We start from the raw sequence: 115,343 nt of genomic DNA, 5'->3' as shown, positions 1-115,343 counted from the left end.
TTGAAATAAAGCTTGATAATGTTCTAATGTAAAATGTTCAAAATGTACCATATTTCCAGCTGAATTAAACGAATAAAACATTAAGAAAAAAATAGGAAGGTATAATATAACAAGTAATATTCCTATATAAAGTTTCCCGTACCATTTCATTTAATTCACCCTCTTCCATTTGTTTCTTTAGATTTAGTAATAATTAAGATAAAGGCCATAAATACAATTAAAAAGATAGCTATTGTCGAACCCATTCCGTAGTTTTGAATAACTAAAAATTGTTCCTCAATAGATGTACCAATATTAATCACTTTATTTCCAGCTATCAATCTAGTAATCATAAATAATGATAGTGCTGGTATAAATGTAACTTGAACACCTGTCATCACACCTTCTTTAGTTAAAGGAAGTATGACTTTACGAAAAGTAGTAAATGTATTTGCACCTAAATCACTTGAAGCTTGTAATAAATTATTAGGAATTGATTTCATGCTATTAAAAATAGGCAAAATCATAAATGGTATATAAATATAACTTGCAACAAGTAAAAACGCACCTGATGTAAACAACAAGTTTAGTGGACCAATATGCATTATACCTAACATTTTATTAATCATACCTTCGTGACTTAAAATTCCAATAAAAGCATACGTTTTTAACAATAAATTAATCCATGTGGGTATGATTAATATAAGTAACCAAATATTTTGGAATTTTGAAGATCTAATAAAATAGGCTGCAGGATAACTTATAATTAGTGTAATGATTGTTATAAGTGCCGCATAAAAAATAGAATCCCACATCATTTTTAAATATTTCATTGAAAAGACTTGTCGATAATTTGTAAAACTAAAGTGACCATTTATATCGATAAATGAAAAATATACAAGTAATAGCACAGGAATAATAATAAAAATAATCATCCATAATAAATATGGAATGATGAGAAATTTATTTAAATTACGCATGTTCAATATCCTCATAACTTTCAATACGTTTATCAAATTCTTCTTCAGTTTCTCCAGGAACCATAATATGAATAGCTTCAGGTTCAAAAAACAAACCTACCTGACTTCCTATTGTTGTCTTTTTAGTAGATTGAATAACCCATTCATATCCTTTTTCATCAATACAACAAATTTCGTAATGTACACCTCTAAAAAGCATTGAATCGACAGTTGCAGTGAATAAACCTTGTGTCGATTCAACTAAAGAAATATCCTCTGGACGAATCACTACTTCAATTTTTTTCCCAGATGGAATCCGAGCATCGACACATTCAAAATCCTGACCATATATATTCACTACAAAATCTTTAACCATTGTGCCATCAACAATATTAGATTCTCCAATAAAATCAGCCACGAATCGATTCACTGGTTCATCATAAATATCTGTTGGTGTACCAAATTGTTGTATTTCACCATCTTTCATCACAAAAATATAATCACTAAGTGCCAATGCTTCTTCTTGATCATGAGTAACAAAAATAAAAGTGATGCCTAATCTTTTTTGTAACTCACGAAGTTCATATTGCATTTCAGTACGTAATTTTAAATCTAGTGCCGAAAGAGATTCATCTAATAATAAAATTTCAGGTTTATTTACAATAGCTCTGGCAATAGCGACTCTTTGTTTTTGTCCCCCACTCATTTCATCAATATGACGTTGTTCATAACCTGTTAACTTAACAAGTTTTAATGCTTCTTTAACTTCTTTATCAATCTCTTGTTTAGAAAACTTTTTTAGTCTTAAACCAAAAGCAATATTCTCATATACATTTAAATGAGGAAATAAAGCATAATCTTGAAATACTGTATTTACTCTACGTTTATTTGCAGGTAATTTTTCGATAGACTGATTTTTATAAATAATTTGACCTTCATTAGGTTGTTCAAATCCTGCAATAAGTTTTAAAATCGTAGTTTTACCACATCCTGAGGGACCGAGCAACGTATAAAAATATCCCGATTCAATATCTAAGTTCATATTATTTAATATTGTTGTATCATCAAATTTCTTAGTAACTTTTTTAAAAGATAATAGTGACTCCAATCCATTTCCTCCTTTATAAGTATGATGCTGTTGCTACAATTAGAATTTTAACTTCATTTTCTGAATTATTATGTAATTGATGTAATTCATTTGCTCTAAAATAAAATACATCTCCCTCATAAGCTTGATAGCGCTCTTTACCTAACGTAAGTGTTACACATCCCTCTAAACAATAAATAAAGGTATCAGATTCAGAAGGTTCAAAAGATTTGTACGATGATCCAGGCTTAATTGTTATTATAAGAGGTTCCATTTCATTTTCATTTGAACTGGGTACAACCCAATTTAAAATATATCCTCTGTCATATTCATCATAAATAGTCCGTTCACTTTTTTTATACAATACTTTTTCTTTCGCTTTTTCCTTAAAAAAATCACTTGGTGTAGTACCTAATACTTCTAATATACTTAAAAATGTTTCCATACTTGGAGACGCATATTCACTTTCAATTTGTGATATATATCCTTTTGATAAATCAGTTCGTTCCGCTAACTCTTCTTGAGTAAGATTTTTTTGACGTCTTAAATTTTTTAATTTATATCCAATTTGCATAACTAACCACCTAAAAAAAGCTGTATCTTGTTTACTATTATCAAACATTTTGTTTAATGCTTAATAAAAATAACAAAATACAGCTTTAAATTCAATAGGTATATTAAAAAATTGAGATTAAATTAGAGATCTTAATGTTTACTAAAATTTTCTTGATCAGGATGTTTTTTAACTTCTTGGATTACTTTATAGCTATTATAGCCACTTTTTTCTTCAAATTCTTTAAAAATTTGTTTTTCTTCAGCTTTACCTGGCACAATTTGTTTAAATTTTTTATATTGTTTCATTAGTTCAGTACCTATTATAGATTTTTCATAATAGTTTTCAATTTGATTAAAAAATTTAATAACATCAACCATTTCCTCATTAGACCAATCTAAATCGAGTGGATATTGATATTCCATAATTACCCTCCAAAATATAAACTTAATTCTATAAAAAAAGGTGGAACTAGATTCCTTATAAAATCATAGTCCCACCGTAAATGGTTATTTCAATTATTTCAATTAAATACGTCGATTTAATTCTCAATTATTTCAAAAGGAAATTACATAGTATGGATTGGTAATCCAATAGCTTTTTCAGCAACTTCCATAGTCATTTCACCTAATGTTGGGTGAGCATGAACAGTTAATGCGATATCTTCAGCATTCATGCCTGCTTCGATAGCTAAACCTAATTCAGAAATAATATCAGAAGCACCATTACCTGCTACTTGAGCACCAATAACTGTGTCATCTTCTTTTAATGTAATTAATTTAACGAAACCAGTTGTATCGTCTAATGATAAAGCACGTCCGTTAGCAGCATAAGGGAATTTAGATGCTTTGAAATCTAAACCTTCTTCTTTAGCCTGAGCTTCAGTATAGCCAACTTGAGCTAATTCTGGTTCAGTGAAGCATACAGCAGGCATACCAATGTAATCAACTTCTGATGCTTGACCTGAGATTACTTCTGCAGCTACTTTACCTTCATAACTTGCTTTGTGTGCAAGTGGTAAACCAGGTACGATATCACCAATTGCGTAGATGTTTTTAATAGAAGTACGACTTTGTTTGTCTACTTCTAATAATCCACGATCAGCAAATTTAAGACCTAATTCTTCTAAGCCTAATTCGTCTGTATTTGGACGACGACCTACAGTTACTAATACATAATCAGCTTCAATTGTTTTTTCTTCACCTTTAGCTTCGTAAGTAACTTTAACACCGTTTTCAGTTTCTTCAGCGTTTTTAGCCATAGCTTCAGTGATAATTTCAACGCCTTTTTCTTTCATACCTTTTTTAACAGGTTGAACCATTTGTTTTTCGAAACCGCCAAGAATTTCTTTAGCACCTTCTAAAATTGTAACTTCAGAACCGAAGTGAGCAAAGGCAGTACCAAGTTCTGAACCAATATAACCGCCACCGACAACTACTAATTTACCAGGAACTTCTTGTAAGTTTAAAGCGCCTGTTGAATCGATAACGCGTTTACCAAATTCAAAATTAGGAATTTCAATTGGTCTTGAACCAGTTGCAATAATAGCATTTTTGAAGTTATACGTTTGAGCACTTTTCTCATCCATAACACGTAAACTATTTTCATCTACGAAATAAGCTTCACCACGAACGATGTCAACTTTATTACCTTTTAATAAACCTTCAACACCGCCAGTTAATTTATTAACAACTGATTGTTTAAATTCTTGAACTTTATCAAATTTAAGTGATACGCTTTCAGCAATAATCCCTAAATTTTCAGAGTGTTGAGCTTCTACGAAACGATGAGAAGCATGTAATAACGCTTTTGATGGAATACATCCAACGTTTAAGCACACACCACCTAAGTCACCTTTTTCAACAATAGTAACTTTTTGTCCTAATTGAGCTGCACGAATTGCAGCAACATATCCACCAGGACCTGCTCCGATTACAATAGTATCTGTTTCAATTGGGAAATCTCCAACTACCATGTTTTACCCCTCCATTAATAATAATTCTGGATTATTTAATAAGCGTTTGATATGATTCATAGCATTTTGACCAGTTGCACCATCAATTTGTCTGTGGTCAAAGCTTAATGATAATGCTAATACTGGAGCTGCTACAATTTCACCATCTTTAACAATAGGTTTTTGAGCAATACGTCCAATACCTAAAATAGCTACTTCTGGGTGATTGATAACTGGAGTGAACCATTGTCCACCAGCCGAACCGATGTTACTAATTGTACATGTAGCACCGCTCATTTCTTGAGATGTTAATTTACCATCACGAGCTTTAACAGCTAATTCATTGATTTCATCTGAGATTTGGAAAATAGATTTACGATCTGCATTTTTAACTACAGGTACTAATAAACCTCTTTCAGTATCTGCAGCGATACCGATATTCCAGTAATGTTTGTGTACAATTTCACCAGCTTCTTCATTAAATGACGTATTCAGTGCTGGGTATTTTTTAAGTGCAGAAACAAGCGCTTTAACAACATATGGTAAGAATGTTAATTTAATACCTTGTTCAGCTGCAACTTCTTTGAATTTTTTACGGTGATCCCATAAGTCTTGAACATCAATTTCATCCATTAATGTTACGTGTGGAGCAGTGTGTTTTGAGTTAACCATTGCTTTAGCAATTGCTTTACGCATAGCAGGGATTTTTTCTGTAGTTTCAGGGAAGTCTCCTTCAGGTACTGATTGAGTTTGAACTGCAGAAGTATCTTCTGATGTTGAAGCAGCTGCACTTTCATTTGAAGCTGTTGCTGCTTGAGCACCGCCACCATTTAAGTGGTTATCGATGTCTTCTTTAGTAATACGTCCATTTTTACCTGAACCAGAAACTGCTTTAATGTTCACGCCTTTTTCACGTGCATATTTACGTACAGATGGCATTGCTTTAATTCGTCTGTTTTCGTCTACTTTTTCATCTTGTGATGTTGAAGCTGCTGGAGTTTCTTCAGTTTTAGCTTCTTCTTTTGCAGGTTCTTCTTCTTTAGATGAAGCATCGTCATCATCATGACCTTTAAATTGCATTTCTTCTGCATCTGGTGCGTCAATTTTAACAATGACATCACCTACAACTGCTACAGTGCCTTCTTCAACTACTACTTCTTCAATTGTACCGCTTACAGGAGATGGGATTTCTACTACAGATTTATCATTTTGAACCTCTGCTAATACGTCATCCTCTTCAATTGTATCTCCGGCTGAAACAAACCACTTAACGATTTCACCTTCGTGGATACCTTCACCAATGTCGGGTAGTCTAAATTCAAATGCCACGTTCTTATCCTCCTAAGATTTAAATATTTATTATTTAAATAAATTTATAACATAGAGGAAGGACAGAATAATATGTCGTGTCTGTTAACACTTTATCATTTTGTCCTACGTCTCTAGTTTACAATTAATTATATATACATAAAATAAATAGACAATACTTATTTTAAATATATAGATTCATATATAGCTTACTGTTTTGTATATACTATTAGAATTCTAAAGTAGCTTTAGCTTGTTCAATAATATCATTTTTATTTGGTAACCAAACGTTTTCAGCTTGAGTAAATGGATATACAGTATCAGCAGCAGCAACACGTGCAATTGGAGCTTCTAATGAAAGAATAGCACGTTCAGCTAATTCAGCTGCTACAGTAGCACCAACACCAGCTTGACGTTGAGCTTCTTGAACAACTACTGCACGACCAGTTTTTTCAACTGATGCAACTAATGTATCAATATCGATTGGTTGAACTGTACGTAAATCGATAACTTCTACAGAGTAACCTTCTTTTTCAAGTTCTTCTGCAGCTTTTTCAGATTCTTGTACCATTGCACCGTATGCAATTAATGTAATGTCATTACCTTCTTTTTTGACATTTGCTTTACCAATTTCAATTGTATATTCTTCTTCAGGAACTTCTTCACGGAATGAACGATATAATTTCATGTGCTCTAAATATACAACTGGATCGTTTGATCTGATTGATGAAAGTAATAAACCTTTAGCATCATAAGGACCAGATGGAATAACTACTTTAATACCTGGTGATTGAGCTAAAATACCTTCTAAGTTATCTGCGTGTAATTCTGGAGTGTGTACCCCACCACCAAATGGTGTACGAATTGTTACAGGAGCAGTTTTAGAACCACCTGAACGGAAACGCGTACGAGCAATTTGACCAGCAACTTCATCAAACACTTCAAATACGAATCCTAAGAATTGAATTTCCATTACAGGACGGAAACCTTCTACAGTTAAACCAAGAGCTAAACCACCAATACCAGATTCAGCTAATGGTGTGTCGAATACACGGTCTTCACCGAATTCTTTTTGTAAACCTTCAGTAACACGGAATACACCGCCGTTAACACCAACGTCTTCACCGAAAATTAAAACGTTTTCGTCATTTTGCAATTCAGTTTTAAGCGCATTGTTAATCGCTTGAACCATTGTCATTTGTGCCATGGCTTATTTCGACTCCTTCTCTTTGTAAATTTCATATTGTTCAGCTAAATTTTGAGGCATATCTTCATACATGATATCCATTAAATCAAGAACAGTTTGTTTTGGAGTATTGTCAGCCTCTTTAATTGCTTTCTTGATGTCGTCTTTAGCACGTTCAATAACTTCGTTTTCTTTCTCTTCGCTCCATAATCCTTTATTTTCTAAGAATTTTCTGAAACGAACTAACGGGTCTTTTTTCTCCCACTCTGCATCTTCATCTGAAGTTCTGTAACGAGTTGGATCATCTCCAGCCATTGTATGTGGACCATAACGATAAGTCATAGTTTCGATTAATGTTGGACCTTCACCATTAATTGCGCGATCACGAGCTTCTTTAGTAGCTTGATATACAGCTAATGCATCCATACCATCAACTTGGATACCAGGGATACCTACTGCAATTGCTTTTTGAGCTAATGTAGTAGCAGCTGTTTGTTTACTACGTGGAGTAGAAATAGCATAGTTATTGTTTTGGATAACAAAGATTGCTGGTGCTTTATAAGCAGAAGCAAAGTTAATACCTTCGTAGAAATCACCTTGTGAAGAACCACCATCACCAGTGTAAGTGATAGCAACTGCTTTTTTACCACGTTTTTTAATACCGAATGCCACACCAGCTGTTTGGATATATTGTGCACCGATAATGATTTGTGGACTGAATGCGTTTACGCCTTCAGGGAATTGGTTACCTTTAAAGTGACCTCTTGAGAATAAGAAAGCATCAGTTAACGGTAAACCGTGCCAAATAAGTTGTGGTACATCACGGTAACCAGGTAAAATGAAGTCTTCTTTTTCTAAAGCATATTGAGAAGCTAATTGAGATGCTTCTTGTCCTGCTGTTGGAGCATAGAAACCTAAACGACCTTGTCTATTTAAAGAAATAGAACGTTGGTCAAGAATACGTGTCCACACCATTCTTTCCATTAATTCTACTAATTGTTCATCAGTTAAATCAGGTACTAAGTCTTCATTTACGACATTACCATCTACGTCCAAAATTTGAACCATTTCAAATTTCGACTGAGTATCATTTAATACTTTTACTGCATCGAATTGGGCTTGTAACTTAGGAGCCATTCAATTCACCATACCTTTCCCATATAATAGAAATTCATTTTATCCACTCATAGTGTACCACAATTATTTTAGACTGTTAAACATTTTCATAAAGTTCTGTATTACTAAAAAAAGATACAGTCTGAGAAACTGTATCAATGTAACAATTAACACTGTATTAGTGATGTTAAGAGATTAAATGATCGACGTCTTGTTTTTCTTTATTAACTGTATTCATTGCCTTAGCATAAGCCTGGAATTTTTTCTTAAAGTTTTCTTGAGCTTTATTAAGCGCATTGTTTTTTTCGTCTACTTGAGATTGCGTTACTCCATCTTGTTTGACTAATTCAAATAAATCTTTTTCTTTACTTAATACATTTCTATAAGCCTTAGCATAGTCGTCATGTGTTTTATATTTGTTTTTTATAGCATCATCAAGTTGTTTAACTTCTTTTCTTTTATTATCATTTTTAATATCGTTAATATGAGAATCGCCTTTTTTAAATTGCTTTTCGGAATTTTTTAAAATTGAAACTTCCTTATCAAAGGTTTTTTCTCGTTTATCAATATTATCAAGTACATCGTCAGCTGCTTTACTACGTGTATTACTGTCATTACTATTTGCTTTTTTATACAAACCTTGTTTCTTTTCTTCAAGTGAATTTAGTTTTTTACTAACCTCATTTATAGATTGTTCTTTATCAAATGCTTTTTGAACATTATTGTCATAAGCTTTTACCTCTTTTTTATCAGTTGTACAACCAGCTAATAAAAGTGTAGAGGCAGCTGCAACAACTATGGTTTTACGTAATTTCATTAATGTCATTCCTCCTCATAGTGTTTCGATTGTAATATTATATAAAGATAGTTTATAAATCAAATGAAACTATATAATGTACGTAAATGTATATTATCTGTTATATTTTATATTATATAAGGAAGGTGTATAACATGTTAACAATGAAAGATATTATTAGAGATGGACATCCTACGTTACGCGAAAAAGCAAAAGACGTGAATTTACCTCTTTCTGAAGAAGACAAAAATACTTTGCGTGATATGCGTGAATTTTTAATTAATAGTCAAGATGATGAAATTGCTAAAAAATATGGTCTACGCTCTGGAGTAGGTTTAGCTGCACCACAAATTAATATTTCAAAAAAAATGATAGCTGTGTATTTACCTGACGATGGGGAAGGTAAATCTTACGACTATATGTTGGTCAATCCTAAAGTAATTAGTCATAGTGTTCAACACGCTTATTTACCTACTGGTGAGGGTTGTTTAAGTGTAGATGAAAATATACCTGGTTTAGTTCATCGTCATTATAGAACAACAATTAAAGCTTATGATATTGATGGTAATGAAGTTAAATTACGTTTAAAAGGTTATCCAGCAATTGTATTTCAACATGAAATTGATCATTTAAATGGTATTATGTTCTACGATTATATCGATAAAGATCATCCTCTTACTCCATTACCAGACTCAGTTGAAGTTTAATATTCAAGCCTAATGCATTTTTACATTATTGTAATAAATGTGTTAGGTTTTTCTTTTTTTATTCAATTTCCTCCTACTTTTACTACATATAAACTGCTTTATTTATTCTGATACATAAGGTAAAATAAAAATTAACTGAAATCATAGTAAATTACTATCTTTCAAAAAATGAACGACATGTATGATTTGCCTTTAAGCACAGTAAAATAAATATTATTTTATATTAAAAATTTAAAATGCCTGTTATGTAGCATTCACGTTAGATGTGAAAATAAATAAACATGTATATTTTATTTATTTTCTACTTGTGCTCATAAGACAATAAATAAACATTTATTTAGGAGGAAATATATATCATGGCAGTATTTAAAGTATTTTTTCAACATAATAAAGACGAAGTAATTGTTCGTGAGAACACAAATACAATTTATGTTGAAGGTGAAACTGAAGAACAAGTAAGACGTTATTTAAAAGATCGCAATTATAATATCGAATTTATTACTAAATTAGAGGGCGCACATTTAGAATATGAAAAAGAACATTCTGATCACTTTAATGTGGAGAACGCTCAATAATGAAACAATTACATTCTAATGAAGTAGGTGTATATGCTCTAGGCGGCTTAGGTGAGGTTGGTAAAAACACTTATGCTGTGGAGTATAAAGATGAAATTGTTATCATCGATGCTGGAATTAAGTTCCCTGATGATAATTTATTAGGTATAGACTACGTTATTCCTGATTATACCTACTTAGAACAAAATCAAGATAAAATTGTTGGTTTATTTATTACTCATGGACATGAAGACCATATAGGTGGTGTGCCCTACCTATTAAAGCAAATTAATGTGCCTATTTATGGTGGCCCTTTAGCTTTAGGTTTAATACGCAATAAATTAGAAGAACACAATTTACTGCGTAATGCTAGTTTAAATGAAATTACAGAAGATAGTGTTATAAAATCTAAACATTTTGAAATTTCTTTTTACTTAACTACGCATAGTATCCCAGAAGCATATGGTGTTGTTGTTGACACACCTGAAGGTAAAATTGTCCATACTGGTGACTTCAAATTTGATTTTACACCTGTTGGTGCGCCTGCTAATATCGCCAAAATGGCAGAGCTTGGTAAAGAAGGCGTATTATGCTTGTTATCTGACTCTACGAATGCGCTAGTTCCTGATTTCACATTAAGTGAACGTGAAGTTGGACAAAATGTCGATAAAATTTTCCGTAACTGTAAAGGTCGTATTATTTTCGCAACCTTTGCATCAAACATCTATCGTGTCCAACAAGCGGTGGAAGCAGCAATTAAATATAATCGTAAAATTGTAACTTTTGGCCGTTCAATGGAAAATAATATTAAGATTGGTATGGAGCTGGGTTATATCAAAGCACCCCCAGAAACATTTGTTGAGCCTAACAAAATTAATAATATTCCTAAACACGAGTTACTTATTTTATGCACTGGCTCTCAAGGTGAACCAATGGCTGCACTTTCACGTATCGCTAATGGTACACACAAACAAATTAAAATTATACCTGATGATACTGTAGTATTCAGTTCTTCTCCTATTCCAGGGAATACTAAAAGTATCAATCGTACAATTAACGCATTATATAAAGCTGGTGCTGATGTTATTCACAGTAAGATTTCTAACATTCATACATCAGGACATGGTTCCCAAGGCGACCAGCAGTTAATGCTTCGTTTAATTCAACCTAAATACTTCTTACCTATTCATGGTGAATATCGTATGCTAAAAGCTCATGGTCAAACAGGTATTGATTGTGGTGTTAAAGAAGAAAATGTCTTTATTTTTGATATTGGTGATGTGTTAGCTTTAACACACGATTCTGCGCGTAAAGCTGGTCGAATTCCATCTGGTAATGTATTAGTTGATGGAAGTGGCATCGGTGATATTGGTAATGTTGTCATTCGGGATCGTAAATTATTATCTGAAGAAGGATTGGTTATTGTTGTAGTAAGTATTGATTTTAATACAAATAAACTTCTTTCAGGTCCAGATATTATTTCACGTGGTTTTGTTTACATGCGTGAATCTGGCCAATTAATTTATGATGCACAACGAAAAATTAAAACGGATGTTATTTCAAAACTAAATTCAAATGATGATATTCAATGGCATCAAATTAAATCTTCAATCATTGAAACGTTACAGCCGTATTTATATGAAAAAACAGCTCGTCGTCCAATGATTTTACCAGTAATTATGAAAGTAAATGAAGAATAAACACACACGGTATTTCTTAAGAAATACCGTGTGTTTTACTATCTTACTATTTTTTTCTCAAAACGATTTAAATCATTATCGTGGCCGATCATTATCATAATATCTCCAATTTCAATATTCATGTTTGGATCTGGTGACACAATGATTTCTCGTCCTCTTTTTATTGCAATAATATTAATACCGAATTGTGCTCGAATATCTAAATCTCTGATTGTTTGACCAGTCAATTTTTCACTTACTTTTAACTCTACTAATGAATGCTCATCTGCGAGTTCAAGGTAGTCTAGTACACTTGCACTTGCTACATTATGTGCAATACGACGACCCATATCTCTTTCTGGATGTACCACAGTATCAGCACCAATTTTATTCAAAATCTTTGCATGATAATCGTTTTGTGCTTTGGCCGTAACTTTTTTAACACCTAATTCTTTCAATATTAAAGTTGTTAATGTACTAGATTGAATATTCTCACCTATTGCCACAATGACATGGTCAAAATTTCGTATACCTAAACTTTTCATTACCGCTTCATCTGTAGTGTCAGCTACAACAGCATGTGTCGCAATTTCACTATATTCATTTACTCGAGCTTCATCTCTATCAATAGCCATAACATCCATATCTAAAGCATTTAGCTCTCTTACAATACTTCCTCCAAAACGACCTAATCCTATCACTACATACTCTTTCTCCATGACTTCTGGAACTCCTATCTAAAAAATAAGAGCTAAAATGATAAGTTCATTTATATACTAGAAACTTATTCAAAGTTCTATAAATATAAATTACTCTCATTTTAGCTCCTCTCTTAATTTAAATTACTTTTTACCTTCCACATATTGTTTATCGAAAACGAATAATCTCAATAACAATATTAACGATGGAAGTAATAAAAGTAAACCTAAAATAAAGACGATTGTTAATGCTAAGCCCATTGATGAGTTTACACCTGAATCTGAAATTTTAATATATGGATAAAGAATATAAGGTAACTTACTCATACCGTATCCGTAAAAAGCGAAAGCCATTTGTAAAATTACCATAATAAATGCTAAACCATGATACTTTTTAATCATATTTAAAATTCCTGCAATTAAGAAGAAAATAAAACTAATTGCAAACATCCACCAATAATGCGTAATTGCATTATAAAAGTGATTAGAGTTTTGTATTCTTAATGATAAGAATACAAATAATGAAATAATAATCATCGGTGGACCCCAGAACATAAACCATTGACGCATAAATTTATAAGCTACTTTATCTTTTGCTTTAGAAGCATAATATGTTAAAAATCCTGATGATATATATAATACACTTACAATTGCTAAAAATACAACTGACCATGCGAAAGGACTTAATAGTAACTGTACCCAATCCAAATCAAAATGATTGCCTTGTTCATTAATGTATCCACCTTCTGAGATAGTCAATACAGTTGCGAGTGCTGCGGGTATTAAAAGTCCAGTAATACCATATAAAAATATCCAGGGCAGTTTATTATCTTGTCCATAATGTTCAAAAGCATAAAAACTACTTCTAATAGAAATAAGAATTAAAGCGATTGAACCAGGAACTAATAACACTGTCCCTAAATAAAGAGCTGAATCTGGGAAAAATCCTACAAAACCTACAAAGAAAAATACAAAAAATACATTTGTTACTTCCCATACAGGATTTAAATATCTTTCTATAAGATGATTAATCTTTTTTTCTTCTCCCGTTAATTTTGTATGCAAAGTTAAAAATCCAGCACCAAAATCAATAGACGCTACGATAATATAAAAAAATAGGAAAGTCCATAATACTGTAATACCTATGCCAGTATAATCCATTATTCTTGACCTCCAATCACTTTATCAATATCCTCGCGAGCTGGTTTATTTCTAAACATTCTCAATAATACATAGGCAGATGTAAAGAGAAGTACAAAATAAAGTAAACCGAATAGAATTGTTACTAACGTAATTCCTCCTGCCTGTGTAGCAGCTTGGCTAACACGCATGTAACCTCTAACAATCCATGGTTGACGTCCCATTTCAGTTAAGAACCAACCAAACTCTATAGCAAGCATTGAAGCAGGTCCTGTTAAAAGTACTGCATAAAGCATTACTTTTTTAGTTATAATAGGACGTAGTTTTTTTATCATTAATGCTAATATGAAAATGCCTGATACGATAAAACAAAAGATTCCCATCGATACCATTAAATCAAAGAAATAATGAACGATTAATGGAGGTAAATCATTTTTAGGAAATTCATTTAAACCTTTTACTTTAGTATTAATATTATTATCAGCTAAAAAGCTCAGTAATCCAGGAATTTTTATGGCTCCTGAAACTTCTTGTGTTTTTTCATTTAAGACACCAAAAAATACTAAATCTGCTTTAGAATGTGTATCAAAATGCCACTCGTAGGCGGCTAATTTTTCTGGTTGTACTTTATGAAGAAACTTAGCAGACAAATCTCCAGCTAACATTGATAATAATGTTTGAATAAATCCAAGAATCATAGTCATTTTTAACGCTTTTTTATGATATGGCGCATCTTCACTATATTTATTTTTCAATAATTTAAATGCAGCGATTGCTGCCAAAATAAACGCCATCGTCATACCAGCTGTTGCAACAACATGAAATGCTCTAACTAAAAATGAAGAATTGAACATTGCTTCAAATGGTTGAACATTAACCATTTTGCCTTTTTTCATTTCAAAACCTGCTGGAGTATTCATAAATGAGTTCACTGAAGTAATAAAGAACGCTGAGAATGAACCACCAATAATAACAGGTAAACTAATTAAAAAATGTATCCATTGATTTTTAAAACGATTCCATGTATATAGATAAATACTTAAAAAGATTGCTTCAAAGAAGAAAGCAAATGTTTCCATAAAAAGAGGAAGCGCGATAACATGGCCACCCATTTTCATAAACGTAGGCCAAACAAGTGAAAGTTGTAATCCAATAATTGTTCCAGTTACAACTCCAACTGCAACTGTAATCGTATACCCTTTTGACCAACGTTTTGCTAATGCTATATATTTAGGATCTTTCTTTTTGATCCCTAAAAACTCTGCGATTGCAAACATTAATGGCATTCCTACTCCAATAGTAGCAAAAATAATATGAACGCCTAATGTCATCCCTGTCAAAAAACGACTAATTTCGACAGAATTCATACTTAACCACCTTTTCTATAATTTAAAATTAAAGCCTATAGATTTAAATTATATACCTAAACATTAGTAACTAAAATTTTTTTGTTTACTTTTTAATAGAGAATTTAAATGGAATTCACATAAAATTCACAATTTGCATTTTTTAATTACCTTATATATAGTAAGAAAAGTATAATTAAAAGGAGAATATGCTTTATGTCTAAAATAATTATCTATACACAAGATGATTGTCCACCTTGTAATTTTTTAAAAAATTATTTAACGGAACATCATATTAATTTTATTGAAAAAAATATTAAGTATCCTTCTTATCGTAAGGAAATGTTAGAATATGATGCATTCTCTACACCATTTATCTTATTAAATGAGGAGCCTATGTATCAGGTAGATTTAGAAAAAATTAACAAAATATTTGATATCCAAATGTAGTATATAAAAAAAGAACCTGAGACATCATAAGTTGTCTCAGGTATTTTTAATATTATTTAGAAATGTGATGAACAAGTTCTTTAACTTCATCTTGTGTTGCACAATTAATGGCACGATTTGCTAATTCCGTCATTTCGTTTTTACTTAAACCATTAATTTGTCTTCTAGCTTTAAGAATAGAAGTTGCACTCATAGAGAATTCATCTAATCCTAAACCTAATAATAATGGAATTGCTGTTTCATCGCCAGCCATTTCACCACACATACCAGTCCATTTACCTTCTTTATGAGAAGCTTCAATAACCTGTTTAACTAAACGTAAAATTGCTGGATTATATGGTTGATATAAATATGAAACACGTTCAGACATACGATCAGCTGCCATAGTATATTGAATTAAGTCATTAGTTCCTATACTAAAGAAATCTACTTCTTTAGCAAAGATATCAGCTAACGCAGCAGTAGAAGGAATCTCTACCATGATACCTACTTCGATATCATCAGCAACTTCTTGTCCTTCGCTAGTTAATTTATCTTTTTCTTCTAAAAGAATAGCTTTAGCATCTCTAAACTCTTTAATAGTAGCTACCATTGGGAACATAATATTTAATTTACCATAAGCAGATGCGCGTAATAACGCACGTAATTGTGTTCTGAAGATGTCTTGTTGATCTAAGCACAAACGAATTGCACGATAACCTAAGAACGGATTCATTTCATTAGGTAAATTTAAATATGGTAATTCTTTATCTCCACCAATATCTAAAGTACGTACAACAACGCGTTTATCTTTCATAGTTTCTAAAACTTTTTTATACGCTTCAAATTGTTCGTCTTCAGTTGGCATTTGATCTCTACCCATATATAAAAATTCTGTTCTATAAAGACCAATTCCTTCAGCGCCATTTTCCATAACACCATATAAATCATCAGGTGTACCAATATTAGCAGCTAATTCTGCATGTTCACCGTCAACAGTTACAGTTTCAGCATCACGAAGTTTTTGTAATTCTTTTTTATCTTCAAAGAAACGCTCACGTTTATTTTGATAAGCAATGAATTCATCTTCAGTTGGATCTATGATAACGTCACCAGTAATACCGTCAACAATAACCATATCTCCTTGTTTTACTTCATGAGTAATCGATTTAGTACCCACCACGGCTGCAATTTCTAATGAACGGCTCATAATTGCAGAATGACTTGTACGGCCACCAATATTTGTAACAAAACCTTGAACAAACTCTTTGTTTAATTGTGCAGTATCAGATGGTGTTAAATCGTTTCCTATAATAACTACACTTTCATCAATCATACTAGGATTTGGTAACTCCACACCTAAAAGATGAGCAAGTACACGCTTAGAAACGTCACGAATATCTGCTGCACGTTCTCTCATATATTCATTATCCATAGATTCAAAAATAGTAATAAATTGAGTCGTAACTTCATTTAATGCTTCTGGAGCATTTACTTTCTCATTCTCAATTTTATCTTCAATTGGCTGAATTAATTCTGGGTCATCAAGTACAAGTAAATGTGCATCAAAAATAGCAGCTTTATCTGCACCTAATGATTTTTCAGCATTATTTCTAATTTTTGTTAATTCAATTTTGGAAGCTTCTAAAGCATTTCTGAACTTTTTAATTTCAGCATCAGTATCAGTAATTTTCTCATTCGTAAATGATAAATCAGGTTCTACCAGTAAATATGCTTTGGCAATTGCAACTCCATCAGAAGCTGCAATACCTTTAATTAATTTAGACATAATTACTCTGTTAAACCTTCTTTTGATAAAACTTCACTGATCGCTTGAATTGCGTCTTGTTCATCGCTTCCATCAGCATAGATAGTGATTTCAGCATCTTTACCTACACCTAAACTCATAACGCCCATAATTGATTTTAAATTTACTTTTTTACCGTTATATTCTAATTGAATATCTGAATCAAATTTAGATGCTGTTTGCACTAACATTGTAGCCGGACGTGCATGAATTCCAGTTTCGTCAACAATTACATATGATTTTTGTTCCATAATCTATTTCTCCTCCATAAGTTAGAAAATTAATTTTATTATTATCTAACATAAAAATTTATACCCTAACACTACCAAAATATATAACTAAATTCAATTCTTATATAATTGAATTATTATAGAAAAATACACTTATGTTAATAAAGTAGCAGTCATTATATAAGTAATCAAACAAGGTTTGATTACTTATAATAGGTATAGCTTTATGTTAGTCAATTTTCTAATATTATATATAATTTCTTCGCTTTTATTATACTACACTTTTAAAAAATTAAATAATATCACGTAAAACTTTTTCACATTTTTCTATATGATCTTGACCTAATTTATTCATAAAGTAGTAACTAATTGAAGCTGAAACAGCTTGTCCCACTACTGGGAACCATTTTGTTTGTTTCGCTGCAGTACGCTTAGCAACATCTCTAATGATTAATTTCAAAGCACCACTAGTCACTTTTTCACCAATCATTGAACTACCTTGAATTGCTGCTGCTGATAAAATACGTTCTTTAACATCTTCACCAAGAGAATTGACTTGTTTTTGATCAAGGCCGTAAATTTTATTAATATCTTCAATAATATCTTTCATCAATTTGATATCTATACCAAAATCTAATCCTGGAATTGGCACAACACTCATTCCTGAAGATAATAAAGATTTTTTCTTAACGACTGCTTTAGCTTTTTCTCTGCGTTGTGCAATTTCTTCTTCATTTTTAGGTAAGATATCTTTTTCATTAATTTCTTCTATATCTAAGACTTTTTTACCTACTTTATCAGTAACTCCATTTGTAATTTTATGAATAATACCCATTTACTGACTCACCTTTCGTTTTTCATAATATTTTCAACATACATTCGATACCCTATTTCAGTACTTTAATGCTTAATATTTATGAATACAGCTTTTAAATATTTAGAAGGTTTATAATGTGGATGTGTTTTAAAGTCTTTTGGTAATCCCATGACTTCTTCTATTTCATATTCTACGTTAGCTTGTTCCAATGTTTTCTTGATTACATTTTTAAATGCTTTTAAAGAAAAAGCACTTGAATTTGTACATAGCAACAATGTACCATTTGGTGCTAAAACATCTAAAGCACCATTAATTAAATCATCATAATTTTTTTGTACTGAAAAAGTTTTCTTTTTATTACGCGCAAAACTAGGCGGATCAATAACTATTGTGTCATATTGTTTTCCATGACGTGCTGCATAATTATAAAAATCAAATGTATCCATAACATAGATATATTGACTTTTAGGATCTACACCATTTAACCCAAAATTTTCTTCGGTTAATGTACGAGAACGATTAGCTAAATCTACACTTGTTGTAACTTTAGCATTTTTAGATGCTACTACTGAAAACGCGCCCGTATAACTAAATAGATTTAAAACACTTCTATTTTCGGCAAAATAATCACGTAATTTTTTACGAACTTCTTTTTGATCTAAAAATATTCCTGTCATCAATCCATCGTTTAAATCAACATTGTAAAATGTAAAATTTTCTTCAATAACTATTGGAAATTCTGGAGTTTTTCCAAGTACATGTCCCCCTGTATACTCCGTATCTTTAAAGCGCATTTTTTCAAAAACAGATTCAAATTTAAATACTTTTTTTATTGCTTCAATAATTATATAACGAAACTTGTAAATTCCTTTTGAATACCATTGAATAAGTAAATGTCCATTATAATTATCAATAGTTAAGCCTCCAACGCCATCTCCCTCAGCATTAAATAGTCTAAAAGCATTAGTTCCTTCTATATTGTAGTAATACTCTCTTTCTTCTAGCGCTTTTTTAAATAAATTTTCAAAGAAAGTAATATTGATATCTTCTTCTTGGCTATATGTGATTACCCATCCTAAGCCTTTATGTTGACGTCCTACATAAGCTGTTGCTATGTATTGGTTATTTTCAGTAACTATATTAAACAAGTCACCTTCTTTTAAATGATCATGTTGAAAAATATCTTCTTCTTCAACTAAAGGATATTGATTTAAATATTTAGTTTCTTTGCCTTTATTTAAAGTTGCTATTTTCATTTTAATTTCTCCTATTTTAATTTTTTTAACGAATCTGTTGTGATTTACTCTACTATTTTAACAAATTTAAAATTCTTCACCTAAATATTAAATTAAAAAAAGAAGTGGAACAATGAATTCAAAAATGAATTCTATTCCACTCCCTTACTCAGATTATGGTTTTTCTTTTAATTGCAACGAAAATGCTATAATTACAGGTATTAACATAATAATTAATGTAGGTGTTATAAATATTGAAAGTAATAGACCATGAATCATTATATTAATAAATTCAGTAAGCAATTTGAAAAATAGAATACTAATCATAAACAACTGTAAATAGTAAAATTTGCCTCTTAAAAAATGAGTAAATGTCGTAGCAATGTAAATGATAATAATAAAGAGTAATATTAACAATGTAATCCATTCAATCACGTATTGAGTTTGTGATAATTCCCATTCTCCAGATACAAATAGAGCATTTCTGTTATTAAATTCTATAAATGTAAATAAGAATAAGATAAACCCACAGAAAATTTCCACATATGCTGGTTTAATCCATTTAGGACGTCTCATCCACTTAGGAATATCATCTTCTTCTATATCTACAATATTTTTAAATTTACTTTTAAATTTATCGCGTTTAGATCTAATTTTATCTAAATCTACACTTCTTCTTGTCTTATGTGCATATTCTGATGTTTTATCTTGAAGTTGTTTAAAATGAACTTTTGATTGAGTCGAAACGTTTCCTTTTTGAGTTCTTGATAATTCAGGCTCTTCTTCCCCTAATTCTTCTTTTGTTAAAGGTAACGCACGGCGTAAGAATAAGAAATTCCAAATTGCCGCTTGAGCTAATAACCACATAATGATGAAGAATGTATTTACACTTAAAATATCAATAGGCTCAATCTCATTTGCATCGATTTTGCCATACAATGACATTTGAGTAATCAAGTAACTTATTCCATATGAAATAATAATCCATAAATAATGAACTTTTCTATTTTCTTGATACAATTCATCTTTATAAACGATATATCCTGTATGAATCACAAATGGAATAACGAATATAATTGCCCAAAAACCATATACTTGAGTCATCAATGTAATTGTAATGAGGAAGTATAAAATACCAATGACTAAAAAGAAAATTGAGATGTCGTAATCGTATTTGGTTGTTCTAAATAACGTATATCCAATCAATATGACTAGAATACCAAATAGAATAATTATGACTGCACTTACAACTGGAAAGTTGCCTATGAATCTACTCATCACTCTAATTATTTCACTAAAAAATGCATTAAGAAAGTCCCATATATTATGTATTTTTAAGTCAATTTTATCTTTATTTTTTAGTTTATGAATTAAAGGCAAATTGATCAAGATAATGAGACCTGTGAAGAGTGAAACGATACCGATCAAGTAACTATAGATAATCTCGGCGTGTTTCTTAAGAAAAGACATACAGTTCACCTCAAAATTAATTATATATGAACTTTCTATTCTTGTCTTTAATAAAAAATAAAATACTTCTCTAGACTGAAATTAAGTTTATCCTTTTATTAATTGGGTATATTAATTTTGTAAAGTAATTTATGAAAAAGGAGAGTTGTCCTATGACACATGAAGATGCAAAAAAAGCAAAAGAATATGAAGAAAAATTAAAAGAACAAAAAGAAGAAAAAACTGATGATATTGAACAAACTAAACAAGACGTTCAAAATACATTAGACTAATTTTCTTATTTATGTCATCATTAATAGTAATTAATGAATAAGCCTGAGACATACAAGTTGTCTCAGGTATTTTTAATATATTGGCTATCGATGGCTGAGTTGGAAATAAATCTGTCCTACTTTTATTCAATTATTGTTAGAACTAATTACATTTCACTTATTAAATATGTAAACTGTTTAATTATAATTTATTTTTAATTAAATATAGATTAAAAGCATCTTGACATCTACTATTAAAAGTCATACATTTAAAATAAATAAAATATAAATGCACTAGGGGTGTATAGCACTGAGATGAGGCTTAACCTCAAACCCTTTGAACCTGATCTAGTTAAATACTAGCGTAGGAAAGTGTTAACTTAAATAAATCATGTTTTTAATAATCAATAGCATTTTTATTTAAATTTACGCACAACTTTTCTACGAAGGGTTGTGCGTTTTTTTAGGAGGAACTATTTTATGTCTAAAGGTTTAAAGCTTTCAGAAATTCTAGTTACTGTGCTGATTGCTGTTATTTTTGCAATCATTTATAACTTATGGTGGTTGCCATATAATTTAGCTCAAGTAGCTGGTATACATCTAGAACAACTTACATACGGTATTTGGTTTATGGCTGCTATTGTAGCTTACTTAATTATTCCTAAACCAGGTATTGCATTAATTGCTGAATTTGCTGCTGGTGCAGGTGAAACTATTGTTATGGGGAAATTTGATATTCCTACTATAGTATATGCAATTTTACAAGGTCTAGCATGTGAAGTTGTGTTTGCTATCTTTAAATACAAATCACGTTCTTTAATGGTAGCAATGTTAGCTGGTTTAGTAACAGCATTAGTATCTTTCCCTGTAGATTATTTTTATGGCTATCTAAACGAAGTTGCGGGTTGGAACTTACTACTTTTCATCATTTTCCGTGCTATTAGTGGTATTGTACTGTCTGGTATACTCTCTTATTTAATTGTAAAAGCCTTAGATCAAACTGGAGTAACTAAATTATTCCGTCCTGCCTCTCAAAAAGATTACGACAACTTATAAGGGGAAATGATTGTGTTAAAAGTCAAAAATTTACGTCTAAAATATCCAAATGGTGATCGAAAAATTTTCGATAATCTAAATATAGAAATTAAAGATAAAGAAAAAGTGCTTTTACTAGGTCCTTCAGGATCTGGTAAAAGCACATTACTTAATGTACTGAGTGGTATTGTTCCTAATCTTATAGAATTACCGATGAAATATGATGAACTAGACATTGACCCTAATTCAGGGGTTATTTTTCAAGACCCAGATACACAATTTTGTATGCCAAAAGTTTACGAAGAATTAGCTTTCGTCTTAGAAAATCAACAAGTGCCAAGAGAAGACATGGATGAACAAATTAAAAAAGCACTTGCGTCAGTAGATTTAGATGTAGATAATTCAACTTTCGTAAATAATTTAAGTGGTGGCATGAAACAAAAACTTGCTATCGTCGAAACCATTTTACAGAAAGCTGATACACTCTTTTTAGATGAACCTACAGCTATGTTAGATGTACAAGCAACTGCTGACTTATGGCAACGACTCATTCAATTATGGACTGATCAAACGGTATTAATTGTAGAACATAAAGTGGAACATATTTGGCATCATGTAGATCGAGTCATATTAATGAACTATGATGGAGAAATTATAGCTGATAATACACCTGAATACATACTCAAACATTGTGAATCGTTACTTACTGAATTTGGCGTATGGCACCCTCATGCATGGGATTATGCACCTATACGAACAGATTTAACACCACAGACTTCTAAAACACTTTTTAAATTTCAAAACGGACAAATAATTCGCAGTAAAAATACACTATTTGAAGTTTCAGAACTAAATATTCATCCTGGAGAATGGATTACAATTACTGGAAAAAATGGAGCTGGCAAAACTACTTTACTTGAATCTATGATGCAATTAGTGAAATACAACGGTACAATGTTTTATGAGAACCGATTACTGAAGAAAATTAAAGATGCTGCTCAAAATATGTATCTTGTATACCAAAATCCGGAACTTCAGTTTATTACTAATTCAGTTTATGACGAAATTAATATTCATTATAATCATCTTGATAAAGCAAAATCGAAAGAAGAAACTGAACATCTTTTGAAACTTTTACATTTAGAAAAAGTTAAACATCATCATCCTTTTGAAATATCTACAGGTCAGAAACGCCGATTGAGCGTAGCAACTGCTTTAAGTTCAAAAGCTGAAATTGTTTTATTAGATGAGCCAACATTTGGACTTGATAGTCATAATACATTTCAATTGATTAAGCTGTTTGAAGAACGTGTAAAACAAGGACAAACTATCGTAATGGTGACGCATGACCCTGAAATTATTCATCGTTATCCAACACGTCGACTTGTCGTAGAAAATCATAAGCTTTTAGAAATGGCAGGTGAATCAAATGTTTGAACGTTGGAAAAAGCGTCATACACTTGTAGATGATGTAAACATTATTACGAAATTAATTCTTGGAGTTTTATTATTTATTTTTATCATTTTTGTGCATAATTTTGATTATATGATTTATATTACTTTATTGATGTTTATATTTTTATTATCTTTTAATGGTACAGCTTTTAAAGTCATTGCTGCATTTTTATCAGCAACCATTCTCTTTGCCTTGCTATCATCATTATTCATGATTTTATATGGTGATGGTACACATATGTTATTTGAATGGGGAATTATTCATATTAGTACTGAGAGCATTGTAAGAGGTCTTCACTTATCTTTAAGAACAATTACAGTTTCAATGTTTGGTGTGTTGATTGCATTAACATCACAAATTGTAATGATTTTCTATAGTTTAATGCAACATTTAAAAGTAAAACCTAAAATCGCTTATGCATTTATGGCTGCTATTCGTATGGTACCACTTATTTTCACATCATTTATCCAATTAAGACGTTCTTTAAAAATGCGTTACCAAATGATTGATGCTTCCAATTATCGTGGATTTAAACGTATAAAACACTTACTTATTCCAGTCTTAAGCCAAAACATACGTCGTGCACATCAATTATCAGTAGCTATGGAATCAAAAGGATTTAAAGATGGCCCACGTACCTATTATTATAAAGCACCTTTCTCATACAAAGATATTCTTTTTATTGGTATGACAATTGCTTTACTTATTATTGCTTTTTATTTATCTCAATATTTTCCAATCACTGGTATTAAAGATGCTCGTGTTTCAGAAATGTTAGAGTAATATATAACATAAGACAAACTAAAGTAAAGATTGAGTTCAAAGATAAAAGCAGTTTCAAAAACACAGTAAATTCATCTTGCTAGTATATTAAGCCCTAGCATTATAAAATACCCATAGATGAATGTCATCTATGGGCTATTATTTTTAGTTTATTTGAGCGCTTTATTTCCAATATCTTTACGATAAAATAGTTGATCACTCTTAATTTTTTCTACATTTCCATAAGCATCTTTTTGTGCTTGTTGAATAGTTTTTCCTTTTCCAATGGCTAATACAACTCGTCCGCCAGATGTAAGAAATGTATCATTTTCTTTTTTCAAACCACTAACGAAATAATGGTTATTTACTTCAAAGCCTGAAACCTCTGCACCTTTCTCATATGACCCAGGATAGCCTTTCGAAGCAAGCATTACCCCTACCACATAATCGTCAATCCATTGAAAACGAATAGGTTCTTTACGGTCTAGAGCTACGATTTGTGCCATCAAGTCACTTTCTAGACGACTTAACAATACTTGCGCTTCTGGATCACCAAATCGTGCATTAAATTCAATAACTTTAGGACCTTCTTTAGTTAAAATTGCACCTATATAAAGTAAACCAAAATAGTCATAACCCTCTTCTTTTAACGCTCTAGCAATTGGTTGAGCAATATCTTTGTTTGTACGCTCTAAAACGTCATTTGAAATATGGGGAACAGGACAATAAGCGCCCATCCCACCAGTATTAGGACCTTCATCATTATCATAGGCACGTTTATGATCTTGAGCAATACAGTCAAAAGGAACTGCATAATCCCCATTAATGAATGTCATTAATGAAAATTCTTCTCCTTCAAGAAATTGTTCAAAGACAACTTTTCCATCTTCTTGTGGATATAGCACTTCTACCGCTTCAATTGCTTCATCTCGTGTATTAGCAATAATTACGCCTTTACCAGCAGCTAGCCCATCCTTTTTGACTACAATAGGTAATTCGCATTCATTTACATAATTAAGTGCCTCAGTTTTATTGTCTATTTCTTTATAATCAGCAGTTGGAATATCATATTTTTCCATTAACCTTTTAGCAAAAGATTTAGAACCTTCAATTTGGGCTGCTTCTTTGTTAGGACCAAAAACTTTAACATGATTGTCTCTCAATTTATTAGATAAACCATCTATCAATGGTTGTTCTGGACCAATAATCACCCATTCTATGTGATGTTGTTGGACAAATTGTAAAATAGCCTCATGATCAGTTTCAGCAATTTCAGTGTGTACTTCGGCTAAATGAGTCATTGCATCATTTCCAGGAATAGCATAAAGTTTTTCAATAAGTGGCGACTGATGTAATTTTGATACTAATGCATGTTCACGACCGCCTGCACCTATAACTAAAACATTCATTTCTTTTCTCCCTCTATTCTCTCAATTATTTTAAATTAGTGTTTAAAATGACGCATACCAGTAGTAACCATAGCAATACCATGTTTGTTAGCCATATCAATCGAATCTTGGTCTTTAATTGAACCGCCTGGTTGAATAATAGCTTTAATACCATGTTTTGCAGCAAGTTCAACAGTATCATCCATTGGGAAGAATCCATCAGAAATCATTACTACATTGTCATTTATTTCAATTGCGCGCTCTAAAGCAATCTTAGCTGCACCTACTCTATTCATTTGTCCTGCACCAATTCCAACTGTCTGTTTATTATTACTTAAAATGATCGCATTACTTTTCACTGATGGAATAACTTTCCATCCTAGAAGCATTGCCTCCCACTGAGCATCGGTAGGTTCAACGTCTGTAACAACTTTCATTTCCTCTTTAGACACTTCATAATTATCTTTATCTTGAACCAAATATCCACCTGAGACTGAAACAAATTCTTCTTCACGATTATCAATTGTCATATCAATTTCTAATAAGCGAATATTTTTCTTTTGAGTTAAAATATCTAAAGCTTCTTTATCAAATTTTGGTGCAATGACAACTTCTAAGAAAATAGAGTGTAACGTTTCGGCTAAATCTTTGGTAACAGTTCTATTTAGTGCAATAATCCCCCCAAAGATAGACTGATTATCTGCATCATACGCATTTTTAAATGCGATTTCAATATCAGTGCCAATACCTACACCACATGGATTCATATGTTTAACTGCAACGGCAGCTGGTTCTTTAAATTTTTTCACTAATGCTAATGCTGAATCTGCATCTTTAATATTATTAAAACTCAATGCCTTACCATGCAGTTGTTTAGCACCAGCAATAGTATGTTTACTATTAGAAGTACGAACAAAACGTGCTGATTGTTGAGGATTCTCACCATATCTTAATTCTTCACTATCTCCTTTGAAGAAACTTACAATTGCATGATCATATTCATTTGTATGTTCAAATACTTTAATCATTAATGACTTACGGTATGATTCATCGAGTCGATGTTCCTTAATTCGTTGAATGACTTCATTATAATCAGATGGATGGACAATAGTTGTTACATGTTTAAAATTTTTGGCTGCAGCACGTAACATGGTTGGACCACCAATATCGATATTTTCAATTGCATCATCTTCAGTTACATCTGGATTAGCTACAGTTTGTTGGAAAGGATATAAGTTGACCACAACCATATCAATTAAATCAATGTGTTGTTCTGATAATTGTTCTAAATGTTCAGGTTTATTACGATCTGCTAAAATACCACCGTGTACTGCTGGATGTAACGTTTTTACGCGACCATCCATAATTTCAGGGAATTGCGTCAACTCTGATACAGATTTAACAGTTACATTTGCTTCTTCTAAAGCACGTTTTGTACCGCCTGTTGAATACAATTCATAATCTAATTGCGTTAATGATTTAGCAAATTCCACAATTCCACTTTTATTTGAAACACTAATAATTGCTTTTTTCATGATTAACTATGCTCCTTATTTAATAACTTTAGCTATTACACTTGGATAAAGTTCATATTCTAATTGTTTCACACGTTCTTCTAACGTTTCTTTTGTATCGTCCGGGTTTATATCACATTTTCGTTGTTCAATTATTTCTCCCGTATCCATTCCACTATCTACATAGTGAACTGTTGAACCTGTTTCCTTATCGCCACTATTAAATGCTTGACCAATTGCATCTTTCCCCTTGTACTTTGGTAATAATGAAGGATGAATATTCAATATTTTACCTTCATAAGCATTTAATAAGTCTGGTCCCACTAATCTCATATAACCTGCTAAGATAATCCACTCCACTTCTTCACTATGAAGAAGTTGAATTAATTTTTGTTCATATTCTCCTTTGTTTTCAAAGTCTTTAGGTTCATTAATATGAACCATCACTTTCAACTGTTTTGCACGCTCAATGCAATAAGCATCGTGATGATCTGTATACAAAGAAGTAATTTCTATATTATTAAGCTGCCCCTTATCAACTTTAGATACAATATTTTCGAAGTTACTTCCTGATCCAGAGGCAAATATAGCCACCTTAGTCATATCTATACCCCCTCAAGATAAATCGGTGCATCATTACTTTTAACAATTTCCCCTATTTGATATGCAGCAATATCTTGTTCTTTTAAGACATCAAGTGTTTTATATACATCTTCTTTATTTACAATGACAGTATAGCCTATGCCCATATTAAAAACGTTATACATTTCACTCGTTTCAATGTCAGCTTGTTGTTGTAACCATTCAAATACTTTTGGTGTTGGGAAGGATTGTGTATCAATTTTAGCTGCTAAGCCTTTAGGTAAGCCTCTAGGTATATTTTCATAAAATCCACCACCAGTAATATGATTCATGCCTTTGATTTTAACTTTTTCTTTTAAAGTTAAAATAGGTTTCACATACAATTGAGTCGGAGCTAAAAATATATCAAGATAAGTACTTCCATCAAATGAATCATTCAAATTAATTCCAGATTCTTCAATTAACTTTCTCACTAAACTATATCCATTAGAATGAATACCATTAGAAGCTAAACCAATGATAATTTGTCCTTCTTCTACTTCAGATCCATCAATATATTCATCTTTTTCGACTGCTCCTACAGCAAAACCTGCTAAGTCATATTCTCCTTCGTGATACATTTCACCCATTTCGGCTGTTTCCCCACCAATAAGAGCAGTATGAGTAGCTTCACAACCATCACTCACACCTTTTACAATTTGCTCTATCACTTCCGGAACAACTTTATTTGTTGCTATATAATCTAAAAAATATAGTGGTTCTGCGCCCGTTGTAAGAATATCATTTACACACATGGCAACTGCATCAATACCAATCGTGTCATGCTTATTATGATCAATGGCAAGCTTTAATTTTGTTCCTACGCCATCTGTACCAGAGACTAATACTGGTGTTTTCATATTAAGCTGGGATAAATCAAAAGTCGCACCAAATCCACCTAATCCACCAAGTACTTCTTTACGCATTGTACGTTGAACATGACTAGACATTCTTTCTACCGCTTCATAACCTGCATGAATATCAACACCTGATTGTTCATAAGCTTTAGACATGTATATTTCCCTCTCTATCAAAATAATGTTTATGATTATCAATATATTCTTTTTGACGTGTACTTAAATTATTTAAATAGTTTTCTTCATAGTCAAATAGACCTGCTGGATAATCTCCTGTAAAACTTTCTACACATAACCCACTATAGGGTGCATCAAAATCTAATCCAATTGATTCTATAAGACCCTCAACACTTAAATATGCAAGAGAATCTGCGCCAATATACTCACAAATTTCTTCTGGAGATTTATTAGCAGAAATCAATTCAGCAGTCGTAGACACATCAATTCCATAAAAGCTAGGGAACATAAATTCTGGAGAAGCTATACGTACATGTATTTTATTTGCTCCAGCATCTTTAAGCATTCTGACAATACGTTTACTTGTTGTTCCTCTTACAATAGAATCATCAACTAAAATAATGTCTTTACCTTCTACAATATCTTTCACTGCCGATAGCTTAACTCGCACCCCTTGTTCACGTAATTCTTGTGTAGGTTGAATAAAAGTTCGTGCGACATATTGGTTTTTTACAAGCCCCATTTCATAAGGTAATTGAATCTCTTCAGCATAGCCACTAGCTGCAGATAATGATGAATTTGGAACACCGATAACCATATCTGCTTGAGCCGGACTTTCTTGAGCTAATTTTTTACCAGAAACTTTACGAACTGCATGCACATTTTTTCCAGCAATGGTTGAATCTGGACGCGCAAAGTAAATATATTCCATTGCTGAAATCGCTGTGTTAGTATGACTTGTATATGATTTTACTTCAATACCATTATGATTAATGACAACATACTCTCCAGCATGAATATCTTGAACATATTCTGCTCCTAGCACATCTATGGCACATGTTTCACTAGCCAAAATGTATGTTCCATCTTGCATCTTACCAACTACTAGAGGACGAATCGCATTTGGATCAACAGCACCATACAAAGCGTCTTTAGTCAATATTGCAAAAGTAAATCCGCCTTTAATTTGTCGTAAGCTTTCTTTTAGCGCCTCTTCAAATGTAGGAGCTTTACTACGACGAATTAAATGCATAATCACTTCAGTATCAGAAGATGAGTGAAAAATGGCGCCATGTTTTTCAAGGTATTGTCTTAAAGTTTGTGCATTAATTAAATTACCATTATGACAAATTGCGACACTCATATCGTAGAAATGATATAAAAATGGTTGAATGTTTTCGATACCTTTATTTCCTGATGTCGCATAACGAACATGTCCAATAGCATGGTTGCCATCTTTTAGTTTATTAAGTTGTGGTTCTTTAATGGCTTCAGTAAGTAAGCCTAAACCACGTTCACCCTTTAGAGTATCTTCATCAGAAACTACAATCCCTGCACCTTCTTGCCCTCTATGTTGTAAACTATGCAATCCCATATAAGTTAACTGAGCTGCTTCTGAATGATTCCAAATGCCAAAGACACCGCATTCTTCGTTTAATCCACTGTAGTTAAACATTCTGAAATAGCTCCTTCCCAAATTGCTTTAATATCTGAGACTTTTTCTGTAATTGTAGATGTAGTATTAGATACTTTAAATTCATCAACATCTGTTAATTCACCAATTTTAATAGCTCCATCGACATCAAGTGTTTGTCCTTCTTTGACTGCAACGACATAACGTCCTTGTGTTTCACTAAATAATTGTGCATCAGAGAGTTCTACTTTTGCTTCTAATCCTAAATTATAATAAGCACTTATTTTAGCAAGCGTAATAAGTAAACCGCCTTTACCTACAGTTTGTACATGAGAAGCAATTCCATTTCTAATAGATGTTTTTATTGCTTCGCCTTTTGCCACTTCATCACCTAAATCAATTTCTTCATACTCATGATTGACTTTACTATATAAAAGTTTTTCAATTTGACTTCCACCAAAGTCATTTCTTGTTTCCCCTACAAGATATAATGTATGTCCTGTTTCTGGATGAAAATCATTTAAATATTGAATATCTTCAATGAGTCCTACCATTCCTACTACTGGTGTAGGGAAAATAGAAGTTCCTCTAGTTTCGTTATATAAAGAAACGTTTCCTGATACTACTGGTGTTTTTAATACTTCACAAGCTTCTGCCATCCCTTTTGTAGAATCAATCAATTGTTGATAAATGTCTTTCTTTTCTGGAGAACCATAATTTAAACAGTCTGTCATAGCTAATGGTGTTGCGCCTACAGCAATTAAATTTCTATAAGCTTCTGCCACAACCATTTTTCCACCTTCGTAAGGTTGATTAAATACATATCGAGCTTCACCATCAATGGTTGAAGCAATAGCTTTATTTGTTCCTTCAACTCTTACTACAGATGATTGTAGTCCAGGTTTAATAATGGTATTAGCACCTACTTGTTGATCGTATTGCTCATATAAATAATGTTTTGAAGCAATTGTTGGATGCTTTAATAATTTCTTAAATACATCTTGTACATTGATCTCACTATAATCATTTTTTGAGGTATTATATTCTTTTTCTTCACCTTCTAAAATATAGACAGGTGCTTCATCAGCTAGTGCATCAACAGGAATATCTGCATATACTTCATCTTCGTATTTAAGAACGAAGCGGTCAGTATTCGTTACTTCACCAATTACTGCACTATCAAGTTCATGTTTATCAAATAAGTCCAAGAATTTTTGTTCTGTTCCCTTTTCAACAACAAGTAACATTCTTTCTTGGGTTTCAGATAACATCATTTCATATGGTGAGATTCCTGGTTCACGTGTTGGGACTTGATCTAAGTGCAGTACTAATCCACTACCGCCTTTAGCAGCCATTTCTGATGAAGAAGAGGTAAGACCTGCTGCTCCCATATCTTGGATACCTACAAGTTCATCAAAAGTGATTGCTTCAAGTGTGGCTTCCATTAATTTTTTACCTACAAAAGGGTCACCAATTTGTACTGAAGGTCGTTTACTTTCACTTTCTTCAGTTAATTCTTCAGATGCAAATGTGGCACCATGAATACCATCGCGTCCAGTTTTAAGGCCTACATAAATGACTGAATTTCCTTCACCTTTAGCAGTACCTTTTTGTACCATATCATGATCGATAACACCTACACACATTGCATTGACAAGTGGATTTCCATCGTAACGTTCATCGAATTCGATTTCTCCTGCTGTAGTTGGTATACCAATACAATTACCGTAACCACCAATACCACGGACAACGCCTTTTAATAAACGTTGATTTTGTCTTACTGATAATTCACCGAATCGCAAACTATTTAGTAGGTTAATGGGTCTTGCTCCAATCGATACAATATCTCTGATGATACCTCCTACACCAGTAGCTGCACCTTGATAAGGTTCGATTGCTGAAGGATGATTGTGAGATTCTACTTTGAAAACCACCGCTTGATTATCACCAATATCTACAACTCCAGCACCTTCGCCTGGTCCCATAAGAACATGCTCACCAGTTGTCGGGAATTGCTTTAAGAAAGGTTTAGAATGTTTATAAGAGCAATGTTCACTCCACATGACTGAGAAAATACCTACTTCTGTAAAGTTAGGCTCTCTTCCTAAAATTTCACGTACCTTATTATATTCTTCATCACTTAAACCCATGTCTTGATATAGTTTTTCAAGTTTAATTTCTTCAATACTAGGTTCGATAAACTTAGACATTTTGTTCCCTCCAACTATTTACCATTGCTTCGAATAATTTGACACCACTGTCTGTACCAAGAAGTGTTTCAAGTGCTCTTTCAGGATGAGGCATCATTCCACATACATTGCCTGCTTTATTTACAATACCTGCAATATGTTCATGAGACCCATTCGGGTTATCTTCATATGTTAAAATAATTTGATTATTTTCAACTAATTCATTGTACATATCATCTGTACAATAATAATGTCCTTCTCCATGTGCTACAGGATAAACAACAATTTCATTTTCTCCATATAAATTAGTAAAAGGAGTTTGATTATTAACAACTTTCAGTTTTTCATTTCTACTAATAAATAGATGTGAATCATTATGTAATAAGGCGCCGGGTAATAGTCCTATCTCAGTTAAAATCTGGAATCCATTACATACACCTAAAACGGGCTTACCTTCACTGGCAAAACGTTTCACTTCGCTAATAATTGGAGCGACACTTGCCATAGCCCCCGAACGTAAATAGTCACCAAATGAAAAACCACCTGGAATTAATACCCCGTCAAAACCATTTAAAGATGTTTCACGATAATCTACATATTCAGCTTCTGCACCTGTTTTAATAGCTGCATTATACATATCTCTATCACAGTTAGATCCTGGAAAAACGAGAACTGCAAATTTCATATTATGCATTCTCCTTTTCATCAACAATTTTATAACTATATTCTTCAATAACCGTATTAGCAAATAACTTTTCGCTTAATGTCGTAATAATATTATTTACTGCTTCATCTGTAGCTTCATCAACAGTCATATATAATACTTTACCTACTCTAATGTCATTAACTTGTTTATAACCTAAGTCATGCACAGCGCGATTTAATGCTTGACCTTGTGTATCTAATACCTGTGGTTGTAATGTAATGTGAAGTTCAATTGTTTTCATTATTTTAGTTCCTCCAATTTATCCAAAAATGTTTGATACGTATCTATTAAAGAACCAGTATCGTTTCTATATACATCTTTATCGAAATTCGTATCTGAGTATTTATCCCAAATACGACAAGTATCTGGTGAAATTTCATCCGCTAATAAAATATCACCATTTTCTGTTTTTCCAAATTCAACTTTAAAATCTACTAATCTTAAATCCATTTCATTCATTAATTGAATTAATACTTTATTAATATTTTTAGCCATATCTTTTAATGTTTTAATTTCCTCATCATTAGCAATATGAAGTAATTTGACATGATCATCAGTAATCAAAGGATCATTTAAATCGTCATTTTTATAAAAGAACTCTACAAGTGGTTCATCAAATACGTGGCCTTTTTCAAAACCTAAACGTTTCGTAATAGAACCTGTTGCGAGATTTCTTACAACTACTTCTAATGGTATAATCTTTACTTCTTTAACTAATTGCTCAGTTTCAGAAAGCTGTTTAATAAAATGACTTTCAATACCATGTTTATTTAAATATTCAAAAATAATTGAAGTAATTCGATTATTTAAACGTCCCTTCCCTTGCATCTTATCCTTTTTAGCGCCGTTACCTGCTGTGACTTCATCTTTGTATTCAACTCTCAACTGATGTACTGTTTCTGTTGAAAATACTCTTTTCGCTTTACCTTCATAACGTAATGACATTGATTATTCTCTCCCTTTAAATTGTTTCAACATTTCATTTTCAGTTTCATTAACATTATTTGTAAGAATGGTCATATGTCCCATTTTTCTATCTGGTTTTCGTTCTGTTTTTCCATAGATGTGGACATGCCATTCAGGATGATCTCCAAATTTATCTTCTAATAAGTCTAAATCGCGTCCTAATAAATTCATCATCACTGCTGGTTTTAAAATTTCTATCTCTTGAGGTAAATCTTGACCAGTTACTGCTAAAATGTGTGTATCAAATTGAGAATAATCACATGCTTCAATCGTATAATGTCCAGAGTTATGTGGTCTCGGTGCAATCTCATTTACATATAAGTGATTTGATTTATCAATAAAGAATTCCACGGTAAAAGTACCAACAAAGTGAACTTTTTCAATTATTTTATTTACTTCTTTTCTCGCTTCTTGTTCTTTATCGCATCTAGCTGGAATAATAGTTTTAAATAGTATTTGATTACGATGCTCATTTTCTTGGAGTGGGAAATAAGCAATTTGATTTTGATTACCAATCGTTACAGTTAAAGATACTTCTCGATCGAGATCTAAAAATTTTTCTGCCACACATTCATGTTTTGAAACAAGCGCTTTAGCTTCTTCAATATTGGAATCATTTTTCACTAAAATTTGCCCTTTACCATCATATCCACCAAAACGTGTTTTTACGATAAATGGATAACTTAATGTTTCAATTGCTTGATTCAAATCTTTTTCATCTTTTAAAGATACATAAGGAACAATTTTTGTACCTGCAGATTCTAATGTTTGTTTTTCAGTTAAACGATCTTGTAATAATTCAATTGCTTGATAACTTTGGGGAATGTTAAATTGTTGAGTTAGTTGCTTAAGCTGTTGAGCAGATATATTTTCAAATTCATAAGTAATCACATCTGATTGTTGACCCAATTTATTTAAGGCTTCTTCATCATCATACTCTGCTGTGATAAAAACATCTGCTACTGATTTACATGGACTATCTGGATTAGGATCTAAACACGCTACATTAAAACCCATTTTTTGGGCAGATTGTGCCATCATCTTACCTAATTGCCCTCCACCAATAATACCAATCGTTGCTCCGAACTTTAATCTATTGAAGTTCATCTTGCATTTCGCCTACCTTATCTACTAAAGATTGTTCATATTGTTCAAGATGTTTACGAACTGAGTCATTTCCAATACTTAAAATTCTCGCTGCTAAAATACCAGCATTTTTAGCTCCAGATTTACCGATTGCCGTTGTAGCAACAGGAATTCCACCGGGCATTTGAACAATAGATAATAGTGAATCTAGTCCTTTTAAACTTTTAGATTCAATAGGTACACCGATAACAGGTAACGTTGTCATTGAAGCAACCATTCCAGGTAAATGTGCTGCACCACCAGCGCCAGCAATAATAACGTCATAACCATTTGTACGTGCTTCACTTGCAAAATCAAACATTAATTTTGGCGTACGATGTGCTGACACTACTTTCTTTTCATATGGTATTTCAAATTGTTCTAACATTGCACAACTTTCTTGCATAATCTTCCAGTCTGAGGAACTACCCATAATGACTGCTACTTTCACTTTGTACACCCTTTCAAAGTTTAAAATATAAATCTTATTAGTTGTATATTACACGTATAGCATACCAAGTATAAAATTTAATTTCAATCAAAAATCGAACTTTATTCGTGTTTTTTAACTTAATTTACGTTTTCTAGTTAAAATTTGACGTTTTTATACCTTTAAAGTTAATCTATAGACAGATATTTAATAAACAAGGAGGAATTTTTTGTGGTTGCAAAAATTTTAGATGGGAAACATATTGCAAAAGATTATAGACAAGGGTTGCAAGACCAAGTTCAAACTTTAAAAGCAAAGGGATATACACCAAAATTATCCGTTATTTTAGTTGGGAATGATGGCGCAAGTCAAAGCTATGTTAATTCTAAAAAGAAAGCTGCTGAAAAAATAGGGATGATATCTGAAATTATCCATTTAGCTGAAGACACTTCTGAAGAAGATGTATTAAAAGAACTAGATCGTTTAAATAATGATGATTCGGTAAGTGGCATTTTAGTCCAAGTACCTCTACCTAAACAGGTTAGCGAACAAAAAATTTTAGAGGCAATTAATCCAGAAAAAGACGTTGATGGTTTCCATCCATCAAACATTGGTAAATTATACATTGATGAACAGACGTTTGTCCCTTGTACGCCATTAGGAATTATGGAAATTTTAAAACATGCAGATATTGATCTAGAAGGTAAAAATGCTGTCGTAATTGGTCGAAGTCATATTGTGGGTCAACCCGTATCTAAGTTATTATTACAAGCAAATGCGACAGTAACGATCTTACATTCACGTACTAAAGATATGCATAGTCATTTAAAAAATGCAGATGTAATCGTCAGTGCAGTAGGTAAACCTGGATTAGTTACTAAAGACGATGTAAAAGAAGGCGCAGTAATTGTAGATGTAGGTAATACTCCTGATGAAAATGGTAAACTAAAAGGTGATGTGGAATTTGAAGAAGTAAAAGAAATTGCGGGTGCTATTACTCCAGTACCAGGCGGTGTAGGTCCTTTAACCATTACTATGGTTTTAAATAATACATTATTAGCTGAAAAAATGCGTAGAGGCATTGAATAATTTAAATTCAAGCGTTTATTATAAAAAAAGTGAGCGACATAATTTTACATTAATTATGCCGCTCTTTTTTTAATAATATATTACATTTATACTGACACACTTAATTTTGGAACAAATGTTTCATAATGAATATGTTCTTGGCTTATGCCTATTTCTTTTAATACTTCAATCACTGATTGAATAAATTTAGCACTTCCACAAACATATACTTCACTATCATTATTCACATAATTTTCAAGCGTTTCTTTAGTTAAATAACCTTTAGCTTGTCTATCATATAACTCATATTTCGCTTTGTCGTAGCGTTTTGAAATATCTCTTAAATGAGAAGTGAATGGTGTATCATTAACGTCTCCAGTTACTTGAATAAACTGTGCATGACTTCCATTTTCAGCTACTTCATCAAACATTGAAACAAGTGGTGTGACACCAATACCCGCACCAATAAACAATTGTGGTTGTTCTTGATTAACCACACCAAATGGACCTACTGGAGCTGATAAGTTAATATCATTTCCTTCTTTTAATTCATCATGTAAAATAGTTGAAACTTCACCTTCATGGTCTGTAGATACATCACGTTTGACAGCAAAAGTTAAATGATTGTTATCACCACTAACAATTGAATAGTGACGTTTTGCACGATAAGGCATTTTTTCACTGCTTACATCAACTGTAATATATTCTCCTGGTGTAAATTGACTTAAATCATATTGATCTGATACTACCGTAAAGGCTTTAATATCAGATGAAAGTTGTTCAATTTTTTCAATTTTAAATGGTTGGAAACCTTCCCATAACATTTTACTATAAATATCTTTTTCAACTTGAATAAATACATCAGCAATTTCTTGATATGCTTTTTTCCAAGTTTGAATAATAGGATGACTATCTTCTAATCCTAAAACGGCTTTAATTGCTTCAATTAAGTTTTCACCTACGATATCGTATCCAGCTGGTGGTACTTGTAACGCACAATGTTTATATGCAATTTCTTTAACAACTGGCAAAATATTTTCTAAATGCTCAATATTAACTGCAGCTGCTAATACACTTTGAGCTAAAGCAGTAGATTGGAATCCTTTTTGTTGGTTAGTTTGGTTAAACATATTTTTTAACTCTGGATGTTGTTGGAACATTCTATTGTAAAAATAAGACGTAATCTCTGTTCCTCTTTCTTGTAATACTGGAACAGTTTCTTTTACAATTCCTTTTTCTTGTTCTGTTAACATGCAAATCCACTCCTACTTAAAATAATATGTGTAAAATATAGTTATTTCCCACAAATATATTTTAGTACGATACTTATTATAATGTAATATAGTTTTTTTAAATTCACAGAACTTTCATTTTACATAAATTTAATATTTATTTATCTTAAGTTCATTTAAATTTAATCTTGAATAAGCTATATTAAGACTATAGTATGATGTTAAAAATCAGAAATTAAAGTATAGTTAAATTATTCAAATGACTTATTATATTCGGAGGTTAACGTAATGAATAAACTCATACAATCTCTTTCAGCTCTCGGTGTCTCTGCTACTCTTGTGACCCCAAATTTAAGTGCAGAAGCTACTACAAATCATACTCCACAGCTTAAAGGAGTAAATGATATTGTTATTGAAAAAGGTCAAGATTATAATGTATTAAATGGAATTAGCGCCTACGATAAAGAAGATGGCGATTTAACACATAAAATTACAGTTGATGGTCACTTAGATACGTCAAAAGTAGGTACATATGAAGTAAGATATAATGTCATCGACTCAGAGGGAGCCGAAGAATCATCAACACGTTACATAAAAGTTAAATAAATGTGTCAATTTTCTGAAAAAGACGAGATAAACATCTTGTCTTTTTTATTTAATTTCTATTGTAAACGCTAGAATTGATAATGTTTCTCAAATGTAACGACTGATTTTCTATTTTTGACATTTTTCACAGAATAGACACATAATTTTAACAAACCTTCCATTCCCCGTCATTCCTATTGTTACTAGTTTTTTCCTATTTATTATTGTAATTTTTTTCTAATAAGGTCTTGTAAATATCGCGTAATAAACTAAAATTAATGGTAAGCCCTACATTTGTAGTATTAGGAGGTCAAAAAAGTGTCAAAATTTAAGTCGTTGCTTCTTATGTTTGGCACACTAATTTTACTTAGTGGTTGTTCAAACTTAGAAGTGTTTAATGCAAAAGGGCCAGTAGCAAGTAGTCAGAAGTTCTTGATTATTTACTCAATCATCTTCATGCTTGTTATTGTTGCTGTTGTACTTACTATGTTCGCTGTTTTTATTTTCAAGTATAGTTACAATAAAAATGACGAATCTGGTAAGATGCACCACAATTCTTTAATTGAAACAATTTGGTTTGTGGTACCAATCTTAATCGTAATTGCTTTAGCTATTCCAACAGTTAAAACATTATACGATTACGAGAAACCACCTGAAAGTAAAGAAGACCCACTAGTTGTCTATGCAGTTAGTGCCGGATATAAATGGTTCTTTGCTTATCCAGAACAAAAGGTTGAAACAGTGAATACATTAACTATTCCTAAAAACCGTCCAGTTGTATTTAAATTACAATCTATGGATACAATGACTAGTTTCTGGATTCCTCAATTAGGTGGTCAAAAATATGCCATGACTGGCATGACAATGAATTGGACTTTAAAAGCCGATCAAACTGGTACATTCAGAGGACGTAACTCTAACTTTAATGGTGAAGGTTTCTCTCGCCAAACATTTAAAGTTCACTCTGTAGACCAAAAAGATTTCGATGCTTGGGTTAAAGATGCTAAAAGTAAAAAAACTATTAGCCAAGATGAGTTTGATAAACAACTCTTACCAAGTACTCCAAATAAAGAATTAACATTTAATGGTACTCACATGGCATTCGTCGATCCTGCAGCTGATCCAGAGTATATCTTCTATGCATATAAACGTTACAACTATACTCAAAAAGATCCTAACTTCGTTGCTGAAAAAGATCTTTATAAAGATGTAACAGATAAACCTCAAAAACCAGCTCGTAAGGTAACAGTTACTAATGTCAACTATCCTCGTCATGGTATGAAGCCAATGATTTTAGGCAACAATGACCCTTACGATAGTGAGTTTAAAGATGAAGAAACTCACAACGCTAAGGAAATGGAAAAAATCAATAAAGGAGCTAAAGACGAGAATGCGTCTAAAGCAGATAATGATCATGGAGGTGAACATTAATGAATTTTCCATGGGATCAATTACTCGTTAAAAGTAACTGGATGATTACAATGGCACAAATCGGCGCGCCATTCCTAATTATTGGTTTAATTGCGGTAATTACTTATTTCAAGTTATGGAAATATCTATACAAAGAATGGTTCACATCCGTAGACCATAAAAAAATCGGTTTAATGTACTTAATTAGTGCAGTATTAATGTTCGTTCGTGGTGGTATTGATGCGTTATTACTTCGTACTCAATTAGCTATTCCTGATAATACTTTCTTGGAATCAAATCACTATAATGAAATTTTTAGTACGCACGGCGTTATTATGATTATCTTTATGGCTATGCCATTCATTTTTGGATTATGGAATGTTGTTGTTCCATTACAAATTGGGGCTCGTGATGTGGCATTCCCTGTAATGAACAACATCAGTTTCTGGTTATTCTTTGTTGGTATGATTTTATTTAACCTATCATTTATCGTAGGTGGATCACCAGCAGCTGGTTGGACAAACTATGCTCCACTAGCAGGAGAATTTAGTCCTGGTCCAGGAGTTAACTACTACTTAGTAGCAATTCAAATTTCAGGTATCGGTACTTTAATGACAGGTATTAACTTCTTTGTAACAATACTTAGATGTAAAACGCCTACTATGAAATTTATGCAAATGCCTATGTTTACTGTAACTACTTTTATTACGACATTAATCATAATTTTAGCATTCCCAGTATTCACAGTTGTTCTTGCTTTAATGACAGCTGATAGAGTATTCGGAACTCATTTCTTTACAGTAGCAGATGGCGGTATGCCAATGTTATGGGCAAACTTCTTCTGGGTATGGGGGCACCCTGAAGTTTATATTGTTATCTTGCCTGCATTTGGTATTTATTCAGAAATTATTCCAACATTTGCTCGTAAACGTTTATTCGGTCACCAAAGTATGGTGTGGGCAACTGCTGGTATCGCGTTCTTAAGTTTCTTAGTTTGGGTTCACCATTTCTTCACAATGGGTAATGGTGCTTTAATTAACTCATTCTTCTCAATCTCAACGATGTTAATCGGTGTACCTACCGGAGTTAAATTATTTAACTGGTTATTAACATTATATAAAGGACGTATTACTTTTGAATCACCAATGTTATTCTCATTAGCCTTTATCCCTAACTTCTTATTAGGTGGGGTTACTGGTGTAATGTTAGCAATGGCATCAGCTGACTATCAATATCACAACACTTATTTCTTAATAGCTCATTTCCACTATACATTGGTTACCGGTGTAGTATTTGCCTGCCTAGCTGGTTTAATCTTCTGGTATCCTAAGATGATGGGTTATAAATTAAATGAAAAATTAAATAAATGGGCATTCTGGTTATTCATGATTGGATTTAATGTATGTTTCTTACCACAATTCATTCTTGGATTAGACGGTATGCCACGTCGTTTATACACTTATATGCCATCTGATGGTTGGTGGTTATTAAACTTCATTTCAACTATCGGTGCATTAATGATGGCAGTCGGCTTCCTATTCTTAGTAGTAAGCATTATCTACAGCCACATTAAATCTCCACGTGAAGCAACTGGAGATAACTGGGATGGTTTAGGTCGTACTTTAGAGTGGTCAACAGCTTCAGCTATTCCACCTAAATACAACTTCGCAATCACTCCAGATTGGAATGACTATGATACATTTGTTGATATGAAAGAACATGGTCGTCATTTCTTAGACAACCATAACTACAAAGACATTCATATGCCTAATAACACGCATACTGGTGTATTTATGGGTATATTCATGTTAGTTGGTGGTTTCTTCTTAATCTTCCAATCTATCATTCCATTCCTAATTTGTGTAGCTGGTATCTTCGGAACTATGATTTATCAAAGTTTTGTACAAGATCACGGTTATCATATTCCAGCTTCTGAAGTTGCTGAAAACGAAGCACGTTTAAGAGAAGCACGTATTAAAGAAAGGGAGGCTGTAGGTCATGAGTCATGATACAAACACTATTGATTCACGTACGCATGAAGGTCAATTGAATAAGCTTGGCTTCTGGATTTTCCTTACAGCCGAATTTGCATTATTCGGTACCCTATTTGCAACGTTATTAACGTTGCAACATGGGGGCAGTTACGGTGGTAAAATGACAACTGAATTGTTTGAATTACCACTTGTCCTAATTATGACATTTGCCTTATTAATCAGTTCTTATACTTGTGGTATTGCAATTTACTACTTACGTAAAGAAGAAAAAGGCAAAATGATGTTTTGGATGATTTTAACAGTAATCCTTGGCTTAATATTTGTCGGATTCGAAATTTATGAATTTGCACATTATGCTTCTGAAGGTGTAACACCTAAAGTTGGCTCTTATTGGTCAAGTTTCTTCATCTTATTAGGTACACATGGTGCCCATGTTTCGTTAGGTATCGTTTGGATTATTTGTTTATTAATCCAAGTTGCAACACGTGGATTAAATAAATTTAATGCTCCAAAATTATTTATAGTAAGTTTATACTGGCACTTCTTAGATGTTGTATGGATCTTCATCTTTACTGCCGTATATATGATAGGGATGGTGTATAGCGGATGAATACAATCGTAAAACATACAGTTGGCTTTATTGCTTCAATCGTTTTAACGTTATTAGCAGTTTTTGTAACTCTATACACAAACATGACATTCCATGCTAAAACAACAATTATCTTTGGTTTTGCTTTCATCCAAGCTGCATTACAATTATTAATGTTCATGCACTTAACTGAAGGTAAAGATGGACGTTTACAATCTGCCAAAGTTATCTTTGCGATTATTATTACTTTAATCACAGTTATTGGTACTTATTGGGTTATGCAAGGTGGCCATTCTAGTCACTTATAATTCAATTTCTACCTTACTTAAAAAGCCTGTACGAGTTTTTTAACTTGTACAGGCTTTTTGTTTTGTTTATATTAATGACTTCTTTGTGTATGATAGATATAAGAAAAAGTAAAAATCTTTGGAGGGGTATTCATGTCATTACCTATTATTATTGATACTGATCCAGGTATAGATGATGCAGCAGCAATCGCTCTTGCATTATCTCATACAAAATTTGATGTCAAAATGATTTCTACTGTAAATGGAAATGTAGGTGTTGAGAAAACCACAGCGAATGCTTTAAAATTAAAAGCCTTTTTCAATAGTGAGGTCCCTATACATAGAGGAGCTTCTCAACCATTAATAAGTGAAATACAAGATGCTAGTCATATTCATGGAGAAAGTGGTATGGATGGCTATCAATTCCCTACAATTTCTACTTCAGATTTAGCATCTTCTCATGCTATAGAAGCTATGAATGAGATATTAAGTCATTCTAATGAACCTATTACTCTTGTAACTTTAGGCCCTTTAACAAATATAGCACTACTTTTTAATACGTATCCTGAATGCAAAAACTATGTTAAAGAAATTATTATGATGGGTGGTAGTACTGGAAGAGGTAATGTTACTCCCCTTGCTGAGTTTAATATTTATTGTGATCCTGAAGCAGCCCATATCGTTTTTAATGCTGGTTTGCCTCTAACGATGATTGGATTAGATTTAGCGCGCCAATCATTATTTACTCATTCTTATTTAGACACTCTTACGGATGAAAACAAAACGACACAAATGTTGTATCATATTTTCCAACACTACCGTGGTGAAGATTTTAAAGAAGGAATAAAATTATATGATGCATTTACGATTCTTTATTTACTTGATCCTAAGAGTTACGAAATTAAAGAAGCAGATGTACAAATTGAATTACAAGGGGCACTGACTCGTGGTGCTACTGTAGTTGATTTTGAATCTTCCTATCCTAATTGTTCCGTAGTCGTATCAAGCATAAATGAACATTATAAAACAATATTTTTAAATACTTTAAAAAATTAAAGGTCGAAACAATTAATGTTCCGACCTTTAATTTTACTCTTATTGATAATAAGAGTGTTGATTTAGTATTTTATGATAAATATATGAGATTCGCTTTTCATTTGTTACTTTAGAATTATCACCTATATTTGAAGCAAGTACGATGACATAATGTTGATTGAAGTAAACAGTAAATATTTGTCCATAAAACACACCATTAATTCTGTTATACTGCGGTGTAACATAAAATCCGTATCGATAAGATTCAGGATATGCTGTTGTTCCTAATTGCTGAGTCAGTGGTATTGACACTGATTCACTAAAAATATTATTATTTTTAAAATTATTTACTAAATGAGCCATATCATATGTTGTCATATATAAATTACCCGCTCCATAATATTGATCTAATATATTTGGTTTCATAGCAGTTAATTTACCGTCAATCATTTTATATCCAGTAGCCATATGTTTTTTATATGGTTTTTCATTAAAGAAAGCACTATGTTGTAAACTAAATGGTTGTGCTAAATCATCATAATAATTTGCAGCATAGGATTTATGTGTAACTACTTCTATTACTTGAGCAAGCACTAAGTAATTAGCATCATTATATAAGTGTTTATGATAAAATTTTTCATCAATTCCCCTTGCTTGTATTGCATGTACTGCACCATCAAGACTTTTAGTTTTAGGAGAAGCTTCAAATTTATATAGTCCACTTCTATGTAACATTAGATCTTTTAAAGTTATATTTTTTGTCGTTTTAAACCAAGGTAAATATTTAGTGACAGGATCATTTATATTCACTTTATTTTCATTTTCTAATTTTTTTAGAATTAATCCAGTTGTAAATTTCTGTGCGGAACCAATTAAATACATCGTATTTGGTGAGTTTTTAGTTTTATGCTGAAAATTTTGATAACCGTATCCTTTATTCAACTTTAATTTACCATTTTCAAGAACTGTAACTGCCCCATTAAAATGAATTGCTTTTAAATATTCATCAATATTTTTGATATGTGGTTCTTCGACTTCAATTGTCTTTAAATGTGGCACTTTCGATACACGATAATCTCTTTTTTGTAAATACGTTTTATTATCATTTACTTTGTTATATTCTGTATCTTTATGATTTGTTTTATATACTTTCATTAAGAATATGATGAATAATGTTACTAAGATGATTAAAACTATGGTTAATGTTATTATTTCTATTCTTTTTTTCATTCGCTGCCTCATTACAATTTAATAAAAACGATTAACTCTACGTTATTTTATTAAATTATTATTCTTTCAATAAATTATATTATATATTATTTTTACTAAAGTATCATCTTTAATATATCTTACTCCAACTATTTTTTTCATCATTCCTTAGGCCGATAAAGTAAGTTTTTCAAGCCTGTTTCACCGTAAATAAAAGTTTTTAAACATTATCTTTTTATATTAAAATTGAGTTGTAATTTTAGCCAATTAGTAATACAATTTATGGCTATGGGAGTAATAATTATTATTCTTTTATATTAAAATGGTATGATTAAATTATTAACTTATTTTTTTAATAAATACGTATAGGAGCACATAATTATGAATCGTTGTTTAAAATATTTTATGATGCTATTAACATTATTACTTATTGTTGTTCCTGTCATTTTTATTGTCAATTTATATCATCATTCTGAGAATGCTTTGCAATCTTCATATAATAAATCTGATGCAAAACGTCATTCTACTTTAAGAAATAGCAAAATGAATCCTTCTAAAAACGCTATCTCAATATTGTTTCTTGGGATAGACGATAATGAAGGTAGACGTAAAAATGGTCAAACAACTGAACATTCAAGAACTGATTCAATGATTTTAGCAACACTTAATCCCAATAAACAGCAAATCCGTTTATTAAGTATTCCTCGTGATACAATCAGTTATATTCCTAAAGTAGGTTATTACGATAAAATCACACACGCACATGCCTATGGAGGTCCTATTGCTGCTATGGATACTGTTGAAGCCACACTTAATATCCCTGTCGACTATTATGTTCGAATTAATATGGATGCCTTTGTTCAAGCGGTAGATAAATTAGGTGGTATTTATTACGATGTACCTTATGATTTAGATGAACCTAACACAGATGATACTGGAAGAATCAAGGTTAAAAAAGGGTATCACAAATTAAATGGTGATGAAGCTTTGGCTGTAGCACGCACGCGTCATCACGATTCAGATTTAAAACGTGGCGAGAGACAAATGGATTTAATCAAAATTTTATTTCAGAAAGCAAAAAATTTAGATTCATATGACAGACTAGATGAACTCGTTCAAATAGTAGGTAAAAATGCTAAACATAACCTAACAACAGAAGAAATTAAATCTATAGCTTCAATTTATTTATCTGATAATATAGACTTTAAAAAGTCTCAACTTAAAGGTGACAATGATTATTTAAATGGTATCTACTATTATAACCCTAGCATTAAGAGTATATTAAAATATTCAAATTTATTGCGTTCTGATTTAGGACTATCTAAAATAACAGATAAGAATGATTTATTGGATGAAAGAGTCATTAATTATTATGGCAATCTAGTACCGTTAACACCTATTGATTCGTTTCTTTTAGAAAATAATCAAAAAGATACCACAACAGATGAAAACTCTATTCAGAGTAATGGTACTAACCCTTCTACGCAATCACAATCAGAACAAAATCCATCTGATAGTACTATGGATCAACAAAATCAAATGAGTAATCAAGTCAATAGCAACAATTCAGACAACTCAAACGACTTCAACAATCAAAATGAAATAAATCAATTATATTAATTTGAGAGGAGTACGTAGAATGTCACGCAAAACATATGAAAAAATTGCTAATATTAACGGCATGTTTAACGTATTAGAACAACAAATTATTCATAGTCAAGACATGGCTTTATTCAGAAGTGAATTCTTTTATGTTAATCATGAACATCGTGAAAACTATGAGGCATTATTAGTATACTATGGTGAGAATTCAGTGAATCCAATTGTAAATGGCGCTTGTTACATTGTTGCTTTACCTGAAATTTTTAATAAAGTAGATGTATTTGAATCTGATTTACCCTTTTCTTGGGTATATGATGAAAATGGAATTACGGAAACAATGCAAAGCATTAGTATTCCTTTGCAATATTTAATTGCAGCCGCTTTAGAGGTTACAGACGTTAATCTTTTTAGACCTTCAGGTTTCACTATGGGGATGAATAACTGGAACATCGCACAATTAAGGATCTTTTGGCAATATTGCGCAATTGTTCGCCAAGAAGCATTATAATTTATTACTCCTTTTTACTTTTTAGTAAAAGGAGTTTTTCTTTTTCTATATCTAAATAATATAAAATGATTGAATTTATTTAATTTAAGAAAGTAGGTAAATGTCACATGTTTAAAGAAGTAATTAATCAATCTATGCTTTCTGATTGTTTTGAAATTAGAAAGTCAGTTTTTGTAGAAGAGCAAGGGGTTCCATTAGAAAGCGAATTAGATATATTTGAAAATACTTCTACTCATATTATTGGATATTACAACGATCATCCATTTGCTTGTGCACGATTTCGTCCATATGAAGATGGTATAAAAGTAGAACGTGTAGCAATTTTAAAACCTTATCGCAATAAAGGGTTTGGTAAAACATTAATGAACACGATTGAAAGTATTGGAAAACAAAAACATCATCATAAACTTATTTTAAACGCACAACTACAAGCTAAACCATTCTATGAAAAACTAGGTTATATTAGTATTGGTCTTCCTTTTCAAGAAGAAAATATTGCTCATATTAAAATGTATAAAATAATTTAAATGATATTTTTCGATACTTGAATTTCAATGACAACAGCTAGATATTTATAAGAACAAAATTAAATTTAGTTTACAAATGAGTTAAAAATAATTACTCTTACTTTTCTTGACGTTATAATAAAAAAGTAAATTAAAAAAGGAGCAACTATTATGTCGAAAAAATTTAGCTTTAAATTCCCATCAATGATCGCCCTTACTTTATTTGGTGCAGCATTTACTACACATCATGCTGAAGCCTCTGAAAACAAACAAAACGCTGCTAATAATGTAATCGATGATCAACAAAATATTGAAAATGCCAATGTAGCTAAACATCAAGTCAGTAATGCAGCACAAAATATTTCTGGAGTGCAAACTTACCAAGACCCTACATTAGTAAAATCAAATACTACTAATAATACATATAATACATACACATATGATGCCAAATTAGATAACTTAAATCAATCAGCGTCATCTCAAAATAACTCAACGCGTTCTAATACTAATGATACAGTTAAAAACAGTGATACAATATCAAATGATCAATCTGATAATACAAAACATAATAATAATGAAGTAGCTACTACCTCTACTACTTCAACTGATTCAACTAAATTAGTTACATCAGAAGATTCTAATCATAAATTAAATTCAAATCGTATAACTACTGAAACACCATCAACTCATAATGAAAGCGCTCAAGTTTCAAATACACATAAGTTAAATACAGATGAGCCTAAAACAACATTAAATAACGTAGAAAATCAAAACAATAGCATATCAAAAGCGCAATCAAGCACTACTGTCGTTAATAATAAACAACAAAAAGTAGATAATAATGCTACAACGACAAATAATGACAATAATAAAGTATCATTATCTTCTACTACAGAAAGTGACAGTACGTCTAAAAATTTATCAAATACATCAGATAACACTACAGTTAACAATGAAGATACTACGCTTAAAAAGAATAATACTCAAACTTCACCAATGCATAATACTTTAAAAGTACGTGCATACAGTACAGCTTTAAATAACACTCATGTTAATAATAAAGCTACAACTTCAACTCAATCAAATGATGCATCTGTTTCTGACTCTACATCATCAGTTCATAAAGGTATTGGTGGAAAAGGTGGTCCAGCTACAGTAAGTACATATTCAACTACGTCTTCACTACCAAAATATGTACCGCAAGTTAAATCTTCAATTAATAATTATATTCGCTCAAATAATTTGAAAGCTCCTTCGATTGAAGAACATTATACATCTTACTTCCCTAAATATGGATATCGAAATGGAGTAGGAAAACCTGAAGGCATCGTCGTGCATGATACTGCAAATGACAATTCAACGATTGAAGGCGAAATTAATTATATGAGAAATAATTATACAAATGCGTTTGTACATGCATTTGTAGATGGAAACCGTATTATTGAAACTGCTCCTACTGATTATTTATCTTGGGGAGCTGGACCATATGGGAATAATCGTTTTATTAATGTTGAAATAGTTCATACACATGATTATGCTTCATTTGCACGTTCAATGAATAACTATGCAGATTACGCTGCTACACAATTACAATATTATGGATTAAAACCAGATAGTGCTGAATATGATGCTAAAGGAACAGTATGGACTCATTATGCTATTAGTCGTTATCTTGGAGGTACAGATCACGCTGATCCACATGCCTACTTGAGTAATCATAATTATAGTTATGATGAATTATATGATTTAATTAACGAAAAATATTTAATTAAAATGGGCAAAGTTGCACCATGGGGTACAACATCTACAAATAATTCAACTCCTACTACTAAACCAAGTATAAATAATAAAAAATTAACAGTAACATCTAATAATGGCTTAGCTCAAATTAAATCAGATAATAGCGGTCTTTATACTACTGTATATGATTCTAAGGGGAAAACGACGAATCAGGTTCATAATACTTTAGCAGTTACAAAATCTGCACAGCTTGATAAAGACAAATATTACCTAGTATCCGATTATAATAGTGGAAAATTATATGGATGGGTTAAACAAAATGAAACGATTTATAATACTATTACTCCTAAAGCGAAAGTAAATAAATCTTATACTATTAAACCTGGAACGACACTATACACTGTTCCATGGGGTAATTATAATCAAATTGCTGGAACAGTATCTAAATCAAATCAATCTCCATTTAAAGCGAGTGCATCACAACAAGTAGGTAAATCAACATATGTATATGGTTCAGTAAATGGTTTAACTGGTTGGGTAAGTAAATATTATTTAAATGATATTCAAAACAAAGCGGATACAACTAATATACTTAATGTTTCTCAATTAAATAACACTTTAGGACAAGTAGCTAAAAAAAATAATGGTGCTTACACAACAGTATATGACTCATCTGGAAAAATAAATCCTTCTATTAACGGTAATACTTATCGTGTAACTAAAAAAGCGACATTAAATAACAAAAACTTTTATTTGATTTCTGACTTTAATGGTAATCAATCACACGGTTGGATTCCTTCATCAGAAATTAATATTCAAACTACAACACCTATAAATGATGGTATTAAAAAATACAATATCAAAGGGAATAGTAATATATATGAAACACCTTGGGGCAGTTCGTCTCAAATTAAAGCAACAGTTCCTTCAAAGGGAGATGTTCTAAAATCGATAGACGCTTTAAAAGTAGGCTCAAATACGTATCTTCACGGTGTTATTAATAATGTTTGGGGCTGGATTTTATCAGACGATGTTCAAACTGTAAAAACGAGTCAAAAAACAAGTAGTGTTCAAACTGTTTCAAAAATTGCTCAAGTAAATTCAACCAATGATGGTATACGTTCAAGTATTTACGATGCAAGTGGTAAGCATGCAAAACAATATGCTAACAAAACATATGTTGTAACTAAAGAAAAAAAATTAGATGATCATACATATGTTTTATTATCTAGTACTTCTGGAAATACTCCATTAGGTTGGTATAATGTTAAAGACTTAAATATTAAAAATTTAGATGAAGAACAAAAAGTGAAAGGTACTTATACTGTCAACCAAAATAATAATGGCTTATATACGATTGCTTGGGGCACTAATCAACAACGATTAGATAAAAACAACATTGCTAATCAAACTTTCAAGGCTTCTAAATCGACAATTGTTGATGGTAAAACGTATTTATACGGTACAGTTAATAATCAAACAGGTTGGATTGCATTAAAAGATTTAACAAACGCTTCATCTTTCGATACAGCAGAAGACTATAACGATGATTTAGTTATAACTAATGGTAATAGTTTTTACTATGACGACCCTACTTCAGCTAAAGCGTACTCACTCAAGCCATTTAATGAACAAATTTTTCAAATTACAAAACGAAAAGTAGTAAATGGTATCACTTGGTATTATGGTAAATTAAGTAATGGTAAATCAGTATGGATTAAGAAAAGCGATTTACAACAACAATTAGTTAAACTATCTAAAAACTATAGAACACTTGATGAGGTCACTAAAATTCAACAAAATGTTTACGGTGCACCACCACAAGTTCAACGTAATAATAGCGGTTGGTCAAATGCAACGTATAGTGAAATTAAAAATGCGATGAACGCGAAAACACTTGCAAAAAATCCAGCTTTAAAATATCAATTTTTACGTTTAGATCGTCCACAATTATTATCTGTAGATCGTTTAAATCGACTACTTAAAGGTAAGGGAATGTTAGAAAACCAAGGTCAAGCATTTGCTAATGCTGCAAAATTGACAGGTGTTAATGAAATTTACTTAATTGCTCATGCCTTACTTGAAACGGGTAATGGCCAATCTAAACTTGCTAAAGGTGCAAATTTGGTTAATAATCAAGTCGTTTCTAATTCCCCTATTAAATATTATAATGTATATGGTATTGGAGCTTATGATTATGCACCACTTGTAAATGGAATTAATTACGCAAAACAATCTGGCTGGAATAGTATTTCTAAAGCTATTATTGATGGAGCTAAATTTATTGCTCAAGATTATATTAAATCTGGTCAAAATACACTTTATAAAATGCGTTGGAACCCTGATCAACCTGGTACACATCAATATGCTACTGATATTAATTGGGCAAATTTGAATGCTAAAAGTTTAAAATACTTATATGATCAAATTAATTCAGTTGGTAAATATTTTGAAATACCAGTATTTAATCAATAATAATACTTGGGAGTTAGACTGAATTCAGTTTCAATTCAGTTATCGCCTGCCCATATGTAAAAGAATCTGAGACACTTATTTCTGTCTCAGATTCTTTTTTGCTCTAAATTTTATATTTAATACAAACACCCATCTTATTGTGCTATGTTATAAAGAACAATAAGATGGGTGCTATGTTAGATATAAAGATGACGACTATTAAGTTTATTTAAAAGATGATTCAAATTATTGATTTCCTCTTCTGTTAAACATTGACATCTCGCTTCGATTAATTCACATCTTGCTATATTGATTTGTTTAATTAAATCTCTAGCTTCAGTTGTTAAACATAAATCCTTACAACGTAAATCTTCATGTGACTGTTGACTTGTAATATAACCTTTATGAACTAATTTCTTTATCCAACGAGATACAATGGATTGCTCTCTACTAATTTTCATTGTTAAATCATATTGTGATAATCGATCATAGTTATAAAGAATTCTTAATAATTCCAGTTGGTCATTTGTTATATCAGTCCGTTGGCCAAAGCGTCTATTTACTAAATTAAGATCATTATTTGTTAGGGTAATAAGTTTTTCTAGTTGATTATACATAGCTGTTCTACTCCACTCTAGTAATTGTTTATATTATAAAGTTAATTTTATAATTAGACAATACTATTCAATAAATTGACTAAATTCATTTTAATAATATGGTATTATCTATTCATTATACACGATTTCTAATTTTTCTATTTAAATTAAGAGAAAGTGAGATTTTATTAATTAAATATTATAAATAAAAATATGATATGATAATTATATTCTATTTCAAAGTAATGAGGTCATAATACTTTGAATGATTATATTTAGAGGTGTAAATATGAAATTAACTTTAAATTCAAATTCTAAGTTTTTAAGAGCGCCAAGTATCCGACAGTTTTCAAGTCGAATAAAAAATATTGACGACTGCGTTAATTTAACTATTGGCCAACCTGATTTTCCAATGCCTGATGTGGTTAAGCAAGCATATATTAATGCAATAAGCGAAGATAAAACAAGTTATTCACATAACAAAGGCCTTACTGAAACGCGTCAAGCGATTAGTCAATATTTTAAACGTAGATATGGATTTCTTTATAGCGAAGAAGAAATTATTGTTACAAACGGTGCAAGTGAAGCGTTAGATACATCGCTAAGAAGTATAATCGAACCTGGAGATGAAATTTTAATCCCTGGTCCTATTTATGCTGGATATATCCCATTAGTTGAAACTTTAGGTGGTAAACCTATTTATATTGATACCACACATTCTGACTTTAAGGTAACACCTGAGCTAATTGAAGCTTACTTTACTGATCAAACTAAAGCAATTTTATTAAATTATCCTACTAATCCAACTGGTGTTATATTAGAGCGCTCAGAAGTTGAAGCCCTTGTACATTATTTAAAAACTAAAGAAATATTTATTATCAGTGATGAAATCTACGCTGAAAATACGTTTACAGGAACACATACTTCTTTTGCAGAATATGAAGAGATACGTGATCAACTATTACTCATTGGTGGCTTAAGTAAATCGCATTCAGCTACAGGCATCCGTATCGGTTTTTTAATCGGTCCTGAATATTTAATTGAAAAATTAACTTTCATGCATGCATATAACTGTATTTGTGCTAATGTTCCTGCTCAAATTGCTTGTATCACTGCATTAAATGAGGGCTTAGAAGCACCAAAATATATGAACGAAGCTTATATTGAACGACGTGATTATTTAAAAGCTAAATTGTTATCGCTAGGATTCGAACTTGAAGCTCAACCTGAAGGTGCATTTTATATTTTCCCAAGTATTAAACGATTTACTAATAATGATTTTGACTTTTGTGTCAATGTACTGGAAGAGGCACATGTTGCGATGGTACCAGGATCTTCTTTTACAGATATAGGAAAAGGCTATATTCGTATTTCTTATGCTTATGAAATGAACGTCTTAAAAGAAGGTATGCGCCGTTTAGAATTATATTTAAAAGAACACTATCCTAATGTGTTAGATAATTAAAAAAACGCAAGATTGACTAAGTCAATTTTGCGTTTTTTTATTACTATTGTTTATGGGAATTTAGGGAATTGATCAAAATCAGGATCGCGTTTTTCTTTAAATGCGTCACGACCTTCTTTTGCTTCATCAGTAGTGTAATACAGTAATGTAGCATCTCCAGCCATTTGTTGTAAACCAGCTAAACCATCTGTATCTGCATTCATTGCAGCTTTTAAGAAACGTAATGCTGTTGGTGAATGTTTCATAATATCTTTACACCAAGCAACTGTTTCATCTTCTACTTTATCTAAAGGTACTACAGTATTAACTAAGCCCATTTCTAATGCCTCTTGAGCATTATATTGACGACATAAGTACCAAATTTCACGTGCCTTTTTGTGGCCTACGATACGAGCTAAGTATCCTGAACCATAACCAGCATCAAATGACCCTACTTTAGGTCCAGTTTGACCAAAGATTGCATTATCTGCAGCAATTGTTAAGTCACATACTACATTTAATACGTTACCTCCACCAATTGCATAACCTCTAACCATTGCAATAACTGGTTTAGGAATAACACGAATTAAACGTTGTAAATCCAATACATTTAAACGAGGAATTTGGTCTTCACCAACATAACCGCCATGTCCACGTTTCTTTTGATCTCCGCCTGAACAAAACGCTTTATCGCCTTCACCTGTTAAGATAATAACAGAAACATTTTGATCATCACGTGCTCTAGTAAATGCATCAATCATTTCAGCTACTGTTTTAGGTGTAAATGCATTACGTACTTCTGGACGGTTAATTGTTACTTTTGCAATTCCTTCGAAGAATTCATATTTAATTTCATCATATTCTTTTAGTGTTTCCCACTGTCTAGTCATTTTGCTCCTCCTTTAAAAAACCTAATACTATTGTATCAAATTCCGCTTCATCTTCCACATGAATTGTGTGACCTACATTTTTAAAAATATGGATTTGATAGTTTTTAATTTCTTGTGCCATTTTTTTAGCAGTATTAACGAATTTTTCATCTAATTCTCCTGCTAAAATAAGACAATCACTTTTTATACGCTTAATATCTCCCCATAAATTAGGCATATGTCCAGTCCCATAATCTCTTAAAGCTTTCGCTAACTTATTGGGATTCTGCGCAAGTCGCATACGACGCATTGCCTTTTTTTTATTATCATCTAATAGATATTGTGTTTGAAATAAAGGGAGTTTTTCCCAATCATTTACAAATACTTCAATTCCAGCTATTTCTAATACACGTCCACGTGCTTGATCGATAGCCTGTCGTTCTTTACGTAAAGCTTCGTTAGCAATGCCTGGTGATGTACTTTCTAATATTAATTGTTTGATTTCATATTGACCATGTATTGCATAGTAGAGTGCTACACGCCCACCCATTGAATACCCTAATAAACTGAATTTATATTTCTCAAATTGAGATAAAACTCGATTTATTTGTTCCGTTATATACGGAAAGTCCCATATTTGATCTGTAGGTGAGTCATCTTTGCCATGTCCAGGTAAATCAATAGTTAAAACATTACATTGAGTAAGAAACGCCTCTATATGATTCATATAAGTTTGACTGTCACTAATAAAACCATGAAGTAAAATTAATAATTGATTGCTTGGATGCTCAGACTTATAAAAATTATAATGTAACATTTAAAATCTCACTCAATTTCTTATATAAAAGTTGATGTTGTTCTAAGTTATCTTCACGATTTGTAAGAATTTCGTATATATATGAATTCATAGTTGAAAAAGATACTTGAGAAAAATCGGTAATATTATTTAAACGTTTAAATGAAAAGTCATATAACATGGCAGTGTACTCAAAATTTAGTCCAGTTGGTGTACCAAATAGACGTTCAAAGTATTGCTCTGCTGCTGTTTTTTGAGGCAAATAAGAAAATATCCCTCCACCATCGTTGTTAAGTATAACAACATTAATATGAATATCGTTTAATTTAGCCATTAATAATCCATTCATATCATGATAAAAAGCTAAATCTCCAATCAGTAATGTCACTTTTTTATGTACTGCCATACCTAAAGCAGTAGAAATAACGCCATCAATACCATTTGCACCTCGATTAGCATACACTTCTACTTCACTATCAAATAATAAATTATCTACATCACGAATAGGCATACTATTACTTACAAATAATGCATCATCTTTAGTGAGTTTTTGAATCAGTGTACTTACAAATGCTGATTCATCTGTCGCTTGAGACATATGTTGAGTGATTGCTTTACGAGATTGTGCTTCTATTGACTGCCAACGTTCAATCCAATCCTTACGGTTTACTGTTGGTTCATTCACTAAACTTCTGAAGAAATCATTTGCTGATATTTCATATGAGATGTGTGGTGGTGTTGGAAATACATCAATTTTATCATTATTTTGAACTAATATTTGAAATGCATTTGTGCGTGTAAGCCATTGATTTAATTTTTTAGAAATAACTGGTTTACCTACACGTATAATAAAATCAGCATCAATATTTAAATGAGAACGGTATAATAAATCATATGTTGTAATGACATTAGGATGATTATACTTACGTAATTGACTAAGTGGATCTGCAAGAATTGGTAAGTCATGAATTGTAGCGTAAGTTAAAATTTGATCGACTGCTTGGTGCTGCATGTCCCCTACAATAATCAGGCCTTTCTTATCTTTTAATATATTTTTTATATCTTGTATATCTATATTTTTTTGATAATGAGGCAATATTTTATGTTCAGATTTTAAATTCTCAGTCATTTCAAGATCTGGTGTTAACGGTTCTCTAAATGGCAAATTAAAATGTATTGGACCACGGTGTGGGCCATATAAATATTGACTTGCAATTTGCATTTGATAATTGATAGTATTGAGCATTTCTTGACTGCCATCAGCTACAGGCATATCAAATTGGAAGTTAATATAATTTGCAAACATATTGACTTGGTTAATCGCTTGTGGTGCACCTACACTTCTAAGTTCATGTGGACGATCGCTAGTCAATACTATAAGCGGTATACGGCTGATTTGACTTTCAGCTATAGCTGGCGTGTAATTAGCAGCCGCTGTTCCAGAAGTACATAAAATCGCAACTGGGCGTTCGCTCCCTTTAATTAATCCTAAGGCAAAAAAAGCTGCGCTACGTTCATCAGGATGTATCCAAGTTTTAATATTTGGATGCGCTTCAAATGCAATCGCTAAAGGAGTCGAACGTGAGCCCGGACTAATAACGACTTCTCGCACACCATAGGCATATAACTCTGATGCAAATGTATAAACTTGTTTAGTTAAAGCTTCTTTATGATTCATTCTTATTCACTACTCCTAAAGCATTCATCATTGGTGAAAATTTCACCGACGTTTCTTCAACTTCACTTTCAGCATTAGAATCTTTTACAATACCACAACCTGCAAACAAAGTAGTTTGATTTTGTTTAATTAACATAGAACGAATAGCCACAATAAATTCACAATCATCATCTACGTCAATATATCCAACTGGAGACCCATATAATCCTCGTGTACCAAATTCATTTTTTTCAATATAGTCAACTGCTTCTTTCTTAGGATAACCCCCTAAGGCAGGTGTAGGATGCAACTCATCAATTAAACTAATATACGAATGATTCAATAATGTTCCTTTTATTTCAGTATACAAATGATACATATGATCGTTTTTTAAAATATTAGGTTTTTGATTGTACTCTACATTTTCTACATAAGGCTTAATATCATTTAAAATGCTGCTAACGACAAATTGATGTTCACCTAGATTTTTACTGTCTTGTAAAAATGCTTGAATATTTTTTTCATCTTTTTCAGCATCTTGTGTTCGAGGAATTGTTCCTGCTACAGCCTTCGTAGATAATATACCGTCCTCAACTTTTAATAATTGTTCTGGTGTTTGAGAAAAGAATACAGATTGGTTAGACTCTAGGATAAATAAGTAACTATTTTTCTCATTGTTTAACGCACGATTAAGTACATAAGGAATACTAATTGGCTTATCAAACTTAATTAAGCGACGTCTCGCAAGTACTACTTTTTTATCTTTATCAAGTTGTTCAATCGTATGACTTACAAGATCTTTCCATTCATCAACATAAATATCTTCCATGCGTGTTACATTGCCTAAAGCTGTCTCTCGTTCTGTCGTATCAACTTGAGCATTTTCGAAATAATTAATCATTTGATTTAATTTTTCCATTTCAAATTGGGCTTTTTCAACTGTATATGTCAAAATGGTTTGATTGTTAACTGAAGAAATAAGTACTTCAGGTACCACAAAATGATTAATCCCAAATTCACGCCACTCATCATCAGATTTATGATTTGAAAATTGGAATCCCCCTACTATTTTAAGGTGATGCTTTTGCGTATTAACATGAATTAGTTCTACATCATTTTTAAATTTTTCCCATTCCCGAAAGATAGATTGTTTATTTTCAAAGTTATTCTTAAACCTTTGAATTGCATGATAGCCGAAAAATGAAGACATATTATCGTTTAATCGCAAATAAAATCGATCTCCAGCTTGTTTTTCAGTTAAATTAAATAATTCACTTGGTGTTAAAGATTTATTTAACACGACTTCAACAGAAACCCAGTTTTTATTGCTTTCATATATAGATTCCAAAATTTTGTCTTCCATTAGGTTAGCAGCCATTCATTTCACTTCTTTCATTATCTTTTTTTTACTCATTAAAATATTGTAACATTTTTCGTTATTCATCGTATTATAATTGCTTAATCAATTTAGAGAAATATTTCACGTTGATTGACCTTTCTTACCTATTCCTTTAAAATACATATGTTAAAACTTTATATTATAAGAGGTAGATTATATTATGGCAGATCAATATCAACAATATTCAACTGTTAGAAAATATTGGCATTTAATGAGACCTCATACTTTAACCGCGTCTATTGTCCCTGTATTAGTAGGAACAGCGACAGCTAAACTTTTCTTACTGGGCAGTCAAGATCATATTAAATTCAGCCTATTTTTAGCAATGTTAATCGCATGTCTTTTAATTCAAGCAGCGACTAATATGTTTAATGAATATTATGATTTTAAAAAAGGATTAGACGATCATACATCTGTAGGTATCGGTGGCGCGATTGTTCGAAATGGTATGAGTCCAAAACTTGTCATGAATCTAGCAATTGCTTTTTATATTATTGCCGCTTTACTTGGTATATATCTAGCTGCTAATAGTTCATTTTGGATTATTCCAGTTGGTATTGTATGTATGGCAATTGGTTATTTATATACTGGTGGACCTATTCCTATTTCATGGACGCCATTTGGTGAATTATTCTCCGGATTATTTATGGGTATGATTATCATTTTACTTGCATTCTTTATTCAAACAGGTAATGTCAATGGTTTTGTTGTTTGGATTAGCTTACCTATTGTTATTACAATCGGGTTAATTAATATGGCTAATAACATTCGTGACCGTATTAAAGATAAAGCAAGTGGTCGTAAAACCTTACCTATTTTATTAGGTAAAAAAGCTTCTATTACGTTTATGGCAGCAATGTATATCTTAGCTTACTTAATCGTAATATTTACTGCTTTATTCAAATCAGGCGGCTCATTATTCTACTTGTTAGTATTATTCTCATTCCCAATGCCAATCAAAGCAATTCGTCGTTTTAATAAAAATGATACACCAGCAAGCATGATGCCAGCGATGGCAGCGACTGGCAAAACGAATACAGTCTTTGGTATTTTGTACGCTTTGGGTATTTATATCAGCGCACTTTTAGGTGGAATCTAATTTATTTTAACTAGCATTGTTTTTTAACAATGCTAGTTTTTTTATTATTATATATATATCATATGTAGATAATCATGGCCATATAAATTAATATCTTCAACCCATTTGAAACCTAGTTGTTTATAAAGTTTAAGTGCTTTCTCATTATTATAATCACAATTTAAACTCCATTTTTTATTAGAACTTGTGGTGATCAAATGTTCCAACAATTGTGTCGCAATACCTTGTCCTCTATAATCAGGCGATGTGACCACTGCTTCAATATACCACTCATCATTTTTAGCTTCTTTTATAGGTAAAGGTGTTCCAACTAATCTGATATCTTCTTCAAGAGGCAGTTGGTTCCATTGTTCTTCGTACTCCATTTCTTTTGAACCATCATAAGCGATAATACAACCGGCCACTTCATTATTCTTTTCATATACCCATATATTTTTATAATAGGTACGATAATGTACATTAACTATACTAAGTTCAAGCAAATTGATCATACGTTTTTTAGAAATTTCCTTTACAATGTCAAGTTCCATATCTTTCCATATTAAATAATAAAGTTTTGCAATTTGCTTATTATCACTCGGTGTCGCTTTTCTAATCATATTTATCCCTCCATCTACATCATACTCATATTATTACAAGAAATTAAATATTATAGTAAGTATAAACTGATTCTTTTATAAGTGCCGTTCTTGATTTTAGTCATAAATTACTTACAATATGAAAATAAGGAGGCATCCATAATATGAGAGTAAACAAAACATTGTATGTATTATGTGCATTGTTCTTAGGTGGTGTTGGGATTCACAAGTTCTATGCGGATAAAGTTGGACAAGGCGTATTACATTTGGTCTTTTTTTGGACACTTATTCCAACAATTATTTCGATTATTCATGGCATAATCATTATCTTCACTACTACAGCTGATAATAATGGATATATTTTTATACCCAGATAAAAAACAACCAAAAGTATTTAAACTTTCTTCTTTAAATTAAAGAAAATGGGGTATAAATTAATAATAGTTTTAAAAAGGAGAATGTGACTATGAAAAACTTTATTAAACGTATTGTGAGAACAATTATTACAGGATATGTATTAAAATGGATTAAAAATAAAATAGAAGGAAATTCAAAAAGAAAATAATTTAAAAAGGTCTATTCACTTTATTTTAGAGAATAGACCTTTTTATAATGACTCATTGGAACCGGATTTACTCATTGAGAAATGCCTCCAAATGTTTTAATTCAGTAGTATATTGATTAAAATCATCTTCATTTCTATTAACCAAGGCTTCATCAATTAATGTTACAAGTTGTTTCTTTCTTTCTAAACGTAAAGCTTCGTCAATCACAAGTTCTACACCTAAATCATTCATCGTCGTTACAAATTCTTCTAGTGTGGTATGTTTAACATTTGTATTGTAATACATAAAATTCACTACCTTTCTATTAATTTAAAAATAGTATACAAGCTTTTTATTTTGAAATCAATGAATATTCAGACTTTTCTAAATAAAATAGTGTAATTTTATTTTTAAATAATAACTTGACAACATATACTTTTTTTATATAATAATTTTATATTATTAATCACTCTTCGTTTTTAATAATAAATAATTAAATAAGGAGCTGATCTTATGACTCAGTTCAATAAACCACCTAATACGATTTATGTCATACGTAAAGGTGATATGGTGATTAGACCTACATTTGACAATCATCAACAACCGAACGGCTCAGAAATCCTCAAATTCGATACCTCACGAGAAATAAGCCCTTTTAAAACTCAAAAAATTATTGAACGATCATGTAGATTTTATGGCAATAACTACTTAAGCAAGAAAGCTGAAACTCAACGCATCGCTGGAATAACTAGTAAACCTCCCATCCTTCTCACACCATTGTTTCCAACTTACTTTTTCCCAACACATTCAGACCGTTTAGAAGAAAATATATGGATTAATATGCATTATATTTCTGATATTAAGCCATTAAAGAACAGAAAGAGTAAAATTATCTTTGCAAACCAAGAAGCACTAACATTAAATGTATCTTTTCATAGTTTATGGCATCAATATTCTAATTCTATTTTCTATTACTATATGATTGATAAACAAGCAAGAATGAAGTCTAATAATCCAGATATGCCAATCGATTATGAAAAAACATCTTTAAATATTTTTGAGGCCCTTTCACACTATTCTTTATTAGAAGATAAATAGCTGTATGTTTATTTTTAAAATATACGGAACGATTATATTAATTTAGTGTAAATGTTCCGTATATTTTTTAAAGATTATCTCTTGCAAATTTTAATATTATTGATATAATTGTATTTGTGTTGATTAAAGAACACTTTATATTATTCCGCAGTAGCTCAGTGGTAGAGCTATCGGCTGTTAACCGATCGGTCGTAGGTTCGAATCCTACCTGCGGAGCCATATGGAAACGTACTCAAGTTGGCTGAAGAGGCGCCCCTGCTAAGGGTGTAGGTCGCGAGAGCGGCGCGAGGGTTCGAATCCCTCCGTTTCCGTCTGTTATACTTAAATAGGTTAAAATACCTTTGAAAACCCCGTTTTTACGGGGTTTTATTTTTATACTTTTAAATAGTTTTCATATCAAGCCGACAATGTGGTCGACAACTTACTATTTTATATTAAAAGTTGTCGGTTATGTTGTCGACCTACTCTCTATACTCCTTGCTGCTCTAAGCTTTAATTGTAATGACTACTTATTGATTTTTTATCAATATTAAACCCCATCAATGAATAAATTGATGGGGTTATTATCTGAGTAAGGCCATTTTTGTACATTGTGATATGTAAAAAAATGGCTTATTTAAGAATAAACTTTAGAACTAAATAGAATGAATTAGAACATTTTTGGCACACGCTTGACACTTTTACGAATTAATTTTTTTCTTATCTTTTAAATCTATATACGATTTATAAAGTGTAGTCGTAAAACCTGTTAAAACAAAGATAGATATAGCTATAAAAATATGCATATCTACATTTACCAAATGATCTGCAAAATTATCTTTTAATATTTTATCTGTAACTCCGTTACTAATTGATTTCATTAAATTAGAATATAATGTAAATCCTGTCGAAATTAAACCGGTAAACCAAGTTAGTATAGGGAATAGTACATTAATATTAAAGAATTTATTTGCAAAAATTGAAAGAACTAAAGTAACAATAATGTTTATGGCATACCATATTGCTATAAATAATATAGAAAACCACATAGTTCCTTCAAACTCATCAATATCATACTTATACGATACACTCTCGAATCGTGGGAGCACTACAGATGCAATACTAAGATATCCCCAATATATAAGAACCTGTACTCCAATAAATAAAATCGCAATAAGAATATATAAAAGTATAGTCATAATTTTTTCATACCACTTATTTTCATTTTGTGACATATTTTACCTCCTTTCAATACTTAATAATAATTAATTTATTATATTGTGTATAGACAGAACATAACAGCGAACAAAAAAAGAACCATCCTAATCGACAGTTCTTTATAGTTTTCTTTATTTAATTAATTTTTCTAAATTAGACCGACATTAAATTATTTACGAATTCATCTTTAATTTCATATACTTTTGGTCTTTCTTTAATTTTTGTTAGCTTATCCTTATGTTTTTTTATAATATTATCCAATTTACCTCTTTTGAAAGGTAAATATTCAACTAATTCTTGAAGACTAAGTCTTGTATATTCACTACCAAAGACCTTATCTTGTAATAGTACAAATAAAACATTACTATCATTTTCATTTAGATTTAGATTTTTTAAACCTTCATATAATTTTTCAATCATTTCAATATTTTCTTCAAATTGTTCAATAGCACTTGATTGCCCTTCAATTATTAGATCTAACATTACATTTATAAAAGAAGTAAGTTCTCCTTTATTTAAAAACTCAGATGTTGCCTCGAATGCTTTATCATATTTGTTTTTATTACGATTTATTGTATAAGAAAATGTTAATGCAGTAACGTGTTCTAAATGTTCATTAAGTAATTTTGCTACTATATATCTACCTAGTCTCCCATTGCCATCATAAAACGGATGTAAGTATTCAAACATAAAGTGACTTGCTAATATTTTTAATAATTTTGGAGCTTCATAATAATTAATAAATGTAATGAGTTTATTTAAAAATTCAATTATTTCATATTCCGAATACTCATTTCTATGCAGCCATTTTTCTCTAGCAACATCTCTAACACCTACTCCTTGATTTCTAAACATTAATCCGTCTGGACGATCTTCCTCTTCTATATCTTTCGATAATAATAAGTCATAAGCCTTTCTAAAATCAGACACTTCATTGAATTTAATTTCTTCATTACTTAATAATAGAGCATATAGCTTAACTAACCCTTTAAATCTTTTATTGCTTTTCGTATTAGTTTTGTTTAAAACTGCTGCTAATTCTTTTTTAGTACTTTTGACATTTTCTTTTTCATTTGTACTTTGTAATTCATTTATTAGTAATCTTTTAAGATATGAAGATGTAGCAACACTAGGTTGACTATTCATTAATTTATTAATTTTACTTGAATTCATTAAAATTTTTTCCGATTTTATAAACAAATCTTTAGTCGGACAGAAAAACAAAGGATACTTAGTGCTTCTTATTTGAACTTGATTTCTGATCGGGTTAATTTCAATGCCAGTATCATATGTCGAAAAATGATTTAATCTTAACTGATACTCATTTTCCATAATTTGATCTCCACTCATATGAAATATAGATTTCAATGTTTTATAGTTCATGATACTTCACCTTTTTCTCTTTTAATCTCAATTTGTCGATTTATATTATATGGATTTAAACTATTATAATACAAAACTATTATTTATGATACATAGAGTGTAATTCTTACGTTTGTTTTTTTCAAAAAACAAGGCAAACGGCAGCAATAGTTAATATATAGCGTGTGTATTTCCATATTTTTATGCATAAAAAAACACCACGCTCATAAGAACGTGGCTTGAACGATTTACACTCATTTAAAACACAAATAATAAAACTAAAATTATCATAAATTTTGAGGTGCCTATATCATAACATAAAAAAGAGGGACAAGCACTAAACTTGTCCCTCCATAAAACATAATGAAATTTGTAAACGTATAGGATATTATCCCAAGTTGATTATAGCATATTATTTTAAAGTTCCCCATACTTGTTTCATTTTGTTTTTAGGTGGTTTTTTACCATTCCATGTTCCTACTGGTAAATAAATTCTTTCACCTTCAAAGCTGTCATATCCTACCCATACATGCTTATCTTGTAACATAATTTCATCATACTCAATTTTAGTGTTAGGTGGTAAATCACCTGCTGCGTTATTTCTCAATCTGAATGGACCAACGTAACGTGCTTGAATAGGTTGATTACCATTAATGAATGAGCCTTTTTGTGCTTTGTAGTAAGTTTTATGTTTATTTTTCTTCCAACCAGTAGGTAATACTTCTTGTTTAGCTTTTTCTTTTTTTACTGCTTGTTCGATATGCTTTTCAGTAACTTCTTTGGCATTAGATGTATCTAACTTACCACCATTAGCATAGAACTTAATACGACTAATGAAGTAATCGATTAACTTCAATTGGTTTCTTCTTGTGTAAGGTTGACCTTTACCGATGTGAATTTCCCATGATCTATGTGGACAAGATGTTTGAGAGTATTCGTTGTGTAAGTGTACTGTATCTCTATTAATAGGTAAGTTGTAAGATAACATTACTTCAGCTGCAGTTTTTAATGTTGCTTCTTCATTCTCTAAGAATAACTTATCAGAAATACGTCCAGGATAACTTTCACACACTTCAAATCCAATTAAGTTGTTGTTTGCCCAAAAGTTAGCACAGTGCCATTCTACAAAGTTAGTTGGATGATACCATAAACGCTCATTGCGATTAACATATACACTAGCAAAACCATTTACATGTGTACCGTTTTGTTCTCTTGCATATAACCATGGTAAATACTGACTTGGTGTCATACTGCCATAGTCGTTGTGTATCCTTTTGTTTACTTATAGACGCTACTCTATAAATCTGTGTCGATTCACATGCACTCTCATTACAAGACGTGAGCAGACTATTTCTTTCTATCTACGTGAGATAGTTCTTCTTTCGAACTCGCTTGAGTCCTACCGGGAGGCAATCCCGTAGTCGTTGAACATTCCCCATATCTATTGACTTAGGGGTAGTGCTGCTAAACTAACCAATCCTTCAACTTGTTAAACTCTCATACAATCCTTTCGGTTGTATTGTAGTGTGAAGGCTCTTAGGTTTTTCAAAGCAATTTATGTTTTAAGTACATATACCTCGCGATATATGCAGTGCTAAATAAATTCCCATTTATACCCGTTACATTGTTTTCTTTTTCCTAAGCAAACAGACGAAATGTGTCTTTGACTTCCATAACCCTTTCTTTCAGCTTCGGCTTGAGAAGGAAAATAAAAAACTTCACCAGTTTTTAAAGAAGTTGCTTTTACTGATTTTGATTTTTTACCATTAGTATTTTTTGAAATCATTCGAGATTTTCTTGTTCCATAATTATTATTTTCTTTTGATGTAATGTACTCTAAATTTTCTAGACTGTTATCATTTTTGTTCTCATTTTTATGGTTAACCTCATAACCTTTAGGTTTTGGACCAACAAAAGTTAACATTACTAGATTAGATACATATAAAGAACGTCGCTTTTTATCTTTATATAATGTTACTTGTAAATAATCGAATGCTACTTTATTGGTTTTTAAGATACGTCCTTTTTTTAGTATTTCACTCTTATTTTGTGGTAAATAAATATATCTGTCTTTTGAACGTATTTTACCTAAATTAGACGCTTGATAAAAATTTTCGTAACCGGGTATATCTTTCCAAATTTCTTCCATACTATAATACACCTGCCATAATCATTATAGGTGTATTATACCATATATTTGAGAATTATTTTCTTACACCACTCCTGCTATACTTGCTTTACGATTAGTGATTTTAGAACCATTGATATGAGATGAATAAATATCTTTCATTTTAACATTACTCCCTTTTTCTAGTTTTTGATTTAGTTTTGAAATATCGTATTTTTCAATAGGAATACCACTACATACTTCTGCCTTTTCATCTTTCAAGTTAGTACCTTTAGGACGTAACTGAAGGTGTAAATGTGCGTTCATTGGATTATCATAGTAGTTACTTGAACCCTGCAAACCGATAATATCGCCTTGATTAACTTTGTCACCTTCACTATATTTGAGTGATTGTCTTTGTAAGTGACCATAAATCCAATCGTTTCCGTTAGCGTCTCTAATCTCAATTGTTCCGCCAAAATTACCATGTGTTTCGCAAGTGATAACTGTACCACTTGTGACTGCTGGAATATCATTAGTTGCATTATTATATAAATCAAATGCTCTATGATAACCACCGCAGAATTCATCATAATTAATACCATTTTCAATATAATTTCTAAATCCATAATCATTAGGATAATTGTCATATCGACGTGGATCAGAACTAATTTTCCAACCCTTTTGTGTTAAATAATCAATTGCAGTTAACATTCAATCACTCCTATTTTAAGTTATTGTCTTTTAAAACTTTTTCTTGTTCTCGTGATTTTTTACGTAAGATGTATGTGTTTTTGTACACGCCATAGATACCAACTAACGATGGAATAAATACCATTAAGAAGTTTATCCATGGTTGCACATGGTCAGGATTTAAAAACTCTACTTCAATTCCACTTGCTTGTAATGCTAAGTATAAAAGTGCAAGCATTCCACCAAATTGAGAAATATATTGCTTAATTTTATCTTTTTCCATTTCTTCTCACTCCTTATTCAAAATAAAAAGCCGACACTAAAAGTGCCGACTTAAAATAATTTCTATTTACAATTTCCAAACCAGAAACAAGACCAGAAATCAGCTTTTGCAAATAATTTAAACATATTAATCACCTCCTTATATGCCGAATACCATTCTGATAACAGCAAAAATAATAGAACCTGCCACTGAAAAAACCATACCTAACATTAAACGTTTCATCTCTTTGATGTTTTTACGATTTTCTCTTTTACTTTCTTTATCAATTTCTCGTTCCCGATTAATACTATCTAAGGTAAAGTTCATTTTTTGATTGATCAATTCTTGGTTATGTTGCCCGTCTTTTATTTGCTCCAAAGAAGCGAATATCTTTTCATCATTATCTTCTAACCGTTTTATTCTTGTTTCATAATCGCGTCCTTGACTATCCTCCATTCTTGCACCTCTATTCTGCGTTAGTTTCAGTTGTTTCTTCCACGTACTCTAATAAAGTTGTTAGCTTTACTGGTTTGACTGTCAATTTTTCAGCAATAATACCGAACTCGTAGTTTAATTCGTTTAAGCTATTTAAACGTTCAGCAAGTACTTTAACTTTATTTAAATTATCGAATTTAGTTGCGATATTCACATTACTAGTTGGATAGAATTGACCTCTGAAGTCATTATCTAAAACAGCTTCTTCTCCTTTTTCATTCACTTGTACTAAGATATAACTTTCTGTGTTTTTTACGATTTCGTTTGCCATGATAAATTCCTCCTAAAATTTGGTATAAAAAGAGTGCTAAAGGTTACTCTCCTTCAGCACTTACAGTATCTTTATTTTGTTGTTCTTCTTGTTCTCTAATTACTGCTCTTAACATTGCATTTTCTTGTGAAAGTTTAGCGTTTTGAGTAACTAACTCCTCGATAACATAACTTGGATTAGCTTGTAATTGATTGTTCATTTAATTTTTCCTCCAATTTATCTACTTTTTTAATTAATTCTTGGATAGCTTTAGTGTTCCAAAACATGACTTCGTTTCCATCAAAACCATCTCCATGTCGCCATTCAATAGGTATTTCACGTTCGATGATAATACCGTGATGATTACGTGCATAGTTTGTTTCTTTTTCTGAATTTAACTTGTATGAATACAATCTCAAGTCATTTCTGAATGCATCTAATACACTATAATTCCATTCTTTAATATCATATTTGAATTTTTCAGACGACATAGCGTGCCAGTTAGCAAAGCGAATGTCTTTATATCCTGTATCTCCACCGTTATACCGTAAGTTATTTGTCACTCGTAATTCTCCAGTAGACACACCTATATAGAAATCTTTAGCAGTATTAACTCTTATAGAGTTCGCTTGTACATCTAAACATTGCAAGTCTTTGTATCTCACATCGCCATTGTTGTAACCTTTTTTATCGGTTATACGTAATGCATCGTCTACTAAAATATAACCATTACTTCCTTTAGCGGTTAAATCTCCATATAATTTATCTCCAAAGAAGTGGCCAGTACCGATATCACCGTCTTTGTTTGTTGCATAGATTGTACTATTAACCGAACTTTTACTAAATCTTATTCCTGAACCATATTGTGACGTATCACTTGAAACATTACCGTATTTAAGAACACCGTCTGTGTATGCACCACTATCGTTTTGTTTTACATACATAGCAAATTCGTTGTTTCCAGTTCGGTTATCACGATACGGTCTGAAATAAATGCCATAGTTACTTTCAATATTTACAGTTAAGTTTGCATTTAGAATAATACGACTGTAATCACTTTCTAATGCTACTGCACCATAGGTTGAGTGAAGTCGTACACCACGAGAAGTATCATTATATTTTGTAGAATGAAATTCTAATGTACCTGCTGTTTCATCACCAGCACCAGCAAGCATTGTTGATAAACCTTTTTCGGTTAAATATAAGTTATAACCAGTTGTTCTATTTTGTACTTTTACAGTACCACCTTGAATACCTAATCTTAAATTAGCGGTATCAGTTTCGTTTGCCCAAGTACGTGTGAAAGAACCATAAGAAAGGATAGAATTATTTCTAATATCTATATAATCAACACTATCCCCACCACGAATACCAATGTTATTCATATTAATATCTAAACCTTCAGAACTTAAATTTAAACGGTTGATAATTTCATTCTTGCCAACTTTATCATCAACTCTACTTGCCATGACATTAAAATCTTTATTGACTGTAATATCTACTTTATCGCCTCTAAGTTGAATACCATTTTTATCCATTGTGTATGATTGGATATTACCGTTTTCATCGTAACTTAAATTTATTCCTTTAGTTGTGGCTGATATTTCTGAAATCACTTGAGATAATGTTTTACGACTAGCATTGAACTTTTGTTCATCAACTTTTAACGCTATTTTATCACCATTTTGAGATATTGATGTTTCTAGTTTAGTCATGGCTATATCATTACTTTGTTTATAAGCATCTGTGTAATTTTTAGCGTTTGTTTCGGCATCGTTTGCTTTAATAACTGCATAATCTTCTGCTGCTTGTTGTGCTACATTAGCTTTGTTTTGCGCGTCTTGTTTAGCAGTTTCTAGTTTGCTTTCAGCGTCTTGTATAGCGCGATGTTCCTCTGCGTTTACTATATCGTCTGCATAAGTCTTTATTTTTGTTTCTTTTAAGTTGTCTTGTGCGTCTGCATAAGCTTTAGTCGCTTTTTCTGCGTCTTGTTGTGTTTTTTTTACTAACGTTTCAACATCTTCTGGCGCTGGTGTAACATCTGTTGCTACCGTCCCTTTTTCTAATTGCCAATCAGTAATATAAAAACTTTTATACGTTCCGTCAGCGTTTTTAATTGCTGGGTACATATAAATTGTAACTGGCGCATTACCTTTTCCAGTAAATGTAAATGAGTAACGTTTCCAATTTGTTGTGATAGTTTCGCCTTTATTAAAGTAATTATTATCACTATTGATATATACACCACGCATAAATTTTAATTCTTCGCTAGCTTTAGCATAAAAAGAAAATGTGTATATTTCGCCTTCTTCGATTAAGTATTCTTTGTCACCTAAATATAAAATGTCGTTAGAACTATCGAATAATAACGCTCGTTTACCTTCTTCTTCAACTATCCCTGTACAATAAGAATTAGGTATTTGTAAATATTTTTGCGTTGAATATCTTAATAAATTTCTTCCGCCAACGTTTAAATTATTAAATTTATTATCAGTATATATTGTAGCTTGTTCTTTGATGTTATCAGTATAATTTTTAGCTTCTGTCATACCACTTTCAAATTTAGTTATTGTTACTTTATCAGTAATTTCGTTTGAAAGTTGTCGTCTTTGACTATCTGCATTATCTAATCTTTGAACTATTTCGTTTTTATCTAAAATGTAATCTTGTTTAGATACTTTACTTTCAATTTGCGTAGGTAAAATATCAAGCGTTGCTTTATTACTTTCGACTGTTGTTTCTAAAGGTGTAAGACGACCATAAACATTATTTAATTCTTGCGCTACGTCCTCACTTTTAGCCATGAAACTAATTTGAGTATCTAATTCTGTTATATTTGACTCGTTAGTTGTGACGCGTGTTGTTATAGGCTCTAGTTTATTAATTACATTTTGATTTGCTACTTCTTGAGCCTCTTGTGCTTTTTGATCTGCATATAATTTTGCTTCATCACGTTTCGCGATTGCGTCAGCGATTGCGCGTTCTTCTTCGGCTGTAATCTTATCATCAGCGTAGGCGTTAGCTTGTGTTTGCGCTAAATTTATTTTAGCTTGTAGCGCTTCTTCTTTTGCTTTGTCTGCTTCCATGCGCGCGCGTTCTTCTTCGTTGATTAAATTATCAGTATAGGTTGCCATTTCATTTTTTAATGATTGTTGTTGTTGTTGTAGTAACTCTAAGTTTGCGTCAGCTTGTCTAATGCGCGCTTGTTCTTCGTTTGTTATTTTGCTATCGGCGTATGCTTGCGCTCTTGTTTCTGCTGCGTCAGCTTGTGCTTTAGAAATCTCTTGTGATTTAACTACTATTTCGTTTTGCAAATCTTCTGGCGCTGGTGTGACATCTGTTGCTACCGTCCCTTTTTCTAACTGCCAATCAGTAATATAAAAACTTTTATACGTTCCGTCAGCGTTTTTAATTGCTGGGTACATATGAACTCTAGTAGGTGCGTTACCTTTTCCAGTAAATGTAAATGAGTAACGTTTCCATTCTGTTGTTATTGTTGTATCTACAATAAAACCGTTATTGTTACCATTTATATATACACCACGCATAAATTTTAATTCTTCGCTAGCTTTAGCATAAAAAGAAAATGTGTATATTTCGCCTTCTTCGATTAAGTATTCTCTACCGTCTAAATAAATAATATCATTGGAATTATTATAAACGATTGCTCGTTTACCTTCTTCTTCGACTATACCAGTAGAATAAACTAAGTCATTTCTTAAATAATTTTGTGTTGAATATCTTAATAAATTTCTTCCGCCAACTTCAATACCGTCTATTTTACGTTCTACACTACTTATACTTGCACTTATTTCAGATTTAGTAGTGTTTATCTTACTGTCTATTTCCTTACCTAAAACGCTGTTTAAATTGCTTATTTGACCGTCTGTATAATCTTGTAATGTAGTTTTAAGATTTTCTACTTCATTACGATTAGGTATATCAGCATACAATTGTTGGTTTTCACTATCCCAACGACCATTAGGCAACGTTTCGGCGATTTTATCCATAGCATCGTTAAATTTACGGTCAGTGTACTGTGATTGGAGTAACTTCAACCGTTTATCAATAGAAATTTTTGCCTCAGTAACATATTTATATAATGTTTGTAATTTTTCTCGATACACTGTAAATAAAGTTTGAGTGTCAACCAACTTACCTATTGTAGCTGTATCTTCATCCATGCTATCTAAATTAGTCTTGATATTTTGATACACACTATCTACATCTGACAATGCTTGGTTTAAGTTTGATTTCAAATCATCATCAACAAGATACTCATTATTTAACACATCGTACACATCATTTTGTAACTTGCTATGTTGAATAGTTAAATTGATGAAACTATTATTTAAATCTCGATACATTACTTGCTCACGTCTAAGTCCACCGATTTTTTCTACATCATCAGCTGTTTGAGTTATCCATTCTCCGTTCCAATATCTACGTAACACTGCAACATCAGGATTAGACGTGTCATACCATAATGTATCGTTTTGTGGGTTTTCTGGTGGTTCTGAACCTTTGAATATCTTACGTTCGTAATATTCTAACTCTCCAGCGACAACATCGCTCACGATTGTGTTTACATTAGAAATATTGTCATTCAGTTTTTTAGTAATTTCATCAAGTTTTCTAGTAAAGAACTCTCTTAGTTTAGTTTCTTCGTACTCAATGACATTGCCAAAGGTAAATTCACTTTCATCTGCTAACCAATTGTACTTAATACCTATAACTTCTGCCTCTATATATAAAGGTGGTCTGAAATCTCTATCTTTAACTCTGACAATATCTCTTAGATGTACTGTTACATCGTTATAATATTTATGAATATCGATTGAAGATACTTCATAGCTGATTGCTGCTTGATTACGTTTGTTGAGTTCTGTTTTAGCAAGTGTGGTTAAACGTTTAAGTGTCATATTCTCGTCGTTACTTTCAGGCTCATATACATCCCAAATATAACGATTAGGAAGTCCGAAAATCTCTTGTGCTTCATCATCTACTACAACAGTTTCAATTCTTGAGCCATCTTCTTTTTCAGGACCTACTGCAAACAAAGCTGTTTTAACTTCAGATAGATCAATCGTTCTTGTCATACCTGTTAAGTCTTTACCTTTAGTAATTTCTTTACCTTTGAATAAGTTTTTAGGTTTAGTAATTGAAACATAACGATGTTCGACAGTATGTGCGCCTAGTTCGATATAAAAACTAGGGACCATGTTATAAGTAGTACAAAGCATATAAATTAAATCAAACGGATTAGTATGAGAAGTCCATGACGTTGTTCTATTTCCACCGTATTCAGTATCGTCAGACACTTCCCAACCTGTATCAGCAAGTGTTTTGAGTAGCGCTTGTGTTGTTGTATGTGCTTCAAACTTACCAGGCTTAATAGGCTTTGCTGTTTTCAAATCTTCTAAGTAACTAGCGTTACATTCGATTTCAGTTGTACCATCAAAATTATCTGTGATGTGGATGATGACGAACTCTCTGAACGTACCGTTATTGTCTTGAGCAATAATACGATTACGCTCTCTTAATTTCTCTGCTCGAGTATTTTCAATCGTAAAATCAAAGGTTTCTGTTTTTTCTTCTACATTCATACTCATTTCAGCATTAATCAATGCACCATCGCTTTGACTAATGAAATCAATAATATTGTCATTAAAGTCAAGTACATGTATTCCTACATTCTTCACTATCTAACCTCCAATCTATAAGAATCTATCTTGCCAATAAACTGTCGTATCGTACGTGTTTTCAGGATAAATCATACATTCATTCATACCTTTATTTATGTTGAAGAAGTCACTACCAAATGTTTTTAAATCAAGTGCAGGTTCTTCGTTAATCGTTACTGTTTTTTCTTCCATATTGATATTAATTAAGTCACCTTTTTTAATAATTAAATCTCTTGCTTTAGGTGGTTTAGGTAATATTTCATGATTATAACTACCTAAAATTGTTGTAGGCATATGATAGTTACTACCATTTTTAGCAATGTAGATACTCACTGCCGATATAGGTCGTTGATAGAAGTTGCCACTATCAATAAATACTTTTTCAGTCACATCTACTGGAGTAATTCGCTTAGGATATTCTACTTCATCATATTTCCATGTTTTTATATAAAACTTATCTCCAATACGTTTTAAACGCATATAAATTACTATATGTTTCCATGTGTAAAACTTAGGTGCGTTTGTATAACTGTATATCTTCTTTTGATTACCGTTTTGGTCGAATAGCGTTACATAGATTGTTCCGATGTTTTGTGTTGCTCTAGGGTTACTATAACCAATTGAAGCTATCACACGGTTATCTGTGTCATATATATATTGAGTTGCATGTGTAGCACCTTTTTTACCTTGATTAACGTGTATTTTAACTGTCGAACTAAAATCTTGAGTACTTTTACCGAATGAGTGCTTATATTCTGCACCATTCCATCCACTTGTACCTGTAATGCTACTTTCATCAAGCATAAAAGCGTCTTTTGAAGAACTCATTGCCATAGCACCACCAACTGTTCCACCAGTTACATTATCGTTAATAGTACCGTTAGTGACTTTAGTCCATCCGAAGAAAGAACGCATTTCGTCATTAAATAAAATCGGTGTATAATCTTCAACTTTCTTATCTAAATCATCATCGCCAATCATGAAATAATCTTCATCGTTCTTCGTGATAGAGAAGTAACTCGCATTCTTTAACGCTGTTGCTTGCACAATGATAGGACTGTCGGCTGTTCCTGTACTTACTACTGATACTTGGTCAGAAATAGCTGTATTTTTAGTACCTTCTACTGCGTATTTGTATGGATCAGCTAAAACTACATTAATACTGAATTGCCAAAACGTTTTACTGTATTTATCTAACTCAATCGGTCCTTCAAAGTAAGCATTCCAGTACCAATCTTGTGATTTAAACTGTAAAGGTACAGCATGGTCATAATCAAACAGCTTAACTAACTCATTTAACACTTCATCATGCGTTTTTTCGCCACCTGATGAAAGATAATCATTTCTGATGATTAATGGAAGTTCGAATTTATATTCTTTAAGTTCTCTTTGTTTAACTACACTTCCACTTCTACCTAATACTTCTTCAGTTTCAATACCAAAATTAAAAGAGGGTATTTTAAACCCTCTTTCAACCACTAACCATGGAAGTGTTTTATTATTAACTTTTATAGTATCAATCAATTATGTGACCTCCCCTGGTTTAAATCTTGATTTTCTTTGTTTTTGTCTATTGTATTTATCAATAGAATTGAAAACTTGTTGTTCATGTGTATATTTATCAATCGTTGGATTAAAGTCTTTATCAGCAATTGTTTGATTACTTGTTACAATTTGAGTTAATAAAGCGATTTGTTGTTGTTGTGCTTGTAGCATTTGCAACAACACATCATTGTCATTATTTCCACTTGGTTTAGACAATGAATTAGGTCGTTTATTACCTCTTGTACTACTTTTTTTATCAATATCTTGTGCAGCGAGTGCTAGCATTTTCATAGCATCGCTACGTCTAGCTGGATCAGTCGGAATTATCCATTCAGGATAACCACCTTCTGCAATGTTGTACCAACCTGCATTTTTGATTAAGCCACCTGTGGCGAAACGTCTTGAACCACGTGGTCCCCAACCACTACGACCATATTGAATGTCATTTTTCCAATTAGAGTTGTTGAAGAAAGCTAATAATTGATCGTAACCACTATTGATGTTGTTGTGACCTTTTACCGCGTAAGCTCTGAACGTACTAGGCACGTATTGTAGTAAACCTCTTGCTCTGTTTGGACCTTCATTTCCATCATGCAATGAAGCACTTTGAATGATGCCACTGTCCCCACCACTTTCGCGTTGGATTTGTGCGATAATGCCATTAATTTGTGCATTTGTAGGGTTTACTTTCATTTTTCGTGCTGCTTTTACAATGGTTGAACGCCATTTGCTTGGTGCTTGTTTGCCACCTGATTTACCGCCACCGTTATGTGTTTTTAGCCATTTAGTAGGGTCGAACGCTCTACCGTTTCTTTGCATTTCATAATGTAAATGAAGTCCTGTTGAACTACCAGCGTTTTGTCCGTCCTCTCTAGGATCGCCACCGGATATACCCAAAAATGTACCCGGTCTTACTTTTTTAGTACCATTGAACGCTAATTTGTGTAAGTGGCCGTAAATCGATTTCAAATTACCGTTAGTGATTTCGACATGTCTACCAAAACCACCACTCCAACCGTTAAATGTTTTAGCTGTACCTGACATAGTAGAATAAACTTTATCGTGTTTATAATTTATGTCTAGTCCAAAGTGCGGACGTGCGAATGGATAACCTGCTGCTCTTGCTGCTGCTGTTGTTGGCGCAAAGCCGAAGTTAACACCTTTTGAAAGGTCAATATAACCTCCGTCGCCACCGCCAGCTTCTTCAAACCATTCTTTAACTTTATTAACGGCTCCCTCTTTTAGTTTCTTGAACATGCCCTTCATAAGGTTAAATGGTAATTCAGCGCCTTTAGGTATGCCAAATGAAGCCATATTAATACCAAAGCCTTCAAATACTTTTTCTAATAATTTTTTTGGTTTTTCTATCCAATCTAGTACATCGCCAATTTTATCGGATAACCAATCTTTGCCCTTTTTAGCAGTGTTCAATGCACTACCAACGACTGCTTTTCCACCTTCTACAACCTTACCAGTCATAGCTTTGACGCCGTCTTTAGTTTTTTGAGCTACGTCGCCCGCTAAATTGTCATCTTTTTTATGTTTTTTCGGCTTTTTGCCTCCGCCTAATAAATTGCCAATAGCTGTACCTATACTGAATTTAGGTATTGTACCGCTGTTAAATTGTGGTCTATTAAGTAAACTATGCGTTTGTGCGCCATTTAAAATACGAGTTCCTTTGGCAAGTGGAATTGTTGTATCTGTAGCTGGTGTGATGAAAGCTTTACCGCTAGGTGGAATGACTGTTTCATGTCTAAAACCACCTGGACCATTGCCTGGACCTTTATCTCCAACGGTAGCTAAAGTGTTTCGATTAAGTTTACCTTTCGTAATATAACTTTGAGTATGGGTGCTTTCAGTACCAGTAGAAAATTTTATTGTAGGTAACTTAGGCATATCTAATTTTCCAGCTACCCAGTTCACTCCACCTATTAGTTTATTCAAACCTTTTTTAACTGCTGTAACCATTCCAGTAATATGGCCTTTGATTTTTCCAATAATATTTTTAAGTCCACCATTCATATTATTGAATGTTCTTCGAACACTATTCCATAAGCCTTTAGCCATGTTGACTGTTGTATTTTTGATACTACGCCAAGTGTTTGACATAAAACCTTTAACACGGTTAAAGATATTACGTGTGCCTCTATGAAGATTGTTAAATGTGTTACGGACGCCTGTCCATAATGATTTAGCATAGCGAACAGTTGTGTTTTTAATATTTCGCCATATATTGCTCATAAAGTTTTTAACTTTATTGAAAATACTTCGGGTGCCTCTTGATAAACTATTCCATGTGTTCTTTACACCAGACCAAAGGCTTTTAGCGAACTTAACAGTAGTATTTTTGATATTACGCCATACATTAGACATGAATTTTTTTAGCTTATTAAAGATATTGCGCGTTACTTTAGATAAACTATTAAATGCATTTTTAACGCCATTACTTAAACCTTTAGCTAATTTTATTGTTGTGTTTTTGATAGCTGTCCAAGTTCTTGTGATAAACGCTTTTAAATTAGCTAGTATTTTTCGGACACCGTTATACATGCCTTTAATAGCATTAATAATACCGTTTTTAATAGCATTCCAAGTTTTGATAGATATTGCTTTAATACTTTGCCATAGACGAGTAATGAAGTTTTTCAATGTATTAAGGATATTTCTAGCTGTGCTGACCAATGTTCGAATAATGGCTAGCACTCCAATTTTTAAGGCAGTCCATAATTTAATAGCAGTATTTTTGATACTTGTCCACAATGTAGATAGGAAACTTTTTAGCACTACGAAGTTATGTTTAGATAATGTAACGAAATTTCGAATAATCGCAAGTACACTATTTTTAATAGCTAACCATGCTTTAATTGAATTATTTTTAATGAAGTTCCATAGCATAGTGAAGAATGCTTTCAAACCATTAAAACTAGCTCGTACTAAGCTAGCTAAACTTTTAGCAATGTTAAGAATGCCAGTTTTAATTAAATTCCAAGTGTTTAAACTATTTGCTTTAATGAAGTTCCAAATACCTGAAATAATATTTTTTAACGCTTGAATAGGATGCTGAACAGCAAACTTAATTGCGTTCCATGTTATTTGTGCATTGTTCTTCATCATATTCCAAATCGCAATTGATGAATTTTTTATTCCATTCCAAATATTAATAATATATGGTTTGATAAAGCCAAATACTGCTATTGCACTATTTTTTATTGCGTTCCAAGCATTTATAACAAAATTGCGAAATGTATCGTTTGTTTTCCACAGGTAAACAATTCCTGCAGTTAAAGCAGCAATTACTCCTATGACTATTCCTACTGGACCTGTTAATAAAGTAAACGCACTTCCAAGTAGAGGTATTTTAGTTAATAACTGTCCTATCTTAGGTAAAAGACCTTTAATACCGCCATTGAATAAACTAAAGAATTTAGCGCCACCTTTAGTAGCATTTAACAATGTCATAGCCTCCGAAATACCTACGATGCTATGTGCTAATACACCAGTTGCGACAATAAGCGGAGGTATAGCAACGCTTAATAACGTAAATGCTGCGATTGCTATCTTAGTAGCATTACTTGTCCCTTGTAAGTGTTCGAATAGTCCAGTCAACTTATCTGCTAAGAATGAAACGATAGGTGCAACTGCATCTCCAATTGTTCTAGCAAAGTTGATGAAAGTATTTTTTAACATTTTCAACTTACTACCCATTGTTTCATAACGGATGTTAGCTTCATTAGTTAAAGCACTATTTTCTTTCCAACCTTCTGAACCTATTTTAAGTGCTTTATCTAGAACTTGATGATTGTTAGCCATACGTCTAATAGTATCGGCTTCTCTTATCCCTTTGATACCGACATCATCTAAGGCTTTTAATACACCTTTTGCTCCACCTTCAGTTTCGCCTAAACCTTTAACAAACATTGATAATGCTTTACTAGGGTTATTCTCCCAAATTTGTGCAAATTCTTTACCACTAACGCCTGCAGTTTTAGCAAAGCTATCTAAAGTGTCGCCACCTTCAGCAACAGCTTTTGTCATCTTATTCCAAATCTGTGTCATGGCAGTACCGCCTGCTTCTGCCTCGATTCCTACTGATGACATCGCTGCACTGACCGACATAATTTCATCAGAACTAAAACCTGCTTGCGCGCCTGCACCAGCTAAACGTTGTGCCATTTCAACAATTTCTTTTTCAGTTGTGGCTGTACTGTTACCTAAAGCAACAACGGTTGAACCCAATCTATCTACATCTTTTATTGGCATGTTTGCAGCATTAGCAAATCTTGCAAACTCTGTTGCTGCTTCATCTGCAGTGAGATTTGTAGCAACACCTAAGTTCATCATTGTTCTAGTGAATGAAGTAATATCTTGTTTCTTGATACCTAGTTGTCCTGCAGCTTCTGCTACACCTGCTATTTCTGTTGCAGCGAATGGCATTGTATTACTCATTTTAGTAATTTCATTGCCCATTTTATTTAATTCGCTACCACTCATATTTGTTGTTTTAGCAACACCCGCTAAAGCTTGTTCCCATTCAATTGATGATTTAATAGCTGTTCCCATACCTGCAACTGCTGGCATAGTCATATAAAGCATTGAAGTAGATCCAACACTTCTCATAGTAGAGCCAACATTTCTAATAGAATCTTTATATTTATTGACACTTTGGATACTTCTACCAAAGCCAGTAGAAGATAAACGTTGCGCGTTTCGTTGTTCTGTTTCTAATTGTTTATAACTTTGCGTTGTTTGGTCTAACTCACTCTCAAGTTCGTTCATCTTAATTTTTTGTTGAGTGATTGCGCTAGATAGTTCTCTTGCTTCTTGACTATCGCGCCCTTGTGCATTAGCCACATGATTGTATTGTGCGATTAATTCTCTTAATACGACACGTTGTTCAGACATATTCGTTTTAAGTACATTTAAATGATTACCATAGGCTTTTACACTCTCTCCTGCACGCGAAAGATTACTTCTTGATAGATATAGAGTATCGTTAAATTGCGACATCTTCGCTCTAATTTGAGCCATAGAAGAGATGCCTTGTTTTTGTTCCATTTCTAGACGATTATGTGCTTGCGTTGTTTGATTTAATTGAGTATTTAACTCTTTTAATTTCAAACGTTCTTCAGATAATTTTACATTAAGATGTTGTGCTTCTTGACTTGTAGCACCATATTGTTTTTTAGCAAAGTCATACTGTCTAGATAAATTTTGAACAATAAGTTGCTGTTGTTTCATTCCGTTATTCAATTCAGAAATGCGTGCTTTATATGCTTGAGCAGTTTGACCACTCAATTTAAATTTATTTGCACTGATCGTTAACGATTGTGATACTTGTGTCATTTTTTGACGAATTTCAGACATTGAAGATGTTAACGTTTTTTGTTCAAAAGCAAATCGTTTAGCTTCCATAGTTGTTTTCTTGTATTGATTGTCTAGTTGTCCTAAAGTCGCTTTTTCTTGTAAGATTTTCTCTTTTAACTCTAATGCTTCTTTACTCATAACACCTTGTTCTCTCGCTACTTTCTGATAACGACCTTCTAATACTTTAATCGTATTTTGGTGCTTTTGAATAACTGTATTTAATTGATTTAAATAATTCTTATAACTACTTGTAGACTTTTCCGTACTTTGAAATGCCATATTCGCAATGTTAAGTTGACGTTTCATTGTACCTAGAACATCATTAATCTTTTTCATCGAGAAAATCGTTTGTTTAGTAGTTGTACCGAATTGTTTCATCTCTTGTTCAGTTGAATTCAATTGTCGTTGATACATTTGTAATGCTCTATGTTGCTTACTGTATTCTTGACGTAACTTTTCGGCTTCAACACTAGAACGTTGTTCTTCTAAAGTCATTTTCTTTAACTGATTAGAAATATCTTTCATAGAATTTTCAGTTACATCAATGGCTTTAGTTAACTCTTTCGTTCTTGTTGCATAAGACTGCATGTTTTTCTCTGAGTGCTTGAAATTAGCATTAGATCTACGCATTTCTGAATCTAACGTTTTGAATTGCGCTCGTATTTGTTTCATTGTACGTTCAATACCAACATCACGCATATTCATTAAGATTGATAAACCTTTAAATCTTGATTCAGCCACTTACTGTCCCTCCTTCCTTATTTAGATATAAAAAAATAGCCTTAGTACCAATGACTAAGGCTACAATGCAGAGAATAGCGCATCGGCTTTTTCATCAGTATCAACAGTATTTAGATGACGTTCATCTAAAATTTGAAGTATATAATAAAACGGCATTTCAAGAACTTGGTTTGCTGGTGTTCCATTTTCCACCATATCTTTTACGACTTTATCCAAATTCTTCAACATGCCATTGTAAGTTAAATCTTCTTTTTTTAATTTGTTTAGCTGATGCTCTGAATAAACTTTTTTGTTTCCTCGTCTTGTTGGCCATTAGCAATGAATTGTACTTGTTTTTGTAATGTTTCAAGTGCGTCAGGCGCATGTAGACGATTTCTAATATCTTTTGCAGTAAATTGTTTACCATAAATTTTAACTACTACATCAATTAATTTATCTAATTGTTCTTTGAATGATAATTCAACTTCTCCATTTTCTGCTTTCTCTAATTCAGCCATAATATCCACTGATTCATATAAAACATCTAATGGAATAAAATGTGGTGTTAAGTATGTTTCAAGTTTAATTTCTTCTGCTTCTGGGTTTTCTACTAAACGAATGTAGTTACGTTTTAATTTGTTTGACATGTTTAAAAAACTCCTTTTTATTTCGAAATAAAAGGACTGCATTTAGCAGTCCTAAAGATTAATTTATTTATCTTCAACACGTTCGAAGAATGGTAACTCATAACCTTTTTTCTTCAAACGTTTTTCAAAGTCGTCGACTACTTTTACTTTTTCTTCCACAACCTCATCTTTACGGTATTCCTTACCAGTTTTAAGGTCGTTAGCATCTTTTAAAACTTTATATTGAACCATGAATTAACACTCCTTATGCAGAAGCAGTGTCTACTTCTGTTTTACTGTCATAAGCACCATTTAATAATTCTTGGAAGAATGAATCAACATCAGCACCTTCACGAGAACTATCGAATAAAATTTTACGTTTACCGTCAGCGATACGGTGCATTGCAGTACCTTCTGATTCTTCTGAACTGAATTCCCAATCTTCTTCGGCAGTTTTACCTTCTAAATTTGGATCAGCAAACATAACTTTAGTTAAACCAACTTGTTGGTAAGAATCGTCACGTCGTTCACGTTTAAACCATACTGCTACATAGTTGTTTTGTTTACCACGTTCTTCCGAATATACTCCAGTTTCGTTATAAATTTCATTGAAGATTAATTCACGAATTTCTTGTGGAAATGCATGCATTGTCATTGAAATTTTACCTTCACCATCAGTAGTACCTGATTCAATGATTGAACCGTCAGCGTAAGCATTAACAATTTCTCCACCAGTTTCTACTGAAATTTCTTGTAAACCACGAGTTTGAGTTACATTTGAATATTTAATAGTGCCGTCTAATTCATCTGTTTCTAATAAAGCAAAACCTAAATCTTTAATGTTGATAAATGATTTTGGTGTTTTAGCATATTTAACCATTTAATTTTCCTCCTCATAAAAAATTGCTTCATATCGTCTTGTTGAGCGATACAAAGCAAATTCTTTGTTATATTCATTTCCTAAATTACTTACTTGCCCTGCTTTCAATTCTTTCCAGAGCAAATCACTAATACGTTGTGATATTTCGTTTCTTCTTAATCGTGCATTGTAATCTGCATTAGCTTTCACAAATACATCTATTTGAACAATATAACTATACGCTGCACGTTCTCCGTCATAATGTACTTCGGGAATAGGATCATCAAAGTCATCTAATACGACATAAGGTTTTGTGATGTCTTTAACGTCAGGATAGTCATTGAACTTTACATTCTTGATATCTAGTATTTTCATTAGTTTTTCGTCATCTTTTAGGACACTGTGTATTTTATTTAATATATCAATCATAGTAACTTCTCCACTTCTTCCTGTACCGTTTTATAAAACTCTTTCTCAGCTGTACGTAATGCTTTGTCTATCGCCCCGAAACCTTTAGGCCGAATAAACTTACCATTTCTAGCGTGAAAGCCTTTCTCGTTTAAATGAACAATAGAATATCTGTGATGTGGTCCTTCCCAATATACTCGAACAGAACGAACGCCTTTATCCCAATAAGGTTGTGATAATTTAGCTTCTTCATATTCTGCGCCAGTATCTCTAAAGTAACGTATATTATTTTTGATAGCGTCTAATACAATGTTGCCCGCCTTAATCAATGCCATATCTACAATTTTGTTCATTCTTTGCCGACTGAATCTTTTTTCCAAATCTTTTTGTAATTGGTTTAAACCTTCTGCACGAATACCACTAAAATTATTACTCGCCATTAGATACCACCCCAGCAGTTAACATTAAAAATTGTTCGTTCTCTACATCGGGTTGTACTAATTTAATATTCAAATCTTGATGAATATATGGCGAATCTATTGCAACGTAATGCTTTTCATTTGGTATATATTGTCCGTGAGTTTCACGTATAAATATCTTCACATCATGTTCTGTACCATTTGCAATCGCTTGTTGTAATTCAGTCATTTTCCACTGTGGAACATATGCCCAACAATGATATAAAACTCTTTTACGTTTTACGCCTGCTTCTGGCCCTTCATTCTCTTGATACTCATAAAAATGAACACGCGTATTTAATTTTTTAGTTGTGATAAACGGTTTTTTAAATTTACTTTTCATTTACATCACGCTCTCTTAATGTCAAAAAGCCAAAGTGTAACAAATCATCTTGATAATTGTCGTTAAAGAATTCTAATAAATCTTCGTAATCATATCGAGCGCGTGCAAAAACTAAGTTTTTACCGTTTAAATTACTATTAATATCAAATACGCCAAAACGTGTTTCTAAGTTCTCATAAGACATATTTAAAACACGTAATAAGTGTTCATCTTCCGTATCATGAGAAATCTTAGTGTATTCTTTAAATTCATCTAAAATTTCATCTGATATCTTAACGCTTGGCATTAGTATCAACTACTTTCTTAGGCTTGTGCAGTACTATCTGTTGTTCCACCTGCAGGAGTTGAAGTACGAACTGCAGTAGATAATTCTAAGTCATATACGCGTGAGGCATTGTTATCGGCTGGTTGACCATAAGCGAATGTTTTAGCTGTGTATAAAATACAATCTTCTAACGCTAAAGTTTGGTCGAATTTTTTAACTGTTAATCCGCCACCACGTACTGCATCATAACGATCAGTTACAAAAGCAACTAATTTATTCGTTGGAACAAATTCAGAAGATACGATTTGTACGTTATAAGGTAATACTGTTACAAAACCACCATTAGCAGTTAAGTAAGTGTAACGCGCTTGTACATCCCATGAATCTTGTGGATTAACTACTAATACAACTTTACCGTCAATGTTTACCTCTTTACCGTTTTCTTTAACAGATAAGCCTTTTAATACATCTTTTAATTCATTCACAGTTGTATCTGCATCAGCAAAAGTTAAAGTACCAGAAGAAGTTTTATCAACTACACCGCCGTTTTCTTGAATATCTTTCATTAAACCTACTGGTTGGTCTTTAGATGCACCTTCACCAGTTAAGAAAGCAGCTTCTAAAGCAACTGAAATAGCTTCTTCAATTTGAGTACGAACAAAACGTTCTACCCAGTTAGGCCCAAACATTTTTAAATCATCAGGGATAACTACGAAACAAGTTAATTTAGATTGTTTGAATTCTTCTTCATCAAACGCTGCATCTAATTGACCTTTGATTTCACCAAAGATTTTACCCCAAACTGCTTGACCAGTTGGTTCTGCTTTAATGATACGTGTTACTAAACCTGCGTTTTGAATATTGATTTTTGAAAGTAATGGATGTTCTGATTGCAAATCATCAAACACACGTTCAATGACTGTTTCAGGTAATAATTTTTCTTCTTTATATCCTACTTCTGTATTGATTTCATTAAAGAATTTACGTTCTTCTGAAGTTAATGGATCTTGTGAGCGTTTTGCTAAGATACCGTTATCTACTACACGATTATTAACTTCTGCTGAAATTTCTTCTTGTAAATCATTTGATAATGCATCAAACATTTCTCCAAATGCTTTTGATTGTTCTTCATCACTTGCACCATTGCGAACTAATTCAGCAAAATGCGCTTTATGGTCTTGATAGTTCTTTAATTTTTCTCCGACTTTAATAGCCATAATATTCCTCCTTAAATTTATGCATAAAAAATAGCCATTAACATCAATTGTTAATAGCTACTTAAAATGCAAATCTCGAAAATTTATTTTTTTTTGGCGGTGGATTAGTACCCCCGCTTTGACTTTCACCTTCGTCGCCTTTTTCTAATTTATCAAGGTGTGATTCAATGTTTTTAATTTTGTTTTCTAAATCCGCAATGCGTTGTTCGTTTGAATCATCACTTGAAGGTTCATTTGGTGTTCCCTCTTCTGCTTCATCAATCATTGCATTGATAATTTTTTGTTGCTCTTTAAGTCTTGCGATATACTTAGAATCTTTCAAATTACTTACACCTTCTTTCTGCTTCTCAACAGATTTACGAGATGATTTCTCATCTGCAAAACCTTTATTGATTGCTTCATCTGCAGTTAACCACGTTTCATTAGTGATTAGATTAACAATCTCATCACGATCTAAACCTGTTCTATCGTGATATATATCAACAATAGATGTATCAATTGCAGTTAAAGCATTCAATGTTTTCTGAATATCTGATTTATTACCAAAAGCCATTGTAGAAGCCTCGTGTACCATCATATTTGCACCTGTTCGGATGATAATCTTATCTCCTGCCATTGCAACTAATGATGCAGCACTTGCAGCTAATGCAGTGACTTCAATTGTGATGTGATTGGATAAGGACTTTAAGTAATTATAAATTTCTATCCCTTCAAATACATCACCACCGCCAGAATTTAAACGAATAACAATATCTTCTTTAACATTATCAAGCGAATCTTTCACAGCTTTAGCGCTGATAGTATCATCAAGAAAAGATAAGTTAGCAATAGTACCTGACAACGTTAAAATGTGTTTGTTATTCTTAGTTTCGTTTCTAAAAACTGGCGTGACATTCCTTACAATCGGATTACCCATTATTAGTCTCACCCCCTTCTATTGATGAAACTGATTCGTAGTTTTTAGTTAATACGTATTCATCTAGGTGTTCATCATCTCCTGGTTCATCGCCAAGCATGACACGAATTTGATTGCCAGTATAAGTGCCAGAAGAACGTAGCTTATCAATTGCTTCTGCTAATTCGATTGGATTTTTCTTATCTATACCGACAATTTCAATACGTTTGTTTTCTCTTAGGTACTCATCTTTAAAGAATAGCTTAGCATTTAACTCACGCTCTAATTTCTTGGTTAACGGTTTGAAACAGAATTTGTTAGTTGCTTCAATCGCTTTTTCTAAATCTGCATTTTCTCCTAGAATTAGAGAGGATGATACACCAACAATACGTGCAATATAGATGAGAATATCTTCTATTGCTTGCCTTAACTCTTTGAAATCTGAGCCATTCGCACTAGAATTATTTGTTGAATGTTCTTCGTATTCTAAACCTTTAGTTAAAGGTACAACTGCAACTTGATTTTTCTCAAAAGTATTAAAAATCATATCAATATAATCTTGAATACCTTTCGTATTTAGTTGTGTTGATCCAACGTTTAGAATACCTCGTATTTGATTTTTCTTGAGTTGCATATTCAACATACGACCAAATACTTCCCCATAATCTTCAAATAGTCCTAATGAAAATTTATCTAACTTTTCATTGGCATATTCTAAATAAATAACATCATCCATTGAAAAGTAGCGATTATATTTATAGTCGTTAACCATAACTGAATTAAAGCGATGTGGTAATAGTCCTAACTCTGTTTCATGTTCAAAGTCATCTGCCACATATAAATAATCATCATCTGATTTAATAATTAAAGCTTCGTTGTCGGCAAGAAGTTTATAAATAAATTTTTGCCAAAACTGTGTAGCATTTTGATTAGGATTAGGTCGAACATTTAATAAATAGTACATATCATCTTTAGTGACATGATCACTTTCTTTCACTCTAAATTCAGACTGAGCGATTGTCCTTGCTACATATTCAACGACTACATTTAAAGCCATTCTTTTGATATAGGCTTTTGAACTTGTTTCTTGTAGAAGTTCTAAGTCATACATCCATGAAATTTCTTTATTTTTTTGAAATATCTTATCAAATAGCCCCATAACTTACTCCCTCCTTCCTTTAAAATCTCAAGCCCCTTAACAGATTGATTTCTTCTTCTAAATTAGAATCTTTTAAATCATCTGCTCTATACAATGCATGTATAAGGGCTTGGAAACCATCAGTTTTACGTCTTATTGGCTCTTTCTTTTCGTATTCTTTATTGCCGTCCTTGCGTATCTTAACGGCTACATTTTGTGTGTACCAACGCATTAGAGGGTTATCACCAAAGATAAGATGATGTTGTGCGAACATATCTTCAACTCTTGGTGCAAGTAATGATTGAATTGCACGAGTGTTTTTTATTACTTCATATTCAATTCCTGCATCTTCAAATAATGGTCTAAGTAAATCCATTCGGAAGTTATCAGCTACGACTTTTTGTAGTCCATAATTCTTTTGCGCTTCAATAAACCAATCAATAATATGCTTAGGGTTTATCGTTGGTTCGTCTACAATTGTGAGTAAACCTTTTTTCTCCCATTCATGAATAGGTGGCTTTAATTTGTATTTATCAAGGAACTCTTTTCTAACGAATGAGTGAGTTTTCCAAATATAATCATCACCAGATCTAAATAATAAACCGACTGCTGCAAAATCTTTTAAACTTGCATAGTCAAGTCCACCAATACATTCATTATTTTCAAGTGGAGGTATAGGTCGATTTGTAGCCATTATGTCATCCCACGGTGCTACAACACTTTGAGTATCGGTTTCAGGCATGTTCATTCGTTTAGTCATAAATTCTGGTCGATTAGATGGATTAAATTGAAGTCCTAAATACTGTTGATGTACTTCTTTGAATAATTGAGCGCCATATTTACTTTTTGGATTTTCGAACATAGGATTTGCTTTTTCCCATAAATCTGGTTTATCTATTTCTTCTTTATCATCAATTTTACAGATGAAAGGGAATAATCTATCTTCAGGATTTATACCTTTTAATACGTTGTCTGCTCTTTCTTTTAATCTATCTAAGAAACCTTCTCTTACATATCCGTCAGTACCGATGTAGAAAGTACGTGGATGTGCAACCTTACCTAGTCCACTTCGTTTGATGTTAATGATTGTATCTTTTACGTAAGCATGGACTTCGTCAAAGAAAATACAACCTTCACGAGCGCCATCTTTTGTTTTCTCATTAGATGTATCGAATAAAAATTGAGATTTAGTGCTTGTTCCTTCTACATAAACCTTACTTAAATAAAAAGGGTTATTAGGTCGTTCACCTGTAATATATAAGTTGTTACTTTCTATCATTTCATAGATTTCTCTGAAGCTTACTCGTGCTTGTTTCTCACTATTAGCTACTACTGACATATTGTATTTAGGAATACCATGTAATGGTGTCATAAAGAACGCTGCTAACGTACTAATGTAGCCATTTTTACCACCGCCACGAGCCATCGATATAAAGAATTCTGAGAAATAAGGCGTTTTGGTATCTTTCTCATATAAGAATACAAAACATGAAATAAATTTTTGAAAGTCTTGTAGTTTAAAAAACCATTTCTCACTAAACTTGATGTAATCTTCTATTTTTTGATCATCAAAATAAAGGTCATCACGTTGCAAGATATTATCTTCTAAAAAAGAAACAAGTCTAACGCGCTCTTTATTAAAAATAACGTTGCCTGATTTGTATTTTTCTATATAGTCTGTAACATACTTAGGTATCTTCATGTTAAATCAGGTCCTTTCGCTTGTTCTTGCTTGCGTCTTTCTTCGGCTTTTCTTTCTAAGTGGAATGATTTCTCAAGTGCTAGCAACGATCCATTCACTTTATTCTTTTCTGCAATAGCTGGGTTAGGTTTAACATATTCTTGCGATGCATTTTTAACTACTGTTATAGGTCCAGATTGTTCAATATAAATGTCCAAAGCATAAAATAACTTTAATAAGTTAATATATCGTTCTACTTTTTCTACTTCTATGTCATTATCTGCATCTATCTGCTGCAATAAGTAATCTTCAGAAGCATTGATTCGCTTAATTTGGTTAGAAGTTAATTTGTCTTTAAGATATTTATCTTTTTTCAACCCCCTCCCCCCTTTACATATTTTTTATTTATTTGTTTTTTTAATTTGTCAAGCCCCCTTACGTGTCTTTTTGAAAGATAAATCCGCGGAGTTGACCCAAGCGCCGGTTTCCGCGAAGCCTTTCATCAAGCGATTTATTCAGACGGGGGGATTTACCATTGTTCATCATTGAATTTGTTTTTACGGTTATTCGGATTATGTTCAAATCTTCCATGACGTTTGTTGTGATGGAATTTACATAACGTTCTTAGATTAGAAAGTTCATATGCTAAATCTGGTCTTATTTCTAACTCTTTAATATGGTCAACTTCTAGTGATTGTTTCTGATTAATCGTCAATCTACCTTCTGCATTACACATGACACATTCAAAATGATCGCGTGCTAATACCTTCAGTCTTGTTTTACGCCACTTTGCATTAGAGTAGAAACCTTTATTCTTTGTACGTTGTTCTATATAATCTGCATATGCTTTACTCATCTTCATTAACTCCAAACAAAAAGACACACCACCTATGTGATGTGCCTTCGAGTATTTATTCAATTCGTATAGCTATATTATAAAGTTATATATATCATTAATGCACATTACTTTCGATGTCTTCTATCTCTTCGATGTCTTCTCTTTATCGTAGTGTCCTTGTTGTGCATCCATGTACACATTAACTATCTCATTGATACATGCATAGAACTTAGAGTCACTATTGATTTCCATTAAGTCTTTGATAGTCTTGTGCTGCATGTTTAATTTAAGCATTTGTAATATGTGATAGTTTCTATCATCTGTTATATATTCTTCATACTTATCAATGAACTCTATCTTATTAAGTATCTTTACATTACGTCGATACTCTCTATTTCTATTAAGTACTTTAACTAATACCTTATCACCTACGCCACCTTTAGCTTTAGGCATTACAGACTCGATACCATATTGTGCAATAGATGTACTGTCTGCGTCATAGACTTGCGACTCTATAATATTACGCATCCACTTATAATCATTGATCATTCCTTTTACTTCATCTCGTGTGTACAAGTGATTACCTCCATTATTTATTGTTGGTCGTAAGGTGTACGTTCCACTTTGATAATTTCTAAAGCTTGTTCTTCCGTAAAACCTTGTTGTCTTAAACTTGTTAACCTCTCACGTTGATATTCAGATTTCAATCTGGCCACTTCAAGTATTAAAGGGAAAGTCGATTTCAATTCATATATTTGGTTTTTAATATTAACATCTTCTTTTTTACTACCGTCCATATTAAATATATTATCCATTACGCTACCTCCATTACTTAAACTGTTTCTTTGCTCTTTGTATTTCAAACTCCACATCTTCTATATCACAATCTCTCACGTACTTAGTAAACAGATACACATTCGTATATCTCTGTGCATCTAATTCCTGACGTAACACTGTATTGTTACCTATCGCAATGAGTAGCAGTACGCCGAGTATAATAGTTAATGCTATCCACATATGCTATAACTCCTTTACATAAGTATTAAGTGCCATAACTTTAAAATCATATTTAATTGCTTCGTCGTTAGCTTCTTTATGTGTACTATATTTCTTTGCTTTTAAAATATCGTCAGTAGTTTCCATTACTTTTTCTGATAATGCATGTTCCGAAAATACTGTTAGTATGTCTTGGAAGTATCTACCACTTTTACCTTTTAGTACAAATGATTGTTTGATTGGTATTGATCCGTTTTCTTTTTGTTTATCTAACCAACTAGATGCGTCTATTTTATGTCTTTCGCCAAACTTACGTTTTGTTTTATCTATTGATAGTTCTTGAGTTATTGGTCCTTCAAGTTTTAAATTATTTAATAAATTATTTTCATCTTTTTTTAATTCCTCTTCTTGATAACGTTGAATTTCTTCTCTAGATTGATTTAATTCTCTTTCAGTCTTTATCCATTTGTATAATGTGTATGCCCACATAAGAAATAAAATGATTACAGGTAGCCAATATACTAAAAGCACTACTCACTCACCTCTGCTTTAATTCTGTTTAAATCGAATTGATCAGTTTCTAATGCATAATCATTTAGCGCAGTATCAACTTCATCAGGTTTGTATTTAATATATTCATACATTTTAATAAGTGAGTTATATATAACGATTGCTGCTATTGCAGTTAAGAATGTTTCAATGTATTTGTTCATAATATATCGTTTCCTTTCAATGTATTTTGATATACTTAAATTACTTTTTATAGAAAGTGAGGTGACATTTAATGACAGGAAATGCAGTTAAAGACGCTATTGTTAAATCTTTACAAGATGGTTACGTAACAAGAATAGCTACAGTTGATGGTGAAAAATACAAAATCGATAACTACAGTGAAATAAATGATGATTTTTGTATAATAATGGATAACAATAAGATTTTTACTATTGATACAAAAAGTATTGTTTCTATCACTCAAAGTAATGTTCCAAGCCATTCAGGTATTAAGAAAGCATAAGCTGAATTCTATTAAAATATTAGAGGGCTTTAATGCCCTCATTTTATTTTCCTAATACTTCCCTAACCTTCTCTAAAATGTCCTTACTCTTTAAGGTCTGCTTCTTTGACGAATGTGCCATTACGCATTTCACCTTTTCTATCTTTTATCTCGTCATATGCATACTGCAAACACTCCTCTAACGTCATATCATGTTGTTGTGCCAATATAATTAATGTAACGACTGTATCACCTATACCGTCTGTTAATGCGTCCATTTGTCCACGAGATAATGCAGCAGCTACTTCGCCCGCTTCTTCATAGAATTTAAGTGCTTGTCTATCTGGATTACCATTGTGTAAGTTTTTATCTACGCTCCATGTTTCAACTTGTTTTACTAATTGATCTAATGTGTTAGTCATTTATTTGTCCTCCATTAATAATTTCTAATACTTGTTCTACTGAAAGATATCCGATTGGTTCACTTATAAGATGATTTATTCCATTGATTTGTTTACATTTTGCAAGTTCATATAAGTCTTCTGTATATCCATAAGAAAATTGATGTTTCACTACACTGAAATAATTATCTGTATCATCTTCTTTAAATAGATATTGCATTCCATCATAAAGTCTTTGATGTCTAATGAAGTTCTTATTAGATAGAAACTTATTTTCTACTACTTCCATCCTTTAAACACTTCCTATTTATAATTTTATTTTCTTTAGGCACTCGCATTGTTACATGTACATTTGTCATGTGAATAACAAAACCTTCTACACCCATTGCAGCTAATTCTTTTTCAACTTGTGTAGGTGTTTTACCTTTACATGGATATTTATAATTTTGTTTAATTGTGTCACTTAGCAACATGTCATCACCTCATAATCTTTAGCCCATATATAAGTTAAGCCATCTTCTTCTAAACGCTTATTACATTTACGAGCAATCACACTACGATCTTGATATAAGTAGTTTTGAGCTTCAGTCGTACTCGTGAATTCTTCAACAATGCCTGGATAACTGAGACTGTATTCAGATGCAGCAAATCTAATCTTCTGACCTACTTTTAAACCTTCTACTTTCAAATTTATTTAGCCTCCAGTATATTGAATATATTTAATTGTTCCGCTTCGACTTTCTTAATTACTTTGTATTGGCCAACAAAGAAACCTTCCCATCCAATTGTTTGGCCATCTTTGTTAGTAAGACGATAAATATCAATGTTTCCACTCACATGCTTTAAGAATTCGATAATCGAAACATTATCTTTGCCAATTTCAATCGACTTATCGTTGCTAAACACTTTAACTATCATTTGCATCACTCCACCTAAAATAGTTTGAGTTGAGTGTTCAGTTCTTCTTTTCTGTATAACTTGTGCTTTCTTTTAAGTTTTTCTAATTCTTTTTTGCTTACATTACCTTTAAAGATATTTCGATAATACATACCTGCTAAATTTCCTAGGTTATACAAATCATCATTTAAAGGAATGACGCTGCACATTTCCCAACCATCACTGGCATAGAGAATATATTTATGTTTAACGCCTTCTATAACACCCATTACATAACCTCCATAACTGCAGGTCTTGTGTTTTTTTCATTCAACTTTCTAATGAATGTTTTATATGCTTTATCTTCATCACCATTAGCATCATCAATCAGCTTTTGTGCATATGTTGGTGATACTTCTAAATACTTCTGTATATCTTCAACAGTAATCATAGGGTTTTAACTCCTTTCATTCGGTAGTCATCACCATAAACTTTAATAATTGTTGTGTTCTTTAAAGCTCGACTAAAGTTCTTTCCAAAGTCTTTATTTTTTGAAAGTTCTTCTGCACTATTATTTGTTGTGAGAATATTATGTTTGCCTTGTCTCATATTCATCACATCAAAGAGTTTCTGATTTCCGAATTGACTAACCGTCGTACCATAATCATCAAGTGCTAATAAATCCACATTTTTAATAATTTGATCAAGTTGTCTTTCATTAAGGTTGCTATCTTTATTGAATGTATCTCTATAAGCTGTAATCAGTTGTGGCACATCCATAAACAGTGCAGTAAAACCTTTGTCTTTAACTTCTTTAACAATTGACATAGCGATATGTGATTTACCTAGTCCATAAGTTCCTTGCAGCAGTAATGACTGTTTATTATCTAAACTAAAGTTATCTGCATACCGCTTCGCATGTTTTAGTAGTTTCTCTTGACTTTCATTTCTAGGTTCATAATTCTCGAAAGAAGCGGACAATAAGTCTTCAGGTATGATTGAGTTTTTAAAAACCTTTTCTATCTCGAGACGTTTAATTTTGTTTTTATATCTATTAGTTTGTTCTTTGGCCATTTGTTTAATTTTGCAATCGCATCCTATTTTTTCTTCTTGGCCATTATCGAACTTTACATAGTCGTAAAGATTGCCACAGTGAGGACAACGTATGTCATTCTCTTGTTCAATGATTTTACTTTTAGTTTTGATATTGAAGTTCAATTCATTAAAACCTTTCATGGCCAACCTCCTTAAAACAAATCACTATATTGAGAGTTATCATAATCTTTCTCTATAGCTTGATTGTTATTTTTTATTCGTTCTTTCTTACGTGCTTCAACATCTTCAATGGATTTAATATTGTTTTCATACCAGTTTTTTAGTATTTGATTTACATAGTTCCATTTATAAACATTGTTTTCAGCAGCTTCTTTTAATGCTCTAATTACAATGTCTTCACCATTAGCTCCGAAGTCATTTATCCATGCATTAACTTGATCTACAATGACTGGTCTCAAAATGCCAAAGCCGTTTTCCTGATAAAAATTAAACACTGAAGGTGGCTGTGGTGGTTGAGTAGCACTTGTGCTACTACTGCTGTTATTATTAGTATTTTTATTTTTAGTACTATCATTATTAGTTCTATTATTATTAGTAGTGTGCGATTTTCCGTCGTTGGATTTTCCGACGTCGGTTTTTCCGTCGTTGGATTTTCCAACGTTGGATTTTCGCATGTGGATAGATTCTTTTTCATCCACATTTGATTTTCGAATGTGGGTAGGTTGTTCATATACTTCGTATTCATATCCTTGCATTCGTCCTTTATCATCACGTTTTCTTTTACGTTTGATATAACCCGCTTCTTCTAATTGTTTTAATCCACTCTTCAAGCTGCTTAGTTTATCACTCGTATGTTTTATTAATTCTGTTTCATAAATTTGCCAATCGTCTGGACGACTTAGTAAATAAAGAAGTATGCCTTTCGCTTTCCAACTTAGTGATGCATCATGAATAAATGCTTTGTGAACAGTTACAAACTCTCCACTCTCTTTAAAAACTCTAAACGTAGCCATTTCAATGCTCCTTTCATGATTGATTTAATTTTTTGCCTTTAAGTAAACGATTCAGTCTTTGATCTACATCCACCCAACTATTAGTAAGTGAATATTTTTTATTAAAACTATGAATGCCCATAGTATGCTGTTCTCTGTGATGTATTGGACATAAAGCTAAAACTTTATTACTTGTGTGTTCTATCTTCCGTCTGTTACGTCCACGACCAACTGCTTGATAATGTGCTAGTTCTGCTCGCTTACCACAAATCACACACTGACGATTGACTGTAGCCCAATAGAGCATAGCTTTATCACCTTTAAGCAAACTACTCGTTTTAATTGTGAATGTAATGTTGTTGAAAAACATCCAGTCAATAATGGCTTCAATGATTTGTGATGCTTGTTTTTTAGTACAATTCGATAAAGAAATCTCTTTTTCATATCCATACAACACTCTGATATATTCTTGGAACATATAGCGCATGTAATCTCTAGGTTGACCAATATCAATCTCTATATCGTTACATAATGCAAATATTTTCTTTCTTTGCTTATCAGTAATCTTCTTTGTATCAATACTTCTTACTTCAATAGGTAATGCTATTCCGTTATCTATAAGCTGCAGTTCATCTTGTGTTAGTTGAACATCATTAATAACTGCAGTTATCGTTCCGTTATCGTTTCTTTGATAACCTATAATTTTTGACATAGTTTATTGCCTTAGAACGGTAAATCTTCATCACCAATATCAATCGGCCCATTTGCATTTTGGAATGGATTATTACCTACTGGTTGATCATTGCCTTTAGATGATTGGCCACTCTTGCTATTTTTTGGCTCTAAGAAATGAACATTATCTGCCACCACTTCGGTTACAAATACTCTACGTCCTTCTTGATTTTCATAACTTCTTGATTGCAAGCGTCCATCAATGCCAGCTAAGTTACCTTTAAACAAAAACTTGTTAACGTTCTCTGCCTGTCTTCTAAATACTACACAGTTAATAAAATCCGCTTCTCTTTCTCCATTTGCATTAGTGAACGTTCTGTTAATAGCTAAAGTAAATGTCGCTACTGCTACCCCTGAAGGTGTTACACGATATTCAGGATCTTTTGTTAGCCTTCCTACTAACGTTGCTCTATTAATCAAATAAATCTCTCCTTAACTTAGTTAGCTTTATAGCTAATAACTTCGTTGTAATTTGTTTCTAACGTTTTATAATTAACTTCTAAATCTGCTATGATTTTCGATTTATTATCATTTTGTCTGTGTAATTCTGATATATATTCCAAAGCATTTTCTAATTGGTTGTTTGCATGTTCGAGTTGAACAGTTAAATTTTCTACTTTAGATGACTTTAATAAAAGATTACGTAGTTCACTTTGTGGAATACTTACATATGGTTCTTGCACATTTACGCCTCCCGTTGTAAGATGAAATTAATTGTTTAATGACTTTTCTTCGACTGTTTGCTATTGGTAGTAGCATTCAGTCTTTTTTTAATTTCTCGAATTCTTTATCGAAATAGAGAAACGTTGTTACTGCTGCAAATAATGAAATACCTAGGGCATGCATGATGTAGAATTGCGCAGTCATTAGTATGATTGAAACTAATGTGAATATTAGAATTGCAACGATAAAGGCTGCTTCTGAACACGACATCTATATCACCTCCTTTTAGTGATTTTATTTTTGATTAACCGTTATAAATTTCTTTTTTAAAATCTTTCAAGAACTTCCGCATTAATTCAGCATCAAAATAATGTGATGAACTTCCACCTTGCCCTTCAAACCAAATATCATTTTCTTTTAAATATTTATTGAATCTAGGCACTTCTAATATTCTTTTAAATATTAGATATCTACTCAATTTAGATTCTTGAATGAGATCTTCCATTGTCCAAGTAACAGGCAGTGTTTTACTAATTAACTTTTCAAGTTCTACTTTAGGTATCAGTACATGTGTAGCTGGTATTTCCACTGTTAGTATTTGGTTCATTTTGAATGCTCCTTTCATGTATAATTTAGTTATCGCTATTGCGACAAAAGGGGGTGTAGTAATAATGGATCCTATAATTGGTAAAGGTTTAGACAAAATTATTGAAGGTGCTGCTGATGGCCCTATTAAAACCTTAAATACTACATGGGATTTAATATTTGGTGGCTATCATAATTGGGTGGCTAAAAAACAATATAAGCGTCAACAAGATTTAGAAAACTTTAAAGCTAATATTGAAGCCAAAGTAAAAAATATACCTAGAGATAACTTAAAAGAACCTGAACTTTCAATAATTGGTCCAGCAATAGAGAGTTCAAAATTCTACATTAGTGAAGAAAATATTAGAGAACTTTTTTCTAATTTAATTGCTGCTGCTATGGATGATAGTAAAACAAATGAAATACATCATTCATTCGTTGAATTAATAAAACAAATGTCTCCTAAAGATGCCGTTTTATTCAAATCCCTTTGTAATCGAGATGCAATTCCTGCTGTTAGGTATAAAGCAGTACAAGGTAATAATTTAGGAATGAAATTTTTATCAGATGTTGTAATAAATAATTCTCCATTAACTATTGCTGATACAGAGATTGCATTGAATAACCTTGAAAGAATTGGTTTATTAAAAATTGACATTGGGACTAACTATTACACTGATAAAAGGCATTATAATGATTTTTTTAGTTATGAATTTATCGATAAATTTACGAAGCAATATGAAAAAAATAAACATGATGATTACAGAAATATCTTATATTTAATTAATCTTTTTGGTGTCGATGCATTAGCTAGTCGTAGAAATGTATCTACTGAAAAAATTTATAACTTTCTAAAACCAGCTTGTATTGAATTCGATAAAGGAATGATAGAAATAACTGCTTTTGGTAAAGCGTTTATCCACTGCTGTTTCTAGTGTATTGAAAAAGGTTTTCCTATAGCTTTTTTATAATTTCTAGCACTTCTAATCTCCTCCACCAAGATGACGATTAGGAGTGCTATTTTTAGTTTTTTTAGCATGGTTATACCTCCTTTACTTGTTTAATTTAAAAATGTATTCTCCATGTGAAATAATGCGACTTCCGTTTTTATCAACAGCTAGTTCGATTGTTTTCAAATCTTGAGCCTCATTCTTCTCACTGCCATGAGTATTTTGAGTTTTTTTTATTCCTTCGTTCATTGTTATGCCTCCTTTACTTATGTTTTTAAACACTATTTATTTTTCTGCTTGTTTCCATTCTCTAAATTTGCTTGCTCTTAAATCGCTAGAAACACCTGAAAATTCTGTTTGAATAGGTTTTGAATATTTTTCTATTTTTGAAATTTTCCATAATATAGTTGCTGTTACAAAAACTAATGCTACTTTGTATAAAAAGTTCATTGTTATTCCTCTTTCTGTATAATGTAGTTATCCCTTATCGAAGGGAGGTGTTATCTATGGCTAAAAAGTCAAATGTTTCTATTGATTTTGATAAAAAACAATTTGATAAAGATTTTCGAAAAGCTTTGGATAAACAATTAGCTAAATTTGATAAGAAAATGAAATGTCCAGCATGTGATAAAAAAGTGACATTCAAATTCAGAAATTATAAAGCTAATTGTCCGAAGTGTGGGGTCGAAATTACTCTAAATCGAAAGTAAGTTTAAATTGATCTAATTTATCAAAATCATCTTTTAAAACTGCAATGTCTTTTTGAATTGTCTCCAGCAATTCATCTAGTTCATTGCGGTTTGTTATGTTGACTTTTAATTCAATTCTGTTTTTCTTTTTGCGTTTGAACATTACAAGTCCTCCTTAATTTACTTGTTCGATTGTTGGTAAAATATCGTTATCTTTCAGTAAGTTGTATAAGAAAATACGACCTTTTTGTGTCCATTTCGTATGCAATTTAAAATCTTCTGTTCCGTCTTTTTTAGTGTATTTATGAGGTTCTGAAGACGTGTAACCTTTGTCATGATATTTTGCATATAATAACCATTGTCCTGATTGTTTAAATTGCACCTTTAAATCATGAAGTATCTTATTTAAAGCTTGCGCTGACATTCCATAGTCTTTTGCAATCGCATTTACAGTAATGAGCTTTTTACTTTTTAAGATTTGATCATAGTAATCTGCTTTTGGTTTTAACTCTCCCACTTGTTGTTGCAGTAGTAAGTTATACTCTTTTTCTTTCTTATATTCTGTGAGTACGTTGATAATGTAGTCTGGATCACGTAGTGTTTGTTCAATTACATTGTCTGTCGCGTAGATACCATGTTTACGAATAGCTGGTAAAACTTCTGATGTTACCCAACGTTTGAAACGTTTCGCACTTTCTAACTTGCTTGAGAAGATTAAGCTATAAAGACCACTTTCGTTGATGATAGTTTGATTTCTATTTTGACCTGCCGTAACGATTCGTGACGTTAGCTTATCTTCTTCATCGACATGATCTAATAAAGCTTTTCTAGAATTTGAATAGCCTAAAATATCTGCTACATCTTTTCCTACAAAATATGGTTCACCGTCAATATTTATTGTTCTTACTGGTAATTCTTCAAAATTAAAAGTTTGTAATTCATTCATTTTTTATTTCCTCCTTGTTTTTAGCTTGTTACTTTTTCTTTTCGTCTCAATTTTGAGACATTAGGATTAAAAAAATAATCATCCATACTAATATCTAAAACATCACAAATAGCACTAGCTTCATCAATCGTAAAATTGCTCTTGTTTTTATTGATTTTTTGACTAAATCTTGCAGGCGTCATTCCAATCATACACGCTACTTCCTTATGAGAATATTTACTTTCATCAATAAAGTTTCTGAGTTTTTGATAACGCTTAGTCTTCAATTTTTCTCACCTCTTTCGTCTCATTTATGAGATTACACTAAGAACTATACACGCTTATATTTTTAGTGTCAACAAATAAATTTCATTTTTGAGAAATAAATTTGTAAAATACGTTGCATTTTTGGGAACAAACTTATATAATAAGTTTGTAAATTACAAATCAAGGAGAAAAAAACAATGACAAAATTTTCGGATAACCTTTCTAACCTTAGAAAAGCTAATAATTATTCTCTAAAAGAATTAAGTGACAGATTAAATTCAAAGTACAACGTTAAGTTTTCAAAAGCATCAATTGATAGATGGGAAAAAGGAACAACAAGTCCTTCTATGGAACACGCTAGTGCTTTATCTGATTTCTTTGGAGTGTCTTTAGATGAATTAAGTGGCCGTGAGGAATTAGTGGTTGAAGAAAAGCCTAATCATTTAGCAGCACATCTTGATGGTGATTTAACAGAGGAAGAATGGCAAGAAATTCTTGATTACGCTGAATACATAAGAAGTAAAAGAAAATAAAGGGTGTTTTATGTGGGGAAATATGAGGATATGTTAATTGAACATGACTATATTGAAGTCATTGAATGTGATAACTTACCTAAAAGGTTATCTGGCTTGTGGCTTGGAGATATGATTTTAATTAATCGTAACTTGCCTATTACTTCCAAACTTGAAACACTTGCAGAGGAACTTGCTCATAACGAACTTACATATGGAAATATAGTTGATCAAAGTAGTTTTAATCATAGAAAATTTGAAGGTTATGCACGTAGGTTAGCCTATGAAAAGTTAGTCCCTCTTAAAGATATTGTAAAAGCATTCTTGCAAGGCATACATAACTTATATGAACTTGCTAATTTTTTTGAAGTTACAGAGAGTTTTGTACTACAAAGTATTGAACATTATAAACAGAAATTCGGCCACTCAACTCGTTGTGGCAAATACGTTATTCAGTTTGAGCCGTTGAGGGTTTATAAGTTGCATAAAATTGATTAGTGTTATGGTAATTGTTTAATTAAAATATTTAATCAGAAAGGATTTGGTTCTATGTTTGAAAATCTTCTTGCTTCTATTGGAATAAACTCTGTGAAGGTTGAAACTTTAGTAAAAAATAAAAGTATTCATAGTAATGATACTTTGGAAGGAATTGTAAGAATAGAGGGTGGTAATTCTTCTCAAACTATTAACAAAATTTCATTAACTTTAGTAGAAAGATATGAAAATCCTGATAAAAAGAGTCAATTTCCTGTTTTAGAAAATGAATTACAAACATTTACATTACACACAAATGTTGAATTAAAAGAACACCATACAATAACAGAAGAATTCAAATTTAATATTTATGAATATGAATTTAAAAGCGAACCAAAACATTTAATATTAAAAACACATGCATATGTAGGTTATTCAGTTGATGCTTATGATGAAGATAAAATTGTTTTCAAATAAGAAATTGATATTTGTATAAAATCTTATTATTAAAAATAAATCAAAGGAGATATATAATGAAAAGGTTTTTAGCTTTAATTTTTAGTAGCGCTTTAATCTTAGGTGCTTGTGGCAACAACGACACTTCTAATAATGATTCTGATACTAAATCGGAAAGTAAAACTGAAAAGAAATCAGAAGATAAAAAAGATAATAAATCCAAAGAGGATAAAAAGTCTAAAGAAGAAAAGAAATCTCAAGAAAATGAAGATAGCAAGTCTACACAAGAAAACAACTCTACCGAAGAACAAAACACACAAGAAACTGCTACAAATGAACAAGTTCAATCTCAACAACAGACACAGCAAACACAACGAGCTGCAACTCAAGAGCGACAACAAGCTCAACAAAATAGCGAATACGATAGTACTAAACACAGTGATGAATACAATGCTAGTCATCCGGTTTCAACTGATGATGATTGGACACCTGAAATGATTGAAGAAAATGAGCGACTAAATAAAGAAATGGAAGCAAACGCTAAAGTAGCTAAAGAAAATGGGTATACAGGTATTCCTAACGGTGATGTTGGAGGAGTTCCTACTCCTGACAAGTATTATTCTGATGATCAATTAGACCCTGATACAGGATTACCTATGGAAGATGCAGTTCCGCATGATGTTGAATAATTTTTAGGGTAGTCCACCTACCCTTATTATTTTTTAACTAAAATAACGAACATACGTTCTTTAAGGAGGTGAGTTTTTAATACAATCATCATTTTAGAAAGGAAGGAAAATTATGTCTGTAAAAAAAATCAATAGCACTTGGACTTATGACTTTCAATATAATGGTAAGAGATACAGAAAAAGAGGTTTTAGAACTAAAAGAGATGCTTCACAAGCTGAAAAAGAATTATATATTGATTTGAGTAGAGGTGGCCAATTAGCAGATGATATTACTTTTATAGAATACTTTGAAAGATGGATAAAAGTTAATAAAGTAGATAGAGTGTCTCAGTCTACGCTAAATAGATATTATAGTGCTTTAAATGTCTTTGAAGAAAAATTCGGCTCTATTCTTATCAAAGATGTTAGCCAATTAGGTTATAGAGAAATGCTTAAAGAATATGCTGAAGGTCAATTTATTGGTGGTCGAAAAGAAGGTAGAACAAAAGAAAGCGTAAAAAAACTTAATAATTGTTTCTCTCAAGCTTTTAAAGACGCATTAAATGAAAGACTTATTTATAAAGATCCAACTTGGAATGCGCCAATATATGAGAAAAAAGCAGCAATGAGTGAAAAACAAAAGTATTTATCTTTAAAAGATTATCAACTGTTAAAACAGACCGCTTCAACTAAATCACATTTATCATACCTAGCAATTTATATTCTAATTGCGACTGGCGCAAGATTTGGAGAAGTTCAGAAACTCAAAAGAATGGATATTAATAAGAGTAAGAATACTATTCATTTAAGAGGAACTAAAACAAAATCAGCTGATCGTTATGTGACAATTACTTCTAAAGATATGAAACACATAATAGAAGTAATCAATTCTAGACCACTTCATAAAGATGGATATATATTTAATACTGGTGTTTCACTCATCACTAATAAAGCAGTGACAACTGCAATGAGAAATATTCTGGCCAAACATGAATTAAAAAGTGACTATGGACTTCACTCATTACGACATACTCACGCTTCCATGTTATTAGGCCATGGGTTTAGTATACAATATGTTAGTAAAAGACTTGGCCATGCCAACATAGAAATTACATGGCGAGTGTATAGTCATTTACTAGATGAAATGAAGTTACAAGAAGATGAAATGTTAGATTCAAAACTCTCTTTTTTCTAAGGTATCTTAAACCGACAACAAGTCGACAACGAAGTGCTTAAAAACGCCTATTTAAAGGCAACAGACATTCCCTCCGTTTCCGTCATTTAACTCTTTACTTTTTAAGTAAAGAGTTTTTTTATATAAAAAAAGAGCCATTGTTTCTACAATTTGACTCCTCTTTTATATTGAAACTAATACGCCATTAATTTCAATATACTGTCTTTATCAATATCACCAAAGTAATGATAAAAGTCATAGTCTTCCATTACTTCTTTTATATGAGTATAATCGTGTAATGTTCCTACTAAAGCATCTTCTAATTCATTGACATTTCCTTCTCCAAAGAAATCGCCAAAGATTTTAGCATGTTCAATTTTTCCTTTTTTGACATCAAATTTAACTTGAATGAATCCTTTTTCAAACTTCTCGTCCCGTTCAAAATTATATTTAGGATTTTTACCATAATTCCAATCCCAAGTACGATATTTTTCATTGCTTAATTGCTTAATATTGTTCCAATCTTCTTTCGTTAAATGATATTCCTCTACTTCATGCTCACCAAAGATGGTTTTTAAAATAATTTGCTTAAATTGATCAATTGTAATAGAGTCATCTAAAAATTCTTCAATATTTGCTACGCGTTTACGTACAGACTTCACACCTTTAGATTGAATTTTTTTAGGGTTCACTTTTAAAGCGTTTTGTACTTCTTCTAAATCGCTATTTAGCATTAATGTACCATGACTAAACATACGATTTTTAACCTTAACCATAGCATTTCCGGAAATTTTAGCTGCGCCTACTTGAATGTCATTACGGCCTGTCATTTCTGCATCTACACCCATAGATTGTAAAGCTTGAACAATAGGCTCAGTGAATTTCTTAAAGTTATGAAAACTGTTACCATCATCACTCGTTACAAAGCTAAAATTCAAATTTCCTTTATCATGATACACAGCTCCTCCTCCAGAAATTCGTCGTACAACATGAATATGATGATCATCTATATACTGTTTATTAACTTCTTCAATTGTATTTTGATTTTTACCTACAATGATTGAGGGTTCATTAACATAAAATAAAAAGTAACTATCATCTGCAGGTAAATGTTTAAGTACATATTCTTCCATAGCTAGGTTAATTGTAGGGTCAGTAATATTATTATTACTTACAAATTTCATAGTACTCACCTTTCTCTTTCTTTTAAAATTTAATAATGCAATACATCATCCATTATCGATTGTTTAACTTAATTATGGCATTATTTTCAAAAATAATATAATATTTTCTAATTTTAGTATATATTTGTTTATTTGTAGTGTAAATTTTAGTACAATATAGTCTAGCTATGATTTGAGGAGGACTCGAAATGACTGTTGCAGAAGTTGGAAATATTGTAGAATTTTATGACGGTTTAAGAGGCCGTGTTGAAAAAATTAATGATAATTCAGTTATTGTTGATTTGACAATTATGGAAAATTTTAATGAACTAGATTTACCTGAAAAAACAGTTATTAATCACAAACGATATAAAATCGTTGAATAAGAAGGTTAATATTAAATGAAAAATACATCTAAACCCTTAATTTGGTTTGTTGCAAGTTTTATTGTATTTCATCTCATCTTATTTATAATGTGGGGAGAACATCAAGAATATTGGTATTTATATACTGGTATAATGTTAATTGCTGGCATTAGTTATGTATTTTATCAACGGGATATCACATCAAAACGTCTATTAACCTCTATTGGTGTGGGAGTAATCACAGGTGTTGTATTAGTGATAATACAACTTATATTTTCACTTATATCGTCACAAATTACTTATACCGAATTAATTAAAGAATTATCAAGAACGGGTGTATATTTTAAATGGCAAATGTTAATTACTATCTTATTTGTCATTCCTTGTCATGAGTTATACATGCGTGCTGTCTTACAAAAAGAGTTAAATAAATTCAGACTACCTCGCTGGATAACAATTTTAATACCTGCATTATGTTCTAGTTCTTTATTTATCTATCTTGATAAATGGTGGATTGTTATTTTTATCTTTATAGCTCAAGTCATATTATCATTGAGTTATCAGTATACAAGACGTATTGTTACATCGTCTTTAGGTCAAATTGTTGCCATCATTTTATTACTTATTTTTCATGGATAAAAACCTTTTCTTAGTTGCTAAAACTAAGAAAAGGTTTTTTGATTGGTATCACGATTCATTTCAATAACGATATTACTTTTTCATTTAAAACATAACTATCTATATACAAAAAAGAGTGGGATAACGAATTCAAAATGAATGTATCCCACTTTCCTTTCTCTGTTTATCCAATTTGAATTCTTTCTTTTGGATAACTAAATTTATCAGGTTCTTTACGCCCAGATATCATAATAATAAATGATATTAAACCGACACGTCCTATAAACATAAGAAGCATTAAGACTACCTTAGTAATACTGCTAATATTATCTGTCACCCCAAGTGATAGGCCACATGTTCCAAATGCAGACATGACTTCAAAAAATACCTGTAAGAATGATAAATTATTGGCTTCTGCTGCTAATATAATAATGATACTTACAAAAGTAAGTACTGTCGCCATTATAAACACAGCAAAAGAACGCTGTATATCGATGGTATGAATTTCTCTATTAAATACTTTAATCGATGATTTTTCTGTATTGTTATTAAAATTAATCACAAATAAAATAAGTATCGCAAATGTCGTTGTTCGAATACCTCCTCCTACTGAACTCGGAGAAGATCCAATAAACATGAGAATACTCATAATGACATTTGTTGCATCACTAAAGTATGTCACATCAATGGTTTGTAATCCAGCACTACGTGTAGTTGCAGATTGAAATAATGCATAGAATAAAGATTGATGCCAATTATATCCTTTGAATGCATGATTGTACTCAAGTGCTAAAATAGATAAAAATCCAGATATAAATAAGAAAAAGTAAGTAGTTGTTGTAATTTTAGTAAATAAAGAAAATCTAAAATGACTTACTCTATTTCGTATATAAGCTCTGATTTCAAGTAATACTGGAAAACCAATTGATCCAAGAATAATTAAAAACATTACAATAGTTTGTACAAAGTAATCCTTGGCATATGGAACTAGCGATTGACCAGTAATATCTAACCCACCATTTGTAGTAGCTGAAATAGATACAAACAAACCTTGCATTAAAGCATTTTTCAAATCAGGATTGTCTCTGTAAAAATAAAATGCAAGCAAGAGTGCACCTACAATTTCGATAGTCATGATTGTTTTAACAATTTCAATAATAAGCTTAACTGTCCCACTCATTGTGTCTTTATTATTATCAAGCATAATAAGTTGACGTTCGCGCATACCAATGTGTTTACCAAGTACTACCCACAACACTGTACCTATCGCCATTACGCCTATGCCACCGATGTTTAAGATAATTAAAATGATAAGTTGGCCAAATGATGAATAGGTATCAATAATACTGACTGGCGTTAAACCGGTCACACTAATTCCAGATACAGCTACAAACAACGTATCTATAGGACTTACCTTCACGCCAGGTTTATGTACAAAAGGTAAATTGAGTAATAAAAATGCAACGACAATTGCAATTAAATAATATAAAACAATACCTTGTTGAGGCGTTGATTTTTTGAATAATTTACTGAAAATAGACATTAGTTTGTCACCTCAATGTCATTTCAAATTAATTTCTATATCTTGAATATTTCCATCTCTGTAAATTTTAGCCGATAACGTTTTTAAATCTTGTCGATGGTTAAACAGGATGTGTCTATACTGCAAATTATCTTTTAATGTTTTACCTTCTAATTTTACAATGACATCACCAATTTTTAAACCTGATTTTTTACCTAAACCGCCATCTTTTAATTTTTTCACTAAAATCCCATCATTTATATCATTAGGTAATTTTAAAAGTGAGCGTTCATAATGATTTAAGTCATTCACATTTTCTAAAGCTATTCCAGTATTGGGATAATTTACTTTCCCATTTTTTTCAAGCTCTTTAGCAATTGATTTAGCTTCATTAATGGGAATAGCAAAACCCATTCCTTCTATACTTGGCATATTAATTTTTAATGAGACGATACCAATAAGCTCCCCATCTTTATTAACTACAGCTCCACCTGAATGTCCTGGATTAACGGAAGCATCAATTTGAAACGTTTGCATCAATTCATCATTTTTATTATCTTTATCAAAATCAACAGGAACCAATCGATTTAACCCTGAAATAATCCCTTTAGATACCGTATTTCTAAACTCTTCTCCTAGAGGATTACCTACAATTAATATCGATTCCCCTAAAACTAATTTATTTGAATTTCCAATATGGATAGGTTTAATATTTTTATTATTGATTTTTGCTTTTACTACTGCAATATCTGACCATTTATCTTTTCCGACAACGTCACCTTTTATACTTTTATTCTCTCCATATGTAATCTTAACTTTATCCGCTTCACCAACAATATGCGTATTTGTTAATACAAAAAAAGTATCGCCTACAGTTTTGTAGACGACACCTGAGCCAAGTTCATTATCTGATTTTGAATTTGTTGTTTGAACTGAAATATTCTTAGGTGCGTCACTTTCTACTGTTACCACTGATCTGACAGTATTATTAGCGTTTTTCATAGTTGTTGTGTACTTCTTATCTTGTGTATGTGTTTGATTTGAATGTTGCTCTTGAGAAGGTTCAGTAAAAATAGCTTTTACTAAAACTAAGATTAATATTAAAGCAATTGCGATTAAAATTTTAATCCAATGTTCTTTTAAAAAGTCAACGATCTTATTTTGTGTATCATTTGCTGATTGTTCATGTGATTCATGAGGTTGTTGATCCGATATATTTTCTGTCGTATTCTTATCAGAATTAGATATGTGCTTTGATTGTTCACTCTTAGTATGTTCTACTTGAGTTGAATGTTGCTGAGTTGACATTTGTTCTTTCTCAGTATCGATTGATTCTTTATCCTTAGTTGAAGTGTATGATTCTTCAGTTATTGTTGGATGTTTAGATTGTGTTTTAATTGTATCATTATGCTGATTGTCTTTTTCTTTTTTAGACTTTTGACGAGATTCATTATTTTTATTCAATCTACTATAAGTTGGTTCTATAGATTTATTCGTTTCATTTTCACTTTTTGAGCCATTACTCGAAATTGGTTTTTGCTGTTTCAATTTCTCATTATGTATGTCTTCTTGTTTAAGATGTTGTTCTTCAGGCAGAGTTAAATGATGCCTATTATTTTTCTTAGCTGTTTTTGATGCATCTCTTTTTGATCTTAACTTAGCTAAATGTTGTTGTTGTTGAATTTCTTCTTGTGTTAATTTCTCAATTCTAGCTTTTCTTAAATTATCTTTGACACGTTCTTCATTTACTTTTGCTTGATGCTGTTCTTTTTCCGCTAAATGTTCACGCTTTTGTCTTTCACGTTCAATACGTTCCTCGCGTTCTTCATTATGAAAGTATTCGTGACGTTTACGCCCATATTTACTACGCGGTATCACTTGTTTTTTATCATTATCCAAAGATGCCCACTCCTAACCTTGAAATCACAATATATATCACTAAAAAAATGATTTACTTTTATGTGGTTATATATCTATCTGAATTAATTTATATATTACTTAAATTTTAATATCATTAGTGTTAATAAGCAAACGATTGTCAAATATTTTCTAAAAATATTATACAAATATTTATTAATTGAAAAAACCTTTTGAAGTCTCTTATAAAAAACTTCAAAAGGTATCGATTATATCTAATGCTTAGCATTCTTTTTATTTTTTCGTACTGATGTTAACCATCCAATCACAACTAATAAAATCATTACAGTCCAGAAGATTGCTTGCCATAACGTACTATGTGGGAAATCTTCTGATAATACGCCAATATCTGGATGAGCTAATACGATAACTACTAATTTAATACCTACCCAGCCAACAATTGCGAAAGCGGCACCTTCTAAACCTGGATATTTATTTAATAAATCAACAAACCATGTTGCTGCAAAACGCATTAAAATAACACCAATCATACCCCCGATGAACATGACTCCAAATTGACCTAAATCCATACCGCCAAAATGAATACCCATCTTAGGAAGTGTCACTGCAATAGCCATTGCTGCTAACATAGAATCAATTGCAAAGGCAATGTCAGCAAACTCTACTTTAAATACGGTAGCCCAAAATTTTCCAGCACTTACTTTCTTTTCAGCGCCAGTTTCATCATAATGATGTTCATCCCCAACTTGTTCCTCTTCATCTTTCTTATGGAAGAAATTCCAAAGATTTCTAATAGACATGAAAATTAAGTATGCAGCACCAATCGCTTGAATAAACCAGAAATTCACAATAATACTAATTAAAAATAAAGCAATAAAACGGAAAATAAATGCTCCTAGTAAACCATAGAATAATGCTTTTTTACGCTGTGCTGGTGGTAAATGCTTAACCATTACTGCCATTACAACCGCGTTATCTGCTGCTAGTAATCCTTCTAAAAATACTAACACTAATATTACCCACAAATAAGGTAAAATTAAGCTTGGATCCATGAAAAGACAGCTCCTTTATTTATTTTTTACAAATAAAAAGACCTATGCTAATTCATAGCAAAGGTCTCACTTAGCAAATTTGCTCATTTTACCGGAAGTATCAACTTCGTAATGACGATAAAATGCTGAATTTAAGATGTTAGTAATATAGCCCCTCAAATTCTCAAGTTACTCCCCTCTGACATTAAGTCATAGGTATTTATTTGTTAAGAGTATTATAACCAGATTTGGTATATATAAACAATGTTAAAGCTAAAAATATTGTATCTCTTTATTATTATTTTAAATTAAACCTTATATTGTCATTTTTTATAATAAACTATATAGTTTAATATCTGGGAATTTTTCTTCAAACCAACGTGTAGCAAATTCATTTTCAAATAAGAAAACAAACTTATCATATCTGTCTTTCACTAAAATAGAACGTGACGTGTTCATCTTATCTTGAATATCCTCTTCATTTTCAATCCAACGTGCAATTTTTCTACCTACAGGTTCCATGACGACATCTACATTGTATTCATTTTTCATTCTGTGCTCGAATACTTCAAATTGTAATTGACCCACTGCACCGAGAATAATTTGATTCGTATGAAGTGTTTTATAATATTGAATCGCACCTTCTTGCACAAGCTGTTCAATTCCCTTATGGAAATGTTTTTGTTTCATAACATTTTTAGCAGAGACTTTCATGAAAATTTCAGGTGTAAATTGTGGTAAATCTTGGAAGTTAAATTTTTGTTTACCTCCAACTAATGTATCACCAATTTGGTAGTTACCTGTATCGTATAATCCAATAATATCTCCAGCTACAGCGTGATTGACGGTTTCTTTATCATCTGCCATAAAAGAGGTAGAGCGTGTGATTTTTTGTTTTTTATTGGTACGTTGCAAGGTCACATCCATACCTCTTTCAAACGCGCCACTGACTACTCTCATAAAAGCAATTCTATCTCTATGTTTTGGATCCATATTCGCTTGAATTTTAAATATAAAACCCGAGAACTCGTCATCAAACGGGCTAACTTCAACTTCTTCATTCGTCTGACGAGCATTAGGCATAGGCGCATAATCTACATATGCATTCAAGAAATTCTGAACCCCGAAATTAGCCAATGCTGAGCCAAAAAATACAGGAGTTAAATCGCCATTTAATAATGCTCCATTGTCAAATTTTTCGCCAGCTTCTTCAACTAACATAAATTCTTCAATCGCTTGTTCGAAAGCACTATCATTGCCAATGGTGTGTTCTTCTTCAAGTTCATACTCATCATTTAAATGTAATATGTTCTCTTCATCTCTAAAAGGTTCAATAGTTTTAGTCTCACGATCAATAATACCAAAAAAGTTTTGTCCCATTCCTATTGGCCAATTCATTGGGTATGTGTCAATATTTAACGTTTCTTCTATTTCTTCTAATAGTTCAAATGGCTCTTTACCTACACGGTCTAATTTGTTGATAAAAGTAAAGATAGGAATGCCTCTCATTTTACATACTTTAAATAATTTTAATGTTTGGGGTTCGATCCCTTTTGCACAATCGATAACCATTACTGCACTGTCAACCGCCATTAATGTTCGGTATGTATCTTCAGAAAAATCTTCGTGTCCTGGTGTATCTAGAATATTAATTTTATAATCATCATAATCAAACTGCATGACTGAACTGGTTACAGAAATACCACGTTCTTGTTCTACTTTCATCCAGTCACTGGTTGCAAATTTCCCTGTTTTTTTTCCTTTTACAGTACCCGCTTCACGAATAGCACCACTAAAATATAATAATTTTTCAGTTAGCGTCGTTTTACCAGCATCCGGGTGTGAAATAATAGCAAACGTTTTTCTTGATTCTATTTCTTCTTTTAAACTCATTCATTATTCTCCTTTAAATCCTTTATTATCCACTTAGATAACTGAGAAGCTATACGCAATGCTTCACTTTCTTCTTTAAATGTAAATAATTGCATTATTAACTCTTCATTTATTTCCTGTTCATTGAGTTGTGCATTTAATTCTACAGACCAAAACATATCTGGAATAGCTATCATATAATAAGAATGATGCACGTGTTCATATAGATAGACATTGATTATTTCATTTTGTTCAGAAAGTTGCTTAATGATCATAGTTGGATTTTCCAAACTTTTTATACGCAGCTTCTAAACCAATTAAATCGTCACGATGTGGCACTTTCACGTGTCCTGGCATAATTTGATAAGGTTCTCTACCTTTAGAAGCAAGTACAACTGTATCACCTGGATTCGCGACTTCGATAGCATGTTTAATACCTTCAGCTCGATCTTCAAATTCTATATAGTTATTATGCGTTGCACCTTTAGCAAGTTCTGCAGTCAACATTTTAGGATCGTCATCTGCTGGATTGTCAGGTGTAAAAATCACATAGTCTGCTCGACATGCAACAGCCCCCATTTCAGGCGTTTTTGTTAAATCACGTTCGCCAGCCATGCCTACTAAAAAGATGAGCTTTTGTTTAACAAAAGGTTGCACTGCATCAATCAGTTTATTCATACCATCAGCAGTATGTGCATAATCAATAATTAAATCGATTGGAAGTGATGGGTCTAAAACCTCTAGACGCCCTTCAACAGGTTCTAAAGATTTCACCACTTCTACAATATCTTTGAAACCGACTCCTTTACTCCAAACTGCTATCATAGCTGCCATAAGATTTGAGATATTAAATTTACCTACATATGGTGATGAAACATGATACGTGCCAAATGGAGTAGCAAAATCAAATTGTACACCTTGTAAAGATTCTTTGATATTTTGAGCCATAAACTGTGCTTCATTGTCTATACCATATGTCAATATTTCAAATGGTGTTACCGTTTCTAAATATTTAGAGAAATCATCATCATTATTTAATACCACATACTTTTCTTTTGATAAATCTTCACCTAATTGACTAAATAGTAACGATTTTGCATGTCCATAAGCTTCCATTGTGCCATGAAAGTCTAAATGATCTTGGGTTAAATTTGAAAAAATAGCTACATCAAATTCTACCCCTCTTAATCGTCCTAGAGCTAATCCGTGACTTGAGACTTCCATAGTCATTGCTTCAGCTTTACTGTCTACAGCTTGCTTAATTTTCTTAGTAAGCAATACAGTTTCAGGAGTAGTATTTGCCCCCTTTGTTTTTTCTTCATTAATTTGAAATCCATTCGTACCTAAATATGCACTATTTTTGTCTAATCCCCTGTAAATTAAGTGAATCATCGTCGCGATTGAAGTTTTACCATTTGTACCAGTGACCCCAAAGGTAGTGAGTTGTTGACTTGGATAATCAAATAATGTATGCGCTAATATACTGGCTACTCTTAAAGTATCAGGTACAATAACTTGTGTTACTTCTCCTTTAACTTCTTGCTTACGGTTTACAACTATAATTTTAGTTCCTTGGTCAATGACATTTTGACAAAATCTATGACTATCTACGGTATATCCTTTGGAAGCTACAAAGATACTTTCTCCACTAGCAGTTCGTGAATCTGTAGTAATATCAGTGATATCTATATCTAAAGTTCCTATAACTTGTTTAACTCTTATTTTATTGAACAACTCATTCGCATTCAAAATGTATCGCTCCTTTTTTTCAATATCTCTATTATACACATTTTAAAGTTGTTGATAAATTTATTCTCACCTAAAAAAGTAAATTCTGAACTACTTAAAATCAAATAACTTTTGTATGTTCTGTATTATTAATATTAATTCTAAGTTAATTATTTATAAATTTTTTCTTATCTTAGTGTAAGCCTCCTACATTTCACTTTATTAGTGCTAGGATAAGGGTATAAAGTTAAAGTAATCATTGTTCGAATATGCTATAATTCACTATAAATGAATTTTATGACTTCCTTGAATGAAATACATATTCTTTATACTAGTATGTATTTTTTACTGTAATACATCATTCGATGGATTAAACTTAAATTATTGGAGGGTGACTATTAATGGTTACTCAAAATAAAAAGATATTGATTATCACTGGATCATTTGGAAACGGTCATTTACAAGTGACACAAAGTATTGTCAATCAATTGAATGACATGAATCTACCTCATATTTCTGTTATTGAGCATGATTTATTTATGGAAGCACATCCCATCCTTACGTCTATTTGTAAAAAATGGTATATCAATAGCTTTAAATATTTTAGAAATATGTATAAAAACTTTTATTATAGTCGACCAGATGAATTAGATAAATGTTTTTATAAATACTATGGTTTAAATAAACTGATTAACCTACTTTTAAAAGAAAAGCCTGACTTGATTTTAATGACTTTTCCAACGCCCGTGATGTCAGTATTAACTGAACAATTTAACATGCGTATCCCTATTGCAACAGTCATGACGGATTATCGTCTACAAAAAAACTGGATTACTCCAAATTCTCATAGATATTATGTAGCTACTAAAGATACAAAAGAAGACTTCGTAAACGTTGGTGTACCGGCATCTTTAATTAAAGTCACGGGTATCCCTATTTCTGATAAATTTGAAGCGGATATTGATCAACAGGCTTGGCTAAAAAAATATCATTTAGATCCTAAAAAAAATACTATCCTTATGTCTGCAGGTGCTTTTGGAGTATCAAAAGGTTTTGAACATATGATAGAACGTATCTTAGAAAAAAGTCCTCATTCTCAAGTCGTTAT

General features: G+C 31.8%; 130 protein-coding genes, 2 tRNA genes and 2 riboswitches (2 of these 134 running past the window's edge). Of the genes, 37 read left to right on the top strand and 95 right to left on the bottom strand.

Going from position 1 to position 115,343, the window contains the following annotated elements; translation table 11 throughout:
- From CD034_RS03680 to CD034_RS03635, 10 genes are all read right to left on the bottom strand, one after another.
- Positions 1-150, bottom strand: partial view of an ABC transporter permease gene (locus CD034_RS03680; protein WP_049431735.1) — the 5' end (the start) only. It extends 660 nt beyond the left edge of the window; 150 of the gene's 810 nt are visible here — the first part of the coding sequence; it begins with the start codon at positions 148-150; its stop codon lies beyond the left edge, outside the window.
- A gap of 5 nt (positions 151-155) precedes the next feature.
- Complete coding sequence (locus tag CD034_RS03675; RefSeq protein WP_002448200.1) at positions 156-959, bottom strand: ABC transporter permease; 804 nt, start codon at positions 957-959, stop codon at positions 156-158.
- The gene (locus CD034_RS03670; protein WP_002455494.1) at positions 952-2,046 is read right to left on the bottom strand and encodes an ABC transporter ATP-binding protein; all 1,095 of its coding nucleotides are present in this window, start codon (positions 2,044-2,046) and stop codon (positions 952-954) included. The genes CD034_RS03675 and CD034_RS03670 overlap by 8 nt, the downstream gene beginning before the upstream one ends.
- 13 nt (positions 2,047-2,059) lie before the next feature.
- Positions 2,060-2,599 carry a helix-turn-helix domain-containing protein gene (locus CD034_RS03665; protein ID WP_002448067.1) on the bottom strand — a complete coding sequence of 180 codons (540 nt, stop codon included), beginning with the start codon at positions 2,597-2,599 and terminating at the stop codon, positions 2,060-2,062.
- 131 nt (positions 2,600-2,730) lie between these two features.
- A complete protein-coding gene (locus CD034_RS03660; protein ID WP_002455495.1) occupies positions 2,731-3,003 on the bottom strand; it encodes a UPF0223 family protein in 273 nt (90 codons plus the stop codon).
- A 143-nt stretch (positions 3,004-3,146) separates the two neighbouring features.
- Positions 3,147-4,553 (bottom strand): dihydrolipoyl dehydrogenase, encoded by a 1,407-nt coding sequence (gene lpdA, locus CD034_RS03655; RefSeq protein WP_103288149.1) that lies wholly within the window; start codon positions 4,551-4,553, stop codon positions 3,147-3,149.
- 3 nt (positions 4,554-4,556) lie between these two features.
- A complete protein-coding gene (locus CD034_RS03650; protein WP_002488351.1) occupies positions 4,557-5,861 on the bottom strand; it encodes a dihydrolipoamide acetyltransferase family protein in 1,305 nt (434 codons plus the stop codon).
- A gap of 208 nt (positions 5,862-6,069) precedes the next feature.
- Positions 6,070-7,047 (bottom strand): alpha-ketoacid dehydrogenase subunit beta, encoded by a 978-nt coding sequence (locus CD034_RS03645; protein ID WP_002448131.1) that lies wholly within the window; start codon positions 7,045-7,047, stop codon positions 6,070-6,072.
- Between the two features lie 3 nt (positions 7,048-7,050).
- A complete protein-coding gene (gene pdhA / locus CD034_RS03640; RefSeq protein WP_002448048.1) occupies positions 7,051-8,163 on the bottom strand; it encodes a pyruvate dehydrogenase (acetyl-transferring) E1 component subunit alpha in 1,113 nt (370 codons plus the stop codon).
- 166 nt (positions 8,164-8,329) lie between these two features.
- Positions 8,330-8,959, bottom strand: coding sequence for a YkyA family protein (locus CD034_RS03635; RefSeq protein WP_103288148.1), 630 nt, complete (start codon positions 8,957-8,959; stop codon positions 8,330-8,332).
- A 134-nt stretch (positions 8,960-9,093) separates the two neighbouring features.
- Here CD034_RS03635 and def point away from each other — a divergent pair, with 134 nt between their 5' ends.
- The 3 genes from def (at position 9,094) to rnjA (ending at position 11,899) form a co-directional block, all read left to right on the top strand.
- Positions 9,094-9,645, top strand: a complete 552-nt coding sequence (def, locus tag CD034_RS03630; RefSeq protein ID WP_002448106.1) for a peptide deformylase — start codon at positions 9,094-9,096, stop codon at positions 9,643-9,645.
- A gap of 356 nt (positions 9,646-10,001) precedes the next feature.
- Complete coding sequence (locus CD034_RS03625) at positions 10,002-10,220, top strand: DNA-dependent RNA polymerase subunit epsilon (protein ID WP_002448185.1); 219 nt, start codon at positions 10,002-10,004, stop codon at positions 10,218-10,220.
- Positions 10,220-11,899 carry a ribonuclease J1 gene (rnjA, locus tag CD034_RS03620; protein ID WP_002448244.1) on the top strand — a complete coding sequence of 560 codons (1,680 nt, stop codon included), beginning with the start codon at positions 10,220-10,222 and terminating at the stop codon, positions 11,897-11,899. Before CD034_RS03625 ends, rnjA begins: the two co-directional genes overlap by 1 nt.
- Positions 11,900-11,937: 38 nt before the next feature.
- Here rnjA and CD034_RS03615 read toward each other — a convergent pair whose 3' ends face one another.
- From CD034_RS03615 to CD034_RS03605, 3 genes are all read right to left on the bottom strand, one after another.
- Positions 11,938-12,597, bottom strand: a complete 660-nt coding sequence (locus tag CD034_RS03615) for a potassium channel family protein (protein ID WP_002448135.1) — start codon at positions 12,595-12,597, stop codon at positions 11,938-11,940.
- Positions 12,598-12,720: 123 nt separating this feature from the next.
- On the bottom strand, positions 12,721-13,737 hold the full coding sequence (locus CD034_RS03610) for a cytochrome d ubiquinol oxidase subunit II (RefSeq protein ID WP_002448141.1): 1,017 nt from the start codon (positions 13,735-13,737) through the stop codon (positions 12,721-12,723).
- Positions 13,737-15,083 (bottom strand): cytochrome ubiquinol oxidase subunit I, encoded by a 1,347-nt coding sequence (locus CD034_RS03605; protein ID WP_002448254.1) that lies wholly within the window; start codon positions 15,081-15,083, stop codon positions 13,737-13,739. The genes CD034_RS03610 and CD034_RS03605 overlap by 1 nt, the downstream gene beginning before the upstream one ends.
- A 195-nt stretch (positions 15,084-15,278) precedes the next feature.
- Between CD034_RS03605 and CD034_RS03600 the strand changes: the two genes are divergently transcribed.
- Positions 15,279-15,512 carry a glutaredoxin family protein gene (locus CD034_RS03600; RefSeq protein WP_049431739.1) on the top strand — a complete coding sequence of 78 codons (234 nt, stop codon included), beginning with the start codon at positions 15,279-15,281 and terminating at the stop codon, positions 15,510-15,512.
- 52 nt (positions 15,513-15,564) lie between these two features.
- Here the strand turns inward: CD034_RS03600 and ptsP are convergent, their stop codons facing one another.
- From ptsP to auxA, 5 genes are all read right to left on the bottom strand, one after another.
- Positions 15,565-17,280, bottom strand: coding sequence for a phosphoenolpyruvate--protein phosphotransferase (gene ptsP / locus CD034_RS03595; protein ID WP_049431741.1), 1,716 nt, complete (start codon positions 17,278-17,280; stop codon positions 15,565-15,567).
- Between the two features lie 2 nt (positions 17,281-17,282).
- Positions 17,283-17,549 carry a phosphocarrier protein HPr gene (locus CD034_RS03590; protein WP_002448249.1) on the bottom strand — a complete coding sequence of 89 codons (267 nt, stop codon included), beginning with the start codon at positions 17,547-17,549 and terminating at the stop codon, positions 17,283-17,285.
- A 271-nt stretch (positions 17,550-17,820) separates the two neighbouring features.
- Positions 17,821-18,363 carry a DUF697 domain-containing protein gene (locus CD034_RS03585; RefSeq protein WP_002455499.1) on the bottom strand — a complete coding sequence of 181 codons (543 nt, stop codon included), beginning with the start codon at positions 18,361-18,363 and terminating at the stop codon, positions 17,821-17,823.
- A gap of 65 nt (positions 18,364-18,428) precedes the next feature.
- Positions 18,429-19,601 carry a class I SAM-dependent rRNA methyltransferase gene (locus tag CD034_RS03580; RefSeq protein ID WP_077700415.1) on the bottom strand — a complete coding sequence of 391 codons (1,173 nt, stop codon included), beginning with the start codon at positions 19,599-19,601 and terminating at the stop codon, positions 18,429-18,431.
- 153 nt (positions 19,602-19,754) lie between these two features.
- Entirely contained in the window at positions 19,755-21,050 is a 1,296-nt protein-coding gene (auxA, locus tag CD034_RS03575; RefSeq protein ID WP_002455501.1) for a lipoteichoic acid stability factor AuxA, read from the bottom strand.
- Between the two features lie 152 nt (positions 21,051-21,202).
- Between auxA and graF the strand changes: the two genes are divergently transcribed.
- The 4 genes from graF (at position 21,203) to CD034_RS03555 (ending at position 24,575) form a co-directional block, all read left to right on the top strand.
- The gene (graF, locus tag CD034_RS11290) at positions 21,203-21,322 is read left to right on the top strand and encodes a glycopeptide resistance-associated protein GraF (protein WP_002448238.1); all 120 of its coding nucleotides are present in this window, start codon (positions 21,203-21,205) and stop codon (positions 21,320-21,322) included.
- A 265-nt stretch (positions 21,323-21,587) separates the two neighbouring features.
- Positions 21,588-21,689: riboswitch (TPP riboswitch) on the top strand.
- 92 nt (positions 21,690-21,781) lie between these two features.
- On the top strand, positions 21,782-22,357 hold the full coding sequence (locus CD034_RS03565) for an ECF transporter S component (RefSeq protein ID WP_002448226.1): 576 nt from the start codon (positions 21,782-21,784) through the stop codon (positions 22,355-22,357).
- Between the two features lie 12 nt (positions 22,358-22,369).
- Positions 22,370-23,773 (top strand): ABC transporter ATP-binding protein, encoded by a 1,404-nt coding sequence (locus CD034_RS03560; protein WP_002455502.1) that lies wholly within the window; start codon positions 22,370-22,372, stop codon positions 23,771-23,773.
- On the top strand, positions 23,766-24,575 hold the full coding sequence (locus CD034_RS03555) for an energy-coupling factor transporter transmembrane component T family protein (protein WP_002448247.1): 810 nt from the start codon (positions 23,766-23,768) through the stop codon (positions 24,573-24,575). The genes CD034_RS03560 and CD034_RS03555 overlap by 8 nt, the downstream gene beginning before the upstream one ends.
- Before the next feature lie 149 nt (positions 24,576-24,724).
- On the opposite strand, the gene purD is transcribed toward CD034_RS03555, so the two are convergent.
- The 11 genes from purD to purE are packed head-to-tail and all read right to left on the bottom strand — an operon-like array spanning position 24,725 to position 35,962.
- Positions 24,725-25,963, bottom strand: a complete 1,239-nt coding sequence (gene purD / locus CD034_RS03550; protein WP_002448142.1) for a phosphoribosylamine--glycine ligase — start codon at positions 25,961-25,963, stop codon at positions 24,725-24,727.
- 35 nt (positions 25,964-25,998) lie between these two features.
- Positions 25,999-27,477, bottom strand: coding sequence for a bifunctional phosphoribosylaminoimidazolecarboxamide formyltransferase/IMP cyclohydrolase (purH, locus tag CD034_RS03545; RefSeq protein WP_002448055.1), 1,479 nt, complete (start codon positions 27,475-27,477; stop codon positions 25,999-26,001).
- 15 nt (positions 27,478-27,492) lie between these two features.
- Positions 27,493-28,059: a phosphoribosylglycinamide formyltransferase gene (purN, locus tag CD034_RS03540; RefSeq protein WP_002448123.1), complete on the bottom strand. Its 567-nt coding sequence runs from the start codon at positions 28,057-28,059 to the stop codon at positions 27,493-27,495.
- A 2-nt stretch (positions 28,060-28,061) separates the two neighbouring features.
- Positions 28,062-29,090: a phosphoribosylformylglycinamidine cyclo-ligase gene (gene purM / locus CD034_RS03535; protein ID WP_002455504.1), complete on the bottom strand. Its 1,029-nt coding sequence runs from the start codon at positions 29,088-29,090 to the stop codon at positions 28,062-28,064.
- Positions 29,083-30,567, bottom strand: a complete 1,485-nt coding sequence (gene purF / locus CD034_RS03530; RefSeq protein WP_002455505.1) for an amidophosphoribosyltransferase — start codon at positions 30,565-30,567, stop codon at positions 29,083-29,085. The genes purM and purF overlap by 8 nt, the downstream gene beginning before the upstream one ends.
- The gene (purL, locus tag CD034_RS03525) at positions 30,546-32,735 is read right to left on the bottom strand and encodes a phosphoribosylformylglycinamidine synthase subunit PurL (RefSeq protein ID WP_077700412.1); all 2,190 of its coding nucleotides are present in this window, start codon (positions 32,733-32,735) and stop codon (positions 30,546-30,548) included. Before purL ends, purF begins: the two co-directional genes overlap by 22 nt.
- Complete coding sequence (purQ, locus tag CD034_RS03520) at positions 32,728-33,399, bottom strand: phosphoribosylformylglycinamidine synthase subunit PurQ (protein WP_002455506.1); 672 nt, start codon at positions 33,397-33,399, stop codon at positions 32,728-32,730. Before purQ ends, purL begins: the two co-directional genes overlap by 8 nt.
- A 1-nt stretch (position 33,400) precedes the next feature.
- A complete protein-coding gene (gene purS, locus CD034_RS03515) occupies positions 33,401-33,661 on the bottom strand; it encodes a phosphoribosylformylglycinamidine synthase subunit PurS (protein WP_002448160.1) in 261 nt (86 codons plus the stop codon).
- Positions 33,661-34,365 (bottom strand): phosphoribosylaminoimidazolesuccinocarboxamide synthase, encoded by a 705-nt coding sequence (gene purC, locus CD034_RS03510; protein ID WP_103288147.1) that lies wholly within the window; start codon positions 34,363-34,365, stop codon positions 33,661-33,663. Before purC ends, purS begins: the two co-directional genes overlap by 1 nt.
- 3 nt (positions 34,366-34,368) lie before the next feature.
- Complete coding sequence (gene purK / locus CD034_RS03505; RefSeq protein ID WP_002455507.1) at positions 34,369-35,493, bottom strand: 5-(carboxyamino)imidazole ribonucleotide synthase; 1,125 nt, start codon at positions 35,491-35,493, stop codon at positions 34,369-34,371.
- On the bottom strand, positions 35,480-35,962 hold the full coding sequence (purE, locus tag CD034_RS03500) for a 5-(carboxyamino)imidazole ribonucleotide mutase (protein ID WP_002448044.1): 483 nt from the start codon (positions 35,960-35,962) through the stop codon (positions 35,480-35,482). The genes purK and purE overlap by 14 nt, the downstream gene beginning before the upstream one ends.
- 210 nt (positions 35,963-36,172) lie before the next feature.
- Between purE and folD the strand changes: the two genes are divergently transcribed.
- Complete coding sequence (folD, locus tag CD034_RS03495) at positions 36,173-37,030, top strand: bifunctional methylenetetrahydrofolate dehydrogenase/methenyltetrahydrofolate cyclohydrolase FolD (protein WP_002448150.1); 858 nt, start codon at positions 36,173-36,175, stop codon at positions 37,028-37,030.
- An 86-nt stretch (positions 37,031-37,116) separates the two neighbouring features.
- Here the strand turns inward: folD and CD034_RS03490 are convergent, their stop codons facing one another.
- Positions 37,117-38,262, bottom strand: a complete 1,146-nt coding sequence (locus CD034_RS03490) for a globin domain-containing protein (protein ID WP_002448258.1) — start codon at positions 38,260-38,262, stop codon at positions 37,117-37,119.
- 267 nt (positions 38,263-38,529) lie between these two features.
- On the opposite strand from CD034_RS03490, the gene CD034_RS03485 reads away from it, so the two are divergent.
- The 6 genes from CD034_RS03485 (at position 38,530) to rihC (ending at position 44,162) form a co-directional block, all read left to right on the top strand.
- A complete protein-coding gene (locus tag CD034_RS03485) occupies positions 38,530-38,847 on the top strand; it encodes a DUF5011 domain-containing protein (RefSeq protein ID WP_002448176.1) in 318 nt (105 codons plus the stop codon).
- A gap of 297 nt (positions 38,848-39,144) precedes the next feature.
- A complete protein-coding gene (gene qoxA / locus CD034_RS03480; protein WP_002455508.1) occupies positions 39,145-40,257 on the top strand; it encodes a cytochrome aa3 quinol oxidase subunit II in 1,113 nt (370 codons plus the stop codon).
- Positions 40,257-42,245, top strand: a complete 1,989-nt coding sequence (gene qoxB, locus CD034_RS03475) for a cytochrome aa3 quinol oxidase subunit I (RefSeq protein ID WP_002448206.1) — start codon at positions 40,257-40,259, stop codon at positions 42,243-42,245. Before qoxA ends, qoxB begins: the two co-directional genes overlap by 1 nt.
- On the top strand, positions 42,235-42,840 hold the full coding sequence (gene qoxC, locus CD034_RS03470) for a cytochrome aa3 quinol oxidase subunit III (RefSeq protein ID WP_002448120.1): 606 nt from the start codon (positions 42,235-42,237) through the stop codon (positions 42,838-42,840). The genes qoxB and qoxC overlap by 11 nt, the downstream gene beginning before the upstream one ends.
- Positions 42,837-43,127, top strand: a complete 291-nt coding sequence (gene qoxD / locus CD034_RS03465) for a cytochrome aa3 quinol oxidase subunit IV (RefSeq protein ID WP_002448242.1) — start codon at positions 42,837-42,839, stop codon at positions 43,125-43,127. Before qoxC ends, qoxD begins: the two co-directional genes overlap by 4 nt.
- Positions 43,128-43,259: 132 nt before the next feature.
- Positions 43,260-44,162: a ribonucleoside hydrolase RihC gene (gene rihC / locus CD034_RS03460; RefSeq protein WP_077700411.1), complete on the top strand. Its 903-nt coding sequence runs from the start codon at positions 43,260-43,262 to the stop codon at positions 44,160-44,162.
- A gap of 39 nt (positions 44,163-44,201) precedes the next feature.
- Here the strand turns inward: rihC and CD034_RS03455 are convergent, their stop codons facing one another.
- On the bottom strand, positions 44,202-45,371 hold the full coding sequence (locus tag CD034_RS03455) for a serine hydrolase domain-containing protein (protein ID WP_077700410.1): 1,170 nt from the start codon (positions 45,369-45,371) through the stop codon (positions 44,202-44,204).
- 360 nt (positions 45,372-45,731) lie between these two features.
- Here CD034_RS03455 and CD034_RS03450 point away from each other — a divergent pair, with 360 nt between their 5' ends.
- From CD034_RS03450 to CD034_RS03435, 4 genes are all read left to right on the top strand, one after another.
- Positions 45,732-46,970, top strand: a complete 1,239-nt coding sequence (locus tag CD034_RS03450; RefSeq protein ID WP_077700409.1) for an LCP family protein — start codon at positions 45,732-45,734, stop codon at positions 46,968-46,970.
- Between the two features lie 19 nt (positions 46,971-46,989).
- Positions 46,990-47,460 (top strand): DUF2538 family protein, encoded by a 471-nt coding sequence (locus CD034_RS03445; protein WP_002448219.1) that lies wholly within the window; start codon positions 46,990-46,992, stop codon positions 47,458-47,460.
- Between the two features lie 107 nt (positions 47,461-47,567).
- Positions 47,568-47,987 (top strand): GNAT family N-acetyltransferase, encoded by a 420-nt coding sequence (locus CD034_RS03440; protein WP_002448255.1) that lies wholly within the window; start codon positions 47,568-47,570, stop codon positions 47,985-47,987.
- Positions 47,988-48,137: 150 nt separating this feature from the next.
- Positions 48,138-52,181 carry a glucosaminidase domain-containing protein gene (locus tag CD034_RS03435; protein ID WP_103288146.1) on the top strand — a complete coding sequence of 1,348 codons (4,044 nt, stop codon included), beginning with the start codon at positions 48,138-48,140 and terminating at the stop codon, positions 52,179-52,181.
- 176 nt (positions 52,182-52,357) lie between these two features.
- On the opposite strand, the gene CD034_RS03430 is transcribed toward CD034_RS03435, so the two are convergent.
- Positions 52,358-52,777: a MarR family transcriptional regulator gene (locus CD034_RS03430; RefSeq protein ID WP_002448073.1), complete on the bottom strand. Its 420-nt coding sequence runs from the start codon at positions 52,775-52,777 to the stop codon at positions 52,358-52,360.
- 268 nt (positions 52,778-53,045) lie between these two features.
- Here CD034_RS03430 and CD034_RS03425 point away from each other — a divergent pair, with 268 nt between their 5' ends.
- Positions 53,046-54,221, top strand: coding sequence for an aminotransferase class I/II-fold pyridoxal phosphate-dependent enzyme (locus CD034_RS03425; protein ID WP_002448207.1), 1,176 nt, complete (start codon positions 53,046-53,048; stop codon positions 54,219-54,221).
- 50 nt (positions 54,222-54,271) lie between these two features.
- Here CD034_RS03425 and menB read toward each other — a convergent pair whose 3' ends face one another.
- The 4 genes from menB to CD034_RS03405 are packed head-to-tail and all read right to left on the bottom strand — an operon-like array spanning position 54,272 to position 58,900.
- Positions 54,272-55,090: a 1,4-dihydroxy-2-naphthoyl-CoA synthase gene (menB, locus tag CD034_RS03420; protein WP_002448062.1), complete on the bottom strand. Its 819-nt coding sequence runs from the start codon at positions 55,088-55,090 to the stop codon at positions 54,272-54,274.
- Positions 55,083-55,886 (bottom strand): 2-succinyl-6-hydroxy-2,4-cyclohexadiene-1-carboxylate synthase, encoded by an 804-nt coding sequence (gene menH, locus CD034_RS03415; protein ID WP_002455514.1) that lies wholly within the window; start codon positions 55,884-55,886, stop codon positions 55,083-55,085. Before menH ends, menB begins: the two co-directional genes overlap by 8 nt.
- Positions 55,873-57,543, bottom strand: a complete 1,671-nt coding sequence (menD, locus tag CD034_RS03410; protein ID WP_002448153.1) for a 2-succinyl-5-enolpyruvyl-6-hydroxy-3-cyclohexene-1-carboxylic-acid synthase — start codon at positions 57,541-57,543, stop codon at positions 55,873-55,875. The genes menH and menD overlap by 14 nt, the downstream gene beginning before the upstream one ends.
- Complete coding sequence (locus CD034_RS03405) at positions 57,533-58,900, bottom strand: isochorismate synthase (RefSeq protein WP_002455515.1); 1,368 nt, start codon at positions 58,898-58,900, stop codon at positions 57,533-57,535. The genes menD and CD034_RS03405 overlap by 11 nt, the downstream gene beginning before the upstream one ends.
- A 181-nt stretch (positions 58,901-59,081) precedes the next feature.
- Between CD034_RS03405 and CD034_RS03400 the strand changes: the two genes are divergently transcribed.
- The gene (locus CD034_RS03400; protein ID WP_002455516.1) at positions 59,082-60,020 is read left to right on the top strand and encodes a 1,4-dihydroxy-2-naphthoate polyprenyltransferase; all 939 of its coding nucleotides are present in this window, start codon (positions 59,082-59,084) and stop codon (positions 60,018-60,020) included.
- A 47-nt stretch (positions 60,021-60,067) separates the two neighbouring features.
- Here the strand turns inward: CD034_RS03400 and CD034_RS03395 are convergent, their stop codons facing one another.
- On the bottom strand, positions 60,068-60,619 hold the full coding sequence (locus tag CD034_RS03395) for a GNAT family N-acetyltransferase (protein WP_002455517.1): 552 nt from the start codon (positions 60,617-60,619) through the stop codon (positions 60,068-60,070).
- Positions 60,620-60,762: 143 nt separating this feature from the next.
- Between CD034_RS03395 and CD034_RS03390 the strand changes: the two genes are divergently transcribed.
- Together CD034_RS03390 and CD034_RS11370 are read left to right on the top strand one after the other, a co-directional pair.
- Positions 60,763-60,975, top strand: coding sequence for a TM2 domain-containing protein (locus CD034_RS03390; RefSeq protein ID WP_002448068.1), 213 nt, complete (start codon positions 60,763-60,765; stop codon positions 60,973-60,975).
- Between the two features lie 89 nt (positions 60,976-61,064).
- Complete coding sequence (locus tag CD034_RS11370) at positions 61,065-61,163, top strand: SAR1012 family small protein (RefSeq protein ID WP_017175792.1); 99 nt, start codon at positions 61,065-61,067, stop codon at positions 61,161-61,163.
- Positions 61,164-61,230: 67 nt separating this feature from the next.
- Here the strand turns inward: CD034_RS11370 and CD034_RS03385 are convergent, their stop codons facing one another.
- On the bottom strand, positions 61,231-61,449 hold the full coding sequence (locus CD034_RS03385; protein ID WP_002448162.1) for an IDEAL domain-containing protein: 219 nt from the start codon (positions 61,447-61,449) through the stop codon (positions 61,231-61,233).
- A gap of 207 nt (positions 61,450-61,656) precedes the next feature.
- Here CD034_RS03385 and CD034_RS03380 point away from each other — a divergent pair, with 207 nt between their 5' ends.
- The 3 genes from CD034_RS03380 to CD034_RS03370 all read left to right on the top strand — a co-directional run bounded on the left by CD034_RS03380 (position 61,657) and on the right by CD034_RS03370 (position 62,552).
- Positions 61,657-62,241, top strand: a complete 585-nt coding sequence (locus CD034_RS03380) for a competence protein ComK (protein WP_002448199.1) — start codon at positions 61,657-61,659, stop codon at positions 62,239-62,241.
- Positions 62,242-62,385: 144 nt separating this feature from the next.
- Positions 62,386-62,460 (top strand) — tRNA-Asn (locus CD034_RS03375).
- Between the two features lie 3 nt (positions 62,461-62,463).
- A tRNA-Ser gene (locus CD034_RS03370) sits at positions 62,464-62,552 on the top strand.
- Positions 62,553-62,921: 369 nt separating this feature from the next.
- Here the strand turns inward: CD034_RS03370 and CD034_RS03365 are convergent.
- From CD034_RS03365 to CD034_RS03230, 31 genes are all read right to left on the bottom strand, one after another.
- Positions 62,922-63,455, bottom strand: coding sequence for a hypothetical protein (locus tag CD034_RS03365; protein WP_103288145.1), 534 nt, complete (start codon positions 63,453-63,455; stop codon positions 62,922-62,924).
- A gap of 136 nt (positions 63,456-63,591) precedes the next feature.
- Positions 63,592-64,821, bottom strand: coding sequence for a Fic family protein (locus CD034_RS03360; RefSeq protein ID WP_103288144.1), 1,230 nt, complete (start codon positions 64,819-64,821; stop codon positions 63,592-63,594).
- Positions 64,822-65,212: 391 nt separating this feature from the next.
- On the bottom strand, positions 65,213-66,049 hold the full coding sequence (locus CD034_RS03355) for an SH3 domain-containing protein (protein ID WP_103288143.1): 837 nt from the start codon (positions 66,047-66,049) through the stop codon (positions 65,213-65,215).
- A gap of 345 nt (positions 66,050-66,394) precedes the next feature.
- A complete protein-coding gene (locus tag CD034_RS03350; RefSeq protein ID WP_103288142.1) occupies positions 66,395-66,949 on the bottom strand; it encodes an NUMOD4 motif-containing HNH endonuclease in 555 nt (184 codons plus the stop codon).
- 63 nt (positions 66,950-67,012) lie between these two features.
- The gene (locus CD034_RS03345; protein WP_103288141.1) at positions 67,013-67,621 is read right to left on the bottom strand and encodes a M23 family metallopeptidase; all 609 of its coding nucleotides are present in this window, start codon (positions 67,619-67,621) and stop codon (positions 67,013-67,015) included.
- A 10-nt stretch (positions 67,622-67,631) separates the two neighbouring features.
- Positions 67,632-67,883, bottom strand: coding sequence for a phage holin (locus CD034_RS03340; RefSeq protein WP_103288140.1), 252 nt, complete (start codon positions 67,881-67,883; stop codon positions 67,632-67,634).
- Between the two features lie 138 nt (positions 67,884-68,021).
- Positions 68,022-68,318 (bottom strand): DUF2951 family protein, encoded by a 297-nt coding sequence (locus CD034_RS03335; RefSeq protein WP_103288139.1) that lies wholly within the window; start codon positions 68,316-68,318, stop codon positions 68,022-68,024.
- A 10-nt stretch (positions 68,319-68,328) separates the two neighbouring features.
- Complete coding sequence (locus tag CD034_RS03330) at positions 68,329-68,628, bottom strand: hypothetical protein (protein ID WP_103288138.1); 300 nt, start codon at positions 68,626-68,628, stop codon at positions 68,329-68,331.
- Positions 68,629-68,671: 43 nt separating this feature from the next.
- Positions 68,672-68,827 carry a hypothetical protein gene (locus CD034_RS11190; protein ID WP_049379120.1) on the bottom strand — a complete coding sequence of 52 codons (156 nt, stop codon included), beginning with the start codon at positions 68,825-68,827 and terminating at the stop codon, positions 68,672-68,674.
- A complete protein-coding gene (locus CD034_RS03325) occupies positions 68,805-74,309 on the bottom strand; it encodes a phage tail spike protein (protein WP_103288137.1) in 5,505 nt (1,834 codons plus the stop codon). The genes CD034_RS11190 and CD034_RS03325 overlap by 23 nt, the downstream gene beginning before the upstream one ends.
- A 15-nt stretch (positions 74,310-74,324) precedes the next feature.
- Positions 74,325-75,815 (bottom strand): phage distal tail protein, encoded by a 1,491-nt coding sequence (locus CD034_RS03320; protein WP_103288136.1) that lies wholly within the window; start codon positions 75,813-75,815, stop codon positions 74,325-74,327.
- On the bottom strand, positions 75,816-81,941 hold the full coding sequence (locus CD034_RS11580; RefSeq protein ID WP_103288135.1) for a phage tail tape measure protein: 6,126 nt from the start codon (positions 81,939-81,941) through the stop codon (positions 75,816-75,818). It lies immediately after the preceding gene.
- Positions 81,942-82,001: 60 nt separating this feature from the next.
- On the bottom strand, positions 82,002-82,169 hold the full coding sequence (gene gpGT / locus CD034_RS11185) for a phage tail assembly chaperone GT (RefSeq protein WP_037541063.1): 168 nt from the start codon (positions 82,167-82,169) through the stop codon (positions 82,002-82,004).
- Between the two features lie 35 nt (positions 82,170-82,204).
- The gene (gpG, locus tag CD034_RS03310) at positions 82,205-82,567 is read right to left on the bottom strand and encodes a phage tail assembly chaperone G (RefSeq protein ID WP_011276043.1); all 363 of its coding nucleotides are present in this window, start codon (positions 82,565-82,567) and stop codon (positions 82,205-82,207) included.
- A 63-nt stretch (positions 82,568-82,630) separates the two neighbouring features.
- Positions 82,631-82,798 (bottom strand): hypothetical protein, encoded by a 168-nt coding sequence (locus tag CD034_RS11180; protein ID WP_017175427.1) that lies wholly within the window; start codon positions 82,796-82,798, stop codon positions 82,631-82,633.
- A 13-nt stretch (positions 82,799-82,811) separates the two neighbouring features.
- Complete coding sequence (locus CD034_RS03305; RefSeq protein ID WP_103288134.1) at positions 82,812-83,426, bottom strand: major tail protein; 615 nt, start codon at positions 83,424-83,426, stop codon at positions 82,812-82,814.
- Positions 83,427-83,834, bottom strand: a complete 408-nt coding sequence (locus CD034_RS03300; protein ID WP_103288133.1) for a hypothetical protein — start codon at positions 83,832-83,834, stop codon at positions 83,427-83,429.
- Positions 83,831-84,253: a hypothetical protein gene (locus tag CD034_RS03295; RefSeq protein ID WP_103288132.1), complete on the bottom strand. Its 423-nt coding sequence runs from the start codon at positions 84,251-84,253 to the stop codon at positions 83,831-83,833. Before CD034_RS03295 ends, CD034_RS03300 begins: the two co-directional genes overlap by 4 nt.
- Entirely contained in the window at positions 84,243-84,614 is a 372-nt protein-coding gene (locus CD034_RS03290; protein WP_017175423.1) for a head-tail adaptor protein, read from the bottom strand. The genes CD034_RS03295 and CD034_RS03290 overlap by 11 nt, the downstream gene beginning before the upstream one ends.
- Entirely contained in the window at positions 84,604-84,900 is a 297-nt protein-coding gene (locus tag CD034_RS03285) for a hypothetical protein (RefSeq protein ID WP_017175422.1), read from the bottom strand. Before CD034_RS03285 ends, CD034_RS03290 begins: the two co-directional genes overlap by 11 nt.
- Positions 84,901-84,917: 17 nt before the next feature.
- On the bottom strand, positions 84,918-86,096 hold the full coding sequence (locus CD034_RS03280) for a phage major capsid protein (RefSeq protein ID WP_053022042.1): 1,179 nt from the start codon (positions 86,094-86,096) through the stop codon (positions 84,918-84,920).
- Between the two features lie 61 nt (positions 86,097-86,157).
- Entirely contained in the window at positions 86,158-87,012 is an 855-nt protein-coding gene (locus tag CD034_RS03275) for a head maturation protease, ClpP-related (protein WP_103288131.1), read from the bottom strand.
- Positions 87,005-88,150 carry a phage portal protein gene (locus tag CD034_RS03270; protein ID WP_103288130.1) on the bottom strand — a complete coding sequence of 382 codons (1,146 nt, stop codon included), beginning with the start codon at positions 88,148-88,150 and terminating at the stop codon, positions 87,005-87,007. The genes CD034_RS03275 and CD034_RS03270 overlap by 8 nt, the downstream gene beginning before the upstream one ends.
- A 19-nt stretch (positions 88,151-88,169) precedes the next feature.
- Positions 88,170-89,831, bottom strand: a complete 1,662-nt coding sequence (locus CD034_RS03265; RefSeq protein ID WP_103288129.1) for a terminase TerL endonuclease subunit — start codon at positions 89,829-89,831, stop codon at positions 88,170-88,172.
- Positions 89,828-90,187, bottom strand: a complete 360-nt coding sequence (locus tag CD034_RS03260; protein ID WP_049379143.1) for a hypothetical protein — start codon at positions 90,185-90,187, stop codon at positions 89,828-89,830. The genes CD034_RS03265 and CD034_RS03260 overlap by 4 nt, the downstream gene beginning before the upstream one ends.
- 152 nt (positions 90,188-90,339) lie before the next feature.
- Positions 90,340-90,666, bottom strand: a complete 327-nt coding sequence (locus CD034_RS03255; protein WP_049379146.1) for an HNH endonuclease — start codon at positions 90,664-90,666, stop codon at positions 90,340-90,342.
- A 123-nt stretch (positions 90,667-90,789) separates the two neighbouring features.
- Positions 90,790-91,224, bottom strand: a complete 435-nt coding sequence (locus CD034_RS03250; protein ID WP_103288128.1) for a hypothetical protein — start codon at positions 91,222-91,224, stop codon at positions 90,790-90,792.
- A gap of 17 nt (positions 91,225-91,241) precedes the next feature.
- Positions 91,242-91,463, bottom strand: coding sequence for a hypothetical protein (locus tag CD034_RS03245; protein ID WP_070811123.1), 222 nt, complete (start codon positions 91,461-91,463; stop codon positions 91,242-91,244).
- 13 nt (positions 91,464-91,476) lie between these two features.
- Positions 91,477-91,665 carry a DUF1514 family protein gene (locus CD034_RS03240; RefSeq protein WP_017175414.1) on the bottom strand — a complete coding sequence of 63 codons (189 nt, stop codon included), beginning with the start codon at positions 91,663-91,665 and terminating at the stop codon, positions 91,477-91,479.
- Positions 91,666-91,668: 3 nt separating this feature from the next.
- Positions 91,669-92,175: a hypothetical protein gene (locus CD034_RS03235; protein ID WP_103288127.1), complete on the bottom strand. Its 507-nt coding sequence runs from the start codon at positions 92,173-92,175 to the stop codon at positions 91,669-91,671.
- A complete protein-coding gene (locus CD034_RS03230; RefSeq protein WP_103288126.1) occupies positions 92,175-92,357 on the bottom strand; it encodes a hypothetical protein in 183 nt (60 codons plus the stop codon). Before CD034_RS03230 ends, CD034_RS03235 begins: the two co-directional genes overlap by 1 nt.
- Positions 92,358-92,428: 71 nt before the next feature.
- Here CD034_RS03230 and CD034_RS03225 point away from each other — a divergent pair, with 71 nt between their 5' ends.
- Positions 92,429-92,659, top strand: a complete 231-nt coding sequence (locus CD034_RS03225) for a hypothetical protein (protein WP_103288125.1) — start codon at positions 92,429-92,431, stop codon at positions 92,657-92,659.
- Between the two features lie 83 nt (positions 92,660-92,742).
- Here the strand turns inward: CD034_RS03225 and CD034_RS03220 are convergent, their stop codons facing one another.
- From CD034_RS03220 to CD034_RS03165, 14 genes are all read right to left on the bottom strand, one after another.
- Positions 92,743-93,060 (bottom strand): MazG-like family protein, encoded by a 318-nt coding sequence (locus CD034_RS03220; RefSeq protein WP_103288124.1) that lies wholly within the window; start codon positions 93,058-93,060, stop codon positions 92,743-92,745.
- Positions 93,053-93,328 carry a hypothetical protein gene (locus tag CD034_RS03215; protein ID WP_103288123.1) on the bottom strand — a complete coding sequence of 92 codons (276 nt, stop codon included), beginning with the start codon at positions 93,326-93,328 and terminating at the stop codon, positions 93,053-93,055. The genes CD034_RS03220 and CD034_RS03215 overlap by 8 nt, the downstream gene beginning before the upstream one ends.
- Positions 93,309-93,512, bottom strand: coding sequence for a hypothetical protein (locus CD034_RS03210; RefSeq protein WP_103288122.1), 204 nt, complete (start codon positions 93,510-93,512; stop codon positions 93,309-93,311). The genes CD034_RS03215 and CD034_RS03210 overlap by 20 nt, the downstream gene beginning before the upstream one ends.
- Positions 93,503-93,727, bottom strand: coding sequence for a hypothetical protein (locus CD034_RS03205; RefSeq protein WP_103288121.1), 225 nt, complete (start codon positions 93,725-93,727; stop codon positions 93,503-93,505). Before CD034_RS03205 ends, CD034_RS03210 begins: the two co-directional genes overlap by 10 nt.
- A gap of 2 nt (positions 93,728-93,729) precedes the next feature.
- Entirely contained in the window at positions 93,730-93,957 is a 228-nt protein-coding gene (locus CD034_RS03200; protein WP_103288228.1) for a hypothetical protein, read from the bottom strand.
- 14 nt (positions 93,958-93,971) lie between these two features.
- Positions 93,972-94,205, bottom strand: coding sequence for a DUF3269 family protein (locus CD034_RS03195; RefSeq protein ID WP_053022116.1), 234 nt, complete (start codon positions 94,203-94,205; stop codon positions 93,972-93,974).
- A complete protein-coding gene (locus tag CD034_RS11175) occupies positions 94,205-94,366 on the bottom strand; it encodes a hypothetical protein (protein ID WP_172457911.1) in 162 nt (53 codons plus the stop codon). The genes CD034_RS03195 and CD034_RS11175 overlap by 1 nt, the downstream gene beginning before the upstream one ends.
- Positions 94,363-95,151 (bottom strand): ATP-binding protein, encoded by a 789-nt coding sequence (locus tag CD034_RS03190; RefSeq protein ID WP_103288120.1) that lies wholly within the window; start codon positions 95,149-95,151, stop codon positions 94,363-94,365. Before CD034_RS03190 ends, CD034_RS11175 begins: the two co-directional genes overlap by 4 nt.
- Before the next feature lie 11 nt (positions 95,152-95,162).
- On the bottom strand, positions 95,163-95,984 hold the full coding sequence (locus tag CD034_RS03185; protein ID WP_103288119.1) for a DnaD domain protein: 822 nt from the start codon (positions 95,982-95,984) through the stop codon (positions 95,163-95,165).
- 13 nt (positions 95,985-95,997) lie between these two features.
- On the bottom strand, positions 95,998-96,675 hold the full coding sequence (locus tag CD034_RS03180) for a putative HNHc nuclease (protein ID WP_103288118.1): 678 nt from the start codon (positions 96,673-96,675) through the stop codon (positions 95,998-96,000).
- 11 nt (positions 96,676-96,686) lie between these two features.
- On the bottom strand, positions 96,687-97,115 hold the full coding sequence (gene ssb, locus CD034_RS03175; RefSeq protein WP_103288117.1) for a single-stranded DNA-binding protein: 429 nt from the start codon (positions 97,113-97,115) through the stop codon (positions 96,687-96,689).
- 17 nt (positions 97,116-97,132) lie between these two features.
- Positions 97,133-97,378: a hypothetical protein gene (locus CD034_RS03170; protein WP_103288116.1), complete on the bottom strand. Its 246-nt coding sequence runs from the start codon at positions 97,376-97,378 to the stop codon at positions 97,133-97,135.
- A 76-nt stretch (positions 97,379-97,454) separates the two neighbouring features.
- Positions 97,455-97,628, bottom strand: coding sequence for a DUF1270 family protein (locus tag CD034_RS11090; protein ID WP_115354519.1), 174 nt, complete (start codon positions 97,626-97,628; stop codon positions 97,455-97,457).
- 34 nt (positions 97,629-97,662) lie between these two features.
- Entirely contained in the window at positions 97,663-97,965 is a 303-nt protein-coding gene (locus CD034_RS03165) for a DUF771 domain-containing protein (protein ID WP_172457912.1), read from the bottom strand.
- Positions 97,966-98,029: 64 nt separating this feature from the next.
- On the opposite strand from CD034_RS03165, the gene CD034_RS03160 reads away from it, so the two are divergent.
- Complete coding sequence (locus CD034_RS03160; protein WP_103288114.1) at positions 98,030-98,878, top strand: DUF4393 domain-containing protein; 849 nt, start codon at positions 98,030-98,032, stop codon at positions 98,876-98,878.
- A gap of 117 nt (positions 98,879-98,995) precedes the next feature.
- Here CD034_RS03160 and CD034_RS11170 read toward each other — a convergent pair whose 3' ends face one another.
- Together CD034_RS11170 and CD034_RS11165 are read right to left on the bottom strand one after the other, a co-directional pair.
- Positions 98,996-99,142 carry a hypothetical protein gene (locus CD034_RS11170; protein ID WP_172457913.1) on the bottom strand — a complete coding sequence of 49 codons (147 nt, stop codon included), beginning with the start codon at positions 99,140-99,142 and terminating at the stop codon, positions 98,996-98,998.
- A gap of 36 nt (positions 99,143-99,178) precedes the next feature.
- Positions 99,179-99,343 carry a hypothetical protein gene (locus tag CD034_RS11165; protein ID WP_172457914.1) on the bottom strand — a complete coding sequence of 55 codons (165 nt, stop codon included), beginning with the start codon at positions 99,341-99,343 and terminating at the stop codon, positions 99,179-99,181.
- A 56-nt stretch (positions 99,344-99,399) separates the two neighbouring features.
- Between CD034_RS11165 and CD034_RS03155 the strand changes: the two genes are divergently transcribed.
- Positions 99,400-99,603 carry a hypothetical protein gene (locus CD034_RS03155; RefSeq protein WP_103288113.1) on the top strand — a complete coding sequence of 68 codons (204 nt, stop codon included), beginning with the start codon at positions 99,400-99,402 and terminating at the stop codon, positions 99,601-99,603.
- On the opposite strand, the gene CD034_RS11160 is transcribed toward CD034_RS03155, so the two are convergent.
- The 3 genes from CD034_RS11160 to CD034_RS03145 are packed head-to-tail and all read right to left on the bottom strand — an operon-like array spanning position 99,584 to position 100,794.
- Positions 99,584-99,745, bottom strand: coding sequence for a hypothetical protein (locus CD034_RS11160; protein ID WP_172457915.1), 162 nt, complete (start codon positions 99,743-99,745; stop codon positions 99,584-99,586). The two genes, CD034_RS03155 and CD034_RS11160, sit on opposite strands and share 20 nt — an antisense overlap.
- Positions 99,746-99,757: 12 nt before the next feature.
- Positions 99,758-100,528 (bottom strand): phage antirepressor, encoded by a 771-nt coding sequence (locus CD034_RS03150; protein ID WP_103288112.1) that lies wholly within the window; start codon positions 100,526-100,528, stop codon positions 99,758-99,760.
- Positions 100,529-100,548: 20 nt separating this feature from the next.
- Positions 100,549-100,794, bottom strand: coding sequence for a helix-turn-helix domain-containing protein (locus CD034_RS03145; RefSeq protein ID WP_103288111.1), 246 nt, complete (start codon positions 100,792-100,794; stop codon positions 100,549-100,551).
- A gap of 177 nt (positions 100,795-100,971) precedes the next feature.
- Here CD034_RS03145 and CD034_RS03140 point away from each other — a divergent pair, with 177 nt between their 5' ends.
- The 5 genes from CD034_RS03140 to CD034_RS03120 all read left to right on the top strand — a co-directional run bounded on the left by CD034_RS03140 (position 100,972) and on the right by CD034_RS03120 (position 104,079).
- The gene (locus tag CD034_RS03140) at positions 100,972-101,307 is read left to right on the top strand and encodes a helix-turn-helix domain-containing protein (protein WP_103288110.1); all 336 of its coding nucleotides are present in this window, start codon (positions 100,972-100,974) and stop codon (positions 101,305-101,307) included.
- A gap of 12 nt (positions 101,308-101,319) precedes the next feature.
- The gene (locus CD034_RS03135) at positions 101,320-101,784 is read left to right on the top strand and encodes an ImmA/IrrE family metallo-endopeptidase (RefSeq protein ID WP_103288109.1); all 465 of its coding nucleotides are present in this window, start codon (positions 101,320-101,322) and stop codon (positions 101,782-101,784) included.
- A 51-nt stretch (positions 101,785-101,835) separates the two neighbouring features.
- Positions 101,836-102,237 (top strand): sporulation protein, encoded by a 402-nt coding sequence (locus tag CD034_RS03130; RefSeq protein ID WP_070671798.1) that lies wholly within the window; start codon positions 101,836-101,838, stop codon positions 102,235-102,237.
- 56 nt (positions 102,238-102,293) lie between these two features.
- Positions 102,294-102,905, top strand: coding sequence for a hypothetical protein (locus tag CD034_RS03125; RefSeq protein ID WP_103288108.1), 612 nt, complete (start codon positions 102,294-102,296; stop codon positions 102,903-102,905).
- A 112-nt stretch (positions 102,906-103,017) separates the two neighbouring features.
- Entirely contained in the window at positions 103,018-104,079 is a 1,062-nt protein-coding gene (locus CD034_RS03120) for a site-specific integrase (protein WP_070548387.1), read from the top strand.
- A 173-nt stretch (positions 104,080-104,252) separates the two neighbouring features.
- On the opposite strand, the gene lplA is transcribed toward CD034_RS03120, so the two are convergent.
- The gene (gene lplA / locus CD034_RS03115; RefSeq protein ID WP_002455519.1) at positions 104,253-105,242 is read right to left on the bottom strand and encodes a lipoate--protein ligase; all 990 of its coding nucleotides are present in this window, start codon (positions 105,240-105,242) and stop codon (positions 104,253-104,255) included.
- Between the two features lie 188 nt (positions 105,243-105,430).
- Here lplA and CD034_RS03110 point away from each other — a divergent pair, with 188 nt between their 5' ends.
- Positions 105,431-105,607: a YkvS family protein gene (locus CD034_RS03110; protein WP_002448045.1), complete on the top strand. Its 177-nt coding sequence runs from the start codon at positions 105,431-105,433 to the stop codon at positions 105,605-105,607.
- A 15-nt stretch (positions 105,608-105,622) separates the two neighbouring features.
- Positions 105,623-106,225 carry a CPBP family glutamic-type intramembrane protease gene (locus CD034_RS03105; protein WP_002448227.1) on the top strand — a complete coding sequence of 201 codons (603 nt, stop codon included), beginning with the start codon at positions 105,623-105,625 and terminating at the stop codon, positions 106,223-106,225.
- Between the two features lie 163 nt (positions 106,226-106,388).
- On the opposite strand, the gene CD034_RS03100 is transcribed toward CD034_RS03105, so the two are convergent.
- The 6 genes from CD034_RS03100 to CD034_RS03075 form a co-directional block, all read right to left on the bottom strand.
- Positions 106,389-107,747 (bottom strand): TrkH family potassium uptake protein, encoded by a 1,359-nt coding sequence (locus CD034_RS03100; RefSeq protein WP_002455520.1) that lies wholly within the window; start codon positions 107,745-107,747, stop codon positions 106,389-106,391.
- A gap of 18 nt (positions 107,748-107,765) precedes the next feature.
- A complete protein-coding gene (locus CD034_RS03095) occupies positions 107,766-109,625 on the bottom strand; it encodes a trypsin-like peptidase domain-containing protein (protein ID WP_049418723.1) in 1,860 nt (619 codons plus the stop codon).
- A 233-nt stretch (positions 109,626-109,858) separates the two neighbouring features.
- Positions 109,859-110,656, bottom strand: coding sequence for a TerC family protein (locus CD034_RS03090; RefSeq protein WP_002455522.1), 798 nt, complete (start codon positions 110,654-110,656; stop codon positions 109,859-109,861).
- 56 nt (positions 110,657-110,712) lie between these two features.
- A riboswitch (yybP-ykoY riboswitch) is annotated at positions 110,713-110,845 on the bottom strand.
- Positions 110,846-110,965: 120 nt separating this feature from the next.
- Positions 110,966-112,528, bottom strand: coding sequence for a peptide chain release factor 3 (locus tag CD034_RS03085; protein WP_002455523.1), 1,563 nt, complete (start codon positions 112,526-112,528; stop codon positions 110,966-110,968).
- The gene (locus tag CD034_RS03080) at positions 112,525-112,782 is read right to left on the bottom strand and encodes a YueH family protein (RefSeq protein ID WP_002448049.1); all 258 of its coding nucleotides are present in this window, start codon (positions 112,780-112,782) and stop codon (positions 112,525-112,527) included. Before CD034_RS03080 ends, CD034_RS03085 begins: the two co-directional genes overlap by 4 nt.
- Positions 112,772-114,256 carry a UDP-N-acetylmuramoyl-L-alanyl-D-glutamate--L-lysine ligase gene (locus tag CD034_RS03075; protein WP_064207287.1) on the bottom strand — a complete coding sequence of 495 codons (1,485 nt, stop codon included), beginning with the start codon at positions 114,254-114,256 and terminating at the stop codon, positions 112,772-112,774. The genes CD034_RS03080 and CD034_RS03075 overlap by 11 nt, the downstream gene beginning before the upstream one ends.
- A gap of 380 nt (positions 114,257-114,636) precedes the next feature.
- Here CD034_RS03075 and CD034_RS03070 point away from each other — a divergent pair, with 380 nt between their 5' ends.
- Positions 114,637-115,343, top strand: partial view of a diglucosyl diacylglycerol synthase gene (locus CD034_RS03070; protein WP_002455524.1) — the 5' portion only. The gene runs 472 nt beyond the window's last position; only the first 707 of its 1,179 coding nucleotides appear in the window; the start codon lies at positions 114,637-114,639; the stop codon falls past the right edge of the window.

The organism is Staphylococcus hominis subsp. hominis (genome assembly GCF_002901845.1).
GTDB classification, from domain to species: Bacteria; Bacillota; Bacilli; order Staphylococcales; family Staphylococcaceae; genus Staphylococcus; species Staphylococcus hominis.
This window is presented reverse-complemented; position numbering and strand designations above follow the sequence as displayed.

Excerpts from the sequence above, each read along its gene's own strand:
- menD (WP_002448153.1), bottom strand. The coding sequence starts at position 57,543 with ATGAATCATAAAGAAGCTTTAACTAAACAAGTTTATACATTTGCATCA.
- CD034_RS03160 (WP_103288114.1), top strand. The coding sequence starts at position 98,030 with ATGGATCCTATAATTGGTAAAGGTTTAGACAAAATTATTGAAGGTGCT.
- CD034_RS03230 (WP_103288126.1), bottom strand. The coding sequence starts at position 92,357 with ATGAACAAATACATTGAAACATTCTTAACTGCAATAGCAGCAATCGTT.
- CD034_RS03150 (WP_103288112.1), bottom strand. The coding sequence starts at position 100,528 with ATGAATGAATTACAAACTTTTAATTTTGAAGAATTACCAGTAAGAACA.
- CD034_RS03255 (WP_049379146.1), bottom strand. The coding sequence starts at position 90,666 with ATGAGTAAAGCATATGCAGATTATATAGAACAACGTACAAAGAATAAA.
- CD034_RS03635 (WP_103288148.1), bottom strand. The coding sequence starts at position 8,959 with ATGAAATTACGTAAAACCATAGTTGTTGCAGCTGCCTCTACACTTTTA.
- CD034_RS03245 (WP_070811123.1), bottom strand. The coding sequence starts at position 91,463 with ATGGATAATATATTTAATATGGACGGTAGTAAAAAAGAAGATGTTAAT.
- qoxD (WP_002448242.1), top strand. The coding sequence starts at position 42,837 with ATGAATACAATCGTAAAACATACAGTTGGCTTTATTGCTTCAATCGTT.
- CD034_RS03355 (WP_103288143.1), bottom strand. The coding sequence starts at position 66,049 with ATGACACCAAGTCAGTATTTACCATGGTTATATGCAAGAGAACAAAAC.
- CD034_RS03445 (WP_002448219.1), top strand. The coding sequence starts at position 46,990 with ATGTCACGCAAAACATATGAAAAAATTGCTAATATTAACGGCATGTTT.
- CD034_RS03190 (WP_103288120.1), bottom strand. The coding sequence starts at position 95,151 with ATGAAAGGTTTTAATGAATTGAACTTCAATATCAAAACTAAAAGTAAA.
- CD034_RS03615 (WP_002448135.1), bottom strand. The coding sequence starts at position 12,597 with ATGGAGAAAGAGTATGTAGTGATAGGATTAGGTCGTTTTGGAGGAAGT.
- CD034_RS03185 (WP_103288119.1), bottom strand. The coding sequence starts at position 95,984 with ATGGCTACGTTTAGAGTTTTTAAAGAGAGTGGAGAGTTTGTAACTGTT.
- CD034_RS03555 (WP_002448247.1), top strand. The coding sequence starts at position 23,766 with ATGTTTGAACGTTGGAAAAAGCGTCATACACTTGTAGATGATGTAAAC.
- CD034_RS03625 (WP_002448185.1), top strand. The coding sequence starts at position 10,002 with ATGGCAGTATTTAAAGTATTTTTTCAACATAATAAAGACGAAGTAATT.
- CD034_RS03345 (WP_103288141.1), bottom strand. The coding sequence starts at position 67,621 with ATGTTAACTGCAATTGATTATTTAACACAAAAGGGTTGGAAAATTAGT.
- CD034_RS03365 (WP_103288145.1), bottom strand. The coding sequence starts at position 63,455 with ATGTCACAAAATGAAAATAAGTGGTATGAAAAAATTATGACTATACTT.
- purH (WP_002448055.1), bottom strand. The coding sequence starts at position 27,477 with ATGAAAAAAGCAATTATTAGTGTTTCAAATAAAAGTGGAATTGTGGAA.
- CD034_RS03305 (WP_103288134.1), bottom strand. The coding sequence starts at position 83,426 with ATGGTTAAATATGCTAAAACACCAAAATCATTTATCAACATTAAAGAT.
- purD (WP_002448142.1), bottom strand. The coding sequence starts at position 25,963 with ATGAATGTTTTAGTTATAGGTGCAGGCGGTCGTGAACATGCATTAGTA.
- CD034_RS03605 (WP_002448254.1), bottom strand. The coding sequence starts at position 15,083 with ATGAATTCTGTCGAAATTAGTCGTTTTTTGACAGGGATGACATTAGGC.
- CD034_RS03270 (WP_103288130.1), bottom strand. The coding sequence starts at position 88,150 with ATGGGGCTATTTGATAAGATATTTCAAAAAAATAAAGAAATTTCATGG.
- CD034_RS03180 (WP_103288118.1), bottom strand. The coding sequence starts at position 96,675 with ATGTCAAAAATTATAGGTTATCAAAGAAACGATAACGGAACGATAACT.
- CD034_RS03120 (WP_070548387.1), top strand. The coding sequence starts at position 103,018 with ATGTCTGTAAAAAAAATCAATAGCACTTGGACTTATGACTTTCAATAT.
- purF (WP_002455505.1), bottom strand. The coding sequence starts at position 30,567 with ATGTTTAACTACAGTGGATTAAACGAAGAATGCGGTGTCTTTGGCATT.
- CD034_RS03380 (WP_002448199.1), top strand. The coding sequence starts at position 61,657 with ATGACTCAGTTCAATAAACCACCTAATACGATTTATGTCATACGTAAA.
- CD034_RS03435 (WP_103288146.1), top strand. The coding sequence starts at position 48,138 with ATGTCGAAAAAATTTAGCTTTAAATTCCCATCAATGATCGCCCTTACT.
- CD034_RS03440 (WP_002448255.1), top strand. The coding sequence starts at position 47,568 with ATGTTTAAAGAAGTAATTAATCAATCTATGCTTTCTGATTGTTTTGAA.
- CD034_RS03125 (WP_103288108.1), top strand. The coding sequence starts at position 102,294 with ATGAAAAGGTTTTTAGCTTTAATTTTTAGTAGCGCTTTAATCTTAGGT.
- CD034_RS03490 (WP_002448258.1), bottom strand. The coding sequence starts at position 38,262 with ATGTTAACAGAACAAGAAAAAGGAATTGTAAAAGAAACTGTTCCAGTA.
- CD034_RS03140 (WP_103288110.1), top strand. The coding sequence starts at position 100,972 with ATGACAAAATTTTCGGATAACCTTTCTAACCTTAGAAAAGCTAATAAT.
- CD034_RS03215 (WP_103288123.1), bottom strand. The coding sequence starts at position 93,328 with ATGGAAGTAGTAGAAAATAAGTTTCTATCTAATAAGAACTTCATTAGA.
- CD034_RS03080 (WP_002448049.1), bottom strand. The coding sequence starts at position 112,782 with ATGATCATTAAGCAACTTTCTGAACAAAATGAAATAATCAATGTCTAT.
- CD034_RS03280 (WP_053022042.1), bottom strand. The coding sequence starts at position 86,096 with ATGGCTATTAAAGTCGGAGAAAAATTAAAGAACTATCAAGACCATAAA.
- CD034_RS03200 (WP_103288228.1), bottom strand. The coding sequence starts at position 93,957 with ATGATAGTTAAAGTGTTTAGCAACGATAAGTCGATTGAAATTGGCAAA.
- CD034_RS03240 (WP_017175414.1), bottom strand. The coding sequence starts at position 91,665 with ATGTGGATAGCATTAACTATTATACTCGGCGTACTGCTACTCATTGCG.
- gpGT (WP_037541063.1), bottom strand. The coding sequence starts at position 82,169 with ATGTTGAAGAATTTGGATAAAGTCGTAAAAGATATGGTGGAAAATGGA.
- CD034_RS03565 (WP_002448226.1), top strand. The coding sequence starts at position 21,782 with ATGTCTAAAGGTTTAAAGCTTTCAGAAATTCTAGTTACTGTGCTGATT.
- CD034_RS03405 (WP_002455515.1), bottom strand. The coding sequence starts at position 58,900 with ATGGCTGCTAACCTAATGGAAGACAAAATTTTGGAATCTATATATGAA.
- CD034_RS11170 (WP_172457913.1), bottom strand. The coding sequence starts at position 99,142 with ATGAACGAAGGAATAAAAAAAACTCAAAATACTCATGGCAGTGAGAAG.
- menH (WP_002455514.1), bottom strand. The coding sequence starts at position 55,886 with ATGTTACATTATAATTTTTATAAGTCTGAGCATCCAAGCAATCAATTA.
- CD034_RS03390 (WP_002448068.1), top strand. The coding sequence starts at position 60,763 with ATGAGAGTAAACAAAACATTGTATGTATTATGTGCATTGTTCTTAGGT.
- CD034_RS03195 (WP_053022116.1), bottom strand. The coding sequence starts at position 94,205 with ATGGGTGTTATAGAAGGCGTTAAACATAAATATATTCTCTATGCCAGT.
- CD034_RS03665 (WP_002448067.1), bottom strand. The coding sequence starts at position 2,599 with ATGCAAATTGGATATAAATTAAAAAATTTAAGACGTCAAAAAAATCTT.
- CD034_RS03110 (WP_002448045.1), top strand. The coding sequence starts at position 105,431 with ATGACTGTTGCAGAAGTTGGAAATATTGTAGAATTTTATGACGGTTTA.
- CD034_RS03105 (WP_002448227.1), top strand. The coding sequence starts at position 105,623 with ATGAAAAATACATCTAAACCCTTAATTTGGTTTGTTGCAAGTTTTATT.
- CD034_RS03335 (WP_103288139.1), bottom strand. The coding sequence starts at position 68,318 with ATGGAGGATAGTCAAGGACGCGATTATGAAACAAGAATAAAACGGTTA.
- CD034_RS03385 (WP_002448162.1), bottom strand. The coding sequence starts at position 61,449 with ATGTATTACAATACAAATGTTAAACATACCACACTAGAAGAATTTGTA.
- CD034_RS11175 (WP_172457911.1), bottom strand. The coding sequence starts at position 94,366 with ATGATTACTGTTGAAGATATACAGAAGTATTTAGAAGTATCACCAACA.
- lplA (WP_002455519.1), bottom strand. The coding sequence starts at position 105,242 with ATGAAATTTGTAAGTAATAATAATATTACTGACCCTACAATTAACCTA.
- graF (WP_002448238.1), top strand. The coding sequence starts at position 21,203 with ATGACACATGAAGATGCAAAAAAAGCAAAAGAATATGAAGAAAAATTA.
- CD034_RS11190 (WP_049379120.1), bottom strand. The coding sequence starts at position 68,827 with ATGAACAATCAATTACAAGCTAATCCAAGTTATGTTATCGAGGAGTTA.
- CD034_RS03165 (WP_172457912.1), bottom strand. The coding sequence starts at position 97,965 with ATGAACCAAATACTAACAGTGGAAATACCAGCTACACATGTACTGATA.
- CD034_RS03290 (WP_017175423.1), bottom strand. The coding sequence starts at position 84,614 with ATGAAAAGTAAATTTAAAAAACCGTTTATCACAACTAAAAAATTAAAT.
- CD034_RS03660 (WP_002455495.1), bottom strand. The coding sequence starts at position 3,003 with ATGGAATATCAATATCCACTCGATTTAGATTGGTCTAATGAGGAAATG.
- CD034_RS03585 (WP_002455499.1), bottom strand. The coding sequence starts at position 18,363 with ATGGGTATTATTCATAAAATTACAAATGGAGTTACTGATAAAGTAGGT.
- CD034_RS03225 (WP_103288125.1), top strand. The coding sequence starts at position 92,429 with ATGACAGGAAATGCAGTTAAAGACGCTATTGTTAAATCTTTACAAGAT.
- CD034_RS03220 (WP_103288124.1), bottom strand. The coding sequence starts at position 93,060 with ATGACTAACACATTAGATCAATTAGTAAAACAAGTTGAAACATGGAGC.
- purQ (WP_002455506.1), bottom strand. The coding sequence starts at position 33,399 with ATGAAATTTGCAGTTCTCGTTTTTCCAGGATCTAACTGTGATAGAGAT.
- purM (WP_002455504.1), bottom strand. The coding sequence starts at position 29,090 with ATGTCTAAAGCTTATGAACAATCAGGTGTTGATATTCATGCAGGTTAT.
- purC (WP_103288147.1), bottom strand. The coding sequence starts at position 34,365 with ATGTCATTACGTTATGAAGGTAAAGCGAAAAGAGTATTTTCAACAGAA.
- auxA (WP_002455501.1), bottom strand. The coding sequence starts at position 21,050 with ATGTCTTTTCTTAAGAAACACGCCGAGATTATCTATAGTTACTTGATC.
- qoxB (WP_002448206.1), top strand. The coding sequence starts at position 40,257 with ATGAATTTTCCATGGGATCAATTACTCGTTAAAAGTAACTGGATGATT.
- CD034_RS03100 (WP_002455520.1), bottom strand. The coding sequence starts at position 107,747 with ATGTCTATTTTCAGTAAATTATTCAAAAAATCAACGCCTCAACAAGGT.
- CD034_RS03285 (WP_017175422.1), bottom strand. The coding sequence starts at position 84,900 with ATGCCAAGCGTTAAGATATCAGATGAAATTTTAGATGAATTTAAAGAA.
- purL (WP_077700412.1), bottom strand. The coding sequence starts at position 32,735 with ATGTCTAAGTTTATCGAACCTAGTATTGAAGAAATTAAACTTGAAAAA.
- CD034_RS03360 (WP_103288144.1), bottom strand. The coding sequence starts at position 64,821 with ATGAACTATAAAACATTGAAATCTATATTTCATATGAGTGGAGATCAA.
- CD034_RS03350 (WP_103288142.1), bottom strand. The coding sequence starts at position 66,949 with ATGGAAGAAATTTGGAAAGATATACCCGGTTACGAAAATTTTTATCAA.
- CD034_RS03085 (WP_002455523.1), bottom strand. The coding sequence starts at position 112,528 with ATGAGTTTAAAAGAAGAAATAGAATCAAGAAAAACGTTTGCTATTATT.
- CD034_RS03455 (WP_077700410.1), bottom strand. The coding sequence starts at position 45,371 with ATGAAAAAAAGAATAGAAATAATAACATTAACCATAGTTTTAATCATC.
- CD034_RS03340 (WP_103288140.1), bottom strand. The coding sequence starts at position 67,883 with ATGGAAAAAGATAAAATTAAGCAATATATTTCTCAATTTGGTGGAATG.
- pdhA (WP_002448048.1), bottom strand. The coding sequence starts at position 8,163 with ATGGCTCCTAAGTTACAAGCCCAATTCGATGCAGTAAAAGTATTAAAT.
- CD034_RS03610 (WP_002448141.1), bottom strand. The coding sequence starts at position 13,737 with ATGGATTATACTGGCATAGGTATTACAGTATTATGGACTTTCCTATTT.
- CD034_RS03295 (WP_103288132.1), bottom strand. The coding sequence starts at position 84,253 with ATGGCGAGTAATAATTTTAGTGGTATTCGTGCAGAAGGTTTAAACCAA.
- CD034_RS11370 (WP_017175792.1), top strand. The coding sequence starts at position 61,065 with ATGAAAAACTTTATTAAACGTATTGTGAGAACAATTATTACAGGATAT.
- rihC (WP_077700411.1), top strand. The coding sequence starts at position 43,260 with ATGTCATTACCTATTATTATTGATACTGATCCAGGTATAGATGATGCA.
- lpdA (WP_103288149.1), bottom strand. The coding sequence starts at position 4,553 with ATGGTAGTTGGAGATTTCCCAATTGAAACAGATACTATTGTAATCGGA.
- purN (WP_002448123.1), bottom strand. The coding sequence starts at position 28,059 with ATGACTAAGGTGGCTATATTTGCCTCTGGATCAGGAAGTAACTTCGAA.
- CD034_RS11160 (WP_172457915.1), bottom strand. The coding sequence starts at position 99,745 with ATGTTCAAACGCAAAAAGAAAAACAGAATTGAATTAAAAGTCAACATA.
- CD034_RS03430 (WP_002448073.1), bottom strand. The coding sequence starts at position 52,777 with ATGTATAATCAACTAGAAAAACTTATTACCCTAACAAATAATGATCTT.
- CD034_RS03155 (WP_103288113.1), top strand. The coding sequence starts at position 99,400 with ATGGCTAAAAAGTCAAATGTTTCTATTGATTTTGATAAAAAACAATTT.
- CD034_RS03275 (WP_103288131.1), bottom strand. The coding sequence starts at position 87,012 with ATGGGTAATCCGATTGTAAGGAATGTCACGCCAGTTTTTAGAAACGAA.
- CD034_RS03330 (WP_103288138.1), bottom strand. The coding sequence starts at position 68,628 with ATGGCAAACGAAATCGTAAAAAACACAGAAAGTTATATCTTAGTACAA.
- CD034_RS03580 (WP_077700415.1), bottom strand. The coding sequence starts at position 19,601 with ATGAAAATAGCAACTTTAAATAAAGGCAAAGAAACTAAATATTTAAAT.
- CD034_RS03600 (WP_049431739.1), top strand. The coding sequence starts at position 15,279 with ATGTCTAAAATAATTATCTATACACAAGATGATTGTCCACCTTGTAAT.
- CD034_RS03090 (WP_002455522.1), bottom strand. The coding sequence starts at position 110,656 with ATGGATCCAAGCTTAATTTTACCTTATTTGTGGGTAATATTAGTGTTA.
- CD034_RS11165 (WP_172457914.1), bottom strand. The coding sequence starts at position 99,343 with ATGAACTTTTTATACAAAGTAGCATTAGTTTTTGTAACAGCAACTATA.
- CD034_RS03395 (WP_002455517.1), bottom strand. The coding sequence starts at position 60,619 with ATGATTAGAAAAGCGACACCGAGTGATAATAAGCAAATTGCAAAACTT.
- purS (WP_002448160.1), bottom strand. The coding sequence starts at position 33,661 with ATGAAAACAATTGAACTTCACATTACATTACAACCACAGGTATTAGAT.
- CD034_RS03450 (WP_077700409.1), top strand. The coding sequence starts at position 45,732 with ATGAATCGTTGTTTAAAATATTTTATGATGCTATTAACATTATTACTT.
- CD034_RS03645 (WP_002448131.1), bottom strand. The coding sequence starts at position 7,047 with ATGGCACAAATGACAATGGTTCAAGCGATTAACAATGCGCTTAAAACT.
- CD034_RS11090 (WP_115354519.1), bottom strand. The coding sequence starts at position 97,628 with ATGTCGTGTTCAGAAGCAGCCTTTATCGTTGCAATTCTAATATTCACA.
- menB (WP_002448062.1), bottom strand. The coding sequence starts at position 55,090 with ATGACTAGACAGTGGGAAACACTAAAAGAATATGATGAAATTAAATAT.
- CD034_RS03265 (WP_103288129.1), bottom strand. The coding sequence starts at position 89,831 with ATGAAGATACCTAAGTATGTTACAGACTATATAGAAAAATACAAATCA.
- CD034_RS03675 (WP_002448200.1), bottom strand. The coding sequence starts at position 959 with ATGCGTAATTTAAATAAATTTCTCATCATTCCATATTTATTATGGATG.
- rnjA (WP_002448244.1), top strand. The coding sequence starts at position 10,220 with ATGAAACAATTACATTCTAATGAAGTAGGTGTATATGCTCTAGGCGGC.
- CD034_RS03300 (WP_103288133.1), bottom strand. The coding sequence starts at position 83,834 with ATGATTGATATATTAAATAAAATACACAGTGTCCTAAAAGATGACGAA.
- CD034_RS03590 (WP_002448249.1), bottom strand. The coding sequence starts at position 17,549 with ATGGAACAAAAATCATATGTAATTGTTGACGAAACTGGAATTCATGCA.
- CD034_RS11180 (WP_017175427.1), bottom strand. The coding sequence starts at position 82,798 with ATGGTTCAATATAAAGTTTTAAAAGATGCTAACGACCTTAAAACTGGT.
- CD034_RS03425 (WP_002448207.1), top strand. The coding sequence starts at position 53,046 with ATGAAATTAACTTTAAATTCAAATTCTAAGTTTTTAAGAGCGCCAAGT.
- ptsP (WP_049431741.1), bottom strand. The coding sequence starts at position 17,280 with ATGTCTAAATTAATTAAAGGTATTGCAGCTTCTGATGGAGTTGCAATT.
- CD034_RS03400 (WP_002455516.1), top strand. The coding sequence starts at position 59,082 with ATGGCAGATCAATATCAACAATATTCAACTGTTAGAAAATATTGGCAT.
- CD034_RS03130 (WP_070671798.1), top strand. The coding sequence starts at position 101,836 with ATGTTTGAAAATCTTCTTGCTTCTATTGGAATAAACTCTGTGAAGGTT.
- CD034_RS03210 (WP_103288122.1), bottom strand. The coding sequence starts at position 93,512 with ATGTTGCTAAGTGACACAATTAAACAAAATTATAAATATCCATGTAAA.
- gpG (WP_011276043.1), bottom strand. The coding sequence starts at position 82,567 with ATGTCAAACAAATTAAAACGTAACTACATTCGTTTAGTAGAAAACCCA.
- CD034_RS03485 (WP_002448176.1), top strand. The coding sequence starts at position 38,530 with ATGAATAAACTCATACAATCTCTTTCAGCTCTCGGTGTCTCTGCTACT.
- def (WP_002448106.1), top strand. The coding sequence starts at position 9,094 with ATGTTAACAATGAAAGATATTATTAGAGATGGACATCCTACGTTACGC.
- qoxC (WP_002448120.1), top strand. The coding sequence starts at position 42,235 with ATGAGTCATGATACAAACACTATTGATTCACGTACGCATGAAGGTCAA.
- purK (WP_002455507.1), bottom strand. The coding sequence starts at position 35,493 with ATGAACTTCAATAGATTAAAGTTCGGAGCAACGATTGGTATTATTGGT.